General features: G+C 61.6%; 101 protein-coding genes, 2 tRNA genes and 1 pseudogene (2 of these 104 cut by a window edge). 64 read left to right on the plus strand and 40 right to left on the minus strand.

The annotated features are described in order from the left end of the window. Nucleotides 1-471 carry the 3' end of a class I SAM-dependent methyltransferase gene (locus BLV41_RS02065; RefSeq protein WP_074710118.1) on the plus strand. 648 nt of this gene lie to the left of the window's left edge, so the window shows 471 of its 1,119 coding nt (coding positions 649-1,119); its start codon lies beyond the left edge, outside the window; it ends in the stop codon at nt 469-471. A gap of 3 nt (nt 472-474) precedes the next feature. On the opposite strand, the gene BLV41_RS02070 is transcribed toward BLV41_RS02065, so the two are convergent. Next, nucleotides 475-1,641, minus strand: a complete 1,167-nt coding sequence (locus BLV41_RS02070) for a winged helix DNA-binding domain-containing protein (protein ID WP_074710121.1) — start codon at nt 1,639-1,641, stop codon at nt 475-477. A 69-nt stretch (nt 1,642-1,710) separates the two neighbouring features. Beyond that, complete coding sequence (locus BLV41_RS02075) at nt 1,711-2,403, minus strand: FadR/GntR family transcriptional regulator (RefSeq protein WP_044579466.1); 693 nt, start codon at nt 2,401-2,403, stop codon at nt 1,711-1,713. Nucleotides 2,404-2,648: 245 nt separating this feature from the next. On the opposite strand from BLV41_RS02075, the gene BLV41_RS02080 reads away from it, so the two are divergent. From BLV41_RS02080 to BLV41_RS02095, 4 genes are read left to right on the plus strand one after another with little or no spacing between them, the layout of a single operon-like run. After that, entirely contained in the window at nt 2,649-3,863 is a 1,215-nt protein-coding gene (locus tag BLV41_RS02080; protein WP_244516700.1) for an aminotransferase class V-fold PLP-dependent enzyme, read from the plus strand. 29 nt (nt 3,864-3,892) lie between these two features. Further along, entirely contained in the window at nt 3,893-5,188 is a 1,296-nt protein-coding gene (locus BLV41_RS02085) for an ABC transporter substrate-binding protein (protein WP_074710124.1), read from the plus strand. Between the two features lie 6 nt (nt 5,189-5,194). Then, a complete protein-coding gene (locus BLV41_RS02090) occupies nt 5,195-6,160 on the plus strand; it encodes a carbohydrate ABC transporter permease (RefSeq protein WP_074710127.1) in 966 nt (321 codons plus the stop codon). A gap of 17 nt (nt 6,161-6,177) precedes the next feature. Beyond that, a complete protein-coding gene (locus BLV41_RS02095; RefSeq protein WP_239437070.1) occupies nt 6,178-6,993 on the plus strand; it encodes a carbohydrate ABC transporter permease in 816 nt (271 codons plus the stop codon). Nucleotides 6,994-7,183: 190 nt separating this feature from the next. Here the strand turns inward: BLV41_RS02095 and BLV41_RS02100 are convergent, their stop codons facing one another. The 3 genes from BLV41_RS02100 to BLV41_RS02110 all read right to left on the minus strand — a co-directional run bounded on the left by BLV41_RS02100 (nt 7,184) and on the right by BLV41_RS02110 (nt 10,755). Further along, entirely contained in the window at nt 7,184-7,891 is a 708-nt protein-coding gene (locus BLV41_RS02100) for a response regulator (RefSeq protein WP_074710130.1), read from the minus strand. A 5-nt stretch (nt 7,892-7,896) separates the two neighbouring features. After that, nucleotides 7,897-9,186: a sensor histidine kinase gene (locus tag BLV41_RS02105; protein WP_074713047.1), complete on the minus strand. Its 1,290-nt coding sequence runs from the start codon at nt 9,184-9,186 to the stop codon at nt 7,897-7,899. A 93-nt stretch (nt 9,187-9,279) separates the two neighbouring features. Continuing rightward, complete coding sequence (locus BLV41_RS02110) at nt 9,280-10,755, minus strand: SDR family oxidoreductase (RefSeq protein WP_074713048.1); 1,476 nt, start codon at nt 10,753-10,755, stop codon at nt 9,280-9,282. Nucleotides 10,756-10,839: 84 nt separating this feature from the next. On the opposite strand from BLV41_RS02110, the gene BLV41_RS02115 reads away from it, so the two are divergent. From BLV41_RS02115 to BLV41_RS02165, 11 genes are all read left to right on the plus strand, one after another. Continuing rightward, nucleotides 10,840-11,358, plus strand: a complete 519-nt coding sequence (locus BLV41_RS02115; RefSeq protein ID WP_074710133.1) for a MarR family winged helix-turn-helix transcriptional regulator — start codon at nt 10,840-10,842, stop codon at nt 11,356-11,358. 51 nt (nt 11,359-11,409) lie between these two features. Continuing rightward, nucleotides 11,410-12,528 carry a polyprenyl synthetase family protein gene (locus BLV41_RS02120; RefSeq protein ID WP_170835405.1) on the plus strand — a complete coding sequence of 373 codons (1,119 nt, stop codon included), beginning with the start codon at nt 11,410-11,412 and terminating at the stop codon, nt 12,526-12,528. Between the two features lie 2 nt (nt 12,529-12,530). Beyond that, nucleotides 12,531-13,436 (plus strand): phytoene/squalene synthase family protein, encoded by a 906-nt coding sequence (locus BLV41_RS02125; RefSeq protein WP_074710136.1) that lies wholly within the window; start codon nt 12,531-12,533, stop codon nt 13,434-13,436. Next, nucleotides 13,433-15,127, plus strand: coding sequence for a phytoene desaturase family protein (crtI, locus tag BLV41_RS02130; RefSeq protein ID WP_083360554.1), 1,695 nt, complete (start codon nt 13,433-13,435; stop codon nt 15,125-15,127). The genes BLV41_RS02125 and crtI overlap by 4 nt, the downstream gene beginning before the upstream one ends. Further along, nucleotides 15,124-15,468: a lycopene cyclase domain-containing protein gene (locus tag BLV41_RS02135; protein WP_044579456.1), complete on the plus strand. Its 345-nt coding sequence runs from the start codon at nt 15,124-15,126 to the stop codon at nt 15,466-15,468. Before crtI ends, BLV41_RS02135 begins: the two co-directional genes overlap by 4 nt. Beyond that, complete coding sequence (locus BLV41_RS02140) at nt 15,465-15,773, plus strand: lycopene cyclase domain-containing protein (protein ID WP_074710139.1); 309 nt, start codon at nt 15,465-15,467, stop codon at nt 15,771-15,773. Before BLV41_RS02135 ends, BLV41_RS02140 begins: the two co-directional genes overlap by 4 nt. 11 nt (nt 15,774-15,784) lie before the next feature. Beyond that, on the plus strand, nt 15,785-16,624 hold the full coding sequence (locus BLV41_RS02145; RefSeq protein WP_244516701.1) for a prenyltransferase: 840 nt from the start codon (nt 15,785-15,787) through the stop codon (nt 16,622-16,624). A 67-nt stretch (nt 16,625-16,691) separates the two neighbouring features. Further along, entirely contained in the window at nt 16,692-18,071 is a 1,380-nt protein-coding gene (locus tag BLV41_RS02150; RefSeq protein WP_074710144.1) for a cryptochrome/photolyase family protein, read from the plus strand. Between the two features lie 56 nt (nt 18,072-18,127). Further along, nucleotides 18,128-19,210, plus strand: coding sequence for a 3-isopropylmalate dehydrogenase (locus BLV41_RS02155; RefSeq protein ID WP_074710147.1), 1,083 nt, complete (start codon nt 18,128-18,130; stop codon nt 19,208-19,210). Nucleotides 19,211-19,380: 170 nt separating this feature from the next. Continuing rightward, nucleotides 19,381-20,493, plus strand: a complete 1,113-nt coding sequence (locus tag BLV41_RS02160; protein ID WP_074710150.1) for a branched-chain amino acid aminotransferase — start codon at nt 19,381-19,383, stop codon at nt 20,491-20,493. Nucleotides 20,494-20,752: 259 nt separating this feature from the next. Then, nucleotides 20,753-20,989 (plus strand): hypothetical protein, encoded by a 237-nt coding sequence (locus tag BLV41_RS02165; RefSeq protein ID WP_074710153.1) that lies wholly within the window; start codon nt 20,753-20,755, stop codon nt 20,987-20,989. On the opposite strand, the gene BLV41_RS02170 is transcribed toward BLV41_RS02165, so the two are convergent. Next, on the minus strand, nt 20,962-22,029 hold the full coding sequence (locus BLV41_RS02170) for a mechanosensitive ion channel family protein (RefSeq protein ID WP_074710156.1): 1,068 nt from the start codon (nt 22,027-22,029) through the stop codon (nt 20,962-20,964). The two genes, BLV41_RS02165 and BLV41_RS02170, sit on opposite strands and share 28 nt — an antisense overlap. Nucleotides 22,030-22,106: 77 nt before the next feature. On the opposite strand from BLV41_RS02170, the gene BLV41_RS02175 reads away from it, so the two are divergent. From BLV41_RS02175 to BLV41_RS02190, 4 genes are all read left to right on the plus strand, one after another. Continuing rightward, nucleotides 22,107-22,883: a fumarylacetoacetate hydrolase family protein gene (locus BLV41_RS02175; RefSeq protein WP_074710159.1), complete on the plus strand. Its 777-nt coding sequence runs from the start codon at nt 22,107-22,109 to the stop codon at nt 22,881-22,883. Nucleotides 22,884-23,041: 158 nt separating this feature from the next. Then, entirely contained in the window at nt 23,042-24,262 is a 1,221-nt protein-coding gene (locus BLV41_RS02180; protein ID WP_083360555.1) for a histidine kinase, read from the plus strand. Further along, nucleotides 24,262-24,915, plus strand: a complete 654-nt coding sequence (locus BLV41_RS02185) for a response regulator (RefSeq protein WP_074710165.1) — start codon at nt 24,262-24,264, stop codon at nt 24,913-24,915. The genes BLV41_RS02180 and BLV41_RS02185 overlap by 1 nt, the downstream gene beginning before the upstream one ends. A gap of 283 nt (nt 24,916-25,198) precedes the next feature. Continuing rightward, on the plus strand, nt 25,199-26,644 hold the full coding sequence (locus BLV41_RS02190; RefSeq protein ID WP_074710168.1) for an amino acid permease: 1,446 nt from the start codon (nt 25,199-25,201) through the stop codon (nt 26,642-26,644). A 97-nt stretch (nt 26,645-26,741) separates the two neighbouring features. Here the strand turns inward: BLV41_RS02190 and BLV41_RS02195 are convergent, their stop codons facing one another. From BLV41_RS02195 to BLV41_RS02205, 3 genes are all read right to left on the minus strand, one after another. Beyond that, the gene (locus BLV41_RS02195) at nt 26,742-28,901 is read right to left on the minus strand and encodes a YhgE/Pip domain-containing protein (RefSeq protein ID WP_074710171.1); all 2,160 of its coding nucleotides are present in this window, start codon (nt 28,899-28,901) and stop codon (nt 26,742-26,744) included. A gap of 186 nt (nt 28,902-29,087) precedes the next feature. Further along, a complete protein-coding gene (locus BLV41_RS02200) occupies nt 29,088-29,573 on the minus strand; it encodes an SRPBCC family protein (RefSeq protein WP_074710174.1) in 486 nt (161 codons plus the stop codon). A 14-nt stretch (nt 29,574-29,587) separates the two neighbouring features. Continuing rightward, nucleotides 29,588-29,920: an ArsR/SmtB family transcription factor gene (locus BLV41_RS02205; protein WP_074710176.1), complete on the minus strand. Its 333-nt coding sequence runs from the start codon at nt 29,918-29,920 to the stop codon at nt 29,588-29,590. A 176-nt stretch (nt 29,921-30,096) separates the two neighbouring features. Between BLV41_RS02205 and gltX the strand changes: the two genes are divergently transcribed. The 6 genes from gltX (at nt 30,097) to BLV41_RS02235 (ending at nt 36,357) form a co-directional block, all read left to right on the plus strand. After that, nucleotides 30,097-31,596, plus strand: coding sequence for a glutamate--tRNA ligase (gltX, locus tag BLV41_RS02210; protein ID WP_074710179.1), 1,500 nt, complete (start codon nt 30,097-30,099; stop codon nt 31,594-31,596). Between the two features lie 5 nt (nt 31,597-31,601). Then, entirely contained in the window at nt 31,602-32,354 is a 753-nt protein-coding gene (locus BLV41_RS02215) for an HAD family hydrolase (RefSeq protein WP_074710182.1), read from the plus strand. A 167-nt stretch (nt 32,355-32,521) separates the two neighbouring features. Further along, nucleotides 32,522-32,593, plus strand: a tRNA-Gln gene (locus BLV41_RS02220). Between the two features lie 90 nt (nt 32,594-32,683). Next, a tRNA-Glu gene (locus tag BLV41_RS02225) sits at nt 32,684-32,756 on the plus strand. Nucleotides 32,757-32,950: 194 nt separating this feature from the next. Continuing rightward, nucleotides 32,951-34,744: a dynamin family protein gene (locus BLV41_RS02230; protein WP_083360897.1), complete on the plus strand. Its 1,794-nt coding sequence runs from the start codon at nt 32,951-32,953 to the stop codon at nt 34,742-34,744. Next, complete coding sequence (locus BLV41_RS02235; RefSeq protein WP_074710185.1) at nt 34,741-36,357, plus strand: GTPase; 1,617 nt, start codon at nt 34,741-34,743, stop codon at nt 36,355-36,357. The genes BLV41_RS02230 and BLV41_RS02235 overlap by 4 nt, the downstream gene beginning before the upstream one ends. Before the next feature lie 23 nt (nt 36,358-36,380). On the opposite strand, the gene BLV41_RS02240 is transcribed toward BLV41_RS02235, so the two are convergent. Further along, the gene (locus BLV41_RS02240; RefSeq protein ID WP_074710188.1) at nt 36,381-36,911 is read right to left on the minus strand and encodes a DUF1697 domain-containing protein; all 531 of its coding nucleotides are present in this window, start codon (nt 36,909-36,911) and stop codon (nt 36,381-36,383) included. Between the two features lie 139 nt (nt 36,912-37,050). Beyond that, nucleotides 37,051-37,767 (minus strand): IclR family transcriptional regulator, encoded by a 717-nt coding sequence (locus tag BLV41_RS02245; protein ID WP_044579418.1) that lies wholly within the window; start codon nt 37,765-37,767, stop codon nt 37,051-37,053. Nucleotides 37,768-37,968: 201 nt separating this feature from the next. Here BLV41_RS02245 and leuC point away from each other — a divergent pair, with 201 nt between their 5' ends. The 7 genes from leuC to BLV41_RS02280 all read left to right on the plus strand — a co-directional run bounded on the left by leuC (nt 37,969) and on the right by BLV41_RS02280 (nt 47,187). Further along, complete coding sequence (gene leuC, locus BLV41_RS02250; protein WP_074713052.1) at nt 37,969-39,441, plus strand: 3-isopropylmalate dehydratase large subunit; 1,473 nt, start codon at nt 37,969-37,971, stop codon at nt 39,439-39,441. A 12-nt stretch (nt 39,442-39,453) separates the two neighbouring features. Further along, a complete protein-coding gene (leuD, locus tag BLV41_RS02255) occupies nt 39,454-40,053 on the plus strand; it encodes a 3-isopropylmalate dehydratase small subunit (protein WP_074710191.1) in 600 nt (199 codons plus the stop codon). A gap of 235 nt (nt 40,054-40,288) precedes the next feature. Continuing rightward, a complete protein-coding gene (murA, locus tag BLV41_RS02260; RefSeq protein ID WP_074710194.1) occupies nt 40,289-41,626 on the plus strand; it encodes a UDP-N-acetylglucosamine 1-carboxyvinyltransferase in 1,338 nt (445 codons plus the stop codon). Between the two features lie 5 nt (nt 41,627-41,631). Then, nucleotides 41,632-42,492 carry a lysophospholipid acyltransferase family protein gene (locus BLV41_RS02265; RefSeq protein WP_244516703.1) on the plus strand — a complete coding sequence of 287 codons (861 nt, stop codon included), beginning with the start codon at nt 41,632-41,634 and terminating at the stop codon, nt 42,490-42,492. After that, nucleotides 42,489-43,526 carry an NAD(P)H-dependent glycerol-3-phosphate dehydrogenase gene (locus BLV41_RS02270; protein ID WP_044579411.1) on the plus strand — a complete coding sequence of 346 codons (1,038 nt, stop codon included), beginning with the start codon at nt 42,489-42,491 and terminating at the stop codon, nt 43,524-43,526. The genes BLV41_RS02265 and BLV41_RS02270 overlap by 4 nt, the downstream gene beginning before the upstream one ends. A gap of 3 nt (nt 43,527-43,529) precedes the next feature. After that, a complete protein-coding gene (locus BLV41_RS02275) occupies nt 43,530-44,663 on the plus strand; it encodes a D-alanine--D-alanine ligase family protein (RefSeq protein WP_074710197.1) in 1,134 nt (377 codons plus the stop codon). Nucleotides 44,664-44,946: 283 nt separating this feature from the next. Beyond that, a complete protein-coding gene (locus BLV41_RS02280) occupies nt 44,947-47,187 on the plus strand; it encodes an alkaline phosphatase family protein (RefSeq protein ID WP_074710200.1) in 2,241 nt (746 codons plus the stop codon). A 73-nt stretch (nt 47,188-47,260) separates the two neighbouring features. Here the strand turns inward: BLV41_RS02280 and BLV41_RS02285 are convergent, their stop codons facing one another. Further along, entirely contained in the window at nt 47,261-47,500 is a 240-nt protein-coding gene (locus BLV41_RS02285; RefSeq protein WP_074710203.1) for a hypothetical protein, read from the minus strand. 216 nt (nt 47,501-47,716) lie between these two features. Between BLV41_RS02285 and BLV41_RS02290 the strand changes: the two genes are divergently transcribed. Then, nucleotides 47,717-48,856 carry a methyltransferase gene (locus tag BLV41_RS02290; protein ID WP_074710206.1) on the plus strand — a complete coding sequence of 380 codons (1,140 nt, stop codon included), beginning with the start codon at nt 47,717-47,719 and terminating at the stop codon, nt 48,854-48,856. A gap of 7 nt (nt 48,857-48,863) precedes the next feature. Here the strand turns inward: BLV41_RS02290 and BLV41_RS02295 are convergent, their stop codons facing one another. After that, complete coding sequence (locus BLV41_RS02295; protein WP_244516705.1) at nt 48,864-49,364, minus strand: DUF3515 domain-containing protein; 501 nt, start codon at nt 49,362-49,364, stop codon at nt 48,864-48,866. A gap of 54 nt (nt 49,365-49,418) precedes the next feature. After that, nucleotides 49,419-50,564 carry a non-hydrolyzing UDP-N-acetylglucosamine 2-epimerase gene (wecB, locus tag BLV41_RS02300; protein WP_074710211.1) on the minus strand — a complete coding sequence of 382 codons (1,146 nt, stop codon included), beginning with the start codon at nt 50,562-50,564 and terminating at the stop codon, nt 49,419-49,421. Nucleotides 50,565-50,790: 226 nt separating this feature from the next. Between wecB and BLV41_RS02305 the strand changes: the two genes are divergently transcribed. Continuing rightward, nucleotides 50,791-51,549 carry an alpha/beta fold hydrolase gene (locus BLV41_RS02305; RefSeq protein WP_074710214.1) on the plus strand — a complete coding sequence of 253 codons (759 nt, stop codon included), beginning with the start codon at nt 50,791-50,793 and terminating at the stop codon, nt 51,547-51,549. A gap of 9 nt (nt 51,550-51,558) precedes the next feature. Here BLV41_RS02305 and BLV41_RS02310 read toward each other — a convergent pair whose 3' ends face one another. From BLV41_RS02310 to BLV41_RS02335, 6 genes are all read right to left on the minus strand, one after another. Beyond that, the gene (locus BLV41_RS02310) at nt 51,559-53,664 is read right to left on the minus strand and encodes an iron ABC transporter permease (protein WP_074710216.1); all 2,106 of its coding nucleotides are present in this window, start codon (nt 53,662-53,664) and stop codon (nt 51,559-51,561) included. After that, nucleotides 53,661-54,719 (minus strand): iron-siderophore ABC transporter substrate-binding protein, encoded by a 1,059-nt coding sequence (locus BLV41_RS02315; RefSeq protein WP_074710218.1) that lies wholly within the window; start codon nt 54,717-54,719, stop codon nt 53,661-53,663. The genes BLV41_RS02310 and BLV41_RS02315 overlap by 4 nt, the downstream gene beginning before the upstream one ends. Nucleotides 54,720-54,746: 27 nt before the next feature. Beyond that, the gene (locus tag BLV41_RS02320) at nt 54,747-55,592 is read right to left on the minus strand and encodes an ABC transporter ATP-binding protein (RefSeq protein ID WP_074710220.1); all 846 of its coding nucleotides are present in this window, start codon (nt 55,590-55,592) and stop codon (nt 54,747-54,749) included. A gap of 328 nt (nt 55,593-55,920) precedes the next feature. Beyond that, nucleotides 55,921-56,745, minus strand: coding sequence for a helix-turn-helix domain-containing protein (locus BLV41_RS02325; protein ID WP_074710223.1), 825 nt, complete (start codon nt 56,743-56,745; stop codon nt 55,921-55,923). A gap of 118 nt (nt 56,746-56,863) precedes the next feature. Then, nucleotides 56,864-57,469, minus strand: coding sequence for a TetR/AcrR family transcriptional regulator (locus tag BLV41_RS02330; protein ID WP_083360556.1), 606 nt, complete (start codon nt 57,467-57,469; stop codon nt 56,864-56,866). 76 nt (nt 57,470-57,545) lie between these two features. Next, complete coding sequence (locus BLV41_RS02335; protein WP_074710226.1) at nt 57,546-58,289, minus strand: SDR family oxidoreductase; 744 nt, start codon at nt 58,287-58,289, stop codon at nt 57,546-57,548. 248 nt (nt 58,290-58,537) lie between these two features. Here BLV41_RS02335 and hutU point away from each other — a divergent pair, with 248 nt between their 5' ends. Continuing rightward, a complete protein-coding gene (gene hutU / locus BLV41_RS02340; protein ID WP_074710227.1) occupies nt 58,538-60,217 on the plus strand; it encodes a urocanate hydratase in 1,680 nt (559 codons plus the stop codon). A gap of 333 nt (nt 60,218-60,550) precedes the next feature. Here hutU and BLV41_RS02345 read toward each other — a convergent pair whose 3' ends face one another. After that, on the minus strand, nt 60,551-61,243 hold the full coding sequence (locus tag BLV41_RS02345; RefSeq protein WP_074713054.1) for an SDR family NAD(P)-dependent oxidoreductase: 693 nt from the start codon (nt 61,241-61,243) through the stop codon (nt 60,551-60,553). 102 nt (nt 61,244-61,345) lie between these two features. Between BLV41_RS02345 and BLV41_RS02350 the strand changes: the two genes are divergently transcribed. Then, on the plus strand, nt 61,346-62,209 hold the full coding sequence (locus BLV41_RS02350) for a helix-turn-helix transcriptional regulator (RefSeq protein WP_139244181.1): 864 nt from the start codon (nt 61,346-61,348) through the stop codon (nt 62,207-62,209). A 60-nt stretch (nt 62,210-62,269) separates the two neighbouring features. On the opposite strand, the gene BLV41_RS02355 is transcribed toward BLV41_RS02350, so the two are convergent. Beyond that, nucleotides 62,270-63,064 (minus strand): GNAT family N-acetyltransferase, encoded by a 795-nt coding sequence (locus BLV41_RS02355; protein WP_074710229.1) that lies wholly within the window; start codon nt 63,062-63,064, stop codon nt 62,270-62,272. A gap of 54 nt (nt 63,065-63,118) precedes the next feature. Further along, nucleotides 63,119-63,493, minus strand: a complete 375-nt coding sequence (locus BLV41_RS02360; protein ID WP_139244182.1) for a hypothetical protein — start codon at nt 63,491-63,493, stop codon at nt 63,119-63,121. A 56-nt stretch (nt 63,494-63,549) separates the two neighbouring features. On the opposite strand from BLV41_RS02360, the gene BLV41_RS02365 reads away from it, so the two are divergent. The 4 genes from BLV41_RS02365 to rsmD are packed head-to-tail and all read left to right on the plus strand — an operon-like array spanning nt 63,550 to nt 68,393. Continuing rightward, nucleotides 63,550-64,566: a thiamine-phosphate kinase gene (locus tag BLV41_RS02365; RefSeq protein WP_074710234.1), complete on the plus strand. Its 1,017-nt coding sequence runs from the start codon at nt 63,550-63,552 to the stop codon at nt 64,564-64,566. After that, nucleotides 64,556-65,545 (plus strand): DAK2 domain-containing protein, encoded by a 990-nt coding sequence (locus BLV41_RS02370; protein ID WP_244516707.1) that lies wholly within the window; start codon nt 64,556-64,558, stop codon nt 65,543-65,545. The genes BLV41_RS02365 and BLV41_RS02370 overlap by 11 nt, the downstream gene beginning before the upstream one ends. Then, complete coding sequence (locus BLV41_RS02375; RefSeq protein ID WP_074710237.1) at nt 65,532-67,796, plus strand: ATP-dependent DNA helicase RecG; 2,265 nt, start codon at nt 65,532-65,534, stop codon at nt 67,794-67,796. The genes BLV41_RS02370 and BLV41_RS02375 overlap by 14 nt, the downstream gene beginning before the upstream one ends. Before the next feature lie 18 nt (nt 67,797-67,814). Further along, on the plus strand, nt 67,815-68,393 hold the full coding sequence (rsmD, locus tag BLV41_RS02380) for a 16S rRNA (guanine(966)-N(2))-methyltransferase RsmD (protein ID WP_044579366.1): 579 nt from the start codon (nt 67,815-67,817) through the stop codon (nt 68,391-68,393). A 29-nt stretch (nt 68,394-68,422) separates the two neighbouring features. On the opposite strand, the gene BLV41_RS02385 is transcribed toward rsmD, so the two are convergent. Together BLV41_RS02385 and BLV41_RS02390 are read right to left on the minus strand one after the other, a co-directional pair. After that, nucleotides 68,423-69,436 (minus strand): LacI family DNA-binding transcriptional regulator, encoded by a 1,014-nt coding sequence (locus BLV41_RS02385; RefSeq protein WP_074710239.1) that lies wholly within the window; start codon nt 69,434-69,436, stop codon nt 68,423-68,425. Nucleotides 69,437-69,490: 54 nt separating this feature from the next. Further along, nucleotides 69,491-70,725 (minus strand): annotated as a pseudogene (locus BLV41_RS02390) (Gfo/Idh/MocA family protein). A 245-nt stretch (nt 70,726-70,970) separates the two neighbouring features. Between BLV41_RS02390 and BLV41_RS02395 the strand changes: the two are divergent. The 6 genes from BLV41_RS02395 (at nt 70,971) to BLV41_RS02420 (ending at nt 77,050) form a co-directional block, all read left to right on the plus strand. Next, complete coding sequence (locus BLV41_RS02395) at nt 70,971-72,221, plus strand: ABC transporter substrate-binding protein (RefSeq protein ID WP_074710241.1); 1,251 nt, start codon at nt 70,971-70,973, stop codon at nt 72,219-72,221. A gap of 9 nt (nt 72,222-72,230) precedes the next feature. Further along, nucleotides 72,231-73,190 carry a carbohydrate ABC transporter permease gene (locus tag BLV41_RS02400; protein WP_083360560.1) on the plus strand — a complete coding sequence of 320 codons (960 nt, stop codon included), beginning with the start codon at nt 72,231-72,233 and terminating at the stop codon, nt 73,188-73,190. Further along, a complete protein-coding gene (locus BLV41_RS02405) occupies nt 73,187-74,050 on the plus strand; it encodes a carbohydrate ABC transporter permease (protein ID WP_083360561.1) in 864 nt (287 codons plus the stop codon). Before BLV41_RS02400 ends, BLV41_RS02405 begins: the two co-directional genes overlap by 4 nt. A 253-nt stretch (nt 74,051-74,303) precedes the next feature. Continuing rightward, on the plus strand, nt 74,304-75,710 hold the full coding sequence (locus BLV41_RS02410) for an SPFH domain-containing protein (RefSeq protein ID WP_074710243.1): 1,407 nt from the start codon (nt 74,304-74,306) through the stop codon (nt 75,708-75,710). Beyond that, a complete protein-coding gene (locus BLV41_RS02415; protein WP_139244183.1) occupies nt 75,694-75,936 on the plus strand; it encodes a hypothetical protein in 243 nt (80 codons plus the stop codon). Before BLV41_RS02410 ends, BLV41_RS02415 begins: the two co-directional genes overlap by 17 nt. A 109-nt stretch (nt 75,937-76,045) precedes the next feature. Continuing rightward, nucleotides 76,046-77,050, plus strand: coding sequence for a Gfo/Idh/MocA family protein (locus BLV41_RS02420; protein WP_074710245.1), 1,005 nt, complete (start codon nt 76,046-76,048; stop codon nt 77,048-77,050). Nucleotides 77,051-77,193: 143 nt separating this feature from the next. On the opposite strand, the gene BLV41_RS02425 is transcribed toward BLV41_RS02420, so the two are convergent. Then, on the minus strand, nt 77,194-77,961 hold the full coding sequence (locus BLV41_RS02425; RefSeq protein WP_170835406.1) for a spermidine synthase: 768 nt from the start codon (nt 77,959-77,961) through the stop codon (nt 77,194-77,196). Continuing rightward, nucleotides 77,958-79,157 (minus strand): aminotransferase class I/II-fold pyridoxal phosphate-dependent enzyme, encoded by a 1,200-nt coding sequence (locus BLV41_RS02430; RefSeq protein ID WP_083360562.1) that lies wholly within the window; start codon nt 79,155-79,157, stop codon nt 77,958-77,960. Before BLV41_RS02430 ends, BLV41_RS02425 begins: the two co-directional genes overlap by 4 nt. Nucleotides 79,158-79,352: 195 nt before the next feature. On the opposite strand from BLV41_RS02430, the gene coaD reads away from it, so the two are divergent. The 5 genes from coaD (at nt 79,353) to mutM (ending at nt 82,702) form a co-directional block, all read left to right on the plus strand. Continuing rightward, on the plus strand, nt 79,353-79,868 hold the full coding sequence (gene coaD / locus BLV41_RS02435; RefSeq protein ID WP_044579360.1) for a pantetheine-phosphate adenylyltransferase: 516 nt from the start codon (nt 79,353-79,355) through the stop codon (nt 79,866-79,868). A gap of 310 nt (nt 79,869-80,178) precedes the next feature. Beyond that, nucleotides 80,179-80,658, plus strand: coding sequence for a YceD family protein (locus BLV41_RS02440; RefSeq protein ID WP_074713060.1), 480 nt, complete (start codon nt 80,179-80,181; stop codon nt 80,656-80,658). 59 nt (nt 80,659-80,717) lie between these two features. Next, a complete protein-coding gene (gene rpmF / locus BLV41_RS02445; protein WP_044579357.1) occupies nt 80,718-80,921 on the plus strand; it encodes a 50S ribosomal protein L32 in 204 nt (67 codons plus the stop codon). A 57-nt stretch (nt 80,922-80,978) separates the two neighbouring features. After that, a complete protein-coding gene (gene rnc, locus BLV41_RS02450; RefSeq protein ID WP_044579348.1) occupies nt 80,979-81,776 on the plus strand; it encodes a ribonuclease III in 798 nt (265 codons plus the stop codon). Then, nucleotides 81,776-82,702, plus strand: coding sequence for a bifunctional DNA-formamidopyrimidine glycosylase/DNA-(apurinic or apyrimidinic site) lyase (gene mutM, locus BLV41_RS02455; protein WP_074710249.1), 927 nt, complete (start codon nt 81,776-81,778; stop codon nt 82,700-82,702). Before rnc ends, mutM begins: the two co-directional genes overlap by 1 nt. A 406-nt stretch (nt 82,703-83,108) precedes the next feature. Here mutM and BLV41_RS02460 read toward each other — a convergent pair whose 3' ends face one another. The 3 genes from BLV41_RS02460 to BLV41_RS02470 are packed head-to-tail and all read right to left on the minus strand — an operon-like array spanning nt 83,109 to nt 87,822. Further along, nucleotides 83,109-84,122 carry an NAD-dependent epimerase/dehydratase family protein gene (locus tag BLV41_RS02460; RefSeq protein ID WP_074710251.1) on the minus strand — a complete coding sequence of 338 codons (1,014 nt, stop codon included), beginning with the start codon at nt 84,120-84,122 and terminating at the stop codon, nt 83,109-83,111. Then, on the minus strand, nt 84,119-86,803 hold the full coding sequence (locus tag BLV41_RS02465) for an alpha/beta fold hydrolase (protein ID WP_244516709.1): 2,685 nt from the start codon (nt 86,801-86,803) through the stop codon (nt 84,119-84,121). Before BLV41_RS02465 ends, BLV41_RS02460 begins: the two co-directional genes overlap by 4 nt. Then, nucleotides 86,797-87,822, minus strand: a complete 1,026-nt coding sequence (locus BLV41_RS02470) for a 3-oxoacyl-ACP synthase III (RefSeq protein WP_044579339.1) — start codon at nt 87,820-87,822, stop codon at nt 86,797-86,799. The genes BLV41_RS02465 and BLV41_RS02470 overlap by 7 nt, the downstream gene beginning before the upstream one ends. 262 nt (nt 87,823-88,084) lie before the next feature. On the opposite strand from BLV41_RS02470, the gene smc reads away from it, so the two are divergent. After that, nucleotides 88,085-91,711, plus strand: coding sequence for a chromosome segregation protein SMC (gene smc / locus BLV41_RS02475; RefSeq protein ID WP_074710253.1), 3,627 nt, complete (start codon nt 88,085-88,087; stop codon nt 91,709-91,711). A gap of 81 nt (nt 91,712-91,792) precedes the next feature. Here the strand turns inward: smc and BLV41_RS02480 are convergent, their stop codons facing one another. Both BLV41_RS02480 and BLV41_RS02485 read right to left on the minus strand, forming a co-directional pair. Then, the gene (locus tag BLV41_RS02480) at nt 91,793-92,302 is read right to left on the minus strand and encodes a GNAT family N-acetyltransferase (RefSeq protein WP_074710255.1); all 510 of its coding nucleotides are present in this window, start codon (nt 92,300-92,302) and stop codon (nt 91,793-91,795) included. Beyond that, nucleotides 92,299-94,227 carry an FAD/NAD(P)-binding protein gene (locus tag BLV41_RS02485; RefSeq protein WP_074710257.1) on the minus strand — a complete coding sequence of 643 codons (1,929 nt, stop codon included), beginning with the start codon at nt 94,225-94,227 and terminating at the stop codon, nt 92,299-92,301. The genes BLV41_RS02480 and BLV41_RS02485 overlap by 4 nt, the downstream gene beginning before the upstream one ends. Nucleotides 94,228-94,521: 294 nt before the next feature. On the opposite strand from BLV41_RS02485, the gene BLV41_RS02490 reads away from it, so the two are divergent. From BLV41_RS02490 to BLV41_RS02515, 6 genes are read left to right on the plus strand one after another with little or no spacing between them, the layout of a single operon-like run. Continuing rightward, nucleotides 94,522-95,598: an amino acid ABC transporter permease gene (locus BLV41_RS02490; RefSeq protein WP_083360564.1), complete on the plus strand. Its 1,077-nt coding sequence runs from the start codon at nt 94,522-94,524 to the stop codon at nt 95,596-95,598. Beyond that, the gene (locus tag BLV41_RS02495; protein WP_074710259.1) at nt 95,595-96,413 is read left to right on the plus strand and encodes an amino acid ABC transporter ATP-binding protein; all 819 of its coding nucleotides are present in this window, start codon (nt 95,595-95,597) and stop codon (nt 96,411-96,413) included. Before BLV41_RS02490 ends, BLV41_RS02495 begins: the two co-directional genes overlap by 4 nt. A gap of 10 nt (nt 96,414-96,423) precedes the next feature. After that, nucleotides 96,424-97,416 carry an ABC transporter substrate-binding protein gene (locus BLV41_RS02500; RefSeq protein WP_074710261.1) on the plus strand — a complete coding sequence of 331 codons (993 nt, stop codon included), beginning with the start codon at nt 96,424-96,426 and terminating at the stop codon, nt 97,414-97,416. Between the two features lie 51 nt (nt 97,417-97,467). Beyond that, nucleotides 97,468-98,316, plus strand: coding sequence for a DUF1684 domain-containing protein (locus tag BLV41_RS02505; RefSeq protein ID WP_074710263.1), 849 nt, complete (start codon nt 97,468-97,470; stop codon nt 98,314-98,316). Beyond that, complete coding sequence (locus BLV41_RS02510) at nt 98,313-99,455, plus strand: LLM class flavin-dependent oxidoreductase (RefSeq protein ID WP_074710267.1); 1,143 nt, start codon at nt 98,313-98,315, stop codon at nt 99,453-99,455. The genes BLV41_RS02505 and BLV41_RS02510 overlap by 4 nt, the downstream gene beginning before the upstream one ends. 9 nt (nt 99,456-99,464) lie before the next feature. Then, on the plus strand, nt 99,465-100,904 hold the full coding sequence (locus BLV41_RS02515; RefSeq protein WP_074710270.1) for an NtaA/DmoA family FMN-dependent monooxygenase: 1,440 nt from the start codon (nt 99,465-99,467) through the stop codon (nt 100,902-100,904). Between the two features lie 174 nt (nt 100,905-101,078). On the opposite strand, the gene BLV41_RS02520 is transcribed toward BLV41_RS02515, so the two are convergent. Further along, a complete protein-coding gene (locus BLV41_RS02520) occupies nt 101,079-102,050 on the minus strand; it encodes an ABC transporter substrate-binding protein (RefSeq protein ID WP_074710272.1) in 972 nt (323 codons plus the stop codon). A 301-nt stretch (nt 102,051-102,351) separates the two neighbouring features. Between BLV41_RS02520 and BLV41_RS02525 the strand changes: the two genes are divergently transcribed. Then, nucleotides 102,352-103,557: an LLM class flavin-dependent oxidoreductase gene (locus BLV41_RS02525; protein ID WP_074710274.1), complete on the plus strand. Its 1,206-nt coding sequence runs from the start codon at nt 102,352-102,354 to the stop codon at nt 103,555-103,557. 130 nt (nt 103,558-103,687) lie between these two features. Continuing rightward, entirely contained in the window at nt 103,688-104,203 is a 516-nt protein-coding gene (locus tag BLV41_RS02530) for a flavin reductase family protein (protein ID WP_074710276.1), read from the plus strand. 35 nt (nt 104,204-104,238) lie between these two features. On the opposite strand, the gene BLV41_RS02535 is transcribed toward BLV41_RS02530, so the two are convergent. Beyond that, nucleotides 104,239-105,468 (minus strand): MFS transporter, encoded by a 1,230-nt coding sequence (locus tag BLV41_RS02535; RefSeq protein ID WP_074710278.1) that lies wholly within the window; start codon nt 105,466-105,468, stop codon nt 104,239-104,241. A gap of 66 nt (nt 105,469-105,534) precedes the next feature. Between BLV41_RS02535 and ftsY the strand changes: the two genes are divergently transcribed. After that, a complete protein-coding gene (gene ftsY, locus BLV41_RS02540) occupies nt 105,535-106,725 on the plus strand; it encodes a signal recognition particle-docking protein FtsY (RefSeq protein WP_074710280.1) in 1,191 nt (396 codons plus the stop codon). Between the two features lie 85 nt (nt 106,726-106,810). On the opposite strand, the gene wsfD is transcribed toward ftsY, so the two are convergent. The 6 genes from wsfD to BLV41_RS02565 form a co-directional block, all read right to left on the minus strand. Then, nucleotides 106,811-108,370 (minus strand): glycan biosynthesis hexose transferase WsfD, encoded by a 1,560-nt coding sequence (gene wsfD / locus BLV41_RS02545; protein ID WP_170835407.1) that lies wholly within the window; start codon nt 108,368-108,370, stop codon nt 106,811-106,813. A gap of 112 nt (nt 108,371-108,482) precedes the next feature. After that, complete coding sequence (locus BLV41_RS02550; RefSeq protein WP_170835408.1) at nt 108,483-109,154, minus strand: septum formation family protein; 672 nt, start codon at nt 109,152-109,154, stop codon at nt 108,483-108,485. 146 nt (nt 109,155-109,300) lie between these two features. Further along, complete coding sequence (xrtS, locus tag BLV41_RS02555; protein WP_074710286.1) at nt 109,301-109,876, minus strand: exosortase S; 576 nt, start codon at nt 109,874-109,876, stop codon at nt 109,301-109,303. After that, nucleotides 109,876-111,231 carry an XrtP-associated glycosyltransferase gene (locus BLV41_RS02560; protein WP_083360565.1) on the minus strand — a complete coding sequence of 452 codons (1,356 nt, stop codon included), beginning with the start codon at nt 111,229-111,231 and terminating at the stop codon, nt 109,876-109,878. Before BLV41_RS02560 ends, xrtS begins: the two co-directional genes overlap by 1 nt. 99 nt (nt 111,232-111,330) lie before the next feature. Continuing rightward, the gene (locus tag BLV41_RS21935; RefSeq protein WP_157884096.1) at nt 111,331-111,498 is read right to left on the minus strand and encodes a hypothetical protein; all 168 of its coding nucleotides are present in this window, start codon (nt 111,496-111,498) and stop codon (nt 111,331-111,333) included. 13 nt (nt 111,499-111,511) lie between these two features. After that, nucleotides 111,512-112,792: a PVV-CTERM domain-containing choice-of-anchor G protein gene (locus BLV41_RS02565; RefSeq protein ID WP_139244185.1), complete on the minus strand. Its 1,281-nt coding sequence runs from the start codon at nt 112,790-112,792 to the stop codon at nt 111,512-111,514. A 758-nt stretch (nt 112,793-113,550) separates the two neighbouring features. Here BLV41_RS02565 and BLV41_RS02570 point away from each other — a divergent pair. After that, nucleotides 113,551-114,216 (plus strand): response regulator transcription factor, encoded by a 666-nt coding sequence (locus BLV41_RS02570; RefSeq protein ID WP_170835409.1) that lies wholly within the window; start codon nt 113,551-113,553, stop codon nt 114,214-114,216. 218 nt (nt 114,217-114,434) lie between these two features. Further along, nucleotides 114,435-115,343, plus strand: the 5' portion of a protein-coding gene (locus BLV41_RS02575) for an ammonium transporter (RefSeq protein WP_044579316.1). 453 nt of this gene lie beyond the right edge of the window; 909 of the gene's 1,362 nt are visible here — the first part of the coding sequence; its start codon is at nt 114,435-114,437; its stop codon lies off the right edge, out of view.

The raw sequence follows: 115,343 nt of genomic DNA on the forward strand, positions 1-115,343 counted from the left end.
GTCGGCATCGACATTGATGAGCCCTCCATCGTGCGCGCGCGGGATCATGCCAGGGAGCGTGGCATGGCCGGCCAGGTCAGTTTTGAGCACGCCGATGCCGCTGGTTGGCAGTCCCCTGACAGTGCGGATGCCGTGTTCATCTTCGAGGCCCTGCACGACATGCCCTTCCCTGTCAGTGTCCTGCAATCCATTCGGCGCATGGTCAAGCCCGACGGCGTGGTGGTGGTCATGGACGAAGCCGTCGCCGATTCGTTTGATCCACCCGGCGACGAACTAGAGCGGCTCATGTATGCCTATAGCCTGCTCATCTGCCTGCCGGACAGCCTCTCAACTCCCGGCTCCGTGGGAACGGGCACGGTGATGCGTCCATCCACCCTTGAGCGCTATGCCATGGAGGCAGGCTTCTCCCGAGTGGCGAAGCTGCCCATCGAGGATTTTTCTTTCTTCCGCTTCTACCGGCTGTTCATCTAAGGACTAGGGAAGCAGCCACTCGGTGACCGTTGGCCTACCCATGAAATGCCCGTAGTCAACAACGGCAGCCTCCACGGCTGCCGCTTCCGCAGGACTCAGGCTACGCAATGGTGCAATCTGGATCACCGCCGTCGCGGCCGTGATGACATGCCTCCAGGTTGCCGCCAACAGTGAGTCAATGAGAACCGAGTGGTACAACGCGGCCGCGGGTTTCTGCCGCTGGGCCGAAGGGGTGAACAGCAGATACTTGGATTCAAAGTAAGACATCACGTATTCGTCGTAGCCCTGGATGAGATCCACGCGCGGACGGGACGGCGCCAAGGAAGGTGTCAAGCCAGGCTCCCACCAGAGCTGCAGCCCGTCGACGGTCACCTGTTCGAAGCGTCCCGGGGAATCCTCCACGGCGGAGGCCACGCCGCGGCGCACGTCAGCCATGGGCAGGCCGCTCCACACGGCAAAGTCCTTGATGGATACAGGGCCCCGGGTGGCGAGGAAGCGTTCGGCCAGGAGCTTGAGCGTGGAGGCCCTGTCCGGATTCGGGCCGGCAGGCACCCGCTCGTCAAACAGGGCATAGCTGCGTTGCTTGCCCATCGAGGTGCCGCTGATGACCAGCTGTTCCAATTCGGCGTGCATCATGGCGTACGTCAGCCGCAATCCGGAGGCCTCAACTCCTGCCGCGGCCAAGGCTGCCTGCAATTGAACGCGGGTCCGATGCCTGCCACCTGCCAACTCCGCGGAAAGGACCTGATGCACGCGTGCAAGTGTCACGGCATCCAGTCCGGCTTTGCGGTAGTACAGCTCATTGCCACGATGTATGTGCGGCGACGTCAGGGCCAACAGCCAGCGGGCGTCCGCGGGTGCCACAAAGTGCCAGGTGGGCCGCAGGACGTGCGTTCGCAGAATCTCGCCCCGGTCGACGGCGGAGGCCAGATCCGCCGCTGAGTTGCCGGCTGCTCCAGGCACCGCATGTTGCTGCGCCCCGTCCTCCAGCGCCGCATATTGCGGAACCCGGCGTTGCGCCGTCGCCCACAGTGCATAGGCATACTCCTGCGCTTGCATGGCAACAAAGCGCTCCACCACGGTGCCAGCGCTCGCAGCCAAGGGGGACCAGAGCCCGTGCCGGTGCATGCGCACGGCCAAGGCGTCCTCAACGCTCAGGGTAGTTGGCATGACGTTAGCCTAGTGTGCCAGCCCTACGCGGGAAACAGGGGTGGCAACGGCGGAGTGCCTCGCAGATCCCTATCGATCCAGCTGCGGTTCGGGTCGAAGCTTCTTGAGCCAGTATTCCGTTTGGGCAATGTGGGCAGCGGTGGCCGTGGCGGCGGAGGCAGGGTCCCTGTTCCTGATGGCCTCGAGGATATCGCGGTGCCCCTTGTTGCTGGCCTCTCGAACCGAAGCACCGTCTGTGCTGTCGAAGACGTTGAAATGGCGGCCGCGCGAACGGAATAAGCGCATCAAACCCGTCAGCGTGAGATTCCCACCGGCTTCGCAGATGGCCTCGTGGAAGCGGGCATCCAAATCTGAGATATCTCCCGAGTTGTCAGTTGCCTCCATTTTTTCCACGAGATCGTCCAACTCTGCCATTAGCTCGGGAGTGGTCTTGGCCGCGGCGCCGGCGGCGGCATGCGACTCCAAGGCGCGCCGTATTTCAAAGAGCTCAAGGACGCTGTCAAAGGGAAAGAGGTCCACCAGAAGCGCGAAACCCTTGAGAATTTCAGCCGGCTCCAGGGAAGAGACATACGTTCCGGAACCGTGCCTAGCCTCCATGACACCCAGGGCCGACATGGCCCGAATGGCCTCGCGCAACGAGCTGCGGGAGACGCCAAGCTGGGTGGCGAGTTCGCCTTCAGGCGGGCACTTTTGTCCCGGCGCCAATTCGCCCGAGGCGATCTTGGTCCGTAAGCCTTGCATAGCGGTTTCCACTGCGCTCATTGGCACTCCTCATTCACGGTCCGCTATTTCACGGAGCCCTCTCAGCAAGACCTCACTTTATGAATTCATCATATGTGTTTCCAAAGTCCTCAGACCTCTTGATGAAATTGTCCCGTAACAACGCAGAAACATCCATAGGTTTTACTAAGTCATCTGATGAATTTTATGATTCAGCTATTGTCTTCGCTCAAGATGTGAGATAGCTTACTGTTCATTCACCACCTGGCGACAACAGAAAGAAAGCCGTGGCCACTACACTCATCACCGCCCCAGCTGCCATGCTGACCCCCACGGGACAGCCGGCACTCTCAGACTGGTCCCTGACAGGGGACAAGATTCACCTCAACCACGGTTCCTATGGCGCGGTGCCCCGTGCCGCACAAGAACACCAGCTGGCCTTGAAGGCACGCATGGATGCGAACCCCTGCACCTGGTTCATGGGACAGGCCGCTGCTCTTGCCGGTACCCGGGCCGAAGTTGCGGACTACCTCCGGGTGGACGCCGACGATCTTGCCCTGGTTCCCAATGCCAGCGCCGGCGTCAGCGTTGTCTACAATTCCTTGACCTTTCCCAACGGCGCCCAAATCGTCACAACAGACCATACCTACGGGGCCGTCTTGGAAGGTGCGCACCGGGTGGCGCGCGAATGCAACGGCGAGGTGCGCATCGCCGTCGTACCTCTGGATGCCGACGCGGCCCTGAGCTGCGAGCTGGTCATGGAGCAGGTTACCGAGCGCACCGCGTTGATCGTGATCGATCAAATTACCTCGGCGACGGCCCGCAGTTTCCCGGTGACCGAGATTGCCCGCGCGGCCAAGGAGCTGGGCATTCCGGTGTTGGTTGATGGCGCGCATGCACCCGGTGCCTTGGCCGACCCGGTGCCGGATTTTGAGGGCTTCTGGGTAGGGAACCTGCACAAGTTCGCCTGTGCCCCGCGTGGAACGGCCGCCGTCGTGGCCCGTGGGCCGCTGCGTGAACAACTCCATCCCTTGATCGATTCCTGGGGGTTTCCGCATGCGTTCCCCGAGAGCTTTGACCATGTGGGGACTCAGGACATCACCTCGTGGATGGCCGCCAAGACCTCCTTTGACACGATCGAGAACCGGTACGGCTGGGACGCAGTTCGCAGCTACTCCAGCGCGCTGGCCGATTACGGTCAGGCAACTATCCAGGACGCCTTTGCCGCGGTAACGGGGGAGGACGCCACGGCCGACGTCGGAATGCCGGTCGGGCATCTGCGTCTGGTCCGTCTTCCCCGCGGTTTAGCAGCAACCCACGAGGAATCACACTCCGTACGTGCCTGGATTTCGGACACCCTGAACATCGAAACCGCCATCACCACCTTCGGCGGGGCTGGCTATCTGCGCCTCTCGAGCCACGTTTACAACACTGCCGGCGATTTTGAAGATTTCGCCGAACGGGCCGTACCGGAACTGTTCCGGCTGGCCCACAACCGCTAGACGCTGCTACACACAATGAAAGGTTTCCCATGAAAAAGAAGTTAACAGCCATCACGGCATTGGGCGTTGCCGCCGTTCTTGCGCTATCTGGTTGTGGCGGCGGAGATACGGCCGCCGATGGCAAGGTCACCCTGAAAATGGTGGAGAGCCTGACCAACCCCACCCGGACCGAAACACTCAAAACCCTCTTGGCGGGATTCGAAAAAGAGAATCCCAACATCACGGTTGATCTCATTTCCCCGCCAACAGACTCGGCCGATCAAAAGATCCAGCAGATGCTGCAATCGGGCAAGGGGATCGACGTTGTGGAAGCCCGCGACATCACGGTGGGGTCCTTCGGTGCCAACAAGTGGCTCTATGACATGAGTTCCGACCTGAAGGATTGGGACGGTTGGGAAAACCTGACGGAAAACGCCGTCAATTACTCCAAGCAGGATGGAAAGACTTATTACATCCCGTATGGCTTCTACGGTCTCTCCTTGTTCTACCGCACCGACCTGGTCAAGGACGCCGGCTTCTCCGGACCGCCCGCCAGTTGGCAGGATCTGCTGGAACAGTCCGAGAAACTCAATCAGCCGGATTCCAACAAGTTTGGCTACGCCTTCCGCGGCGGCACCAACGCCAACTCCAACGCCGTCGCCGTGATCGAGGCCTACACAGCAGATCAGATCGACAAGGAGAACGCCTTCAAGCTCAGCAATGGCAAGACCATCTTCTCCGCACCCGAGGCCCAGACCGCCATGGACGATTACCTTGAGCTGTTCAAGAAAGGCTCGCCGCCGTCGTCCGTTGCCTGGGGTTACCCGGAAATGGTCCAGGGCTTCAGCAATGGCTCCACCGCATTCTTGTTGCAGGATCCCGAGGTCATTGCCACTGTCAAGGAGTCCAAGTCCATCAAGGCCGATCAGTGGAGTGTTGCACCGCTGCTGACAGGACCCACAGGCAAGGCCATCCAGCCGGTGGCCACGGCAGGCTGGGGTATTGCCGAGTCCAGCACCGCCAAGCCGGAAGCGGTCAAGCTGATCAAGTACCTGTCCCAAGGCGAGCCTGCCACCCAGTTCAGCAAGGACAACTCGTTGGTCCCGATCCTGAAGTCTGCGGCGAAGGATCCGTACTACAGCACCGGCCCGTGGGCCGCTTACGTCACCATGACCGAGAACCCGGAAACGTACATCTCCGCCGTTCAGCCCCGCGGCGTGGCCTGGTGGACCGAATGGATCAAGAAGTCCGACGGCGAGCTGCAGCGTGTCCTGACCGGCAAGATGACCACCAAGGAATTGCTGGCCAGCTGGGATAGCTACTGGACCGAAAAGATGGCGGGCTAGTCACCAGTGGCACTCAACGCTGAGCAGGACGTGGTGCGCGGGCGCAAGTCCGCCGGCGCACCACCGCACACCGCCTATCCGCGAAAGAAGCGGTTCAATTCCAGGACTGCCATGACCATGCTCGCCTTCATGGCGCCGGCAGCGATCTTCGTGGGCATCTTCATCTACTACCCCATGATTTCGGGCAGCCAGATGGCATTCCGGAATTGGAACCTCAACGACCTCTCGGACACCTCATGGGTTGGCTGGGGCAACTTCATTGCCCTGTTTGAAAACCCGGAGTTTGGCACGATTGTCCGGAATACGGTTGTCTGGGTGGTGGGTTCATTGGTGCCGCAGGTTGTCATTGGCTTTGCGCTGGCGCTGTTCCTGAAGCGCAAGTTTAGGTTCCGTGGCGCCTACCAGGCCTTTGTCTTCTTCCCGTGGGCCGTGTCCGGATTCTTGATTGGCATGCTTTTCCGCTGGATGTTCAACGCCGAATTTGGTGTGGTCAACGATCTGCTCATGAAGGTTGGCCTGATCCAGGGCCCCATCCCGTGGCTGGCCGAACCTGGCTTTGCCATGACGGCCATCATCGTCGCCAATATTTGGTACGGCGTCACGTTCTTCGCCATCATGATCCTGGCCGCGCTGCAATCTGTCTCGGAAGAGATGTATGAGGCTGCCGCGATCGACGGTGCCGGTAAGATCCGTACGTTCTTCAGCATCACCTTGCCAGCCATCTCCGTGACACTCGGGCTGACCATCTTGTTGCGCATCATCTGGATCTTTAACTTCCCGGACGTCATCTGGGCCATGACAGGCGGCGGACCGGCCGATCAGACTCACATCATCACCACCTACATGATCAAAATTACTCAGGAAGGTGACTACGGCCAGGCATCCGCCCTGGGTCTGATCGTCGTCTTCACGCTCATGCTCTTTGCCGCGTTCTACCTGATGGCCGTGCGTCCTCGAAAGGCCAACCGATGATCAACAAAGAATCTGCCATGAGCCGTACAGGAAAATTCATCTTCCTCGGCCTCTGCCTGATCGTGACGATCTTCCCGCTGTACTGGATTGTGGTCACCTCCCTCAAGGCACCCGGCACCATCTATTCACTCCCGCTGGATTACTGGCCCAAGGAAATCTCCTTCGAGAACTACATTGGGCTCTTCACCAAGAGCGACTTTGGCCAATACATGATCAACAGCCTGCTGGTGGCAACCGTCGCGGCAACGGTCGCCACGCTTATCTCCCTGCTCTCGGCCTATGTGCTGGCACGATTCCAATTCTCCGGCCGCGGCTGGGTTTTGGGAGCGTTCCTGCTAACCCAGATGATCCCCGGATTCATCGCGCTGGGTCCGCTGTACATGATGATGACCAAGTTCGATCTGGTCGATTCCAAGACCGGCCTGATCCTCGTGTACATCGCCGTCTGCATCCCGTTCTGCACCATCATGCTGCGCGGCTTCTTTGAGAACGTGCCGGATGCGTTGGAGGAGGCGGCCATGATCGATGGCTGTTCACGCCTCAGCGCGCTCTTCCGGGTATTGGTTCCGGTCATGATGCCCGGTATCGCCGCCAGCTTCATCTTCAACTTCGTCAACTGCTGGAATGAACTGTTCCTGTCCGTGACGCTCATGAATAGTGACGAGAACAAGACCATCCCCACTGCGCTGGCGGGCTTCATCTCCAGCTTCAACATCGACTGGGGCTCCATGTCAGCCGCGGCCGTGCTGACGGTGGTGCCGACCCTGGTGATCTTTGCTTTCGCCAGCAAGTTCATTGTGCAGGGCCTGACGGCGGGAGCCGTGAAGGGCTAACCTTCCCTCCAACGCGGCATCACTTAACGTCGGGTTTTTCCCAACGCTCCAGCAATGTCTGAACTGCTCCCCGAAAGTCGGAACTGAAGATCTCAGTCCAACTTCCGGGGAGCAGTTCACGCTGCAGGAGCGTTCCTCGTTTAAGCCCCACTACCGCAGGAGCGTTGGGGTGGGACGGGACAGGGGCGTCTTAACGCGGGGTGACGATGCCTGTTTCGTAGGCGATCACCACTACCTGTACACGGTCGCGGGCATTCAACTTGGCCAGAATATGCCCTACATGGGTCTTGACGGTTGCTTCGGAAACGAACAATTGACGGGCGATCTCAGGGTTGGAGAGACCGTTGGCAATGAGCACGAAGACCTCATGTTCACGTCCCGTGAGGCTCGCGACCGCCGCTGTGTGGGCGTCGTTGGCCGGGCTCGGCGCGGACAGCATGGGCGCCACGTGGTCCAAGAGCCGTCGGGTCGTGGAGGGCGCAATCACGGCATCGCCGGCGTACACGGTCCTAATGGCGCCCAAAAGTTCCTCGGGCGGAGCATCCTTGAGCAGGAAGCCGCTGGCCCCGGCCTGAATCGCGGCCAGCGCGTATTCATCCAGATCAAAGGTTGTCAGGACCACAATCTTTAGCTCCGCCAGCCACGACCCGGCCGGTGCGGCCTTGGTGCGCTCCATGAGCTTGCGCGTCGTTTCCAGGCCGTCCATGCCGGGCATGCGCACGTCCATGAGAATCACATCGGCCGCGGTGGCTGAAAGTCCCGCCAGCGCCTCGATGCCGTTGCCGGCCTGCAGGACAACGTTGAGATCGGGCTGGGAATTGATCAGCATGCCGAGTCCGGAGCGGACAAGTTGCTGATCGTCCACCAGGGCAACGCGAATGGGGGAGATAGATGTCATAAGGATTAGTTCTCCGAGTAGGGGATGAAAGCCGTGATGCCGAAGCCGCCGCCGGTCAGTGGACCTGATGAAAGGCTGCCATCATAAAGCTTGACGCGTTCGGCCATGCCGCGCAGCCCGTTTCCGCCACCAGTGCCGGACGGTGCAGCGGCGGCCTCCGTGACCGGGGTGGCGGCACCGAGCCTTGCTCGCCCGGATGGCATGGGAACGGCAGGAATCCCTGCCGTCGACAGGCCCGCGGTGGCTCCGCGCCCATCGTCTTGGACGGTCACGGTGAGCCCTCGGGCGTTCCAGCTGAGGTTAACGCTGGCCTGAACATTCGGGCCGGCATGCTTCATGACGTTCGTCAGGCCTTCTTGGACCGCGCGGTAGGCGGTGAGCTCGGCGCCGGGCGGGAGCTGGCGGCGGGCCTCGCCCGTGACGCTGTAATCGATGGGCAGGCCGGCCGCCCGGATGCCGAGCAAGAGCTCATCAAGATCCCTCAGGCCCGGCAGCGGGCGGGTGGAGGCTTCGTCGTCTCCGCGCAGCACACCCAGCAGGCGGCGCATTTCCTGCAGTGAAGTTCGGCCCGTGGCTGCGATCGTGGCGAGGGTTTCGGGCGCAATTTCGGGGCTCTCCACGGCGGCGTACCTTGCGCCATCGGCCTGGGTGATGATGACGGAGAGTGAGTGGGCAATGATATCGTGCATTTCGCGGGCGATGTGGGCGCGCTCATCGCTGGCTGCCAGATCACGCTCATGCTGGGCTTCAATTTCCAGACGGCGTGCGCGGTCCGAGAGTGCCTGCTCGCGCAGGCGCTTGGTGCGCGTTAGGTCTCCGGCCGTCCAACTGAACAACACCAGAACCCAGACCATGATGATCATGACAATGCCGTAGGGGATGTCGGCCAGAGAGAGTGAGGTCAGGTTGTAGAAGTACCGGGTGACCAGCAAGATGGCACCGATGAGGGCCAGGCCGAGCCCGCCAAGGCTGGCCCACCGCGGCCCGAAGGCGGCCAGCGCATAGACGATGAGCGGCACGGCAATGTCGGCAGGCACCGGTGGTACATGCAGGGCCCACTGAAGAATGGCGACCCCAGCAATTAAGCATCCGGCCAGGACTGTCCGGGTCCGGCGCCAGGCCAGGGGCACAATGAGGGCCGTGGCGAATATTCCGGCAACGACCATGTCCACAGTGGAACTGGAGTAGCCGCCGTCGGCCACGCTGAACGGCATGGCCACAAGCCACAGCACCGCCATGAGGACAAAGTCCACGGCGAAACGGTGCCGGCGGAACCAGTCGTAGATGGAATGCATGATCACACCCTCAACTCTAGGCGGAGTGCAGGCCGCAGGCGTCAGGCCCAGGGTGGAGATTCGTGTTGCCGGAGCAGTCTTGAAAGCGGGTGATCAGCCGCGCTTGCGAGCGGTGGCCGTGATGCGGCCAGCCATGCTCTTGAAAATAGTCCCGTGGAACGGCAGGACCGCCAGCCAGTACAAACGGCCCCAGAGTCCGCGCGGGAAAAAGATGGCCCGTTGGCGGAACACGCTGCCGACTCCGGCGGCCTGTGGAGTCACCTCAAATTCCAGCCAGGCCCTACCCGGCACTATCATCTCTGCCCGCAATCGGAGCAGATGCCCGCGCTCCAAAGATTCCACTCTCCACCAGTCCACGGTGTCGTTGAGCTGTAGACGGTTGGGGCTGCGCCGTCCCCGGGCCAGGCCGGCTCCGCCAGCGAGCTTATCCATCCAGCCACGAACACTCCAGGCGAACGGCAACGAGTAGTAGCCGTTCTGTCCACCAATTCCTTCAACAACATCCCAGACCTGGCCGGCGGGGACATCAGTTGTCTTGCTCCGTTCATCCGTGAAGACGGTCAGCCCGGCCCAATCGGGGTCGCTGGGCAGCGGCTCGGCCGGTGCACTGAGTGCGTGGGCGGCAGCCCAAGTGGTTTCAACCGCGTCCGCCTCGATCTTTTTTAGGGCAAGTTCCACCGCCCGCTTGTAGGTTGTTAGTCCACCGGCGGGGTCCGGAATGTACGCAGCAATGTCCTTTTCGCCGGCCACACATGAATGCTGCAGCGATTCGACAAGTGGCACGGCCAGGCTCCGGGGGACAGGCGTGACCAGGTTCACCCATTGGGCCGCAAGCCATGGCGTCAGGACAGGCAACGGGACGATGACTGGGCGCCGAAATCCCGCGGCTTCGGCATAGCTGCGCATCATGTCCGCATAGCGCAGGACCTCTGGTCCGCCAATATCAAAGGTCCGGTTGAGCTCTCGTGGAAGCGAAATGGCGCCGAGAAGGTAGTGAAGGGCATCCCTGATGGCGATGGGCTGAATGTTGTTCATGACCCATTTGGGAGCTGGCATGACCGGCAGAACATCTGTCAGATGCCTGATCATTTCAAAACTAGCGGAACCCGAACCAATCACCAGGCCAGCCTGCAAAACCGCTGTTGGCGTGCCCGAGGCCATGAGAATCTCGCCAACTTCCTTACGGGAAGCCAGATGGCGGCTGAGTTTGCCTTCGGGGTGGAGGCCGGAAAGATACACCAGACGGTTAACTCCGGCTTCCCGGGCTGCCTGACTGAGGTTGAGGGCGCACAGGCGTTCAACCCGCTCAAAATCGGCAACCGCTGCCGGACCACCAGACATGGAGTGAACCAGATAATAGACAACCTCGGTCCCCGTGCACAGCTCGTGCGCCGTGCGAGCCTCTTCCATCGAACCTTCGATGATGATGACTTGCTCGCTCCACGGAACATCCCGGAGTTTGTCGCGGTGACGGCTCAAAACGGTGACCTCGTGTCCGGCATCCAGCAGCAAGGGAATGAGCCGCCCGCCAATGTATCCGGTGGCTCCTGCAACGGCAATCCTGGCCATGTTCCCAACCTTCGGCTCGACAAAATCTATTTGTTCCACCATTATGTAGTTAGATTTTCTTATTATCAATCCATGGAGTTACAAATGAGCGATACCCAAGAATTCCCCCTCAGGGGCCAGATGCACCAGGCTTCAGTTCTGGTGCGTCAGATTCTTGTGCTCAATGAGGACATGGAATTCCTCATGCGTCGTGAAATGGATGTCAACGAAACCGATTTTCAGGCCATGCAGCACCTCATGAAGCACCGCTGCATGTCTCCTGGTGAATTGGCCCAGCTGCTGCACCTGACACCCGCGGCCACCACCACCGTGATTGACCGCTTGGTGGGCAAAGGTCATGTCCTGCGGGCCCCCCATCCAACTGACAGGCGGCGTTGGCTCATAAGCGCCAGCGAAGAGTCCGTTCGCGCGGCCATGGCGAAGCTGATGCCGATGATTTTGGAGGTGGATGAAAAAGTCCGCGGCTATGATGACGCTGAACAGGCAGTGATTGTCGACTTCCTTGGCGGTGTGGTTGGGGCCATGGGCAACCGCATCGCCGCGCTGCAGAACTCCATCCCTGGGCCGGAAGGTCCAACTGAACCCAGCAACGGTGAAAGGTGAGATGTGATGACGTCAACCAAGCAAAGCCACAACCCTCTTCATGCGGAAACAATGAGTGAGAACAACTGCGGTCATGCGACGGGCCGTGCCTATGCTCCGGTGAACGGCTGCATGGTCTGCGAGGCCGTATCAGACTGGGGGACGTTGAAGGATCAGGTTCAGGCGACCCTTGATGAATATTTTCAGGACCAAGAGCAACGAGCCCGCAACTACTCGGCTGCATTTGGTGATTTGTGGGCCAAAATGGCCCTAACCACCAAGGGTGGCAAGTGGATGCGGCCCAGACTGGTTTACGTCACCTACTCGGCCTTTGGTGGGAGCGACACCCGGGCGTGTGGCGAGATGGCGGCTGCCTTCGAGGTCCTCCATGCTGCCCTTCTGGTGCACGACGACGTTATTGACAGGGATTTCATCCGCCGGGGTGCTGCAACGATTGGTGCCGGATACCGTGACATGGCTGCGAATCTAGGGCGAGATCTTCCTGACGCTGAACACGCCGGTTTTTCTGCGTCCATAATTGCCGGCGATCTGCTGCTGACCGGTGCCCTGCGCTTGGCCACGTCGGCGTCGAGGGGCCATCCCCACAGTGTCACGATCCTTGAAACCATGCATGAGGCAATTTTTGCTGCGGCTGCCGGTGAACTTGACGATCTGTTGTTCTCTCTTGGGGATGGGAACGCCCAATTGCCCGAGGTCCTGAAGATGGAGCGGCTGAAAACGGCCGTCTACTCCTTCGAGATGCCGCTCCGTGCTGGGGCCTTGTTGGCCGGGCAAACCTTGGAAACTGCTGACGCGCTGGCAGCCGTCGGGCGCGACATCGGCATTGCCTACCAGGTCATCGATGATGTCTTGGGAACGTTTGGTGACGCAGCAGAGACAGGAAAATCCATTGATTCTGACCTGAGGGAAGGCAAACGCACCATTTTGACAACTTTCGCCGCAGAGGCGGAGGAATTCACGGCCGTTCTTCAATCGTTTCGTGGCGGACGTGTGGACGCAGATGCCATCCGGGATGTGTTGCGCCAACTGGGGGCCGAAAAATTTGCGGTGGGACTGGCTCAGTCCCTTGTTTCAGATGCTCTGGACAGGGCCCAGGAACTTGCCCTGCCAGCATCGCTGTACGCGGAACTGTCCGATATTTGCGAATACGTACTGACCAGGAGGAGCTGACCATGGGAATCGACCCGCTGGGCCACTACTCTGACACCGCCACTCGAAGCGCTGGCGTGGTCATCGGGAGCTATTCGACGTCGTTCGGGCTCGCTTGCTGGATTCTAGGCGCCAAGGAACGCCGACACATCGAAAATATCTATGCCCTGGTCCGGGTGGCCGATGAGGTGGTTGATGGGGCCGCAGCTGCTGCCGGGCTCGACGCGGACGCAGTCTGCTGGCAGCTCGATAATTTGGAACACGAGACCGAACGGGGCATGAAATGTGGATATAGCACCAACATGGTGGTCCATGCTTTCGCCCTGACTGCCCGCGCAACCGGGATTGACACACAGTTGACCAAACCATTTTTTGAGTCGATGCGCACAGACGTGCACAAAACCCTGCATTCGCCAGACACCCTGACCCAATATATTTATGGCTCAGCAGAGGTGGTGGGGCTGATGTGCCTGAAGGTGTTCAAGGGCATGAAAGGTGCCAAGGCAGGCCATGATGAGGAACTAGCCCATTCTGCTCGCAGCCTGGGTGCGGCCTTTCAAAAGGTGAACTTTCTTCGGGATCTTGGTGCCGACAGCGCTGATCTTGGACGTTTTTACTTCCCGGGTCTTGACCCGGCGGCCTTCAACGAAACGCACAAACGGGAACTTCTCGATGAAATTCGCCAGGACCTGTCCGCCGCCCGCGCAGGGATGGTCTATCTGGCCCCTGCCGCTCGACGCGCCGTGCGGCTTGCCCATGATCTGTTCCTCGCACTCGTTGAGAAAATCGAACGAATTCCTGCCCAGGAACTGGTTCAGGGGCGGGTGCGAGTTCCCGGCTGGCACAAGGCCTACATCGCATTGAGGGTCTTCATGGGAGCTGCGGCTGGTGCCGGAGACAAGGCGCTGCCCAGGGAAGCTACCCGATGAGCAAAAAGTTGGGCAAAGACAGAAAAGCGTTCCGGAGTTCAAGCAGGGAGCTTGGATTGGGTGTGGACCAGTCCACCGGGCAATCCTGCGTCGTCATTGGTGGTGGAATATCCGGACTTGCCACGGCCGCATTGCTAGCCCAAGACGGGAACATCGTCACCATCTTGGAGAAGGAATCGCAACTGGGAGGCCGGGCGGGCCGCTGGGAACGCGATGGGTTCACTTTTGACACCGGCCCCAGCTGGTACCTCATGCCGGAGGTGATCGACCACTGGTTCAAGCTGATGGGAACCAGCGCCGCAGCAGAACTGAAACTGTCCCGTCTGGACCCTGCTTACAAGTTGTGGGGAAACGGCGCAGCCCACAATGACACCGAGGTCCGCACAGGCCGAGGTGACGCCGTCGAACTCTTTGAGTCGCTGCAGCAAGGTTCGGGACAGCAACTGGGCCGGTATCTGGATTCGGCGAAGTTGGCCTATGAACTCGCAAAGAAACACTTCCTCTATGATCCGTTTGTGACCCTGCGCGGTTTCCTCAATCCCGCTGTGCTCCGGCACGCCCCGCGGTTGGCTGCCCTCCTGACCCGGAATCTGCACAGTTTCGTGGCGGCACGTTTTACGCACCCCCTCCAGCAACAGATACTGGGCTACCCCGCCGTATTCCTGGGCACCAGTCCCTACAAGGCCCCTTCGATCTACCACCTCATGAGCCATCTGGACCTTCAGGACGGGGTCCTGTATCCGCAAGGCGGGTTCGCCGCCGTCGTCGATGCCATGGAACGCGTGGCACTGCGAGCCGGTGTGGAAATCATCACCGGCGCCACGGCGACCCAGATACTCACCGAATCCACGGACAAGCGAGACCGCTGCAAGGGTGTCGCGTGGCGTGATTCCAGCGGCGAGCAACACAGCACACCTGCCAACCTGGTGGTGGGTGCCGCCGATCTGCACCACGTAGAAACGGCGCTGCTCCCCGAGAGGTTGCGCATGCACAGTGCCAAGACGTGGGCCAAAGCGGATCCTGGCATTAGCGCCGTCCTGGTCTGCTTGGGCGTAAAGGGAACGCTGCCCGACTTGGGCCACCACAATCTTTTGTTCACCGATGACTGGCAGGACAACTTCGCCCGGATTACCAATGGCCGGACACTGGACAGCACCACGTCCTTGTATGTTTGCAAGCCCAGCGCCACTGATTCCACTGTGGCACCGGAGGGGAGTGAGAACCTTTTTGTTCTGGTTCCCGCACCCGCCCTGACGCAGTGGGGAAAAGGCGGGTACGACGGCGCAGGGGCGCCACAGGTTGAAAAGGTCGCCGACGCGGCTATCGCCCAGGTGGCGGAGTGGACCAATATTCCAGACCTCGCCGAACGCATTGTGGTACGGCGCAGCTATGGCCCGGCCGATTTTCAAGACAACTTTAATGCGTGGCAGGGGAGCGCCCTGGGCTTGGCTCATACCCTGCCTCAGAGCGCATTTCTTCGCCCGGGAAATTCGAACTCCAAGGTGGATGGGCTCTACTATGCAGGAAGCTCAGTCCGTCCTGGTATTGGTGTGCCCATGTGCATGATCAGCGCAGAGATCGTTCTGAAACTGGTGCGCGGTGACAACAGCCCCGGGCCTTTGCCCGAACCTGAATACCTCGGTGAGCGCAAGGACCCCACCCATCGCACCGCCGCGGTGGATGCGCCATGATCTATCTGACTATTCTGCTGCTCTTGCTTGGCTGCATGGTTCTGCTTGATGCACGGTGGAAACTGTTCCTCTTTGGCCGTCCGCTGGCAGCCGCGTTGGTTTTGGTTCTCGGCATGGCGTTCTTCTTGACCTGGGATGTGGCGGCCATCCAAGCTGGCATCTTCCTGCACCGGGACTCACAGCTCATGACGGGGATCATGCTTGGCCCACAACTTCCCTTGGAAGAGGGGTTCTTCCTGCTGTTCCTGTGCTACCAAACCATGATTCTCTTCACGGGAGTGGAACGGTTCCTGCGGCAAGACCGCAGGCGGGGACGGAAGCCAAATAGGAGGCAGCTATGAATTTTGCCCAGCTCAACGCCATCTTCCTTGTAGTTGCCGCGCTAATCTTTGCCACTGCCCTCTGGCGCAGCAGAAAACCGTACTCCGTGGTGATGGCCGCATCGGTTTCGATCCTGGTTCTGGTGGTGCTGACGGTCATCTTCGATAACGTCATGATTGCTTCCGGACTTTTTGACTACGGAGGGCATACCCTCAATGGGCTTCGACTGGGACTTGCCCCGATCGAGGACTTTGCCTATCCCGTGGGTGGGGCGCTGCTGCTGACCGGGCTCTGGACGCTGTTCGCCCGGAGGGAGACCCAATGAAAAATCTGTTCATGACTTCCCGCCCGGTGTCCTGGGTGAATACGGCCTATCCCTTCGCGGCAGCATACTTCCTGGCCACGCAGAGAATTGACTGGGTTTTTGTGGTGGGAACATTTTTCTTCCTGATTCCATACAACCTGTTGATGTACGGCATCAACGATGTGTTCGACTACGAATCGGACCTGCTCAACGCCCGCAAGGGCGGAGTGGAGGGGGCCGTCCTGGATCGCCGCCATCACCGATTTGTCCTGTGGGCCTCGGTGCTCTCCGTAGTCCCCTTCTTAGCTGTGCTTGCGACGCAGGGAGACCTGTTGGCGAATGGTGTCATGGCGGTGTCCTTGTTCGCGGTGATCGCCTACAGCGCCCCACATTTGCGCTTCAAGGAGCGTCCCTTCCTTGACTCCTTGACGTCCAGCACCCATTTTGTGTCCCCGGCTCTCTACGGACTCGTCCTGGCCCAGGCCCACTTTTCGGTAGGCATGTGGGCGGTGCTACTTGCGTTCTTCATTTGGGGCGTGGCCAGCCATGCCTTTGGCGCCGTCCAGGATATTGTGCCGGATCGTGAAGCAGGAATCGGCTCGATCGGCACAGTCCTGGGAGCTCGAGCCACCGTCTGGATTGCGTTCAGCGCCTACCTCATTGCGGGAGTTTTGATGCTCTGGACTTCAGTGCCGTTGGCTGGATTGCTGGTCTTGCCGTATTTGGCCAATGTTGCGCCCTTCCTCAGAGTCACTGACACCACCTCGGCCCAAGCCAATGCAGGGTGGAAGCGCTTCTTGTGGCTGAACTATTTAACCGGATTTCTGGTGACGATGACCTTGATTTGGCTGGTCTTGCAGAGGATCCCTTGACCTGCACCTGGTTCCGGCGCAGCTCACTGTCCACACCGATTCACTCGCTCCAAAGAAAGGCCACCCCATGAATGCCTCCATTGCCTGGTTCCGCGACGACCTGCGCGTGGCAGACAATCCTGCCCTCCTCGCCGCAGCTGCTGACGGTGAGGCCGTGGCACTTTATGTTCTTGATGAGCAGTCACCGGGGATCCGCCCGCTGGGTGGCGCCGCTAAATGGTGGCTTCATCATGCACTTGAAGACCTGCGTAATGAATTGCAGGATCTGGGCATCCCGCTGATCCTGCGCCACGGCCCCGGTGCACAGGCTGTGGCAGAGGTCATCAGCGAACTTGGGGCCGACGCTATCTACTGGAACCGCCGCTATGGGGGACCGGAGCGGGATGTTGACGCGGCCGTGAAATCCCGTGCCCTCGAGCGCGGCCTTCATGCTGAGAGTTTCCAAGCCAGCCTTCTCCATGAACCCTGGACCGTCACCACGGGAGCAGGCAACCCCTACCAAGTCTTTACGCCCTTCTGGCGCACAGTCTCCGCCCATGATTTCCGGGCACCGCTGGAGCGCCCCGCCACCGGAAATGGCTTAGGTGGAAAGCTGCCCGACGGCGACCCGCTGGACACGTGGGCCCTGTTGCCCACTGACCCCGACTGGGCCGGTGGCCTGCGTGAAACCTGGCGCCCCACGGCTGCCGCAGCACGTGGGTTGCTGGCAGATTTCCTTGACGGGCCAGTGGGGGAGTATTCGGAGGCGCGCGACCGGCCCGATCAGTCAGGCACCAGCAGGCTCTCGCCCTACCTGCGGTGGGGCCAACTGAGCCCCTTCCAGATCTGGGCTGCGCTCGCAGCCAAGCGTCGTGACAGTGAGGTCGCCGGATTGCCCGGCCCTGCCGTGTTTGCCTCCGAGCTTGGGTGGCGGGAATTTTGCTGGCACCAGCTGTATCACCACCCGGACCTGGCCACAGCCAATCTGCGCGGGCAGTTCGATCAATTTCCGTGGCGAAGCGCCGGGGAGGATGGACTTGCGGCCGAGCACCTGTCCGCCTGGCAGCAGGGGAAGACCGGAATTCCGTTGGTGGATGCCGGGCAGCGGGAATTGTGGCATACAGGGGTTATGCACAACCGGGTGCGCATGGTGGCGGCCAGTTTCTTGATCAAGAATCTTGGCTTTGACTGGCGCGTTGGCGAACAGTGGTTTTGGGACACCCTGGTTGATGCCGACGCCGCCTCCAACCCTGCGAACTGGCAATGGGTAGCGGGATCGGGTGCCGACGCTGCCCCGTATTTCCGCATCTTCAACCCGCTGACGCAGGCCAAGAAATTTGATCCCGTGGGCAAATACGTCACCCGCTGGGTGCCCGAGGTATTGACGCCGCTTTACCCGGAACCCATTGTGGACCTGCAGGAGAGCCGCCGAACCGCCTTGGAGGGCTACGCTTCCATCAAATCCTGATCTCATAATGTGGGATGCTTTGCCCATCATGTGGATGGTTTCGCTAGGCTAAATTCATGAGTGCATCGAATAACACAGCTGTTGTAGACACCGCCGTCATGGACATTGCTGTCATTGCCGGTGACGGCATTGGCCCCGAGGTCACCGCGGAGGCCGTCAAGGTCCTGAAGAAGGTTTCCGCCACCGAGGGCCTCGAGCTGACGCTTACCGATTACAAGCTTGGCGCAGAGCACTGGCTGGCTACCGGCGAGACCCTGCCGGACAGCACCATCGAGGAACTTCGCGGTCACGACGCCATCCTCTTTGGCGCCGTAGGTGCCGCGCCCGGCGATACCTCCATCCCGTCCGGCCTGATCGAACGCGAGATGCTCCTGAAGCTGCGCTTCGCGCTGGATCACTACGTGAACCTGCGCCCTTCCTTCTTGTACGACGGCGTACCCTCGCCTTTGGCGAACCCCGGCACCATTGACTTCATTGTTGTCCGCGAAGGCACCGAGGGCCCCTATGTTGGCAACGGCGGCGTGCTGCGCAAGGGCACCCCGCAAGAAATCGCCACGGAAGTTTCAGTCAACACCGCATACGGCGTTGAGCGATTGGTTCGCGACGGCTTCCGCCGGGCCAACGAACGCCCGCGCAAGAAGCTCACCTACGTGCACAAGCACAACGTGCTGGTCTATGCGGGCCACCTCTGGAAGCGAACGGTCGAGGCCGTCGCTGCAGAGTTCCCGGATGTCAGCGTTGACTACCTGCACGTGGATGCGGCCATGATCTTCCTGGTGACGGATCCGGCACGCTTTGACGTCATTGTCACAGACAACCTCTTCGGCGACATCGTCACCGACCTTGCCGCTGCCGTTACCGGCGGCATTGGACTGGCCGCCTCGGGCAACATCAACATGGACCGCACGGCGCCGTCCATGTTTGAGCCTGTCCACGGCTCGGCTCCGGACATTGCCGGCCAACAAAAAGCAGATCCGACGGCGGCCATCCTTTCCGCCGCGTTGTTGCTGAGCCACCTGGGCCACCATAGTGCCGCGGCGAAGATTGAGGCGGCCGTTGCCGCCGATATTTCCACCCGTGATGCTGCGTCACCCCGGGCGACCAGCGCCGTCGGCGACGCAATCGCGGCGGCGCTCTAACGGCGTCGTACCTTAGTAAGGTGCGCTCTTGCTCTACGGCCCGGCAGCCCGGCGTTCGGCTAGGTGGCGGCGGGAGTAGGCTTGAGGGTATTGACAACGAGTGCGCAACGGAGCCGATCAATTTCGTGGGGGCTCCGACACTCAGCAGGGCATAAAAATGTGGAGGAAGCATGACCCAGATCGCCAATGAGCTGACCTTTTCCCAGCAGCGCAATGAAAACCCGAAGAGCATCGCCGAGCGGGACGCCATTTTGGCCAGCCCCGGGTTTGGCGATTACTTCACGGACCACACTGCCGTTGTGGATTTCAAGGTTGATGCAAACGGTGAAGGCGGATGGCAGAACGCGCGCATTGAGCCGTACGGCCCCATTCTCATGGACCCGGCTGCCGCTGTTCTGCACTATGGTCAGGAAATCTTTGAGGGCATGAAGGCCTACCGTCACGCGGATGGTTCCATCTGGACGTTCCGGGCCGATGCCAACGCCGCTCGCCTGAACGCCTCCGCACGCCGCCTGGCATTGCCGGAATTGCCTGTCGAGACGTTCCTGGAATCGCTGCGCCAGCTGGTGAGCATTGATCAGGAATGGGTCCCCACCAACGACGGCGACGCCCTGTACCTGCGCCCGTTCATGATCGCCACCGAGGCGTTCTTGGGTGTCCGTCCGGCCCGCGAGGTGTCCTACCGGGTCATCGCATCGCCTGCCGGCAACTACTTCGGCGGCGAGCTCAAGCCCGTTTCCATCTGGCTCACCACCACCTTTGCGCGCGCCGGCGAAGGCGGCACGGGCGAGGCCAAGTGCGGTGGCAACTACGCCGCATCGCTCGCGGCCCAGATGGAAGCCGAATCCAACGGTTGCAAGCAGGTCCTGTTCCTTGACCCGCACAATGACAACGCCGTTGAAGAGCTCGGCGGCATGAACGTCTTCTTCGTGTTCAAGGACGGCACGCTGGTCACCCCCGAGCTCAACGGCCACATCCTGCACGGCATCACGCGTTCCTCGGTCATGCAGCTGGCGGCCGATCGCGGCCTCAAGGTCCAGGAACGCAAGATCACGATTGACGAATGGCGGACGGGTGTTGCCTCCGGTGACATCACCGAGGTCTTCGCCTGTGGCACCGCCGCGGTCATCACCCCCATCGGTGAGCTGAAGACGGCCGAGGGCACCATCGCCTCGCCGGCACAAGGCATCGGCGAGGTCACGGCCGCCATCCGCGAACAGCTCGTGGGCATCCAGACCGGCGTCATCGAGGATCTGCACGGCTGGCTGACCCGCCTCGCATAACTTCTTGGCAGCCGCTGATCGAGCTCGTCGAGATCCGCGCCCGTCCCCCATAAATGCGCCCCGTAGACAGGGCGCATTTATGGGGGACGGGCGCGGATTTGTTTAAGTTCGACGGCGGGACGCCCACCTGACGTGTCCACGTCCCCATGGAAATTCGTTTCCGGGAAATGTAACGTAAATCACCAATCCGGAAACTACCTGTTTATGGCGGCTTTTTGGCCGTGCGAAGTTATCAAACTGAGCAGCAGGAGGATCAATTATGTGGAAGCGAAAAGCGGTAACGGCACTTGTTTTGACAGGCGGACTGGCATTGGGGCTGCCCGCAGGCGCGCAGGCTGCCCCGGCCCACCATCCACTCGAAGGCACCGACCCCACCGAGACCGGCTGCAACATCGGCGCATATGTGGTGAAGTCATGGGACATGCGCAACGCCGTGTACAACGAGGTCCAGGGTTTGGCACAGCTGGTTTACTCGCCGGGCCGCCGCTGTGCCTGACTCTCGGCGTTAGGAATCATTTCCAGGCGCTGGCGCGGCAGCGAGGACGCCTGGTTCTGCTGGATGTATTCGAGCATCGACTCCCTGACCAGACAGCGCAGGTCCCAGAGGTCCCCGCTGTCCGCGGCGCTGACCACAATCCTGATCCGGACCATGCTGCCCACGGCGTCGGTCACATCCAGGTTGCCGGTGCGGCCATCCCAGAGTTCGGTGGATTTCAGCAGGACGGCCAGATGGGCCCGCAATGCGGACACCGAAACATCCCAGTCCAGGTCAAGGTTCACGCTGCCCGAGATTTTGGGGCTATTGCGGGTCCAGTTCTCAAAAGGGGTGGTGGTGAAGTAGGTGGAAGGAAGGATCAGCATCCGTTCGTCCCACACCTGCACCACAACATAGGTCAGGGTGATCTCCTGGACCCGTCCCCACAGGCCTTCCACGACCACCACGTCATCATTCCTGAGGGCGTCGGTGAAGGCCAGCTGGACGCCGGCGAAGACATTTGCCAACGAGCTTTGGACGGCCAGGCCGGCGACTATGGAGATGAGTCCGGCGGAGGCCAGGATCCCCGTCCCCAGCGCCCTGACTTCAGGAATTGTCAGCAGCAGCCCGGCCACGGCCAGCGTGATGACCAGGGCGCTGATGATCCGGCGCCCCAAGGTCACCTGCGTCGTGAGCCTGCGTCGGCGTCGGTTGTCGGTGACGCGTCCGTTGAATTGTCGCAGGACCATGCGTTCGGCCACCACCAGGGCGGCCAGCAGTAACCAGCACAAGGCCGCAATGAAGCCTGCCACCAGAACAAAATCAACAGGGGCAGACCACGGTTGTTCGTTCATGGTGGAGGCTAGTGCGATGCGCAGGCCCACACACAACAGGACAAGGAACACCGGTGCCTTGGCCGGTGCGGAGCGTTGTTTGAAATCCGGTATCTTGCGGAAGGCGTGGTTCGTGGCCAACCGCAGGAGGAATGTGACCAGCAGCGCCGCGGCGACCGCGGCGAGAATCGCCAGAATGGGTTTAATCGCCAGCTCGAGTTCTTCCATCCATCCATCGTGACAGGGGAGCCTGGGGGTTTGTCCAATTGGCCGCCGTGCCCGACTTTCCCGCTAGACTCGAACACATGCGTATAGCCCGATTTGTTGTAGATAATGACCCCATGTACGGCATTGTGGAAGGGGAGCCCGGCAGCGAATTCGTCAACGTCATCAAGGGCGACCCCTTCTTCAACGGAGTGGAACGAACCACCATCAAGCACGCCCTCGTGGACGTGCGCCTCGTGGCGCCGATCATCCCGCGCAGCAAAGTGGTAGGCGTGGGCCGCAACTTCGCCGATCACGCCCGCGAATTGGGCAACGAGGTTCCCGAAAGCCCGCTGCTGTTCCTCAAGCCCAACACCAGCGTCATTGGCCCCAACGAGCCCATCATCTTGCCGGAATTCTCCGAGGAAATCTCCTACGAAGCAGAGCTGTGTGTCGTCATTGGCCGCATCTGCAAGGACGTCCCGGAAGAACGCGTTGACGAGGTCATCTTCGGCTACACCTGCGGCAACGATCTCACGGCACGCGACGTCCAGGCCGGCGACGGCCAGTGGGCCCGCGCCAAGGGCTTCGACACCTCAGCGCCCCTCGGGCCGTGGATCGAAACCGATCTGGACCCCGACGACCTCAACATCAAGGGCTGGCTCAACGGCGAACTCCGCCAGGACGGCAGCACCAACCAGATGGTCCGCAGCGTCCGCGAACTCGTCTCTCTCGTCTCGCATGCCTTCACCCTTCTGCCGGGCGATGTCATCATGACAGGCACCCCGGCCGGAGTGGACCTGCTCACCGAAGGCGACCGCTACGACGTCGAAATCGAGGGCATCGGCCGTCTCTCCAACCCGGTGGTCCGCCGCTGACGGCTGTATCCAAGAGTCACTCGTGTGCCGCCGTCGTGAATATACGACGGCGGCACAGTAGTTTTGCGTTTAATGGGAGTTGGGCTGGGGGAGGGTTGTGCGGAAGTGACTACTTTAGTTGGATGTGCCGACACAGGACTGACTTTTAAACTCGATACATGAACATAAAAACTTTGCCGATCGGCAGTCCCTGGCGAACCGTGTTGCTGGTCATTGTGGTGGCTGTGGCCGATGTGCTGCTCTCGGCCATCTCGATCGGATTGGGCATGGACAGTGGATCTGTTCCTGACCCGGAGCATTCCGGCATTGAATGGATCAGGTTTGCAATCGCCCCCATTCTGGCCCCGTTGGGTGCGGTAGCCCTCATCTGGAGGCACAGGTTCCCCAAAACAGTGGCTGCAACAACGGCCGTCCTTGGTGCGTTGTCCTTTAGCTTCACAGGGTTCTTTGTGGCGCTCTTCCTGCTGGCCAAGCGCCGGTTGGACTGGTGGGTCGCAGCAGTGATTGCCCTTAGTCTCGGTGTCGAAACGCTCGTGGGGATCGAGCCTTTGACCTGGGATGTAGCGCTGGTTGGCGTTGTAGGGCTTGCAGCCATTTCCGCTTGGGGCGCGTACCGGGGGCAGAAAGGCAGGACCCTTGACTCGCGCATGCTCTCACTTCGGGAGCGGGCAGAGCTGGCCGAGGTGGAACGAGCAGCTGAAACAGAGCGCAGCAGATTGGCTGAGCGGCACAGGATTGCGCGCGAGATGCACGACACGCTGGCCCATCGAATGTCGCTCGTAGCGGTTCAGGCTGCTGCGCTGCAGGTTGATGCTCCAGATGCTGACACCGCCCATGCTGCCAGGGTGATCCGGGAAACCGCGCATGCCGCACTGGGTGAATTGCGTGAGGTGCTTGGAGTTCTTCGCGAGAAGGAAACGGCACAAGCACCGACGGCGCCGTCCGGCATTGCGGATATCCCCGCCTTGGCGGATCAGTGGCGGCAGGCTGGAGTGGCTGTGGAGTACGTGCCACAGCCAGGGCTGACGACTGACGGCATCCCGGATGCGGTGGGCAGGGCGGCGTTCCGTGTGGCTCAGGAAGGGATCACGAATGTTGCCCGCCACGCTCCCGAGGCAAGGGCCACCGTGACGCTGGAACGCTATAGTTCCGAATCCAATGGTCCCGAATCCGAACTCCGCATCACCGTCGTGAACGGGCCAAGTGTTTCCGGTGACGCTGCGCCGGGAGCTGGGCGTGGTCTCATTGGGCTGGCCGAACGCATTCGTCTCCTCGCCGGAAGCCTGGAGCATGGTCCAACAACGTCAGGGTTTGAACTTAAGGCGCGTATCCCGTTCACTCCGCAAGCAGACCAACAAAACATCGAGGCAACCAGTTGATGGAGAAGATCCGGGTCATCGTCGTCGACGATGAGCAGCTGGTCCGTGCGGCGCTGGTGAAGATGGTCAACTCCCGGACAGACATGTCGGTGGTGGGCGAGGCCGCCAACGGTCCGCAGGCGGTGAGGTGCGCGCAAACGCAACGCTCCGACGTTGTACTGATGGACGTGCGGATGCCCGGCGGCGACGGGATTACGGCCACGGGCCAGCTTCGGGCACTGCCCGATCCGCCGCAGGTACTGGTGCTGACAACATTTGATGCGGACGATTATGTTTTTGCGGCCTTGGAAGCCGGGGCTGCCGGATTCCTGCTCAAGGACACGGATCCGGATCGCTTGTTCCATGCCGTCCGGGCTGTGGCTGCGGGGGAGGGCATGTTGGCGCCGACCGTGACCCGGCGATTGATCGAGAGGACGCGCGAGCGGGCCGCCGCCTCTAAATCGAAGGTGGCGGTGGCCAGGTTGGAGTTGTTGACGGCGCGCGAGGCAGAGGTGCTGGATGCTGTGGCGCGGGGGATGAGCAACGATGGCGTCGCGCAATTGCTGTTCCTCAGCGAGGCCACCGTCAAGACGCATGTCTCGAAAATCCTCTCCAAGCTGGAGCTGGACAACAGGGTCCAGGCCGCGCTGCTTTTTCGCGACGCCCATCACTGAACCGCGTGATGATGGACCTATGTGCCCGGTACCTTCGGTTTCGGCAATGTTTTTCACCGAATTTATGATTTCTCCGCCCGGCCCGGAAACATGCGGAAGAATGCGGGTGTCTCCGCGCATTTTCTGAAATCCCAGACAATCCGCGGCACCTTAAAGCTGTGATTGGCATCACGCACTTATTTCGTCGTAGTACGCTTGGTTAGCCCTTTGAGACTGCATTTGTGGCAAAAGTGCGAATTTTAGACATTTGTCAGTGGGGCAACCCCCGACTAAAGGATTTTGCGTGACAACTGAAGCAACTGACGCTGCAACACCGCTTGCCGGCTCAGACACCCTCACTGCCGAGGGATATCAAAAGACGCTCAATCGTCGCCAGGTCACCATGATCGCGATGGGTGGCGCCATTGGTGTTGGCCTGTTTATGGGGGCAGGCGGACGACTCGCATCCACCGGCCCGGCCCTGATCTTCTCCTACGCCATTGCCGGCGTCATCGCCTACCTGCTGATGCGGGCCCTGGGCGAACTCATCATGTACCGCCAGACCTCGGGATCCTTTGTTTCCTATGCCGGTGAACTGTTCGGCAAGAAGGGCGCGTTCCTTTCCGGCTGGATGTACTTCATCAACTGGGCCATGACAGGCGTGGCTGAGCTCATCGCCATCGGCCTCTACTTCCAGTACTTCTTCCCGGGCGTTCCCGTTGAAGTGAGCGCCTTCTGTGCCTTGATCCTGCTGGTGGCGGTGAACCTGCTCAGCGTAAAGGCTTTCGGTGAGTTTGAGTTCTGGGCCTCCTGCCTGAAGGTCGGCGCCATCTTGATCTTCCTGGCAGTGGGTGCCTACATGGTCATCACCAACGCCTCCGTTGGTGGCGGTCATGCCAGTGTTGGCAACTTGTTCCACGAACAAGGAGGCATGTTCCCCAAGGGTGGAATGGTCATGATCTTGGTGCTCAACGCCGTGATCTTTGCCTACAACGCCATCGAACTCGTAGGCATTACAGCTGGCGAGATGAAGAATCCCGCCCGCGAGGTGCCCAAGGCGATTCGCGCCGTGGTACTTCGCATCGTGGTCTTCTACGTTGGATCGGTGACTCTGCTGGCCATGATTATGCCCTCCGATCAGTACAAATCCGGCGAAAGCCCCTTCGTGACGGTTTTCTCCGCCATGGGGCTGGACTGGGTGGGATCGGTCATGAACTTTGTGGTCATCACCGCGGCACTTTCCTCGTGCAACTCGGGGCTGTACTCGATCGGCCGGATCTTCCGCACCATGGCCAACAACGGTCATGCGCCGGGTTGGCTGACAAAGATGTCCTCACGCCACGTGCCGTACGCGGCCATCTTGAGCATCGCCGGCGTTTACGTGGTGGGAGTGTTGGCCAACATTTGGCTGGGCGGCTCGCACGCATTCGACTTGGCGTTGAACACAGCCTCCATCGGCGTGATCTTCACCTGGGGATCCATCTTTGCCAGCCAGATCATGCTGCGCAAGAGGAAGGGAAATGTTTCCTCCCTGCCCATGCCCGGATCGCCCTGGACCAGCTGGGTTGGCTTGATTGCCCTGCTCATCATCACGGTGCTGATCGGCTTTGACACCATGACCGCTCCTGATGGCAGCGTCTTCCTGCTGGGTCTGTGGACACTGTGCACCATCCCGTTCTTTGCCGTGGTCCTGTGGCTCGGATGGCAGTTCGTGAAGAACAACGAACCCAAGAGCGAGCTCTTCAGCTGACACCACTGAAAACGGACGGCGTTCGCGCTTTCGGCCACAGGGCTGCCTCTGGCCGAAAGCGCGAACGCCGTCCCTTTTCATGCCTGGATGTTGAGAGCTAGTCCCGCCGCGCTGACGTTCGACGGCGGATCATGACCGTCAGGGCGATGGCCACCAAAAGGGCGCCGATGATGGCCAGGATGGGTGCTGGCGATGAGACGGCCCCCGCGGGCGTTACTGCCGAAACACCGGAATACAGGTCTTGAGAGCCATCTGCAACTTGGCTGTTGCCTGCGGCCAGCGCGTCTGCCCCGTCAGCCATGAGGCTGGCCCCCGTTGCCAAAGCCGAGGAACCGTCGGCAATCTTCGAGTTTCCGTCTGCAAGTGCCGTGTTGCCGGAAGCAAGTTTTTGGGCTCCGTCGGCCAGTGCCTTGCTGCCAGCCAGCAATCCGGAGCCGGCCTGGTCCGGGGTCCCCGCGACGCCCTCAGTGAGAGCCTGCGTGCCGACGGCCAACTTTTCCGTGCCTGTCTCCAAGTTCCTGGTTGCATACAGCAGGCCGGGACGTTCGGGATCGCCGGGCGTGCCGTCCATGCCGTAGACCAGCAGTTGGGTCCCGGCGGTGAGCTTTTCGGTGCCGGCCGAGAGCTTTGAGCTGCCATCGGCCAGTTCGGCAGTACCGTCGATTAGCCCCTTCTTGCCAGCGGATCCGCTCAGGCCGGCTGCGATTTGACCGGTTCCGGTGGAGAGCTTGCCGGTGCCAGCGGAAAGAGCGCTTGATCCGGCTGCCAGAGACTGCACGGCCTTGAGCAGACCAGGCTGAGATGAATCACTGGGCACCCCATGAATGCCCACCATCAGTTGCTGGGTCCCCGCATGCAGTGCCGTGGCACCTTCGGAGAGTTGCTGGGTTCCGTTGGAAAGTTCGACGGCGCCTGCCGCAAGCTTTTGGGTGCCGGCAACAAGCCCGGGATGGGTGGCATCGTTGGGCACACCGTTGAGCCCTGCAGAGAGTTGGGTTGTTCCAGCGGCAAGCTGTTGGGCTCCGGCCGATAGTTGCTGGGCACCTGACACAAGACCCGGATTGCCGGGATCGGTGCTGTTGAGTTTTTGGCCCAACACGCCAAAGCCGGCCTTGAGTTGCTGGCCTCCGGCAGCTAGATCGGAGCTTCCCGCGGCAGCCTGCTGGGCGCCCGCGTCCAAGGCCGCCAGCTTGTCCAGCATCGCGCCGACAGGCGTCAACGGGTTGGCCTTGGAGAAGGCCAGCAGCTGTGACATTCCCTCGCTGAGGGCGGCGATGCCCTCGGCCGGAGCTCCTGCGGCGGAACCGTGACCGGCCAATTGCGTTGCACCTGCGGATAATTGGTTCACGCCATCCGCCAGATTTTGAGGGTCTGCACCGGTGGAGGAGGCCGTGAGGCCGGCGGAGAGCTGTGAGACACCGGCGGCCAATCCCTTGGCGCCCGTGCTCACCTGCTGGGCTCCGGTGTTTGCCTGTGTAGCCCCGGCGCCGAGGGCTGCCGCGCCGGCTGAGGCAACGGCTGCCCCGGCACTCAACTGTTGCGCACCGGAGTTAAGTTTGGCGGCGCCCACCACTGCAGCGCCGACACCCTTGTCCACTGCCCCGATGCCAGGTGCCAGCTTTGTTGTCACACCGTCGGCCACGGATGCAGCGCCGGAGGAAAGTGCCTTGGATCCTGCGAACAATTCCTGGGCGCCGGTGTTGGCCGCAAACACGCCCGGGGCGAGTTGATTTTTGACGCCGTCCGCGATGGTCCAGGCTCCGGTAAACAGATCCGAGCCGCCCGTTGCCAGTTGGTTGGCGCCGTCGTCAACCGAATAGACACCGGGAGCGAGCTTGTTGCGAACGTCGGCCGCGGTTTTGGCTGCTCCGGCGGACAATGCCTGCGCGCCCTCATTGGCCCCAGCCAGTCCCGGCAAAAGCTTTTCTTCAACACCCTCGCTGAGCGCCATTGCTCCGCTGGAGAGTTTTCCGGCACCAACGCTGGCATCGGCGGCGCCTTCCGCCGCTGTGGCCGCGCCCTTGGACAACGCGGCCGCGCCCTGGTCCAGATCGGTGGCTCCCTGTTGGAGCTTGTTCGCTCCAGCAGAGGTGAGCTTTGAGCCATCGCTGAGTTGTGAGGCGCCCGTGGCAATCTTTGTTGTGGTCAAGGCGAAGAACACAATCAGTCCCAAGACCAGCAGTCCAAGAACAACATGGGCAATGTAGTGGTTTCTGACGGTCCTGTGCAACGGCGCGCCTGTGGTGCTGCGGGTCATGGGCAGTTCCTCACGAAAGTTGGAAGAATGTGATGTAGCTAACAACTTAAGCTACTGCCGAGTAACATACAGGAGGGGGTGGCGCTTAAGTCAACCGTTATATAAACGTGACCTCAAGTGCGGGTGAAAATGATTGTGGCGAGCGTCGGTTTGTGAGCGTCCCGGCCGGGCGCCAATGAAGGGGCGTTATTCGGCCAGGATCGCGTCGATCTGTCCCATGGCCTCGCGCATTCCCTCTTCCATGCCCATCTCCAGCATCTTGCCCATCTGCTCTTCACTTTCAAAGACGGTCGACACGGTCATGCGCGTGGTGATGCCAAAGTCCTCCAGTGTGACAGTTACGCGGGCCGCACCCATCTCGGTCATGGGGCGCCCGTTTTCATCGGCAAAACCGTCGTCGAACTCCAGCAGGTGGGGCCCGGCGACGGAGGTGAAGTGCCACCAGCCGCGGGGCTTTTCGCCGTCGGGGCCGGTCATGAAGTAGGAAACCTTCCCGCCCCGCTTGAAGTCGAAATGTTCAAAGGTGGCCGGCCAGGTGGGCGGGCCCCACCAGCGCTCCAGCTGGCGCGGATCCTCCCAGATCTGCCAGACCCGTTCGACGTGGGCGTCGAACTTGGCCTCGATAGTGAGGCTCAGCTCTTCGGGATTCTTGGTGGAATTAACAACAGTCATGGCGATGCCTTTCGTTATCCTTCTGCCAGGATGTCGGCGATCCGCACGGCGCGTTGCCGCCAGAGCGCCTCATATTCGTCGAGCAGTTGGCGGGCCCTCTGCAGTCCGTCGTGATTGGCATTCACCATCTGCTCCCTTCCGCGCTTTTCCTTGGTGACGAGGGAGGCGCGTTCCAGCACGGCCACATGCTTCTGGACCGCCGCGAAACTCATGGCGTAGAGGGTGGCGAGACCCGACACCGAGAACGGTTCGGAACTCACCCGGCGGACTATGTCCCGCCGGGTTGCATCCGAGAGCGCCTGGAACAGGCGGTCGACGGTTTCTTCGCTGAGCTGATCTACAACCATTTGGTTGTAGAATACGCCCGGCCAAAATGTGCTGTCAAGGGGTTCGTGAAGATTGCTCACGGACCCCGCGGCGGGCCGATCCGGCGTCGACTGCGGGAGAGATGCCGCTGCACAATGCCACTGCACAACGCCGCTGCACAACAAGGAATCCGCGGGGCGGCTAAACTGGAATCATCATGACTACTGCAGCCCAAATCCCCACTGTCACCGCTGAAACCCCTGTCCGGGTGCGTTTTTGCCCGTCGCCCACCGGAACGCCCCACGTTGGGCTGATCCGCACGGCCCTCTTTAACTGGGCCTACGCCCGCCACACCGGCGGCAAGTTGATTTTCCGCATCGAGGACACCGATGCCAAGCGTGACAGCGAGGAGAGCTACCTGCAGCTTCTGGATGCGCTGAAGTGGCTCGGCATCACCTGGGATGAGGGTGTTGAGGCGGGTGGCCCGCATGAGCCGTACCGTCAGTCGCAGCGAGGCGAGATCTACAAGGACGTCATTGCCAAGCTGGTTGCCGGCGGACATGCCTATGAGTCCTATTCCACACCCGAAGAGGTGGAGGATCGTCACAAGGCGGCCGGCCGTGACGTTAAGCTTGGATACGACAACTTTGATCGTGACCTCACCCCCGAGCAGATTGCTGCTTTCAAGGCCGAGGGTCGTTCGCCTGCTTTGCGCTTGCGCATGCCCGATGATGACATCACGTTCAACGACTTGGTCCGGGGCGAGATCACCTTTAAGGCAGGATCAGTCCCGGACTACGCAATTGTCCGTCCCAACGGCGCTCCGTTGTACACGCTGGTAAACCCCGTCGACGATGCCCTCATGGGCGTCACCCACGTGCTGCGCGGCGAGGACCTGCTGTCATCCACCCCGCGCCAGGTTGCCCTGTACAACGCGCTGTACGCCGTCGGCGTTGCCGAGTACATGCCGCTGTTTGGTCACCTGCCCTATGTCATGGGTGCCGGAAACAAGAAGCTCTCCAAGCGTGATCCGGAGTCCAGCCTGTTCCTCCACCGTGACCGCGGCTTCATCCCCGAGGGACTGTTGAACTACCTGTCCCTGCTGGGCTGGTCGCTCTCCGCCGACGAGGACATCTTCACCGTTGACCAGCTCGTGGAGAACTTTGACGTTCACGACGTCTTGGGAAACCCGGCTCGCTTCGACATCAAGAAGGCCGAGGCCATCAACGGCACTCACGTGCGCATGCTTGAGGCCACCGATTTCCGCAACCGTCTGGTCCCGTACCTGCAGGCTGCCGGGCTGGTGGGGGAGACCCTGAGTGATCGTGAGAGCGAGATCCTCACCGAGGCTGCGCCACTAGTCCAGGAACGCATCACCCTGCTGGGTGAGGCGCCGGAGATGATTGCCTTCCTGTTCAAGGCCGACGACGCCGTTGACGTCGCCGAGGATGCGCTCAAGGGCATGCCCGAGAACCTGAGTGAGGTCCTGGAAGCCGCCCTGGCGGCTCTGGAATCACTGCAGGCTTGGGATGCCGAGTCCATCCAGGTGGCGCTGAAGAGCGCCCTGGTGGAGGGGCTGGGCATCAAGCCGCGCTTCGCCTTCGGCCCGGTGCGTACTGCAGTATCCGGCCGCAAGGTCTCTCCGCCGCTCTTTGAATCCATGGTGATTCTGGGCAAGGAGTCCTCGCTCACCCGCCTGCGCGCGTTCAAGGGTTAAGCACCTTGACGCTGAGCACTTCACACAACACCGCTGAGTCTGCCCCTTTTGAGGGGCAGATCAGCGGTGTTTTGTTTGATATCGATGAAACCCTCGTGGATCTCGTAGCGGCCATGAAGGATGCCATGGTGTTTGCTTCGGCCAGCCTGTTGCCGGACTTTACAGCTGCGCAGTGGGAGGATTTCTCGGCGCTCTACATGGCGGATCCGCACAACTATTACGACCGTTACGTAGCCGGCGAGTTTACCTTTGCCCAGCAGCGCGGCCTGCGGGCCCGCCTGGTCTTTGAACGGCTGGATGTGGCCTTTGACGCCACGGCAGAGGAGCGATGGATCAGCGACTTTGAGCTGGCACAGCCCAAGTCCATCCGAGCTTTTGCGGACGCCGCGCCACTCCTGGACGTGCTCGACGCCGCTGGCATCCCCTACGGTGCCGTGAGCAACAACGTCCACGACTACCAGCGAGCCAAGCTGGATACTGCCGGGCTTTCCCGCATCGGCGTCCTCGTGGGCATTGACACTGTTGGTGTGGCCAAACCCGATCCGGCGATCTTTCATGAAGGCTGCCGCCAGCTGGGGACGGTGCCGGCCGAGACCGTGTACGTGGGGGACAACTACCTGGTTGACGGGGTGGGTTCCGTTGCGGCGGGGCTGCAGGGTGTCTGGTTGAACAGGGTAGGCGACGTCCCGGCGTCGGACGTTGAAGGTGTGCCCGCCGTTGCCACCCTGGCGGGCCTTGCCGCGTTGCTGGGGTTGTAGCTTGAAGGGTTAGCCGGCCCTGAAAGCCGGGTGTGACGCACGACGCAGTCAAAAAGGGCATTCTCGTTTTGGTGTTCTGCAAACTCTCGGGTATAGTTTTATCCCGGCGCGAGAGCCGCTGAAAGACCGGGGAAACCCGCGGATTTCAAGCTAAAAAGCGCAGCCATTGGGATATGGTGTAATTGGCAACACATCGGTTTCTGGTACCGACATTCTAGGTTCGAGTCCTGGTATCCCAGCGCTTGCAAAAGCCGCCTTTCATTTGGCGTGTGAAGCAAACATCAAGTACTATTCTTGATGTTCGTTGAGCAATAAATGAATGTAACTAGGGCCCCATCGTATAGCGGCCTAGTACGCTGCCCTCTCACGGCGGTAACGCGGGTTCGAATCCCGCTGGGGTCACAAAATGAAGGTCGGGAAGCTGAAAAGCTTCCCGACCTTTTGTTTTCCCCTCCAACGCTCGCTCAGATCAGGGGCGTTTCGGCCCGACGCTCGCTCGGCCGTTGGCAAGCTGTGCCGGCCCTTGAATCGCCCAAACTCACAAATAGTGCGCTCCAATACCATTGACAGTTGCGTTGAACTGGCATGATGAAGCTGTGAACCCCTCCGAATCGAGTCCTTCAAGCGACAACGGCGCCGCTGCCTTGGTACAAGAGGCAGCCGTTGGATTGCTGGAGAATGTGCGCACGGAACTTGCTGCACTGGACCTTCCGCTTGCGCTGCCGGGTGTGGAAGCTGCCCGGTCACAGGCCGCGTCAGCGCTTGGCCAGCTGGACGATTACATCCTGCCCAGGTGGCGCAGCCTCGAAGCGCCCCTGCTGGCCGTGGTGGGCGGTTCCACGGGCGCCGGCAAGTCAACGCTCGTCAACGCCCTGGTGGGCCGCCCTGTGACGCGTTCCGGTGCCATCCGGCCCACCACCCGACAGCCCATCTTGTTGCACAACCCCCAGGATGCCCCGTGGTTCACTTCCACGCGGGTGCTGCCTACCTTGCATCGTGTCCAAGGTGAACTGGTCAAGGGCAATACGCCGGCTTCACGGGCTGGCGTGGCTCCCGACGCCAGCGCCATGACGTCCCTGGTGCTCGTGGCTGATACGGCTGTGCCCACCGGCATCGCCCTCCTTGACGCTCCTGACGTTGACTCCATCTCCGATGACAACCGCCAACTGGCAGGGCAGTTGCTCGCTGCCGCCGATCTGTGGCTATTTGTCACCACTGCCAATCGGTATGCAGACGCCGTGCCGTGGAAGCTCCTGCTGGATGCTGCCTCCCGCGACATCACCGTTGCGGTGATTCTGGACCGGGTCCCACAGGGTGCTGAGCAGGAGGTCGCCGCCGACCTGCAGGAGATGCTGACCCGTGAAGGATTGTCCGGGGCACAACTCTTTGTTATCCCCGAGATGCCCCTCGACGAGCTTGGCATGCTGCCCGTGGCAACAGTGGCGCCCATCAATGCATGGCTGGCCAATATCAGCCAAGACGCCGCCGGTCGGGCCGAGATTGTCCGCCGCACGCTCAATGGCACGGTCCGTTCGCTGTCCGGCAAGGTTGAGATGCTCTCCGAGGCGGTTCAAGCCCAGCACGACGCCGGAGAACAGCTGGCGCAGGACGTTCAGGCTGCCTTCGCCGACGCCGCAACGCGCATCACCAAGGCCACGAGCGATGGGACCCTGCTTCGAGGGGAGGTCTTGGCCCGGTGGCAGGATTTTGTGGGTACAGGGGAATTCTTCCGAGCCCTGGAAAGCGGCATTGGGCGCGTTAGGGACAGAATTGGTGCCTTCTTTAGAGGTCAACCGCCGCCCGCCGTCAAGGTGGAAGTGGCCATTGAAACTGGACTGCAAGCGGTGATTATTGACCAGGGCGGCCGTGCGTGCGAGGACGCTGATCAACGGTGGCGGGCAGATCCTGCCGGGCGCCAGCTCCTGGGCATGGACGATCTTTCCGCCGTCAGCCCTGAATTCCCGGCCGAGGTTGCTGCCGAGATTCGGGCCTGGCAGGGCGAGGTCATGGCGCTCATTCGTGCCGAAGGCGCAGCCAAGCGTTCCCAGGCCCGGTGGCTCTCCTTCGGGGTCAACGGTCTGGGCGTGATCTTGATGATTGTGGTCTTTTCCTTCACCGGGGGATTGACCGGGGCCGAGGTGGGGATCGCAGGCGGTACCGCCGTCGTAGGTCAAAAGTTATTGGAAGCCATCTTCGGTGAGGACGCCGTGCGCCGCCTGGCCCAGCAGGCGAAAACGGCCCTCGATGTCCGCTGCACCAGCCTGCTGGAAAGCCAACAGCGGCGCTTTTTGGACCGGGTGGGGTCCATGGGCGGAGGCACGCTGGTCCAGCGTCTGGACTCGCTCGCCGGGCAATTGGCCGATCTTGGCGGCAAGGAGCCACGCACATGAGCCGGTACCGTCAGGCACGCGCCGAATCGACCCTGGAGCGTCAGCTTGCCGCGCTCGACGACGCCCGCGAACTGGGTGAGGGGCGGCTCGACGACGCTGTGCTTGCCGAGGTTTACGGCGTGCTGGAGCGGGCAACATCCCGCCGGTCGCTCAGCGCCGATCACACAGTTGTTGGCTTCTTTGGTGCTACAGGAAGCGGTAAATCGTCCCTCTTCAACGCGGTTTCCGGATCTGACACGGCACGTGTGGCTGTCCGTCGTCCTACGACCAGCGAGCCGCTCGCCATGGTGTGGGGCCCTGCTGGCAGCGCACCGCTGTTGGACTGGCTTGAAGTTGCCGATCGCCGAGATGGCACACCCGTGCCAGGGCTGACGGACGACGGCGGCGGGCTGGTTCTGCTTGATCTGCCCGATTTCGATTCAATCCAGTTGAGCAACCGCCGCACGGTGGAACGCTTGGCGGGGCAGGTGGACGTCCTGGTGTGGGTTGTTGACCCTCAAAAGTACGCAGATGCGGCCGTTCACAACGATTTCATCCGCCCCTTTTCGACCCATGCGGCCGTGACGCTGGTGGTGTTGAACCAAGTGGACAAGCTCGCTCCCTCCGAAGTGAAGCCCGTCCTGGAATCCCTGGAGTCAATTCTGGACCGTGACGGGCTGGGCAATGTTGCCGTTTCCGGTGTTTCGGCCGTGACGGGCCAAGGTATCCCCGAGCTTAGGCGACGGATTGCCGCCGTCGTCAAGGCCAAGGCCGCTAAATCTGCTCGCTTGGCTGCCGATGTTTCCGTGGCCGCTCAACGTTTGGCGGAGGCCTCTGGCGAGGGTGAAGCGGCGGGCGTTCACCAGCAAGAGCGCAAGGCACTGGCGGCCGCCCTGGCCGGTGCCGTCCACGTTGAAACCGTTGTCTCTGCGGTTCGTTCCTCATACAGACTCGACGCTACAAAGCAGACTGGCTGGCCTGTGACGCGCTGGCTTTCTCGCTTCCGCAAGGATCCTTTGCGCCGCCTGAGCCTGCGCCGTGAGGGAACTGCGGAGGTCAACAGGACCTCCATGCCGCCTGCCGGTGCTGCAGAGCTGGCCCAAATTGACTCGTCTGTACGGGATTTTGCCGATGCGGCCAGCGACGGTTCCTCCGGTCCATGGCGGGCCTCCATCCGGGCGGCGGCACGCAACAATCGAGAACGGCTGCCGGACGCGCTCGATCAGGCCGTGTCCGGCACCGACCTGAAGGCCAACACCCGGGCATGGTGGTGGCCAGTATTTGCTGTGATCCAGTGGGTGGCGCTACTCGTGGCCGTGGGCGGGCTCCTGTGGCTCGGCGCGTTGGCCGCCCTGGGGTACTTCCAGATGCCCGTGCCCGAGGCACCCAAGGTGGAAGACTGGCCCGTCCCCACGCTCATGGTGATTGCCGGGGTGGTATTGGGAATTTTCCTTGCCATCACCAGCAAGTTCCTTGCCATGGCAGGAGCCGGAGGCCGCGCAGCTCAGGCCCGACGGCGTTTGCGCGAAAGCGTCACAGAGGTGGCCGAGGATCTGGTGGTGACTCCCGTGGAAGCTGAGATTGCTCAGCACCGTGCGTTCCAGGAAGCCCTCGAGGGAGCTCGCGCCCGCTAACAGCTGTGCTCTGAAGCTCGTTTCTAAGCCAAGGCGTCGCGACACTTGATAAGTGTGCGCAAGTTGCGGGTCGTCGTCGTACTTTTGTAGCGAGGGCGGGCCGAAAGCTTGCTGAAGGGGCTGTCCAAGGTGCCGCCGGCGGCGGCGGGCCACGCCAGGGCCTCCGGGCTGAGCCTGGCAAGTTCGACGCCGGCGATCTCGCTTCCGTGCCGGGCCAGCTCGTCGAGGACGGCGGGGTCGGAGGAGAGGGTGACATAGCTATGGGTGGAGGGGTTGTCGGCCGGCCAGGGGCAGGTGTCGATGATGGTTTCCAGCTGCGGCACGTCGAGGACAACAACCCAGGCCTCGTAGCCGAAAGTGTCGCGCAGCAAGGTTTCCACCATGGATTTGAGCTCCGTGGAGGAGGCCTTCGCCGTGCAGACCACATTGCCTGAGGCCAGGAGCGTTTTGATGCCTGTCAGGGGAAGCGTGGCAAGTGCTGTGCGAAGATCGGCCATCTTCAAATTGATGCCGCCGACGTTGATTCCACGAAGGAACACAGCGTATTTAGTCATGCGCAAACACTAACTGACCATGGCGCCGCACCGCTAGATTGTGCCATGAGGCGGACCTGCCGCTGGCCTGCGTTGGTTAACCAACTGCGGCGCGCCACTGGGCAAGTGGCGCGCCGATTGCTGCACATCAAGCGCAGCGTTATGAGGTCTTGCGCAACGCCTCGGTCAGGATGCGGGATGCGTTGCAGACGATCTCGGCATGCAGGCGTCCCGGCTGGCGGGTCAGGCGTTCGATGGGGCCGGAGATGGAGACGGCTGCGATTACGCGGCCTGAAGGGCCACGAACGGGGGCCGAAACCGAGGCCACGCCGGGCTCGCGTTCGCCCAGGGATTGGCCCCAACCACGACGCCGGACGCCAGCCAGCACGGTGGGTGTGAAGCGGGCGTTGTGCAAACCCTCAAGCAATCGCTCATGGTCCTCCCATGCCAGCAGCACTTGCGCCGCGGAACCGGCCTTCATGGTGAGCTGCGTTCCCACCGGGATGGTGTCGCGCAGGCCAATGGGCCGCTCGGCCGAAGCCACGCAAACACGCGAATCGCCCTGGCGGCGGAAGATTTGTGCACTCTCGCCGGTGGAGTCACGAAGTTGCAGCAAAACCGGTCCTGCTGCGGCAATGAGCCGGTCCTCGCCCGCGGCCGAAGCGAGCTCCACGAGGCGGCTGCCCAACACAAAACGCCCTTGCATGTCGCGGCTCACGAGCCTGTGATGTACCAAGGCCAGTGCCAACCTGTGCACGGTGGGCCGGGCCAAACCCGTGGCTGCAACAAGCTGAGCCAGAGTGGTGGGGCCGGCTTCCAGTGCATCAAGCACAAGAGCCGCTTTATCGATGACGCCAACGCCACTAGAATTGTCCATGTAATGATATTGACGTCTCAGCATGTGAGATGCAAATCGGCAGGCTGGCCTAGAACTTGGGCAGGCTGGTTCAGTAGTAGATATACAAACCACCGAGCAAGGGTTTCTGCGACAATCTTACGTCTGGAATCCACGCTCAACACATGAAGGGAGCTGGCCGTGACCGAGGCAACCACGCCCCAAGAACACGACTCAGCACAGGTGCCGACCGTTTCGACGACGACTCCGCGCAAGGCAGCGAAGACGCTGGCCGAAAAAGTATGGCGCGATCACGTTGTAAAGCAAGGCGAAGGTGACGGCGATGCTGCCCAGCCTGACCTCCTCTACATCGACCTTCACTTGATCCACGAGGTCACCTCACCCCAGGCTTTCGAGGGTCTTCGCCTGGCCGGCCGTCCGCTGCGCCGCCCGGACCTGACCATCGCCACCGAGGATCACAACACGCCCACTCTGGCCATCGACAAGCCGATTGCCGACCTCACGAGCCGCACCCAGATCCAGACTCTGCGCAACAACTGCGCAGAGTTCGGTGTCCGCCTGCATTCGCTGGGCGACGCCGAGCAGGGAATCGTCCACGTGGTGGGCCCGCAGCTGGGTCTGACACAGCCGGGCATGACAGTTGTTTGCGGTGACTCGCACACCTCTACCCACGGTGCAGTTGGCGCCCTCGCGTTTGGTATCGGTACCTCCGAGGTTGAACACGTCATGGCAACCCAGACGTTGCCCCTGAAGCCGTTCAAGACGATGGCCATCAACGTTGAAGGCACACTGCGCCCCGGCGTCACTTCCAAGGACATCATCCTTGCCGTCATCGCCAAGATCGGCACCGGCGGCGGTCAGGGCTACGTGCTCGAATACCGCGGCTCGGCCATTCGGGCGCTGTCCATGGACGCCCGCATGACCGTCTGCAACATGTCCATCGAAGCCGGCGCCCGTGCCGGCATGATCGGACCCGACGAAATCACCTTTGAGTACCTCAAGGGCCGCGCCCATGCCCCCGTTGGCGAAGACTGGGATGCGGCAGTTGAGTACTGGAAGTCCTTGAACACCGAGGTTGACGCCGAATTCGACGCCGAGGTTTTCCTTGATGCCAACACCCTGGATCCCTTCGTTACCTGGGGCACCAACCCGGGCCAGGGTGTGTCCCTAAGCGACAACGTCCCCAACCCGGAAGACTTCGGTGACGAGAACGCCAAGGCCGCAGCAGAGCGCGCACTGGCGTACATGGATCTTGTTGCAGGCACACCCATGAAGGACATTCGTGTTGACACGGTGTTCCTGGGCTCCTGCACCAACTCCCGCATCGAGGACCTGCGCGCAGCGGCGGACATCATCCGCGGCCGCGAAAAGGACCCGAACATTCGCATGCTGGTGGTTCCCGGCTCCGCCCGCGTCCGCCTGGAAGCCGAGGCTGAAGGCCTGGACAAGGTGTTCTTGGACTTTGGTGCAGAATGGCGCTTTGCCGGCTGCTCCATGTGCCTTGGCATGAACCCGGACCAGCTGGAACCGGGGGAGCGCTGCGCCTCCACATCCAACCGCAACTTCGAGGGGCGGCAGGGCAAGGGTGGCCGCACGCACCTCGTCTCTCCTGTTGTGGCAGCTGCTACAGCCGTTCGCGGAACCCTCAGCTCGCCGTCGGACTTGTCCCCGTTGACCGCCAACACCGTAGCGTAAGGAGCTAACATCATGGAAAAGTTCTCCACTCACACCGGCATCGGTGTCCCGCTGCGTCAGAGCAATGTTGACACGGACCAGATCATTCCGGCCGTTTACCTCAAGAGAATCACTCGCACCGGCTTCGAAGACGCACTGTTCTCGAGCTGGCGCAAGGATCCGGAATTCATCCTGAACCAGGAGCCTTACTCGGCCGGATCCGTACTGGTCGCCGGGGCCGACTTCGGTACCGGCTCCTCACGCGAGCACGCCGTCTGGGCGCTGAAGGACTACGGTTTCAAGGCTGTTCTGTCCTCACGATTTGCTGATATTTTCCGCGGCAACTCGGGCAAGCAGGGCCTCATTGCTGCCGAGGTGGCGCAGGATGACATCGAGCTGATCTGGAAGGTGCTCGAAAACGCTCCCGGCACACAGGTGACGGTTGACTTGATCGCGAAGATGGTCACAGCCGGCACTGTTGTGGCTCCGTTCCAGGTCGATGACTACACTCGGTGGCGTCTGCTGGAAGGCCTCGATGACATTGGCCTCACGCTGCGTGACGAGCCGGCCATCACGGCGTTCGAGGCTACGCGCCCGTCGTACAAGCCGTTGACTCTGCCTGTGAAGGTCTAAGCGCGATCCGCATCAAAACCGGCCCGCCCCTCATTTTGGGCGGGCCGGTTTTTGTCCGCTCAAGGGCTATTAATTGACAATCGCCTGCTATTTACAGGGCTCCGAACGTAACAGCTGCCCCCGCACAAGCTGGAGCCCACCAAGCACCCGTTCATTTCAGCATCTGTTGCTAAGAAACTATGCTTGACTGAGGCCGCCGTGCTTTGCGGATGCTGTAACTGAGGTATGGGTGACAATGAGCAGAATTCTGACAGTTCGAGGTGGTGTTCCGCTCAAGGGACGAGTCCAGGTACGCGGAGCCAAGAACTTGGTTCCCAAGGCCATGGTGGCTGCATTGCTGGGCAATTCCCCGTCAACGCTGCGCAATGTCCCGGAAATCAAGGACGTTGAAGTAGTGACCTCGTTGCTGCAGATTCACGGAATCACGGTGGAGAAGGATTCCGTGACCGGAGACCTCACCATGGATCCCGCCAACGCCAAGAAGGCCTCAAGCTCTGAAATCAACACCCACGCCGGTGACTCCCGCATCCCGATTCTGCTCTGCGGTCCGCTGATCCATTCCATTGGCCACGCCTTTATTCCAGACCTCGGTGGATGCAAAATTGGTGATCGTCCCATCGATTACCACCTTGACGTTTTGCGCAAATTTGGCGCAGTAGTGGACAAAACCGGCGGCGGCATTCTCATCAGCGCACCCACGGGCCTGAAGGGCACCAAGATTACCCTGCCGTACCCCAGCGTCGGGGCAACCGAGCAGGTGCTTCTCTCGGCCACACGTGCCGAGGGCATCACTGAACTGTCCGGTGCCGCAACCGAACCGGAAATCATTGACCTGATCGCCATCTTGCAAAAGATGGGCGCCATCATCTCTGTGCAGACGGACCGGACCATCCGCATTGAAGGCGTCAACGAGTTGACCGGCTACGATCACACGGCGCTTCCTGATCGCAATGAATCAGCCTCCTGGGCTTCCGCGGCCCTCGTGACCGGCGGCGACATTTACGTTGACGGCGCCAGCCAGCGCGACATGATGACGTTCGTGAACACGTTCCGCAAGATCGGCGGAGGCATGGACATTCACGATGACGGCATCCGCTTCTTCCACAAGGGCGGGGCGCTGAAGCCCCTGGTCCTGGAAACGGATGTTCACCCCGGCTTTATGACCGATTGGCAGCAGCCGCTCGTCGTGGCCCTGACACAGGCCGAGGGCGTCTCGATCGTTCACGAAACAGTGTACGAAAACCGATTTGGCTTCACCAAGGCGTTGACCAGAATGGGCGCTAATATTCAGCTTCACCGCGAATGCCTGGGCAGCATCCCGTGCCGTTTTGGCCAGCGCAACTTCACACACTCCGCGGTCATCTCCGGCTCCACCCCGCTCAAGGGCGCCAAGATCAACGTTCCGGACCTGCGCGGCGGCTTTAGCCACATGATCGCAGCCCTGGCGGCTGAAGGCACCTCAACGGTCACCGGCATCGACGTGATCAGCCGCGGGTACGAGCGCTTCACCTCCAAGCTCGAAGGGCTTGGCGCCGACTTTGACGTCCACGATTCCACAAAGTTTGTAGGCTAGGACCCATGAGCCCTGATCAGCCTGGTAAGGCAACGTCCAAGCGACCCTTCAAGCCGCAGGGAATGAGCCTAAAGACCAGGTGGTTCTTCGCGCTGCTGGCGGGTGCGGCACGGCCTCTGATGAACGTGCTCCTGGGCAAGGAATGGATTGGCCTTGACCGGCTGCCGCGAGATGAGGGTTTCATTGTTGTCCCCAACCACTGCACCGAGATTGATCCGGTGGTGGTTGGCCACATGCTGTACAACCAGAACGTGATGCCGCACTTTTTGGCCAAAGACGGGCTGTTCCGGGCACCGCTTCTGGGTGCTGCGTTGCGCGGTGCAAACCAGATCCCGGTCGAGCGGAGTGGCGCTGGCGCCGGTAAATCGCTCGTGGCAGCGCAGGCAGTGCTCGACGGCGGCGGCGCGGTGGTTATCTACCCCGAAGGAACGCTCACCCGGGACCCGGACCTCTGGCCCATGAAGGGGCGCACCGGTGCTGCCCGGCTCGCCTTGGGTACGGGCGCCAAGGTGATTCCCGTTGTTCACTGGGGCGCACAGGAAGTCTTCCCGCGCTATGCAAAAGGCTTTAAGGTCTTCCCTCGCAAAAAGGTGAAGGTGGTGGTGGGCGACCCCATCGACTTGAGCGCCTTTGCCGGGAGGGCGCCTGACAAGGAAACGCTTGAACAGGTCACCGAGGTCATCATGGCCGAACTCACAGCCATGCTGGCCGATCTCCGTGGCGAACCGGCCCCGGCCGAGCGCTGGAACCCTGCCGCTCATCAGCAGTCCGCCCATGGCCGTTTCGTGGAGCGCGGCGCCAAGGGCGAAGCTCAGGACAAGATTAACAACGACGCCGGAACAACAGAAAAAGAGGACCTCACGTGAGCTACGTGGATGGCAAAGCACCGGCCAAGGTTGCGGTCTTGGGCGCCGGCAGCTGGGGAACCACGTTCGCCAAGATCCTCGGTGACGCAGCGGCCGGAACGGACCGCAAGATCGTCTTGTGGGGCCGTCGCCAGGAAGTTGTTGACCAGATCAATGACCACCACCGCAACCCGCGCTACCTCTCAACGATTGAGCTGCCGAGCAACATCTCCGCCTCCATTGACGTCTTGGAAGTCCTCAAAGACGCCGAACTTGTGGTTCTGGCGGTCCCGGCTCAGACGCTGCGCGAGCAGCTGCGGAGCCTGGCCGGGCACCTGGCCAAGGACGCCGTCGTCATTAGTTTGATGAAGGGACTTGAGCTGGGGACAGACCAGCGCATGTCTCAGGTGATCGAGGCCGAACTTGGTTTGGGCCCCGAGCGCGTCGTAGTGATTTCCGGGCCCAACCTGGCCATGGAAATTGCCCGTCAGGAACCCACGGCCTCCGTGGTGGCCTGCGCGGATGAAAATACGGCCAAATGGGTCGCGAAGATCTGCAAGCCCAAGTATTTCCGCCCGTACACTGTCGATGACGTGGTGGGCGTGGAGATCGGCGGGATCGTGAAGAACGTGATTGCGCTGTGCGTGGGCATCTGCGAGGGCCAGAAGGTTGGCGACAACACCAAGGCTTCCGTCATCACCCGCGGTCTGGCCGAAACCACGCGCCTGGCGCTGGCGCTGGGCGGCAAGGCTGAGACAATGGCCGGGCTTGCCGGGCTGGGCGACCTCGTGGCCACGTGCTCGTCCTCGCTGAGCCGCAACCACACTGCCGGGCGCATGCTGGGCGAGGGGCTCACGCTCGATGAGGTCAACAACCGCATGACTCAGACGGCGGAGGGCATTAAATCCGGCCGGGCCGTGTCGGATCTCGCCGCGAAGATGGGCGTCGATATGCCCATCACCAACGCTGTTGTGGGCGTCCTTGAAGGTAAACTGACTGTCGATGATCTGGGTCCGCTGCTGCTGGCCCGCCAACTTAAATCTGAAGGCGACTAACGCGTGACTACCGATTCCCCTGCCACCACTGCGCCCATTCGCGTTGCCATCTTGTTCGGCGGCCGCTCCAGCGAGCACGCCGTCAGCTGTGTGACCGCGGCCGGAGTGCTGGGCGCAATTGACCGGACCAAGTACGACGTTGTCCCGATCGGTATCGCGAAAAACGGCCAGTGGGTTTTAGCAGGCGATGAGATCGAAGGCTGGTCCCTGAAGTCTGGTGCTCTGCCGGAGGTGATCGCGGGGGATCAGACCGTTTCCTTGGCTCACCTTGGTGGCGGGCACCAGCTGGTGGTTTCCGAGGCTTCCGCGGTACCGCAAGAATTGGGTTCCGTTGACGTGGTGTTCCCGCTGCTGCACGGGCCGTGGGGTGAGGATGGCACGCTGCAGGGGTTGTTGGAGCTCAGCGATACCCGTTATGTGGGCGCCGGAGTCTTGGCGTCGGCCATCGGCATGGACAAGCACTACATGAAGGTGGTCTTCGAGGCCGCCGGGCTGACCGTGGGACCGTATGTTGCAGTTACGGACCGTGAATGGACCGTGGACCCGGACAAGGTCCGCGGCCGTGTGGCGGCGCTGGGCTTCCCCGTATTCGTGAAGCCGGCCCGCGCGGGATCATCCATGGGCATTTCCAAGGTGGATTCCTTGGGCGAACTGGACGCCGCGATTGCCGAGGCCCGCGAGCACGATCTCAAGCTGGTCATCGAGGCCGGCATTGTGGGTCGCGAGATTGAGATCGCCGTGCTCGAAGGCCGCGGAAGCGACGCCCCGCGCGTCTCACTGCCGGGTGAAATCGCCATGGTGGACAACGAACATGCGTTCTACGATTTTGAGGCCAAGTACGTTCAGGGCAACGCCGTGAACCTCAGCTGCCCGGCAGATATGCCCGAGGCTGACATTGTCCGCGTCCGGGAGCAAGCAGCCCAGGCATTCGACGCCGTCGGTGCCGAGGGCCTGTCCCGCGTGGACTTCTTCTACACCGAAGCCGGTGAGCTGATCATTAACGAGATCAACACCATGCCTGGCTTCACGCCCAGCTCCATGTACCCGCAGATGTGGCAAGCTACAGGCTTGGGCTACCCGGAACTGATCGACGAACTTCTGCAATTGGCGCTAAACCGCAAGGTCGGTCTGCGCTAGCCCCACCCCAACGCGGCATCAGCAAATGCAGTGAATAGCCAAACGCTCCAGCACCCGTTCACACGAGGCTGGAGCGTTTGCCTTTTTCGGGTGAGTGGTGATGCCGCGTCGCCGGGGTTGTTCATGTCCTGCATCGATGTGGCCGGCCAACTCGGTGAACGCATTTGGCTTGTATAGACAAGCAATGTTCACGCTGCGCTCACCGGCATGAAACGGAAACTTTCATCTGGCTCAATATCGTTCCAAGGGTGCCAACAACGGCACCAGAGACGAAAAAGAGATCATGCGCTCATCACATCGCGTCGTCCGCCCACTTGTATTGACTGCCGCCGTGGCAGTGGCGGCCATGACGTTCACGCCCGCAGCAACCGCCGCAGTCCCGGACGCTCCCCATGAAGGCTTGCCCTCGGGCACCAAGGTCCAGAAGTCGCTCGTGATTGGCCTTGACGGGGCCTCGGTCAGCGTCATGGACAAGACGGAGCTGCCGGCCATTGAGTCGGTCCGCAAGGAGGGCATGACGGCTGTCAGCAACCTCTACGCCAACCCCATGGCGCCCACGGTGTCGGGACCGGGCTGGAGCTCCATCGCCACCGGCGCATGGCCGGACAAGCACCAAGTGCTGGACAACAGCTTCACCGGAAACAACCTGGAACAGTTCACCAACTTCCAGAACCGCCTGGAACACAATGACCCCGGCACCTCTACTCTGGTGGCCGGCACCTGGGGACCCATCCCCGACATCATCTTCAAGGCCGGCACTGACCTGGCCATCTCCGGCGGCTCGGACAACAACACCACCGCCAAGGCCGTTGACTACCTCAAGAACGGCAATCCGGACAGCACCTTTGTCCACCTCGATGACGTGGACGGCGCCGGCCACAACTCGGGCAGCAGCAGCGCCAACTACCAGGCGCAGCTGAAGGTTAGCGACGCCAAGGTTGGCGAGATCCTCGCAGCAGTCAAGGCCCGCCCCAGCTACGCTGCGGAAGACTGGCTCATTGTCGTCACGGCCGACCATGGCCACACGCCCACCGGCGGCCACGGTGGCAGCACGCAGTTGGAACGCCAGTCCTTCGTCATTGCCCAGGGCGCTGGCATCCCCGCCAATTCCACACGCAACGACGTCAAGGTCACGGACATCGCTGCCACGGTACTCAAGCACCAGGGCGTGGCAATCGATCCGACCTGGAACCTCGACGGCCAGCCCATCGACGAAATCGTCCCGGACGCCTTCGACACCCTCCGCGGCCAGCTCAAGCCCCGCGCCGATGAAACCGCTGTGGGGGCAGGCGTCCTTGGCTGGACCCACACGGCCCCCGAGGGCTGGAGCATCGACAACTCCGCCATGCCCGCCGGCGGCGTTGCCGAATGGAGCGGCTGGTCATTCGCCACAGACGAGTTCTGGACCAACATTGAGCGCAACCAGGGCCGCGAGACCAGCGTGCGCAACCGCAATGTGTTCGCCGTAGCGGACTCGGATGAGTGGGACGACAAGGCCCATGCCGCGGGCAAATTTGATTCCACCCTGGTCAGCCCCGCCTTCCCGCTCAACGGCCAGCCCACGGCCTCGGTGAACTTCGCCAGCAACTACCTCATCGATGGACCCCAATCCGCTGAGGTCTTCATCAGCTTCGACGGCGGCACGCCCCAGCTGCTCAAGGCCTACAAGATCGACACCAACAGGATGGAAAGTCTGCCGGCCGACGTCCCCGCCGGCGCCAAGGAAGCACAGCTGCGCTTCAAGTACACCGGCACCAACAGTGCCTTCTGGACGGTTGATGCGCTCACGCTCACCCAGGCAGCTTGGACCGTGCCCGTCACCACCGCCAGCATCGCCGAAGCTCCCGCATCGGGTTGGCACACCACTGCCCCCACCCTGACGCTCACTGTCAATGGAGGCGCCGCGGCACTGGCCGCAGAGTCCGGCATGCGCACCGAGTACCAGTTGAACGACGGCGGATGGGTCACCTACTCAGCTCCCGTCACCCTTGCTGACGGCGAGACGAAGATCGACTACCGCTCCGTCAACGGTGGTGGCGTGGCCGAGGAAAGCAAGACGCTGGGAACCATCAAGGTGGACACCACGATCCCGATCCTGACGTCCAAGGCAGTCAACCGCACGGCCGAGGCGCAGGCCAGCGATGCCGCATCCGGCATTGCAGCCCTGGAATTCAGCACTGATGCCGGCGCAACGTGGCAGCCCTACACGGCAGCCGTTGCGGCCGGAGAAAATGCAGCAACGGTACAGTTCCGTGCCGCGGATGTGGCTGGAAACAGCACAACAGTCCAGGACGTGAAGATTGCCGCCATGGCGTGGCCCGGCGGATCGGCGACACCGTCGGCCAGCGCAACAGTGACCGCCTCTGCGCACGCCTCAGCCGGAGCAACCGTGCCCGCGGCGCAGGACCCGGACCAGCTGGCCGTCACGGGTGCCAGCAGCAGCCTCACCTGGCTCAGTGCAGGAGCGCTCATGCTCATGCTGGGTGGTGTGGCGATGCGCCTGCGTAGGCGCAACCGCGCTTAGCCGGGGCGAAACAAGAAAAACGATGCCCTGCGGTGCGCCACCAAGGTGGCGTGCCGCAGGGCTTTCTTTGTGGTTACTCTCGCGCCTTGATGCCGAGCAGGCCCTGTGTCTTATAGGTGTGGATGATGCGCTTGATGGATCCGCCAAGGCAGATGGCCCCGCCGCCCACAATGGCCAGCAGCAGGGCAATGAGAACGGCCGTGTTGTAGGAGCCGGGCGGGAGGGCTATGAGGCCGGCCAGCCCGGCGGCCATGATGGCCCCGCCAATGAGCATGAGTTTGATGCCGGGGCGCCGCGTAGTCTTGTCAGTCATAGTAAGAAAATCTAACACCGGAGCCGCAGGGTTCGCCCACCCTGCCCGAAGCTGCAATTCACAATGACGTGACGGGCCTCCGGCCAAGGGGAGCGAATTCACAGTCATCCAAAGAATGCCAGCCTCCCGCACGGGCTAAACTGGGGCGTTAGTCCTGTCCTGTGGGCACTCGCCAGCACTGCTTGGCCCCGGCAATCATTCGAGGAGCCCCACCCCATGAGTACTGAACCATCGCCGGCGTCGAACGTCATTTCCTGGATGCAGGCGGATGCCGAGCACACGGCCCGTTGGTTCTCGGCAAGCGGTGCTCCAGCGCCCAAGAAGGTGCAGGTGGTTGACGACTCCCTCACAGCTGATGATGCCTACCGTCTCGTCGCCCAGGGGACAGCCTTGTTGTGGCAGGGCGATTACCACAATGCCCGCCAGCTGCTCTCGGCCATTGCTCGGCGCCTGCCGACCTTTTCCAGGAACGACGGCGAAGATGTCGCCAAAGCGTTCTACCGCTACCGCCAGGGGCGCACACAGCGGGCCAGGATGCTGGGCCAATTGCTTGTTCCATTGGAGCAGGGTCCCGCCGTGGCGCTTCGCCGCGCGCCGGATGTTTCGCAGGCTTGGTTGGCGGCAGCCGGGCCGGTGGAGAGCCTGACAGTGGCAACCCTGCAGGATGTACTTGGTGCAGTGGGAGCGTACGAGTGGCGCCGCAATGGTTTGTTTATTCAGGAACTGGACGCTGTCATCCACCCGCACTATGGGACGTTTGCGCCCATCCGTAGTGAGTATCTTGCCCTCGTGGCCCAGGCCAAACTTCCGTCAACTGAGCTGGCCTTTGACATTGGCACCGGAACGGGCGTTCTAGCGGCAATCTTGGCCCAGCGAGGCGTCAAGCGTGTCATTGCCACCGACAGCGAAGCTCGGGCCATTGCCTGCGCGCAGGAGAATCTACAAGCTCTGGGCTTGGCACAGGCCGTTGAGGCAACGCTGGCAAATATGTTCCCCGAGGGCCGTGCTCCCTTGGTGGTGTGTAACCCGCCGTGGCTGCCGGGAACAGCCAATACCTTGCTGGACAACGCCGTGTACGATCCCAAGAGCCGAATGCTCAAGGCATTCCTCACGGGACTCAAGGAGCACCTGGAACCCGGGGGAGAGGGCTGGCTGATCATCTCTGACCTTGCTGAACACCTAGGCCTGCGTACACGGGAAGATCTTCTGCTCTGGATTGGGAACGCGGGGCTTGCAGTGGTGGACAAGGTGGACACTGCGGCCCGTCATCCGCGGTCCATGGACGCCAGCGATCCGTTCTTCGCGGCCCGGTCCCAAGAAATTACTTCCTTGTGGAAGCTGAGCGCCAAGGCTTAGCCGGGAGTTATCCTGCCGGCGTAGTCGGTGCGGCGGCCGGCAGATCGCCCAATCCAACACAGCCGCCTGTCGAGGGAATCTTGGACACGGCTGTAGAGATCTGGGTCAGCACGGTGTCCGAAGGGACCGTGTTTTCCTTCAGCACTAGTTCCGTGGCCGGGTTGCGCCCGTAACTGGTGATGGTCCAGGTCTCGTCGTCTTGTTTGAGTACCCAATCAACCCCGTTGACAGTGACGCACTTGTCAGTGGTGGGGCCGAGCACTGGAACGCCGCAGCGCAGGACCACCAGGGCGGGGTCTCCCCAGGCCGCGGTCGCCTGGCTTGAGGTGGTTCGGCGCTTGGCGTCGGCCAGGGAATCGGGCAGGGCCACCATCATGGGCGCGCACGCCGGGTTGTTGGCGTCTTTGGCTTCATTGATGGTGACCGACGGGGCGCAGGCGGTCAACATGAGCAGTGCTGAGGCCGCAAAAGGCACAGCAATCCGCCAGGACCGAGAATTCAAAAGCATGTAATAGAGCATATCGGTCAAAGCTGAGAGCACGCCCCGCCAGTCTTTGATCCCTCAACTGTCAGCGAAGTCGGTCCTTCTTTCACCGGTGCCAAGTAATTGTTCAATTGCAGCAACAGTCCTCATTGCTGCCTTGCCGTCTCCGTAGGGGTTGACGGCCAGGGCCATGGCCTCGAAATGTTGAGAATCCTGCATCAATCGCGTTACTTGGGCAACGATGACGTCCTCGTCGGTTCCAATAAGTTTGACGGTTCCGGCTTCGACGGCTTCAGGACGCTCCGTGTTGTCTCGCATGACGAGAACCGGCTTGCCCAAACTTGGGGCTTCCTCTTGCACACCGCCGGAATCAGTCAGGACGATGTGAGCGATGGAGATCATGCGCGTAAATTCGCCATACGCCAGTGGTTCGGTCACCATCACGTTGGCCTTGCCCTCAATGGCTGGCAATACTGCCTCACGGACCACGGGGTTCTTGTGGGCCGGAAGCACAATCATCATTTCCGGATAGGCGTCGGCGATACGGGCCAGCGCCCGCCCAACGCCTCGCATGGCATCGCCTTGATTTTCGCGACGGTGGGTTGTTACAAGCAGAACTTGTTGACCGGATGCTGCCAAGACCTCCAACGCGGGGTCCGTAAACGGGACTCGTTTATCTACTGTCGTCAGAAGGGCATCAATGACGGTATTTCCGGTGACCACAATGTCGTCTTCGTTGACGCCTTCATTGAGGAGGTTCTGCTTGCTGGTACTCGTTGGCGCCAAATGCAGGCTGGCGATCTGGGTGGTGATTTTTCTGTTTGCTTCCTCCGGGAAAGGGGAAAACAGGTTGTGACTGCGCAGGCCGGCTTCGGCGTGGACCACCGGAATTCCGGCGTAGAACGCTGCGATGGCGCCCGCAGTTGAGGTGGTCGTGTCGCCTTGGACAACAACTACATCCGGCCTGGCATGTGCAAACAGCTTGTCAAGCCCCGTAATTGTGCGAGTCAGGATGTCAGAAAGAGACTGACCCGGCTGCAAAATATCCAAGTCATGGTCGGGGTTGATCTCAAAGAGTTCATTGACCTGATCAAGCATTTCGCGGTGTTGTCCGGTCACAGTAACCACGCAATCCAAAGTTGCCGAGGCCTTGAGCGCAGCAACAATGGGAGCCATCTTGATCGCTTCCGGGCGCGTTCCGTAAATAGGCATGACAACAGGCATTTTTCCCCCAATAAAAGTCAATCTGAATTGTCTCTTCAGTTTACTGGATGGGGATCAAACTCCGGTGGGGCGACGCTGGCCCACAGATATGCCATCGAGGCCTCCGATGCCTTGGTGCAGGAGGAACGGTTCCCGGCAGTGGTACTCTCTGACGGGCACACACGAGCACTGGCAAACAGCTCCAATGGGGCACCGCGCGAATGGCCCGGAGAGACGGTGGGATTCAATGACATACCTGAGCATCAACGGGGAAGAGCTCTACTCGGAAATAGCCGGCGAGGGGGAACCGGTCCTTCTCCTGCACGGCGGCTTCTGCTCTTTGGAGTCTCTGCGCGGGCAGTCCGACGCGCTCGTGAAGGACTATCGGGTCTTTGCCTTTGAACGTTCCGGCCACGGGCGCTCGGCCGACATCGACACCGACTACAGCTATGCCCGCGGCATTGCAGATACCCTGGCCTATCTTGATGCCCAGGGCCTGGACTCGGTGCACGTGGTTGGCTACAGCGACGGCGCGATCATCGGCCTCATGCTGGCACTGGAGCACCCGGACCGGGTGCGATCGCTCGTGGCTGTCAGCGCCAACCTTGACCCCTCAGTCTTCACCCCCACAGCCGGAGACGGTCCACGGCTGGACGCCCTGGGGTCGTCCATAGATCAGGGTGAAGCAAAGCCGGACGTGGAACGGATGCACTATGGGCGGCTCTCGCCCGACGGCGCCGGACATGCCGACGCCGTGCTGGCCAAACTGCTGCGGCTGTGGACCAGCGAACCGCACATTGATCCTGCCCGCCTGAGGGCCGTCAACGCACCGACGCTCATCATGTCGGGGGACCGGGACTCCATCCCACCCGCCCACAGCCTGCTCATCGCGGCATCGATCCCTGGCGCTCAGCTGGCCATTGTGCCCGGGACCGGCCATGGACTGATTGCAGAGCGCCCGGAACTGATCAGCACCATCATTCGGGGTTTCCTAGCCCAGGCCTGACCTTCGGCGCTAACCCCGTGAACGTCGCAGCAGCCACACAAAGTAGGGGCCGCCAAGCAGGGCAATCATGAGTCCGGCCGGAATCTGGGCCGGTGAAATGATGGTGCGGCCCAGAACGTCGGCCACAGAGACCAGCAGCGCGCCCAGCAGCATTGAGACCGGGATGAGCCGGCCATGCCTGGCACCAACCAGTGCCCGGGCCAGGTGCGGCGCCACGAGCCCCACAAAGCCGACCGCACCGATCGCCACCACACTCAGGGACGCCAGGACGGCGGCCACAGCCAGCAGTAGAAGGCGCGTCCGCTCGGATCTGATCCCAAGGATGCGCGGGGTGTCCTCGTCGATGGCCAGCAGGTCCAGCTGGCGGCGCATCATGAACAACATTGGCACCGCCAGGAGCAGCCCCACCGCCACCGGGGCAACGTCCGGGAACGTGCGCCCATATGTGGTGCCGGAGAGCCACGTCAAGATCCGGGGCGTGTTCCACGGATCGGCTCGCAGCAGCAGAAACGTTGTCAAGGCGCTCAGGCCGTAGCCGCAGCCAATGCCGATCAACACAAAACGATCCGGCAGGAATCCGCCGCGCCATGCCAGCAGGGCGATCAGGGCGAAGGTGGCCAAACCCATCACCACAGCCATGGTGATGAGCAGGGGGCGTCCGCCCGCGCCCGACGTCACCACGCTGACGGCACCCAAACCGGCCCCGGCCGTAATGCCGAGCAACCCCGGTTCGGCGAGTGGATTGCGCACGGTTGCCTGGACCACGCAGCCAGCCAAGCCCAGCGCTGCGCCGGCCAAGGCGGCGGCGGCCACGCGTGGGCCGCGTTCATCCAGCGCCCGCCCAATCAAGTCCGGTGCGGCGCCCTGGAGCCACAAGCCAATATCGCCCAGACGCAGCCACAAACTCCCTGCCAGCAAGCCAATCACCAGTGCCGCGAGCAGTAGCACGGACGCAGTCGCCAGGGACACGAAGAAACGACGGCGGGAGTGGATACCGATCCGGGCGCTGGGTGGCTGGCGGATGGGGCCCGAATCCCGCATCCGCATGGCCAGGATGACTATCACCACGGCACCAAGCATCGCCGTCGGGATTCCGGTGGGGATGGAGGTGGCGCCTTCGGCGCTGAGGATGCCGCGCAATACGGCGTCGGCCAGCAGGATCAACAGCGCTCCCAGCAGTCCGGACAGGGGGACCAGGAGCAGATGCCGGTGCAGGGCTTGGACACGGCTGGCGATGAGGCGTGCCAGCACCGGGGCGCCCAGGCCCACAAACGCGATGGGGCCGGCCAGCGTCACGGAAATGCTCGTGAGCACCACGGCGCAGACCACAGCGGTGAGGCGCGTAGGGCGGATAGGCACACCAAGGGTTGCGGCCGTGTCATCACCGAGTTTCAGGACGTCGAGCCGGCGGCACAAGAGAAAGGCCACGCACAGGACCACAATGATGACCGGCGCGGCCCGAACCGACGCGTCAAGGTTGAGCTGGGCCAGTGAGCCGCTGCCCCAAGCGAACAGGCCTGTGGTGTTTTCCTTGAACAGGATCAACAGCATGGCCGTCGCCGCATCCAACGCCATGGCGGTGGCCGATCCAGCCAGAATCAGCCGGGTGGTGCCATTGCCTGCACTATTCCCCGCGAGCCCCAGGACCAGGGCGGCGGCCAGCAGTCCGCCAACAAAGGCCACGCCGCTGGAGGCCCACAGAGGCACGGCCAGCCCAAAGGCGGCCACGAGCGAGAGTGCAAAGTAGGAACCGGCCGTGACGGCCAAGGTATCCGGGGACGCCAGGACGTTGCGCGTAACGGACTGCAGCAGCACCCCTGCCGTGCCCAGTGCAAAGCCCACGGCGACGCCGGCGAACAGGCGGGGGAGCCGTGAGCCGGTCAGTACATCCCTGACCGGCACGCCGCCCACGCTCTCCTGGGCCCCAGCAAGGAGGCGCAACAAATTACGAGGGCCCACGCCGGAGGTGCCCTGGGTCAGGTGCCACAACCCCACAACCGTGATGGCGAGAGCGAGAAAAACCAGAACACCAACCCCGGCAGCTGTGCCGCCGGGGTTGGCCTCGGGCTTGCGGGACTGGATCCCCGGTGTTGCGGCTTGAGTTGGAGAGCTCACCCCTTGAGAAGGGCGTCGACGAAGGCGTCGATGGCCTGCTGGCAGGACAGCGGCCCGCCGGCGCCCCAGACGCCGGCCGGGAAAGCGTAGGCGCGGCCTTCCTTGACGGCAGGCAGCGAAGTCCAGATCGGGTTCTTGGCCAGTTCGGTCACATAGCTGTCCGCGGTGTCATCATTGGAATAGAACAGGTTGGCGCTGCCCACGGCCGTCAGGCCCTCAATATCGGTTTGTCCCAAACCGTAGGCCGGGTCCACGCCGCCGTTGCCATAGCTCTTGTCGATCTCATCGGTCCAGGCGGTGCTCATGCCCAGCTCCTCGCCTAGAGCGGTGAACAATGCACCCTTGCCGTACGGGCGGATGGTGACGTTGCCGCCTTCAATCCAGCCGTCAAAGAACAAGAAGCTCGACGTCGGCAGGCCGGCGGCCTCGACTTTGGCCTTGGCGTCGCTCAGGTGAGCATCGAAGCTGCCAAGGACCGCTTCTGCCCGCTCCGTACGGCCCGTGGCTTCGGCGATCATCGAGAAGACGGTTTTCATGTTGCCGATGGGGTCGGCGCCGTTGGCTCCCAAGGTGGCGAGCACAGGCACCCCGCGGGCCTCGAGCTGGGTGATGAGTTCGTCGTCGGCCTTGAACGCCTCGACGATGATGAGATCGGGGTTCGCGGCATACAGGGTGTCGAGATCCGGCTCGCCGCGGGTGCCAATGTCGGCCACACCGTCGGGGATGGTCTCGGCACTGACATAGGTTCCGTAGCCGGCTGCATCCGAAACCGCCACGGGGGCCACGCAGAGCGTGAGTGCATCCTCAATCTGCTGCCATTCCAGGACGGCAATGCGCTTGGCGGGCATGTCGAGCTTGACCGTACGGCCTACGCCGTCGGTCATGGACACGGGAGCCGTTGAGGTAGCCGTGGTGTCGGTGGTGCAGTCCTGAGAAGAGGCGGCGACGGTGTCGTTTCCGGCGCTGTCGACGCTGGTGGTGCCGCAGCCGGTGAGGGCAAACGCGGCGACGGCGAGTGTGGCCGCTGCGGCCGCAAAGGGGTGGAACCGGGTCATGGAGGCTATCTTTCGGGGAAGGAGTGTTTAGGAAAGTTGGGCAGAGGCGCCGCGAACCCGGGGCGAATGGCGCCCGATCGGGTCGATGCGGAGCCGGTTGCTGTGTTCGTCGAAGCTGACTTCGACACGGATGGAGTAAACCTCAGCAATGTTCTCGGCGGTAAGCACTTGGGCGGGCCGACCGCCGGCGTGGATGCGGCCTGCGGACAACAACAGGAGATTGTCTGCAATGCGGGCTGCATGGTCCAGGTCGTGCAGCACAATGCCCACGGCAACGCCGTGATCATCGGCCAGGTCACGCACCAAATCCAGGGTCTCGATCTGATAGCGCAGATCCAGGTGGTTGGTGGGTTCATCCAAGAGCACCACGCCGGTCTGCTGCGCCACGCAGGCGGCCAGCCAGACGCGCTGAACCTCGCCGCCGGAGAGCTCGCCAACCGAGCGGTTGGCCATGGGACGTAGGCCCGTGGCGCCCATGGCGTGGTCGATGGCGCTCCGGTCAGTCGCGGACAGTCCGGCAAAACCTTTTCGGTGCGGATGGCGGCCGAAGGCCACGACCTCGCGCACGGTCAGGCCCTGCGGTGCCGGCCGGGACTGGGAAAAGAGCGTAACCTCGCGGGCAAATTCCCGCGCCGAGAGCAGGGAGGCGGCCCGGGCATCCTGGCCGGTGCGGCCGCCAAGGGTTACGGTGCCGGCCTCCGCGCGGTGCAGACGTGCAAGTGAGCGAAGCAGAGTAGATTTCCCACTGCCGTTGGGGCCAACCAAAGCTGTCACCTGGCCAGGTTCGAGGGTGAGTGAAACCCCGTGCACCACTGTCTCGCGACCGTACTGCAAGAGAAGGTTTTCGCCGCTCAGTGAGGTGCTGGGGATCATAACCGTGTGCCGATGCTGGCGGCGGTAGCTGGCAGATCAGCGTTTGCGATGCAGGGGATGGGCATGGTGCTACCTAGGGCAGGAAGGGAAATGGTCGGGCGCGGCGCCAGTCCTGGGGGACCTGCAGGCTTCCTTGTCCAACGAGCAGTGGAACCACTGACGTCCTGGAAGTTAGGTTCGCCTTGCCTTAGTGAGTATATGGGCGGTCCGACCTGTCCGCAATCTGGATTTGGGGACACCTGATTTGGTTTTCCGGACACTTCAGACCCATATTGCGTGGCTCTGATGAGCTTCTCTGGGATGCTCTTGCAGCGCTATTGCAGTGCTATCACGAGGTGGTCGGAAGGGAGCCGGGCGTTGTCCCCATGACTGTGCGGAATGCTGCAATAAACGAGCTCGGTTGCGCGTAGCCCACCATCTCCGAGGTGGTGCGGACGTCCCAGCCCTCGGACAGCAGTGCCAGGGCGTGATGGACGCGCAGTACCCGCCGCCACTGCGCGAAGGACAATCCGGTGGTGTGGCGAAACGCCCGGGTGATGGTGCGTTCGCTGATGCCCAATAGTTGCGCCCACTCATCGAGGGACCGGCCGTCTGAAGGGTCATTGAGGAGGGTCTCGGCGATGGGATCAATTCTGCGGTCGCCAGGCAGCTGCAGTCGTAGCTGCTGCCCTGACGGTTGCAACACATCGAACACGACGGACTCAGCCCGTTCCCGGGCGTCACTGGGAAGGTCCGTGCGGGCGAGATGTCTAAGCAGGGATTCGAGAAGGGGAACCATGGTGATCACGGTGGGTGCCGCAAAGGCCACCGGAGTGCGGTGGCGAGAAAAGAAGGCGCTGTGAAATTCAACGTTGGCGGTGAGGCGGCCTGCATGTACCTGACCGGCGGGCAGCCACAAGCCTTCTCCCTCGGAGACGGTATAGATCCGGTCGCCAACTCGCGTGGTCATGGTTCCGCCGCGCGCCCATACAAGTTCGTGGAGGGGGTGCGAGTGCGGCTCCCACTCGAGCGGCGCTGGGGGAGTTTCAGTTTCGGCAAAAATGACGAACGATTCGCGCATGTTAGGCGGAAGGCTCTGACCTCGGCGAACAACCGTGCTTGGCTCGCGGCGCCATGCCCCGTGCCCGGCATGGGCGGGCAGCGGAAGTCTCATGCGAGTGAGTGTACCCGAGCCTGATGTGCTTGACTGCCGCGTGGAGCGCAACCCGGTGCGCAGGGCCGAAGCGCGATTGCCAGTCGCGGCTGTGACGACGACGAAGCTGCCAGCACCTTCAGCTGCGGCGGCCCACGCCGTCGAACAAGTTGGACACCAGCCCGGTGATGAAGGACTCTGTCACGGGCTCATCCGGAATCAGGAGCCGGTGGTAGGCCGCGCCCCAGAGCTGGTCAACGAGGATCTGCACATCAACGTCGGCCCGGATCTGGGACATGTTTTGGGCGCGCTGCAGGCGTTCCCCTGCCAGGCGCCTGCGTTGTGAGGAATATTTCTGGCGAAAAGCAAGAGCCAGATCCTTGTCTGTTTGGGACTGGCCGATCAGCTCCAGCAGGGCCCTGCCGCCCAATGATGTGGTCATGAGCTTGCCGAAGGAACGAAGCTGGTGGGTGAGATCAGCGCGAATGTCACCGGTGTCCGGGAAAGCAAGCCTTTCCTCAACCGCGTGGAAGTAGCCATCAAGGGCTAGTGCTCCCTTGGATGGCCACCACTTATAAAGCGTTGTCTTGCTGACTCCTGCGTGGCGGGAGATGCGTTCAAAGGTGAGGTCCGCGGTCCCTTCGCTCAGTAGGAGGGTACCGACGGTCTCCAGGATGTCGGCGCGGACTTCCTCGGCTGGCCGGCGGCCGCGGCCGCGATTTTCCGGCAATGCAGCTTGGTCCAAGTTAGTTTTCTCCGCTCATGTCAATCAAATGATGCCAGAAACCTGGCTCACGCCGTGATCTGGGGGCATGGATTATTTAGGCGATGCCGCCGTTGGCAAAGAGCACCTGGCCGTTGATCCAACGTGCCGGTCCGGCCAGGAATGCTGCAACCTGGGCGATGTCCTCGGGCGTTCCCAATCGCTCGAGAGGGGCCAGCTGGGTGAGGCGTTCCACGGTTTGCTCATCTTTCCCGTCAAGGAAAAGAGGCGTTGCTGTGGGGCCAGGCGCCACCGCATTAACGGTGATGTCCTTGCCTCGCAGCTCGCGAGCCAGGATAAGGGTCAAGCTCTCCACGGCGGCTTTGCTGGCGGCGTACGGAGCGTAGCCGGGGTGCTGGAGCAACGTCTGGCTCGTGGAGACGTTAATCAGCGCGCCACCTCGGCGCAGTCGATTGGCGGCAAGTTGGGACACCACGAATGTGCCGCGGATATTAATGCGGTGCATCCTGTCCAGATCCGCCAGGTTCAAGGTGGCAACGGGCGAAAGGATCATGATCCCGGCCGTGTTGATGACGACGTCGATCCCGCCAAATGCGGCCTCAACAGCATCGAAGGCTGCGGTCATGGCTGTCGGCTCGGAGACGTCGCCTGCAATGGTTATTGCCTGGCCGCCGCCAGCCGCAACCTCATCGGCAATCGACTGTGCCCGCCCGGAATTCCCTGAATAGTGGACGCCGACCGCAAACCCGTCGGCTGCCAACTTCATCACAACGGCACGGCCGATGCCGCCTGAGCCGCCCGTCACGAGGGCGACGCGGGTGGGTGTTTTGCTGGGGGTCATCACTTGCTCCTGGAGGTCTATGTGAACGATGTGTTCATATAATCATAATATGAACGATCCGTCCACTACTTGCTGTGTTGATGGCTTCCGCGACCCCGGCGAGCCTTCACGTCCGCCTTGTCTTGAATCCCAGACTGCCTCCCATCGGGGCGCCTATTCATGGGCGGTTTTGAACGCTTGGATAGGAGCATAAGAACTTTTACCCGGCCGTTTGTGCTTGGCGACGAGCAACCGAAATAAGGAACATCATGGCAACGATGCATGACCCATCCCGCACCATTCGTGCTGCCCGCGGCACCGAGCTTTCGGCCAAGTCGTGGCAGACCGAAGCCCCGCTGCGCATGCTCATGAACAATCTGGACCCGGAAGTGGCCGAACGCCCCGAGGACCTGGTTGTATACGGCGGCACCGGCCGCGCAGCCCGCTCCTGGGAGGCCTATGACGCCATCGTGGCCACTCTCAAAACGCTTGACGACGACGAGACTCTCCTGGTGCAGTCGGGTAAGCCCGTGGGTGTCTTCCGCACCAACGTGTGGGCGCCGCGCGTGCTTCTGGCCAACTCGAACCTCGTGGGGGACTGGGCGACCTGGCCAGAATTCCGCAAGCTGGAGGCCGAAGGTCTGATGATGTACGGCCAGATGACGGCCGGCTCGTGGATCTACATCGGTACCCAGGGCATTCTGCAGGGCACCTTTGAGACTTTTGCTGCTATTGCCGAGAAGCGCTTTGGCGGTACCTTGGCCGGAACACTGACCTTGACGGGCGGTTGCGGCGGCATGGGCGGCGCGCAGCCGTTGGCCGTCACGCTAAACGGCGGCGCCTGCCTCATTGTTGACGTTTCCGCCGAACGACTCCAGCGCCGTGTGGGCAAGCGCTACTTGGACGAGCTGGCACCTTCCCTGGATGCTGCGCTCGAGCGTGTGTTGGCGGCAAAATCGTCCAAGACGCCGCTGTCCGTTGGCGTTGTGGGCAACGCCGCCGAGGTGTTCCCCGAAATCCTGCGCCGCCATCAGGATGGCGAATTTGCTGTTGATATTGTCACTGACCAGACAAGTGCGCACGACCCACTGTCCTACCTGCCTACCGAATACTCCGTGGAGGAGTGGGCTGCTGAATCCGAGGCTGATCCTGAAGGGTTCACGAAGAAGTCGCAGAATGCGATGGCCCGCCACGTACAGGCCATGGTGGAATTCCAGGACGCCGGCGCCGAGGTGTTTGACTACGGCAACTCGATCCGTGACGAGGCACGGAAGGGCGGCTACAACCGGGCCTTCGAATTCCCGGGCTTTGTTCCGGCCTACATCCGCCCGCTGTTCTGCGAGGGCATGGGCCCGTTCCGTTGGGTTGCGCTCTCGGGAGATCCTGAGGACATCCGCGTCACCGATGAGGCATTGAAGGAGCTGTTCCCAGAAAATGCGCACCTGCACCGTTGGCTCGACGCCGCTGCCGAACACGTTGAGTTTGAAGGCCTGCCGGCCCGGATTTGCTGGCTGGGCTACGGCGAACGCGCCAAGGCCGGCGTGATGTTCAATGAGCTGGTGGCTTCGGGCAAGGTGTCGGCACCGATCGTTATTGGCCGTGACCACCTTGATTCGGGTTCAGTCGCTTCACCGTACCGCGAGACCGAGTCCATGAAGGATGGCTCCGACGCCATCGCGGATTGGCCCCTGCTCAACGCCATGCTCAACACGGCGTCCGGGGCCACCTGGGTTTCCATTCATCACGGCGGCGGTGTGGGAATCGGCCGATCCATCCATGCCGGGCAGGTATCCGTTGCCGACGGTTCGGCACTGGCGGGCGAGAAACTTGCACGGTTGCTGACAAATGACCCGGGCATGGGCGTTATCCGCCACGCCGACGCCGGCTACGAGCGAGCCATTGACGTCGCCGCCGAGCGCGGAGTCCGGATCCCCATGCAAGAGCAGTAACCCCGCCCCTTGGCAGTTATGACGCCGATGCTGTCATTCGCGCTGGAAGTATCAGCAGCGAATGAGAGCATCGGTGTCATTTCTTGTTTTGGTGAGCCTATTTGTCGCCGCCGGAGCAGAGGAGTCATCGAATGACGAAGTACCTGATCTCGTTTCACGATGAAGCCATGGTGGTCCCGGATGCGGAATTCGAGGCGGTGCTCGTAGCCAGCGACGGCGCGTTAAGGGAGGGAACCTACCCGGGCCACAAGGTGCCCAACGGCGGCTACCTAATTCTTGGGTTGCCGACGGGGGAGGGGACATCCCGACGTCGTGCCTTAGCGTTTCCGGGTCCTAGAAAGGGGCCAAACCACTGCGGTCGATGAACGTTCCTGTTGGGCCTGTTCCGCCACGGGTGGCCAGGTCAACGATCGCATCCGTCCCTTCCTGTACCGTCTGTGTTCCGTTGTTGCCGTTGAGATCGGTTGCCGTGTAGCCGGGATCCGCGGCGTTGATGCGCATCTCCGGGAACGCCTTGGCGTATTGGACGGTGAGCATCGTGACGGCGGACTTCGAGGAGGTGTAGAGAGGTGCGATTACTTGAGACTCGATCCGCTCCGGATCATGGACGGCGTCAAACGATCCCAACCCGCTGCTGACATTGACGATGGTTGGCGCGGTTGATGCGCGCAGGACGGGGAGAAAAGCGTTGCTTAGGCGGACGATGCTCACGACATTGGTGCCGTAGACGTTCAACGCATCCGCCGAGGTCAGTTCCTCCACCGGGCTCATCGGGCCGGCAATACCGGCGTTGTTGATCAGGACGTCCAGCCCGCCAGCGGCCGCAATGGTCTTAGCGGCCTCGGCGACGGAGGAATCGCTCGTGACGTCGAGCTGGACGAACTTGCCACCCAAGGCGTCGGCTGCTTCCTGGCCAAGTGTTGCATCGCGGGCTCCCATCCACACGGTGTGCCCGGCGGCGATGAGGCGCCGGGCGGTTTCGTGGCCGAGGCCCTTGTTGGATCCGGTAATCAGTGTTGTTGTCATGTCTTCAGTCTGTTGACCGGGCCGCCCTGCTGTCGTGGCCCTGCCTTTCATATGGACTGGCAGTACTACCCAGAATCCATGGATCGCTGCCAGAATGTATCCATGCAGGAATCCCAGAGTGACCTCGGAGCCCTTCTTCGCTCGTGGCGTGACCGCCTCCAACCCGCCGACGTCGGCATGCCCACCTATGGGTCACGGCGGGCAACGGGACTGCGGCGCGAGGAATTGGCCCAACTGGCGGGGCTGAGCGTGGACTATTTAGTGCGGCTGGAACAGGGCCGCGCCCGCCGGCCCTCAGCCCAGGTGGCTGCCTCGCTGGCACGGGCACTTCAGCTGAACAATGCCGAGAGGAGCCACCTCTTTGTCATCTCCGGACTCCTTCCGCCTACGTCCGGAGAAGTTCCATCGCACATCCCACCCGGGGTTCAGCGTTTGCTCTCCCGCCTTGGTGAGGTGCCGCTGGCCGTGTTTGCCGCATCCTGGGACCTGTTGAGCTGGAGCCCGCTATGGACGGCCCTTCTGGGCGATCCCGTTCCGTCCGGCAAGGCGAGACCCAACGTTTTGCGCTCTCATTTTGGCGGGGAGAATTTTAGCCGCAGTGAGGTCAGGTACCTGGACAACCCGGGTGCCCTCGAGTCCTTTGAGGCTTCCTTGGTGGCCGATCTCCGCCGGGTCTTCGGACGGTACCCGGATGATCTCGGCGTGCAAACCCTCGTTGCAGACCTGACCCATGCCAGCGAGCGATTTCGCGAGCTCTGGGACAGCGGAGCCGTCAGCGAGCACCAGTCGGAACGCAAAGTGGTGCGGCACCCGACCGTGGGAGAGGTGGAGCTCGACTGTGACATTTTCACCGTGGCCGGAACCGATCTGCGGATCGTTGCCTACTCGGCTCCTACAGGTTCTGACGCTGCCGACAAGCTCGATTTCCTGCGCGTCTCCGCCGTTTCCGCAGCCGTAGCCCCGTGATCGGGTGTCCCGGCGTCAAGGCTGGGCCGGACGCTGCTGGTGGGTGTCCGGCGTCGTACTCTAGCGGCGCCAGTAATACGGGATGGTGGTCGAGACCTTTAGCAGCCCGGAGCGTTCCAGAATGGGGCGGGAAAACTCCGAGGAATCGCTGTGGACCAGCTTCTTTTCCTGTGCCAGGGCGGAACGGGCGCGGGCAGCTGTCAGTGACCGGTAGATGCCCCGTCCTCGATAGGCCTCGAGCGTGGCGCCACCCCAAATGCCGACAAAATCGGTGCCGTGCACTGGTTCGAGTCGGCCGCAGCTGACGATCTTGCCGTCGGCCTCGGCCACCCACAGTTCCATACCGTCATTGCGGGCCAAACGCGCCAGGAGGGCATCGGCCATGCGGGTGTCGACGGATTCGCCAAAGGCTTCGTCGGCCATGGCGCTCATGGCCCGGACGTCAGCCTCACTGGCCACTTTGCGCAGGGTCACGCCGTCTGGCTCCGGAACATTGGCGCACAAGCCCTCGAGCGGGCCCACCATGATCGATTCCGGCGCGTCCGGGGAGAACCCATGCGCCAGTAGGGCCTCGGGGAGTCCCGGAGAGGCGTCGTGCAGGCGCACCTTCCACTCAACCTTGTCGATTTCGGGGTCCGCGCCATAGTGTTCCAGCGCTCCGGCGACCAGCCCCGGCATGTCCTTGGCCCCCGCGCCACCCAGATCGCGGTACGTGATGAAGCCGAGCCCACCGGCGAACGTGGCCAGGCGCAAGGGCCCGAGCCGGGTCACGCTGAGCGCACTGGGCGTTTCTGCCTCGGTGCGCAGTTGCTCGTCATAGGCTTGGAGGTACTGCTCGGAAATAGTCATTGGCATCAACTTTGCAGGATATGCGGGTGTGGTGCAAGAGGGATGCCCCTGCCGAAGGTTTCAGCGAAGCGGCAGCTCCGTCCAGCTCACGGTTCCGGGTGTCAGCGGGTCGAGGGCAAGTGGCGCCAGCACCTGATCGTGAAAAGAATCAACGCCGTCCTGCAGCGAATCGGCAACGTCCTGGCCGCCCGAGCTGAACAAAAGTTCAGCCGACCCGCGTTCGTGAGCAACGACGTCGACCGCCCAGCCTCCCCGGAACCAGCCGCCCTCGTCGTGGGTGAGTGTGGCCAGCCATTGCTGCAACAGGTCCCCGAGCCGATCGGGGTTCGCGTCGTGTATCTGCAGGGAGAGCTTGGCCGTCTTGTCCAGCAGCGGGTTCAAAGGACCCCAGATCCAGTTGTAGTTCATCGAGTGGCGCCGCGGAGAGCTCGTCATGTCCGGACAGTAGCATCGGCGCCAGCAATGTCGCACCCACCGGCTACGGTTAAACAATGACCCTCACCGTGGCCCAACTCTCCGAATCCGAGCTCCTAGCCCGGATTTTCCCGCGCCTGCACGCCGGCAGCTCCATGCTCCTTGGTCCCGGGGACGACGCCGCCATTATCGCCGCCCCCGACGGCCGCACCGTCATCTCGATCGACACACAGGTTCAGGACAAGGATTTTCGCCTTCTCTGGCCCAACGGCACTTCCTCCAGCGGCTTCGACGTCGGGTGGAAAGCGGCGGCGCAGAATCTCAGCGACATTAACGCAATGGGTGCCGTTGCCACGGCCATGGTCATCAGCCTCACCCTCCCTGGCATGACGCCGGTCGCTTGGGTTGAGGAGCTGGCCGAGGGCTTGAGCGCCGCAACGGTTGCGTTGGGTGCGCCGCAGTGCTCCATGGCAGGAGGAGACCTCTCCGGTGGCAGTGAACTGGTCATCACGGTGGCCGTGACCGGTTCCCTTGAGGGGTTGGCACCTGTTTTGCGCAGCGGTGCGCAGGTGGGGGACCGGATTGCGGTCTGCGGCAATATGGGTTTCTCCGCAGCCGGATGGGCATTGCACGAGAGTTCAATTCTCCCGTCCGAGCACACCCCCGCGATGGCCGGCGCCGCGGCGCTTTTCGCCCGCCCGGAACCTCCATTGAGCGCCGGACCCGCGGCCGCCCGTTCCGGTGCCACGGCCATGATGGACATCTCAGACGGCTTATTGCGGGACGCCACCAGAATTGCCAAGGCCAGCGGCGTCGACCTCGATTTGGACGGCACCGTGCTTCGTCAGATGGCCCAGAGGCTAGAGGAATGCGCCGTCGTACTGGGAACCGAACCGCTTTCCTGGGTCTTAACAGGAGGGGAGGACCACGGGTTGTTATCCACATTCCCGGCCGGGGCAACACTCCCGGAGGGCTTCGTTGGGATAGGCTCAGTAGTGTCGATGAGCGCAGCCGGACCGGCCGTGAGCATCGATGGACAGTACTTCAAAAGCGCCGAGGACGGCGCTCTGGGATGGGATCATTTTGCAGTCTAAGATCGCCGCAACTGCGCCCGTAGTTCGCCGATGGTTGGCCATGGCCGAGCAGACGTTGGCCAATCACAGCGACCGGCTGAACGCCATCAACATCTACCCCGTCGCCGACGCTGACACGGGGACAAACCTGTACCAAACTGTCCGGGCGGCGGCACGGGCCGTGGCCGAGCACGAACCCGCGGACGTGGGCGTCACCATGGCCGTGGCAGGCCGGGCAGCCATGGAACAAGCCCGCGGAAACTCCGGGACGCTGCTCTCGGTCTCCCTCGTGGCCATGGCGGAACCGTTTTCAGGAGCCCAGCGGCTCAGCGGGCCTCTCTTGAGCGTCGCCCTGCAGCGCGCACAGTTGCGGGCCTGGAGCGCATTGAGTGAACCCCTGCCGGGCACCATGCTTTCCGTCCTTGAAGCCGCCGCAACTGGAGCCGGCTCGGTGGCGGGTGCCCAAAACGGAGATGAATCCAACCTGGTCCTGGCCGAAACCATCGACCAGGCTGTACGTTCTGCACGTGAGGCAGTAATACTCACAGAATCCCAGATGGACATCCTCACCGAGGCCCATGTTGTAGATGCGGGCGGCGTGGGATTGCTGCTCATTCTCGATTGCCTGCGCTCCGTCATTGTGGGGGAGCCACTGCAAGAAGACTTGCTGGACGGCCTTTCCGGCTACAAGGTGCAGGACCCGAACATTGCCTTGGCCATGCCAGAACAGGAAGGCGTGGAAGTCATGTGCACCATTTCCCTGACGCCCCTGGCCGCGGCCGGGTTGCGCATGGAATTGGGTGATCTTGGCGATTCGGTCATCATGAGCGCCGTCTCAGAGGAAGCCGACGAAACAGGCGCCTACCCGTGGCGCCTCCACGTTCACGTCCCGGCCGCGGCCATGGCATTGGATGCCATCCAGGCTGTGGGTGATCCAAGCAATGTGAGCATCTCGGCATTATCCGCTCACATCACTGAAGACGCCCATGACTTCTTCTGACGCTAACGTTCCGCGGCCTGCCCAGCCGTACCTGGATCTGGAGCTTGACCTCTCCCGGCTCGTGGGCACGACCACTGGCAAGCAGGTCGCCAAGGGGCTGGAGATCACCACGGTTGGTCAGATGCTCCACCAGTTCCCCCGCCGCTATGTTGAACGGGGCGATCTCACAGACCTCGACCAACTTCAGGTCGATGAGGATGTCACCATCCTCGCCCGGGTTGTGGACCTGCGGACCCGTTATATGCAAACCCGCAAGGGGACTATTAGCGATGTCATCATTACCGACAACTCCGGCCGGCCATCAACACTGGTCATTAGTTTTTTCAATGGATTCAAGGCAAAGCAGGAATTGCAGCCCGGAGTCCTGGCCATGTTTTCAGGCAAAGTGGGTACCTACGGTGGGAACAAGGTACTGACCAACCCCGGCTACCTTTTATTGCCGGATGACGAAATGGCCGAGCTTGAGGTTGAAATCCATGCCTCCAAGCCCGTCCCGGTTTACCCCGCCACGGCCAAGTTTCCCAGCTGGAAAACCCAGCATGTCATCGATGTGCTCCTGCCAGTTCTAGACCTGAACAAGATTCCCGACCCCGTCCCGGCGGGCATCGCCAAACGCGAGAAACTCATGGCTCTCGCCGAGGCTTACGAGGAAATTCACCAGCCCACCAGTATGGAGGCCTGGCCGCGCGCCCGGAAGCGATTCTGCTTCCAGGAGGCCCTGGCCCTGCAGACGGCTCTGGCACAAAAACGCTTGGAGGCCATGAACCAGGACGCCACCGGTCGCGCACTGGTCCAAGGCGGCCTGCTCGATGCCTTCGACGCGCAACTGCCGTACACACTCACGGCCGGGCAGGAAGAGATCGGTGGACTGATCTCTTCCGAAATTGGTGCCGGGCACCCAATGCATCGGCTGCTGCAGGGTGAGGTGGGCTCCGGCAAGACCGTCATTGCCCTGCGCGCCATGCTGCAGGTGATCGACGCCGGCGGGCAGGCAGCGTTCCTCGCGCCCACCGAGGTGCTTGCCGCCCAGCACCTGCACTCCATAACAAACTTGCTTGGGAGCCTCGGCGCCGGCTCGCTGCTCGGCGGCCAACACGCCACACAGGTCACACTGCTCACCGGTTCCATGCCAGCGGCTGCCAAAAAGAAGGCTCTCTTGGCTGCCGCATCCGGCGAAGCCGGCATTGTCATTGGCACACATGCGCTGCTGTCGGACAACGTTCAATTTGCCGATCTCGGCTTGATAGTTGTGGATGAGCAACACCGTTTTGGTGTGGAACAACGCGATTCCCTTCGTGCCAAGGCGCTGAAACCACCTCACCTGCTGGTCATGACGGCCACACCCATTCCGCGCACGGTGGCCATGACGGTGTTTGGTGACCTGGAGGTCTCCGAGCTGACCGAACTCCCGTCGGGACGCGCACCCATCGTGACCCACATTTCTCCCTTGGCCGAGCATCCCAGCTGGGAATCCCGAGTCTGGGAGCGGACGCGTGAAGAGATCGACTCCGGACACCAGGTTTATGTGGTCTGTCCCAAGATCGGTGACGTGGTTTCGACAGGCTCAACCAGCGACTCCCTGTTCGGGTCGGAGCAGGTGATCGAGCCGCTCGAGATCCAGGGCGGCGACACGCGCCCCATGGCCGGGGTCCTCGACGTCGTGCAGTATTTGCGCACTGTTCCGGCGCTGGCAGGCAAGCGCATCGAGGTCCTGCACGGGCGCTTGGATTCGGTGGACAAGCAGGGCACCATGGCAGCGTTTGCCCGTGGCGAGATAGACGTCCTTGTCTCGACCACCGTCATTGAGGTCGGTGTTGACGTTCACAATGCCACGCTCATGGTGATTCTCGACGCCGACAGGTTCGGCATTTCCCAGTTGCACCAGCTCCGTGGCCGGGTGGGGCGAGGCGGGCACAACGGTACTTGCTTGCTGGTGACGAACCTGGAAAAGGGCCATCCGAGCCGCAAGCGTTTGGATGCCGTCGCCGCAACGGCCGATGGGTTTGTGCTCGCCAAACAGGATCTTGAGATGCGCCGTGAGGGCGACATCCTCGGCGCGCGGCAATCGGGCGGCGCCAGTGGGCTGCGCATGCTCAGCGTATTGCGGGATGAGGACTTGATTGAAAGGGCACGCCAAGACGCCACCGAAATTGTTGCCGCGGATCCCGAGCTAAAATTTCATCCGGCACTCAAGCTGGAAATTGATATGTACCTGACCGAGAAAAATGAGGCATTCCTTGAACGTGGCTAGTAAAACCGGGGTTGGCGCATGAGCCGGATCGTTGCCGGTGTGGCAGGCGGCAGCCTGTTGGTTTCTGTCCCCGGGGATGGCACCAGGCCCACCACTGACCGGGTCAAGGAAGCGTTGTTCTCCAGACTCGAATCGATGAACATGCTTGCTGGCACGCGCGTGCTGGACTTGTATGCCGGTTCGGGGTCTCTTGGTGTTGAAAGCGCCAGCAGGGGGGCCAAATCGGTGGAGCTTGTCGAGTTCAATGACAAAGCCGCAGCCGTGTGCCAACGCAACGCCGAGATGGTCAACAAAGTAGTGGGCACCAAGGTGGTGCGCGTTCAGCGTTCCAAGGTGGAATCGTTCCTGGAGCGGGCGGCCGAGGCAGGCGTCGACCAATGGGATTTGGTGTTCATGGACCCGCCGTACCCGTTGACCGAGGACGAGTTGTCCCTGGTCCTGGAACTGTTGGGCCCGCGGCTCAGTTCCTTCGCTGTGGTGGTGGTGGAGCGCTCGGCAAGGACTCCCGAGCCGAGCTGGCCGGAAACTCTGGAACGGTTTGCCGAAAAGAAGTACGGCGAAACCCGCCTGTGGTTCGCCGAGCCTGCAGGGGAGTAGCCTCGCTCCCGTGACGGGGCAAAAGACCACTAGAGAGCAGGTGCGCCCCGCCAGGAGCAACCGCATGAGCGCCGAATGATCAGTTCCGTTGGCAATACCACGCTCCGGGGCAAGTCGTCCCAGTCAAGAAGCGCGTTGACAGCGAGTTCGGCGATCTGGACAAGCGGTTGCGCGGCAGTTGTCAGGGGTGGCCAACTGTATTCGGCCTCCCTGATCCCGTCGAAGGAAACCACTGCGACATCGCCAGGAACGTCGAAGCCGCGTTCGTGGAGTGCCGCCAACAGTCCTATGCCGATCTGATCGGATGCGGCAAAGATGGCCCGGGGCATGACGCCGTCGGCACCCAACCGCATTCCGGCCGCATACCCGCCGCGCAGCGAGTACGTGGTCTCAACGCGTTCCCCCAACGGCTGGTCTGCAGCCGTGACGGCGTCCATCCACCCGCGCTCACGTCCGTCGCCGGCATCGTCAACGCCGGCGAAGGCGATCCCCTGGTACCCGTGTCCGAGCAAGTGTTCCACCGCGCGACGGGCACCCTCACGGTAGTCAACTCCCACAGAGGTTGTGCCGGGGGTTGAGCTCATCTGGTTGACCAACACGGTGGGCATGCGGAACGAGGAAAGCAGGTCCAACTCTTCCCCGCTCACCCTGCGCATTGAAATCAAACCGCTGATCTGCCGTGCAGCCAGTTCCCGGATGTGCTCAGACTGCGTTGCCACGCCGTTTTCGCTGTTGACCACCAGGAGGGTCCGGCCAAGGTCCCCGGCCGCCTTGTCAACGCTGTAGCTCAGCTGTGCCGAGAACGGGTTGCGTGTGTCTCCCACCAGCATCCCGATCAGGTCAGCCGAACCCTTGCTCAGGGCCCGGGCGGCGGCGTTGGGCCGGTAGCCCAACGCCCGCACGGCCGCCAGCACCTTGTCCTTGGCCGCGGGGGATACGGCCTTCGGCCCGTCATTGAGGACATAGCTGACAACGGCGGTGCTTACGCCACTCAGGCGCGCGACATCGGCCCGGGTTGGCGCACGGCGCAGGGGTTGGACCATTTACGTTTTCCTTCTTGATGCACCGTTGACAGCTTCTAAATCTCAGGCCACAGTCTATCGAGCCAAAGCGTGCGAGCCCGCTGAACTGCCTAGAGCGGCAGGTGCGTCGCCAAAGTCAGGGATGGGCAGGCGCTCACCATTCTGCAGTGCAGACTGGTGGGCAATGATGCCCGGCAAGGTGAACCGGGCCGCGACCCAGGCATTGACCGGCGGCAAGGTGCCGCCGGCCACCGCGGTAACAAAGTCGTCGACCAGGAAGTGATGGCTTCCTTCGTGCCCGTTGTGCAGTCCACGAAGTTCCTGGGGAATTCGGGTGGTGTCGTGGACGGGGGCGTAGCCGGAGATGAAGGCATCGCGCAAGGAGGGGGACACATTGGCAAGGGATGGATCATCGGCGGACATGGACGCCTTCGTGTCGATTTGCTCGGAGATGTCAGTGACGTCCTCACGATCCTGCCAAAAGGTTGCAGAGGTCATCTGTTCAAAGGTGGCATCGGTGCCGAAGTAGCGGAACCGGGATTCACGTTTCTGCGAGGGGAAGCCAACGCGGCGGAATTCGTTGATGCGCATTGAACCGCCCCGGCAACTTCGAACAAGGCCGTGGCGTTGGAGAAATCGTTGTTGAACTGGCTGACTTCCGTGTCAAAGACGCCGTCGCCACGCTCATCCTTGACACCGATGCAGCTCACGCTGGTTGCGTGGGTGTTCCAGGCACCGAGAACGCCGCCAAGGGAGTGCGTTGGGTACAGCATGGGTGGGTAGCTGGCCGTGGCCTTCCAGTTTTCGCCGCCACTGTACTTGTAGGCATCGTAAAAGCCCAAGTCCATGTCATGCACATAGTCGCCCTCGGCGTAGAAGATGCGGCCAAAGGCGCCCTGCTCAGCCTTTTGGCGCGCAAACACAGTAGCCGGGTTGTAGTAGCTGGTTTCACCCATCATGTAAGTCAGCCCGGTCTCACGGACGGCCTCAATAATGAGCCGGATCTCTTCTTCTGAGATGGCCATGGGAACAGCGGAATAAACGTGCTTGCCGGCACGCAGCGCCGCAACCACCAGGGGACCGTGGGTCCAGCGCTGGGTGAAGATGGCCACAGCGTCCACATCGGAAGCCAGTACCGCGTCGAAGTCCGCCATTGTTCCCGCCAAGCCGGCACTATCCACCAGTTTGGTGGCCCGTTCGGAGATGGTGTCCGTCACGTAGACCTCGGCAACATTCGGGTGGTGGTGGAACAAGGTGGCAAACTGCCCGGCAAATTGCCCTGCTCCGATGATTCCGAGTTTGATGGCCATGGTTGGGTCCTTTCGCAGGCCGCTTTGGCGGCTGGATGGTTGGTTGTTGGCAACGGCAGCAGCTGCATGTCCGCAGCGTCCCATTGCTGGGAATCTACGCGTAACAACTTCGGGTTGCTAGGAACAGAATTCACGATAAACGAGGAATTGTCAAAGTGTTGCAATTCACATTCTACGCGGGTAGATTGATTCTCGCACTGGCCGCACCGGCTGGGCGTAACCATCAAATGTGAGGACCAATGAATATGAAAATATTCCTTCCACGGGTAGCTGCAGTTGCCTCATTGGCGTTATTGCTCGCCGGCTGTTCAGGCAACGCAGGCGGCGGATCCGGTGGTGATGCCTTGGAATTCCAGACAAACATGTCCGCTTCCGACCCCGGCTTGGCAATACTGCAAACAGTGACCGACAAGTTCACCGAGGCCAACCCCGGCGTCAAGATCGAGCTGATCCCCGATAGCGGCAAATATGAAGCCGACATGAAAGTGCGCATGGCATCGGCGGACATGCCCGACTTGCTGGCAACCCACGGCTGGTCCCTCCTGCGTTACGGTGCGTTCCTGGAACCGCTGAACACCCAGCCCTGGGCCGGGGACTTCAACCCCGCACTGACGTCCGCCATGGCCAAAGACAGTGGGGAGTTCTATGCTCTTCCCGTCAACACCGACATCTCCGGAATCGTCTACAACAAGTCAGTTCTGGAAGAAGCCGGCATTGATCCGGCGTCGCTGACAACGTGGACCGAGTTCAATACTGCCGCCCAAAAACTCAAGGACAAGGGCATCATTCCCATCTCCGCCTCGGCCAAGGTCAACGTCTTCATCGGCAACATTGCCGACTTTGTTGCGTCGGGTTCGTTTGAGAAAGCGTCGCAGGATGGCTTCAAGAACGGCACCTTTGATGAAGCGGGCTACAGTCGCATCCTTGACCTCGTGGCTGGATGGCGCGACGCTGGATTCTTTAACCCCGACTACTCCTCGGCCACTGCTGATGACATTGCCAGGTCCATGGCGGAGGGTAAGACAGCTTTCAGCATGACCCAAAGCAGCCTCGCCACCAAGGCCTTTGAGTTCCAACCCGATGCAAAGTTGGGCTTCATGCCTGTGCCCGGATTTGACGGAAAACCATTCCTGGTTGGCGGGGAAGGGACAGCGTTTGGCGTCTCCAAGACATCGAAAAACAAGGACCAGGCCTTGAAATACCTCGCTTTCCTGGCAGAGCCCGGAAACCTTGGCCAGCTGGCTGGTGCCGTGGGCGGGACGCCGGGGCTCACTAATGCCACCTCGGACTTGGGCGCCCTGCAGGAAAGCTACGACACCTTTGCTGCCAACCCCTCCGTGCCGCTCCAGCCCTACTTCGACCGCGTTTACCTGCCCAACGGCATGTGGAACACCATGGTTTCCACGGCAGACAGCGTTGCCTCCGGCCAGGCCACAGTGCCGGCCGCGGTGGCCCAAATGAAGGGTGATTTCACCAGCCTGTTTGGGCAAAAGTAGGGATCGGCCATGTCATCCACCACCAGAATTCGCCCGCCTGCCAAGCAACTTGAGGCGACGGCAGCAGTCATTCGTAAGTCCAGGGGAGCCAATGTGCCCCGTTTCGCCGGGCGCAGCATCAACCTGCTCTATGTTCCTGCCCTTCTTGTCGTCGGAGTGTTCACTATTTACCCGCTGATCAGCGGCGTTCAGCTGTCCTTGACCAACTGGGACGGCTACAGTCCAACCCGCGGCTTTGTTGGGTTTGATAATTACCTGCGGCTTTTCAATGACCCGAATTTCCGCACAGCATTGGGAAACACCTTCCTCTTCGGTTTTGGCGGCACGGCAATTCAGCAGGTCATCGGACTTGGCTTGGCGCTCGCCCTGGATCGAGCCATGCGTGGCCGCAATGTGGCCCGCGCCATCATCTACCTGCCGGTCCTGGTGTCACCAGTTGTCATGGGAACCATGTACTACCTCTTCTTTTCCTACAATTCAGGCGGCCTCAACGACATTGTCATGACGCTCGGCGGTGAGAGGCTCTCTTGGTTGTCCAGTTCGACGTCGGTCTTGGTTCTGATTGTGATGGTGAATTCACTTCAGTTTGTCGGAATCTCCATGATCATTTATCTGGCCGGACTCCAGTCCATCCCCGGAATGTACTTCGAAGCCGCACGGCTTGACGGTGCAAGTGCGTGGCAGCAATTTACGAACATCACTGTGCCGCTCCTGCAGCCAGCATTTGCCACGAGCATCGTGTTGAACCTCATTGGTGGACTCAAGCTCTTTGACGTCATCCAGGTTTTGACCGCTGGCGGACCCGGTTATTCAACCAACTCGGTGTCAACCCTGATCAGCAAGGTCTATTTTGATAATCAAAATGCCGGGTATGCCTCTTCCATGGGTGTGACCCTCTTTATCCTCATCGCAGTGTTGACCCTGACCCTGAACACAGTCATGAACAAGAAGCGTCTGGAGAGCCAATGAGCACTGCAACAGTAATCAAGCCCGGGCCCCGCTCCTTGACAGGGCCCGCGGCAGGTCGGATCGCCATTGGCGGTGCCCTCATTGCCATGATCATCATCCAGTTGGTGCCGTTCTACATCACCGTGACCACGGCACTGAAGAAGAAGACCGACTTGTCATCCCAGTGGCTGCCACCCCTGGAGGGCATCTACTGGGAAAACTTCGCCACAGCCGTGGAAAAGGGAAACATTCTCCAAGCCGTCTTCAACAGTGCCGTTGTCACTCTGGCCAGCACCATCTTGGTATGCCTGCTCGGAGCGCTCGCCGCCTACCCGCTGGCCCGCCGCACCACCGGCATGAACAATGTGACGTCATTGATGTTTGTCACGTTGATCATGGTTCCTTCATTGAGCGTGCTGGTTCCCTTGTACTCAATGATGAACACCATGGGTGCGGTCAACACGTACTGGGGCACCATCTTGGTCATGGTGGCGACACATCTTCCGCTGGCTGTTTTTCTCTACACCTCGTTCATGCGCGGGCTTCCTTTGTCTGTTGAAGAGGCGGCATCAGTTGACGGGGCAAGCACCTTGAAGATCCTGCTGCGGATTGTCTTCCCCATGATCAAGCCCGTCACCGCAACGGTGGTCATTCTGACAAGTGTTTCCGTGTGGAACGAATACGCCTTGAGCGGCTTCCTCATGCGGAGCCCGGAACTGCGTACCATTGCCCCCGCGATTGGGAGCTTCTTCGGGGCCTCGTCCTCTGACATGGGCGCAGCTGCAGCGGGCTCGCTCATCTCGGTGGCGCCGGTGCTTCTTGTTTACCTGGTGCTCCAGAAGTACTTCATCAAGGGCATGGTTGCGGGCGCTGAAAAGTAATGCCCGCCGGGGGAGCATGGGTGCGTATCTCATATCTCGGCGAAATCACCATTGATACACGAGATGGGCCCCAGCCTTCCGGCCACTAAAAATGCTGCCTCAATACCCAGTGCACGCCATGAAATGGCGAGTATCTTGGTGGTAGGGCGCTGCTGAACAGCTGTCCCATAACTGCATATACAGGCCGTTGAGATCGTCCCGGATGGGGCAGGGTGCACCGCTGCGACCATTGTTCCGTTGAAAGGATCTGGTCATGGAATTCCTCACCCCGTTCATTCCCTTGCTGGTTGTGATTGTTGCCGTGGTTCTTGCCGCCCTGCTGGTCAGGGCAGGGGTGAAGATGATGTGGCAGGTGGCCGAGCCGAATGAGGCCCTGATCATTTCCGGGTTCACGCGGGGCAACGTCGGCACCAGCGACGGCATGGATTTCAAAATCGTCACAGGCAAGGGCGCCTTTGTCATCCCTGGGCTGCAGACGGTCCGCGCACTGTCCTTGACGCTGAATGAGACGGAATTGCAGGTCAACTGCGTGACTTCCCAAGGCATCCAGGTGGTGGTTCAGGGTGTGGTGATCTTTAAGATTGGCGATTCCACACCGTTCATCGCCAACGCGGCACGGCGCTTTCTGGGGCAGCAACCCAAAATGGAAAGCCAGGTGTACAACGTCTTTGAGGGCCACCTGCGCTCCATCATTGGCAGCATGACGGTGGAGGAGATCATTCGTGAACGCGACAAGCTCGCCTCTCAGGTCCGCAGTGCCAGCGGAACGGAAATGGAAAAGTTGGGTCTGGTGGTTGATTCCCTGCAGATCAAGGATCTTGAAGACCCCACCGGATACATCCAGAATCTGGCAAAACCGCATATTGCCCAGGTCATGATGGAGGCCAGAATCGCCGAAGCAACCCGTAACCGGGAGGCGGCTGAAAAGGAGGCGGAGGCGGCCTCGCTAATTGCAGATGCCCAAAGCGTCTCAGCCATCAAGCAGTCGGCGGCCCAGGCCAACGCCGAAACGGCCAAGGCCAATGCTGCGCAGGCTGGTCCGCTGGCTGATGCCACTGCCCGGCAGCAGGTGGTGGTGCAGGAAACGCAGGTGGCCAAACTGGAGGCGGACAGGGAGGAGCAAAAGCTGCAAACATCAGTCCGCAAGCCGGCGGATGCCAAGGCCTATGCCCAGCGAACCGAGGCCGAGGCGCAAAAGGCCGCAGACATTAGTGCCGCAGAGGCCCGGGCCAGGAAGACTGAGCTGGAGGCGCAGGCAAATGCGACGGCGGCCGCTGCCACAGCGGGGGCCACCAGGGTCACGGGTGAGGCGGAGGCTGCGGCGACGAAGGCTCGCGGGGAGGCTGCGGCGTCGGCCATCAAGGCCAAGGCGCTGGCCGAAGCCGACGGCATCAAGGCCCGTGCCGAAGCACTCGGTACCAACCAGGAGGCCGTCATCTCCCAGCAACTGGCCGAAAACATGCCGGCCATCGTGGCGGCAGCCGCGGAACCATTCGCCCACGTAGGCCAGCTGACAGTGCTCAACGGCGGAGAAGGCATCAACAACATGGTGGGCGGGATCCTGTCCCAGGTGGGCAGCTACTTGCCAGCCATACAGGCATCCCTGAAGAACGGCCGCGGGCCCAGGCCACAGGAGCCGCCGCGTGCACAGGGATCTTGACAGGAGCCTGACAGGGAAGATTGGCCGCGTCACAGGTGCCGTTGGGCCGGATACTTTGGGTGAGGTCATGCTGGAAATCAGGGGTGGCACTACGGCGTATCCGGCCCGGCCCTACGACGGCAGCAGTGTTTACCCCATGGGCGAGAGGGTGCTCGTCATGTACCTGGAACCGCCACAAACCGTGTATGTGGCGTCACTGCCGGAGTTCCTCCAACACCGGCAGTGACGCCCGGCTCCGGGCCACCGGCGCAAGGCCGTATTCGCGCGATGGCGAAATGGTTGTCACAGTAGGGTTGAAGTTGATCTGTGGACATTACTGACGCGAAGGAACATTTGTGACGCAACTGAGAATTGGCCTGATTGGTGCCGGCGGCATTGCCAGCGTCCACATTGCAGGGTGGCAGCAACAAGGCGCACACGTCAGTGTCTATTCACGCTCGGGCGCGGCCCATCTGGTCCAGCAATACGGCATCACCGAGGTGGCCACGCTGGCGGAATTGCTGGCGGCCAGTGACATGGTCAGCATCCTGACACCCACCACCACACATCACGAGTACGCCATGGCGGCCATTGCCGCGGGCAAGGACGTGATCTGTGAGAAACCGCTGGCCGAAAACACGCAGCGGGCGGCGGAGATGCTCAATGCAGCCCACGCCGCACGTGTACGGCTCTTTCCTGCTCATGTGGTGCGATTCTTCCCGGAATACGTCGCGGCCAAGGCTCAGCTGAGCGATGGCCCCTTGCCTGCGGTCTTGCATTTGAGCCGTTCCAGTGCCGCTCCGGCAGCCGGTTCCTGGTTCTTTGACGAATCGCTCGGCGGGGGAATCGTCCCGGACCAGATGATCCACGACATCGATCAGGCCCTCTGGCTTGCCGGCGACGTTCAGCGGGTCTTTGCCGTGCAGAACCCGCCCAGTGTTGACGGGATCCTGCCCCGGCCCGTCAATGCCCGAATTGTCCTCATGCACGGTAACGGTGTGCTGAGCCGTCTGAGTGGCGAGTGGGGTCCCGACGGCCTGCCGTTCAGCACCTCCATCACGGTCGAGGCGCCCGACGGCAGCACATCGTATTCGTGGCCGGAGAGCGAGGTTGCCAATGCACCCGGTGACTACCTGCCCGCGCAATCGCCCGCCAGCAGCCCCTACACTTTACAAATTGCCGAGTTCGCCGCGGCCCGCGCGTCGGGGCAGCCCTCCCGCGTCTCCGCGTTCGACGGCGTCATGGCAGTCGCGCTTGCCGAAGCAGCGGCCGCGTCCATCAAATCGGGGGAGCCGGTGGAATTCTCGGTGGCAGCCGTGGCGGCGCTGCTGGACGGTGACACAGCCGGCGTCGAACTTTAAGGGTTTGACTTCGCAGGCCAAGTGGCCAGTAGCGGCGCATGGCTTTCGGTGGAGAACCGGCTCGAGAGCCCAAGTTGCGGGAGCGAAACGGGTTAAACCCCTGAAAGTGATGCCGCGTTTGTACAGTGGTGCAGTGCTTTTCCTCAGCCGGTGAGATCGTCCAGCTCGACTCCGGTCAGGACGGTGGCCGGGTGCGGGCCAGCCGCAACGAGCTGTTGCGCCCAGCCGTCCGGCCATGGACTGTTCTTCCCCACGAGAATGATGTTGCCCGGGTAGCGGCGGCTAAATAGCATGCTGGTGCCATATGCGGCCACGTGGCCCATGGACCCCTGCAACGCCTTGCTTTGGCTCGTGACCAAGGTGAAGCCGGGCTCATCGCCAACGTTGACCGCCAGGATTCCATGGGGTGCCAGGCGGGCTGCCGCCTCTTTGTAAAAATCGGCGCAAGCCAGGTGGGCGGGTGCTTCCGGCCCACTGAAAATATCCAAAATGATCACATCGAAACGAAGCTCCTTAGGCAACTCGATGAGGGTCTCCCGCGCGTCGCCCACGTGGCTCGTGAGATTTGTGCCAGCCGGCATCGGCAACTGATCCAGCACAAAATCAAGAAGCTCACGCTCAAGCTCCACCGCATGCTGGAGCGATCCGGGCCGCGTCGCCTGGATGTATCTAGCCAGCGTCAGGGCGCCAGCACCGAGGTGTAGCGCGGTGACGGGCTCACCTGCAGGTTTAAGAAGATCAATAGTGTTGGCGATCCGGCGCAGGTATTCGTAGAAGACCTCCTGCGGCTCGGCCACGTTCACGTGCGACTGTTCCGCGCCGTCGATGCTCAACACAAACGCGTTGCTATGCCAGGGATCGGCTTCAATGCTCGCGTGAACTCCGCTGGTGCGCAGGAACCGGCTCGTCACGAGAGTTTGTCCTGAAGCGTTGAGAGGCGCCCGGCCGCTTCCTCGAGCAGGGGGACTTGCTTGCAGAAGGCGAACCGCAAGAGCGAGCGTGTGCGTGCGGCTCCCTCGGGGTGACAGAATACCGGCACCGGGATTGCAGCCACGCCGATGAGTTCCGGCAACCTGCGGGCCAACGCCGTGGCGTCCGTGATGCCCATCCTGGCGGTGTCGGCGTTGATGAAATAGGTCCCTTGGGGCAGGTAAACATCAAACCCGGCCGCGCGGAGTCCTTCTCCGAGAATGTCGCGCTTGCGGGCCAGCGTTGCGGCAGCGTCCGTGAAATAGCTGGTATCCATGCGCAAGCCGGCGGCAATAGCCCCCTGGAACGGGGTACCTGAGGAATAACTCAGGAACTGCTTGACGGTGCGGGCAGCGGCAACCAGCTCAGCCGGGCCGGAAAGCCAGCCGATTTTCCATCCTGTGAAGGAAAAGGTTTTACCGGCGGAGGAAATGGTGAGGGTGCGGTCGGCGGCGCCGGGCAGTGTAGCCACCGGTATGTGCCGGGGGCCAAAGGTCAGGTGCTCGTAGACCTCGTCGGTGAGGATAATGGCGTCATACTTAATGGCCAGGCGCACAACCTCGGCGAGCACGGTCTCGGGGAACATGGCACCTGTGGGATTGTGCGGATTGTTCAGGATGACCATTTTGGTGCGCGGGCTGAAGCTGTTCTCCAACGTGCTTAGGTCCGGCATGAAGTCGGGAGCCAACAGTGCGGCCGTGGTGTGCTTGGCGCCGCTGAGGGCGATCATGGCGCCATAGGAATCGTAGAACGGCTCGAAGGTCAGCACCTCATCGCCCGGCCCCGTCAACGCCAGGACCGCCGCGGCGATGGCCTCCGTGGCACCCGTAGTGATGATGACCTCGGATTCAGGATCCAGCGTGATGCCATAAAAACGCTCCTGATGCTCCGCCACGGCGCGGCGCAGGTCAAGAATTCCCTTGCCAGGCGCGTACTGGTTTTGCCCGGCGGCGATAGCCTCCTGGGCCAGGCGGCTGAGTTCCGCCGGGCCGTCCTCGTCGGGGAAACCTTGGCCCAAGTTAATGGCGCCGTGGGCGTTGGCAAGAGTGGTGATCTCCTCGAAGATCGTGACACCCAGCGAGCCGTCCGGGCCCATCAAGTTGGCTCCGCGTGCCGTCCGCTGCCAGGGGGTGCTCATTGATGCTCCTTGTGTGCGTGCAAAATTCCTACTTATCTTTGACCACGTTACCGGCCTTGGCGGTTCACGCCCTATCGGGCCGCTTGCGCCGCAGTGCCATTGCCGATGCCATTACCGGCCGGTACGGCAATAAATTTGACGGCACGGGGCCAAAACATTGGTCACGCGAGGTGCGGGTCGGCTAGATTCTCTTGTATGCGACGCGCGGTATGCCCCGGATCCTTTGACCCCATTCACAAGGGCCATATTGAGGTGATCGCCCGGGCCGCGGGACTTTTCGACGAGGTCATCGTTGCGGTCTCCACCAACTACGCCAAGAAATACCGATTCTCACTCAATGAGCGCTTGGAAATGGCGAAGAATACTTTCTCCGCCTTATCGGGAATTGTGGTCGAGCCCATGGGGGAGGGGCTGCTCTCTGAGTACTGTCACGCCCGCGGTGTCTCGGCGATCGTGAAGGGGCTGAGGTCATCATCTGATTTCGACTACGAGCTGCCCATGGCCACCATGAACCGCCAGCTATCCGGCGTCGAGACCGTGTTTCTGCCAGGCGACAGCAGGTACCTGCACCTGTCCTCCACCTTGATCAAGGAAGTTCACACACTCGGCGGAGATGTGGCCGACTACGTTCCCCGGGCCGTGCTGCGCCGCCTCCAGGGCGACGTTGGGCCGGATACAAGGCCAGTTCCCGTGGTGCAGCCAAGGCGATAGCCTATTTTTCCGTCTGGAAACTTTGCGGGGAATCAGTGAAAGCCAGCATCCCAAAAGTGGCTGAGAGTTACATCACGCGCGGCGCGAGCAAATGGGGTCGCCGTAGAGGGACTCTCTGTCGTAGACTGGATAAGGCCAATTTGGTCTGGTACCGCTCGTTTTGATGCCCGTGATCTTTCGGGCTAAGATGGTGCGTCGGTCATATGTTCTTACAGGAGTTCTCATTAGCGAAACCACGTTGGGCAACAAGTCCAACCATGGCACGCCCCTCACCATTGGTGTAAGGGAGCTCGGGCGCAGCCCGGGCAGCATGTGGAAGTTCGAAGAACGTATACCTGTGCCGGAAGAATTTGGCACTCCGCTCATTGGCGCGACGCCCGGATCCATTTTGGATCTGGAACTCCGTTTTGAGGCCGTCCATGAAGGAATTCTGGTGTCGGGCAACGTACTTGTCGAAGTGACAGGTGAGTGCTCCCGCTGCTTGGAGACCTTCGAGGATGAACTTGAAGTCGATGTGCAAGAACTTTTCTTCTACGAGGAGCCGTCCGCGGAATTCCTTGAACAGGAAGAAGATCAGCAACGTTGGGTCGAGCACGATTCTATCGATCTTGAACCGGTGTTGCGGGACGCAGTGGTAACCGCCCTGCCGTTCCAGCCGGTGTGCCGGGAAGACTGCGAGGGTCTGTGTTCCGAATGCGGAATACACCTTGCAGATGAGCCGGGGCACCATCACGAGATCCTAGATTCTCGGTGGGCTGCCCTACAGGGCTTAACCGGCGAAGAAAACTAGCAAATAAGTTTTTACTTGTGGGCAGATGCCCGTAAGTTATCGAGAGAAAAGAGTTTGCCGTGGCTGTTCCCAAGCGGAAGATGTCCCGTGCCAATACGCGCGCACGCCGTTCCCAGTGGAAGGCCACCGCGCCTGCTCTGGTCAAGACCATTGAAAACGGACAGGTTGTTTACAGCTTGCCGCACCAGGCCAAGGTCGTTACCGACTCAGCCGGCACCGCACTGTTCTTGGAGTACAAGGGCCGTAAGGTTGCTGACGTCTAAAGACGTCCGTGCGGCCAATTGGTCCGTTCGAGTTAATTAATATTTAGCAGGAGTGTCATGTCCGCAGAAATTCCATCATCGGAACTCACGGACGGACACAAGCTGCTCTTGAAGCGTCTCGGTGTCAGTATTGATGCCGGGACGCTTCGTCTTGCCCTGACACATAGGTCTTATGCCTATGAAAACGGTGGCCTCCCCACCAATGAGCGCCTCGAGTTCCTGGGCGATTCGATTCTGGGATTCTCCGTCACCGACGCGTTGTACCGCGATAACCCGCTGCTGCCCGAAGGTGACCTGGCCAAGCGCCGCTCCTCCGTGGTCTCCACGCGGGCTCTGGCTTCTATCGGCCGCTCCTTGGGTGTGGGTGAATTCATTTACCTGGGCCAGGGCGAACGACTTACCAAGGGCCGCAATAAATCCTCCATCCTGGCCGACACCATGGAAGCCCTCATCGGCGCCACTTACCTGACTCACGGGATCGAAGTTGCCCGCCAGCTGGTTATGCGCCTGGTAGGTCCGCTGTTGGCCGATTCCGCTGTGCTCGGCGCCGGGACCGACTGGAAAACCAACATCCAGGAAATCTCGGCAGCCCAGCACCTCGGCTCCATTACTTACGACATCACCGGCGTTGGCCCCGACCACGACCGCTCCTTCACCGCACGCCTGATCATCGGCGGCCAGCATTACGGCACCGGCACCGGCCCCTCCAAGAAGGAAGCCGAGCGCACCGCCGCCGCCGCTGCCTGGATTGAACTGGAAAAACGTTTCGATCCGAAATCTTCCTCCGCGGACGACGCCGAATCTTCCTCCGCGGGCACGGCGGCTGCCGCGGCCCCGGCGACTGCCGCAGAATAATGCCAGAGCTGCCTGAGGTTGAGGTGGTTCGCCGTGGTCTGGAACGCTGGATCGCCGGGCGGCAAATTACGGATGTTTCCGTTCCTGACCCACGATCGATCCGCCGTCATGCCCTGGGCGTTGAAGATTTCCGAGGGAATCTAATGGGCGCTACCGTGGTGGACGTTGTTCGGCGTGGAAAATTCTTGTGGATGCCACTCAGCGATGACCCCTCGTCTTCTGCCGCGCCGCACACGGCACTCGTGGCCCACTTGGGCATGAGCGGACAGTTGTTGGTGGAATCGCCAGAGCAACCACACGAGAAGCATCTCAAGGTACGTTTGTCCTTCTCACCCCGTTTGGACACACCCGAGGAATTGCGCTTCGTTGACCAGCGGATCTTCGGCGGCATGTTTGTCACCTCCCTGGTTCCCACTGCAGACGGCATGCCCGGTGGCTGCGGCATGGCTGTCGATGGTGGACTGGCGCTCATCCCGGAGGAAGCTGCCCATATTGGCCGCGACCCCTTGGATCCCTTCTTTGACATGGAGGCTCTCCATCAAAAGCTGCGTGCTCGGAAGACGGGCCTGAAGCGAGCCTTGCTCGACCAAGCCTTTGTCTCCGGAATCGGCAATATCTACGCTGATGAGGCGTTGTGGGCGGCCAAGATGCACTATGCCCGGCGCACCGAGACCATGCGCCGGCCCGATACCGAACGGATCATTCATGCAGCCCGCGACGTCATGGTACGGGCGCTTGACGCCGGTGGGACCAGTTTTGACTCGCTGTACGTCAATGTCAATGGCGCTTCAGGCTACTTTTCCCGTTCACTAAACGCCTACGGTCGCGACGGAGAGCCTTGTCCGCGTTGTGGAACGTTGATCAAGCGTGAGAGCTTCATGAACCGTGGCTCGCACTTTTGCCCGCTGTGCCAGCGGTTGCGGTGATGGTGTACGGAAATGGTCATGAAGAGCGTCCTGTTGATGCTCGCAACCTTAGCCGCTTGCTCCTTGCCGGGCGCCCCTAAAACACTTGACGAGGAACAACTCGAGTCGATCTCGGAGAGCGTCACACAGGCGCAGCCAGGCCTGCAATGACACCGAGCAGGCCTTGACCGCACAAAAGATCTCGGCATTTGAGCACTGCTTCGATTGGCGTAGCTGGACACAGGATCAAGTGCAGAATCTGGATGCACGTCTCGGGGAAGTCCGTGGGCTTGGATACGGAGGTGTTCTACGCAACGCGCAGGAACAACGGCCACTATCCGAGTGCCACTCCTTCGCGTCGACCAGCGGTAGGGAACAGCTAGGTAAATTCCTCCGCGGGAATGACGCCGTTTCCGGCGCCAACCAACTACCTGCTAGGTGAGGGATGCTCCCGGTAGTGTTCCGCCAACAGTTCCAGACCCTCATCCAAGGAAACAGCCGGCTTCCAATCGAGCACTGCCTGCGTGTGGCGCTGATCAAACCAATGAGCCGTGGAGAGCTGCTCGGCCAGGAAACGGGTCATGGGTGGTTCGTCCTGGACCCAGCCGCGTGAACCGGCAGCCGTCCACGCCTTCTCAATGACGGAACCGGCACCTCGCGCCAGCCAACCCGGCACCGAATAGCCCGGTGCCCGCACGCCAGCGGCGGCACAAATCCCGGCAATCAGTTCGCCCACCGGACGTGGCTCGCCGTTCGTGACCACCAGCGCTTGACCGTGGGCGTAGTCCATGCGTTCGAGCCCGCGCACGATGGCCTCGGCGGCATTGTCCACATAGGTGGTGTCGATGAGGGCGCGGCCGCCATCCAAGAGGGGAAGACGGCCGGCTCGTGCCCGTTCCACCACACGCTCAACCAGCTGACTATCGCCGGGACCCCACACGATGTGCGGGCGAATGGCGGTGACTCGAAATTCGGGGGAGTCGGCAGCCAAAGCAATTTCCTCAGCCGCTGCCTTGGACCGGGCGTAGTGGCCGCGGGCCAGCAAAGGGTTTGCAGATCCGGCGGAAGCACCAACAATCGAGGATCCGAAGTGAGCAACTGACGGTGAGGAGACAAACACAAAGTCCCGCACACCCTCATGCTGCGCGGCGGCAATGAGCTGACGCGTGCCCACAATATTCGTGGAGACAAATTCGCTCCACTCGCCCGTGAAGGAAACTTTCGCCGCCAAATGCACCACGGCGCCAACACCGGCCACTGCGCGGGCCGCAACATCCGGATCCACCACGGAGCCCTGAATGGATTCCCAAGGAGAATCCACGGCTCGGCGCTGAAGGGTTCGCACCAAGAAACCGCGGTCATGGAGGAGTTGTGCAACGGCACGGCCCAGCAAGCCACTGGTGCCGGTGACCAGCACCCTCCGCTGCAGGGAGGCACTCAAGGCCGGCCAGCCTTTTTGCCCGCCAACATGCGCCCCGCCCACTGTGCGAGCTTGGCCCGATCGATCTTCGAGTTATGCCGAACATCCGTGGGCATCGCGTCAATGACCAGCACGGCGGAGAGCTGCAAACCCAAGGAACGTGCAGCCGCTCGCACATCGGCAGCAAGCGCCACGGGAGCCAATCCCGAACGCTTCACGGCCGGCAAGGTCTCAACGATTGCCACAACTGCCTGGGTTCCGGCCGGGCCAACACCAACAATCGCGGCACGTGCCACGGAGGTGACGAGTTCCACGGCTTGCTCGGCGGCAACCGGAGTCTTGACGCCGTCGGCCGTTGTCAGGATGTGTTCCATCCGGCCCTCAACCCACAAACGTCCTTCCGAATCCAGATGTCCCACATCACCGCTGCGGTGCCATCCGGGAATTGACACGCTGCGCTGCTGCGTGATCCACAAACGGTCGTAGCGTTCCTTGACGTGCGGGGCGCGGACCAGAATTTCGCCAGTTACTCCGGGAGCGGTGCCTGGCTCGGGCATCACAACGCCGTCCGCCGAAAGCGGCGCGATGGCCACAGTGGCGCCATTGACGGGCGTACCAACGCAGACGCCATTGCCTACGCCTGCGGCACGAATGCCCGGCAGGTCAATGTCGGTTACGGGCAGGGCCTCGGTCATCCCGTAGGGCGTGTGCAAGGCGGCGTTAGGCGCCAGTGTTTGGACGCGCTCAAGGAGCGGCACGGCCAGGGGTGCACCCGCTGAAAGGACAAGCTTGATGTCGGCCAGCGCCTTTTGCTGAGCCGGCGAAAGTTCCGCAGCGGTCGCCACAACATTGACCAGGGCGGCCGGGGAGGCAAAAACAACAGTTGCGCTGATGGCAGCTGCGGCATCGGCCAAAGCCTTGGCCGTGAGCGTGCGAGGTGCCGTGACGTCCATGTCCGGGGTTACCGTGGTGGCGCCGAGGGCAGGACCCAACAGGGCGAAGGGGGCAAAGCCGGCCACAAGGGCAGTCCCTGCTTCCAAGCGATACGTTGACTTCAAGGTGTCACGCATCGCGGCCAGCCGGCGGTTGGTGTAAACAACTCCCTTGGCCGGTCCGGTGGACCCGGAGGTGAACAACACAGCCGCGTCGTCGTCCGGCGCGGGTGCGCCGAAGACGGCCGGGGTGCCGGCGAGCCGCACCACGCGGCCGTTGGCCATGAGCTGGGGAATCGTGGCGGCAACGTCCAGAACCGCCTTCTTGGCACCAGCGGTGGACGGCGTAAAATCGTCGGCCGCGATCCGTACACCGGGCCAGTTGTATAGCCGGGCACCAGCTAGCGCACGTTCAATGCCGATCAAATAATCGGGGCCCGCTCCTTTGATGGCGCGGCTCATTCCGGCCGTTCCGAGACCCGCATCGGCCACCACAATGATGGCCCCCAGACGAAGGCAGGAGTAGATCAAGGTGGTCAGGTTGATGCCGGGTGGAACCAAAAGGCTCACCCGGTTCCCGGCCTTGACGCCAAGTTCACGCAGGCCCGCGGCCAGGTCATCAACGTCACGGGACAGCTGCGCCCACGAGAGCCCGCGCGTACCTTCTCCAGCGGGCAGCATGTCAACAACGGCCGTGGTGGTGTCCTCGCGCCGCGCATCCAGCTCGGCCAACATCGGAACGTAGTCGCCCGCGCCGGTGGTCGAGCTTGCAAAGACGCCGTCCGATAGGACGTTTTTCGCCAACCACGCAAACGTTGGGGCGGCGATGTCACGGTCTTCCTGCACCAGGTGGCTGGCACCTTCAAAACGGTGCACATCTGCTTGGGGCAGACGCGTCACCAGATCGCGCAGGTAGCGGTCCGAGAATACCGGGTCCTTGGGGCCCCACATCATGAATGCGGGCACGCCGAGGGTGCCGATGTCTTCCGCGACCGTATCGAGGGTGGTGCGGGACGGGTGGTCGGTTGTGAACGGAATATCCGCCACGAAGTTACCCACGCCAGCCCTGCGGGCAACGGTTTTGTACGGTGCCATGAACGCGTCACGGACATCCTCTGTCAAGGAGGGCTGGCCCAAGCCGTGGGTGATGCGCAAGAAGGCGGTCGACGTCGTCGTGCCCCACTTGTGAACGGCCGGGTGCAGTGCCAATTTCAGTGCCGGGGGCAGCGCAAAGCCGGCCGGGTGGACAGCGGTGTTGGTCAGGACTACCGCCGCGAGCTGTTCGCGGTGGCGGGTGGCCCAGCCGAGGGAGATGAGGCCGCCCCAGTCGTGACCCACGCTGACCACGGGGCCGGTGAGAGCCAATGCGTCGGTGAAGTCGGAGAGGTCGTTGATGCGGTCTGCCAGACGGCGGAAGGTGCCCGTGCGCTCGGAGAAGCCCATGTCCAGCTGGTCTACGGCGATCACACGCCAGGGGCCGCCGGCCGCGAGAGTTGTGGGAGAGGTGGCCTCGGCCAGAAGAGTGCGCCACAGATAGGACCAGGTGGGGTTCCCATGGACGCAGAGCAATGTGCCAACCGGTTCCTGGCCTGTGGCGAGGACGTCGGATTCGTTGTCCAAATAGTGCCACTGGCGTTGGCTGCCGGAGGGGTCAACGTCGGAGGTGGAGGGAACCGCAAGGGTTCGCTGCCATTCGCCTCGGACGCCGGGCCACGGAGCAGGACTGGCACCTTCAGAGTCAGTAACTTCGCCGGACGCCACTGCTACCACGCAATTTCCATCATCGCGGTGTTGAGCCCGGAGCCCACGCCCATGCACAGCACGCGGTCGCCCGGATTCAGGCTCTGGGATTCCTGGGCCAAAGTCATGGGCAGCGAGGCCGGCCCCACATTGCCCCACTTGGGGAACGTGATGGGCACGCGGTTCTTGACCAGGTTCACAGCCTTGATGATGGCGTTCGTGTAGGAGTTGGAGACCTGGTGGGTGACGTAGCGGTCCATGGAACGCCAGTCCCAACCATCCGTGTGGGCCTCGTGCCACGCGTCGGTGACCAGCTCCAGGCCGTTGTCCAGCAAACCCTTGGTGTCGGTGAACATGCCATCCGGGCCGCCCACGCACAGTTCATGGTGCTGGGTGCCTGCACGGGAGACGCCGCCCAGGATGCGGTGTCCTCCGGGGTGCAGATCGGCCGGGCCAATGACGGCAGCGGCAGCGCCGGAACCGAGGGTCAGCGTGGCGAATTCCTTCAGGTAGTCCTCGCGAGTGGACGTCTCGGCGTTCAAGCGGCGGAACGTGGTTTCCTGCGTGGCCTGGGCATCTTCGCCGGCCACGATGAGGGCGTACTTGATCTGGCCCGAGTCGATCATGTTGGCAGCCAGCGTCATGCCGTTGACAAAGCCGAGGCAGGCATTGGCCACGTCAAAGTTCATGGCGGAGGAGGGCAGTCCCAGACCGTTGTGAACCTTAACGGCAACAGAGGGTTCAAGGTTGCGGCGGGTCACGGAGGTGTTGATCAGCAAACCAACCTGGCCGGCTTCGATTCCGGCCTCGGCAAGTGCCTTGGCACCTGCCTCGATGGCGGCGTCGTCAAAGTCAGTTCCCGGGGCCCACCAGCGGCGTTCCTCCACACCAGCAACTCGCTCCAAAAGACGCTTGGAGAGTTTCAATCGCTTCAGGCTTGGGGCCAGACGGGCGTCAAAGTCGCTGGATTTAACCACCACCGGCGCCTCAATGCTGGAGACCGCAAGCAAGGCGGTGTTATGGTGACGAAACGTAGCGTTGCCGATCAAGAGCCAGCCTTTATCTTGGGGTGTTCGGTGTCAGATGGCACTGAAAAACCAGTGACCTGGCCTGGATTTGCGCAGGTCCAGCCTAGATTGGCCCCCCGCGCTGATCAAGACCCAACCTTAACTATGCACCTTTAAGGGGTCATCACGCACATGCACCGCGGTGCATACACGCGCCCCCTTTGAACCGGTACCCGGGTGGCTGGGTCGAATTCACGGTAGATTGGGAGCCGAGAAGTTATCTTGTGCAGGAGAAGAAACCAGTTTGCATCTAAAAAGTCTTACCGTGCGCGGATTCAAGTCGTTCGCCTCGGCCACCACCTTCGACTTTGAACCCGGTGTCACAGCCGTAGTAGGCCCCAACGGGTCCGGCAAGTCCAACGTGGTTGATGCGCTGGCCTGGGTCATGGGGGAACAAGGCGCGAAGACGCTGCGTGGCGGCAAAATGGAAGACGTCATCTTTGCCGGTACCTCCGGCCGCCCACCACTGGGCCGCGCCCACGTTGCCCTCACGATTGACAACGCCGACGGCGCCCTGCCGATCGACTACGCCGAGGTCACTATCTCACGCACCCTCTTCAGGGCTGGCGGATCCGAGTACGCCATCAATGGCACCTCCTGCCGGTTGCTTGATATTCAGGAGCTACTCTCCGACTCCGGTTTGGGCCGGGAGATGCATGTCATTGTGGGACAGGGGCAGCTCGATAAGGTGTTGCACGCAACGCCGGAGGACCGCCGCGGCTTCATCGAGGAAGCAGCCGGAATCCTCAAACACCGCCGGCGCAAGGAAAAAACGCTGCGCAAGCTGGAGGCCATGGGGGCAAACCTGGCCAGGCTGAGCGACCTAACCGGGGAGATCCGCCGTCAGCTGACCCCGTTGGGTAAGCAGGCCGCCGTGGCCAGGCGCGCCCAGTCGGTGCAATTTGATGTCCGTGATGCCAGGGCCCGCCTGCTGGCCGATGACATCGTGACCTTAAGCACCGCCGTCGAACGGGACGAGGCGGCCGAGTTGGCGCTGAAAAACCGACGAGAACAGGTGGAACGGCAGCTGCAGGCCGGCCGTAAACAGCAGGCCGGGTTGGAACAAGCTGCTGCCGCCGCCACTCCCGTGCTCAACGCTGCCCGTGACAACTGGTACCAGCTGTGCGCCACCCGTGATCAGCTCAAGGCCTTGGGTGCCCTCGCCGCGGAACGCCAGCGTCACCTGGGTGCAACGGATGCCGCTCCCGATCCCAGCCGCGATCCGGACCGGCTCGCCGAGCAGGCAGCACGATTGCGCGCCGAGGAAGCCGAGCTGGACATGGCGCTCGAGGAACGGCGCTATGGACTGGAAACGGCCATGGAGATCAAGGAAGACGCAGAGGCAGCCGTCCGCGCCGAGGAACAGCGTGTGCGTGAGCAAATGCGTGCCACCGCCGATCGTCGTGAGGGGTTGGCCCGCCTGGCCGGCAAGGTGTCCTCGGCCCGTTCTCGCGTCGAATCGGCAGAAGCTGAGATTGGCCGCCTGCACCAGAGCAAGGCAGCCGGCGCGGATCGTCACAGCGCCGCTGTGCAGGAGTTTGCCGCATTGGAATCGCAGGTGGCGGGCGTGGAAGCCGGCGAGGCACGCCTTGACGCCGACTACGAGGTCGCCGCCGAGGCGCTGGCCGAACTCGACGCCAAGCACCGAGCGGTGAGCGAAGAGCAGCTCGCCGCTGAACGAGAACGCGATTCCCTGACCGCAAGGCGTGACGCCCTGGCCATTGGTTTGCTGCGCAAGGATGCCAGCGCCCACCTGCTCGAGGCCCGGCCGGCCGGTGTCCTAGCCTCCATGGCGCAGCTCGTCCATGTTGTCCCCAGCCATGAAACAGCCATTGCCGCAGCCCTGGACGCCGCAGCCGAAGGTGTTGCCGTGAGCGATCCAGCAGCCGCGCTCAATGCGCTGGAACTGGTCAAGGAGAACGACGTCGGTCGGGTCACCCTTGTGGTGGCTGGCTCCACCCCTCCGGCTACCAGCTCCTCGAGCGACGCCGTCTCTCGGCAGACTGCAGCGGTGGTGGCGGCTGGTGCGGTGTCTGGTGCCGCCGTCGGACGTTCACAAGTGCAGGCTCCGGATGAACTTGAGCAAGCACTCGATTTCCTCTTGGCTGGCGTTGTGCTGGTTCCCGGCCTGGATCAAGCCAAGGAAGTCCTTGCCCACGATTCCCGGCTGACGGCGGTCACGGCGCAGGGCGATGTCATCACCACGTTCTACGTCAAGGGCGGTTCAGCGACGGCGCCGTCGCTGTTGGAGCTGCAGGCCGCCGTGGATGAGACCGAGACTTCGCTGCGGGCGGCCACGGCGCGAGTCGAGCAGGCCCGCTTTGCGTTGGCTGGGTTGCAGGGGCGGCGCGGGGAACTGGCTCAGGCGGAAGCGGATGCGCTCGCATCGCTTCACGAATCCGACGCACGGCTAGCTGCAGTTGCCGAACGGCTGGGATCGTTGGGGGCTACCTTGCGATCGGCAGCGGGGGAGTCGCAGCGGCATGCCCAGACGTTGAATGCGGCCACGGAAAACTTGGCCCGGGAGCAGCAGGCCTTGACGGAGATCGCCGCGCGGCTGGCCAAGGCCCAAGAGGCTCCCGCGGAGGTGGAGCCCTCCATGGAGGAACGCGACACCTTGGCGGCTGCCGCAACGGCGGCCCGCACCGTGGAGATGGAAACCCGGCTTTCCTTGCGCAGCACGGAGGAGGCGCTCAATACTGCAAGCACCCGGGCTGCCGCCTTGGAACGTGCCGCGGCAACCGAGCGGATGGCCAGGGAGCAAGCCGCCCAGCGCGCCAATCGCAGGCTTTTTCAGGCAAAGAAGGCGGCCGCTGTGGCCGCGGCAACGAAACATATATTGGTGTTTGTCGAAGAGTCCATCACTTTGGCCGAGCAGGTCCGGGATGAGGCTGAGGAACAGCGGGCTACCCGCGAGGTGGAGCTCATGGCCGTCCGTGCCGCCACTTTTGAGGCCGAGAAGGAACTGGCCAAACTCACGGACACCGTCCACAAGGACGAGATGGCCCGGGCCGCCCAACGTTTGCGGATTGAAACACTGGAAAACAAGTCGATTGAGGAACTTGGTCTGAGCGTGGACCACCTTATCCGTGAGTATGGCCCCGAGACGCTCGTGCCGCTGGGTCCGGGTGTGGTCACCGACAAGTGGGCCGCGCTGCGCGTTGAGGTGGACGCATCCGGGGAACAAATCCGCGAGGGCACCCCCTTTGTGCGCGAGGAGCAGGAAAAACGGCTCAAGCGGGCCGAACGCGATCTGGCCGCATTGGGCAAGGTCAACCCGCTCGCGCTGGAGGAGTTTGCCGCCCTTGAGGAACGCCACCAGTTCCTCTCGTCACAGCTGGAGGACCTCAAGTCCAGTCGCAGGGACCTCATGGACATCATCAAAGAGGTGGACCAGCGGGTCGAGGAGGTCTTCACGGCCGCATATGCCGACACCGCCGTGCAATTTGAGCGTGTGTTTGGCCGGCTGTTCCCTGGCGGCGAGGGTCGGCTGGTCCTGACGGACCCCTCCGACATGCTCACGACCGGCATTGAGGTGGAGGCGCGTCCCGCCGGCAAACGGATTAAACGGCTCTCGCTGCTCTCCGGTGGGGAGCGCTCGCTGACGGCCGTGGCACTGCTCGTGGCGATCTTCAAGGCCCGCCCCTCGCCGTTCTACGTCATGGATGAGGTGGAGGCCGCGCTGGATGACACTAACCTGGGCCGGCTCATCACCATCTTTGAGGAACTGCGCGAGTCCAGCCAGCTCATCATCATCACGCACCAAAAGCGCACCATGGACGTGGCCGACGCCCTCTATGGCGTGTCCATGAGGGGCGACGGCGTCTCAACGGTCATCAGCCAGCGGATGGACCGCGCCGCCGCCGGTTAGCTCGCCGTGCAAGGACCGTCCGTCGAGCTTGTCGAGACCCAACGCTGCATCACTTAACGGCGGGTTTCGCCCAACCCTGCATCAGTTTCCCGGAAGATCTTTGCTGAATGCCAGGAAAGGGAGAGTCTCTGGCGCTGCGTCAACGTCGAAATGGGCCTCATAACCGGTATTGAGGTACAGGCCCCTGGCTTCGGGTTGGCGCGGGCCCGTGGTTAGGTAGACGCGGCTGTAGCCAAGGTCCACGGCCGTGGCCTCCAGTTCCGCCAGCACGCGGCGCGCAAGGCCGCGGCGGCGATGTTGTGAATGGGTCCATATCCGCTTAAATTCGGCGGTGTCTTGAGAATAGCGGCGGAAGGCACCGCCTGCCACCGAGACTCCGTTCTCCTGGATGATCAGCACGGCACCGTCCGGCGCGGCGAATTCTTCCGCCGGGTACTTGTTGAGTTCGGCCGCCGCGTTGCCGGCACCGAACAGATCCGCATACCGGGTCTCGTATTCCACGGCCAGCTCGTCAAGGAGCGGGCGGACACGATGGTCCGACAAAGGTAGGGACAAGACGGTGAGGTTCTCGGTGTCTACGGGTGTGCTCATGATTGTGTCCTTCCGCTGAGCAGCGTGAGATCGGTTTTTTCGGCCAAGGCGTGCAACACCAGCCGGGCGAGGGCATCGTTGTCCCGAAAAGGTGCCGCGTTACTGTTTGGGCGGGCAAATGCTCCGGAACCCCACGCAGATGTGCCAGGGCCCACGGCGAACAGAGTCTTGGCTTGTTCGCCACTGGGACCCACCACCTGATGTGACGCCGTAACGAGCAGGCGTCCGGTGGAAACTGTACCGTCGGCGGTCAGCAAATGCTGTTCGGTGCCGCCGCCGCTGCCGTGAAGATGGGTCAACACCGGATTGTCGGAGTTGACCACCGTCGGTGCTGGCAGCCGGGCCTCGATGAATGCCGCAGCCTTGATCCCAGAAACGCCGCCCCCAGCCGTTGCCACAAACAAGCCGGTTGCCTCCTCGGTGGCCACTGTGAGCCCGGGGCCCAAGAACTCCAGAAGACCGGCCCGGTGAATGGCCAGGATCTGGCGCAGCCGGTGTGGTGGCGGTCCGGAGTCCACGAAGCTAAAGAAGCCATGCCACCAACCTTGCACAGCCGCATGCGACCCTGCCGTTAGGCGTTCGGCCGGGACGATGGCCGCGAAGTTCATGTAGGCGCGCAACAGACCCAGGAACAGGGCCAGTGTTTCTGGATGCTCGTCCCCGTCTCGCAACCGAAGGTCCTTGACAATGTGGGCCATCACGGCGTCGCGAACGGAGTCTTGATCCGTGAGTGTCGCTGAGGCCAGGGGATGGTCCAGCTGTTCAAAGTCCAGCCATAGAGAGCGTTCGGGAACAGCGGAGGCGACCAGGGCCTCACGATCGGGACTGTACCAATCCAACCGGGCAAACTGTGAGGAGAAAACCGCCCAATCCGTATTCACCTGCTCCGGGTTGCCAGTGAAAAGTTCCTGGTAGTAAGCGTGTGCTGTGTCCTTGGCAATGAGCGGCCACAGGTGGGTGCGGAAATCCAATTCGCTGTGCTTCGCCAGGAGCCGCGTGACAGCATCTTCGGTAAAGAACGGCGCCGGGCCAAGAGCCTCGCCGCGCAAGGTGGCAGAGATCTTGGAATGGTAGGGAACGCCACGGCGCGAGCCTGCCCACAACCTGGGTTCGCGGCCGGACGGCACATAGTCCAGTTCGCCGTCGTCCTTGGCGATGAAACGGCCGCCGCGCCCCTCCATCAGCAAGACTACGAGGTCAACGAAGGCCAGGCCCATGCCGGAAACGATCACGTCCTCACCCGGTGTCAGCGCGGAATAATCCACATCGGTGGTGTAAGCAGGTGCGGCATGGAAACGGCCGTGTCTGGCCGCGAACGTTGCGAATTCCGCCGATCGGCCGTGCACCTTCGCATCGCTGTGGCCCACGGCAAGCACCACGGCATCTGCCTCCACCCGTGCTCCGCCAGCCAGGGTGACAACATGGCCACCATCGCCGGAGGGTGAGATGACACGAGCGGTGTCGTGATGAATGGTGACAGTGGCGTGTGGTGCGAGAGCGGCCACGGCTCGCCGGAAAAACCACTCCAGATAGGCGCTGTTGAGTTGACGGGTAGGGAAGGATGCGCGCGTCAATTCCGCAGCCTGCACCTTTAGGTGGTGCGGCAATTTCGGCGCATCGCTCAAGGTCCCGGCCGTGATGGCGGCCGCCCATTGGGCCAGATCGGGGCCATCGGCCACGGGACCCGCGCACACCACGGAGGCATCGGTAAACATGGTCACATCCCCGGCCGTGGAATTGAGCATCAGCCCGGGGTCCTGGTCAAAGCGCCAGATCCGGCCTGAACCGGCGCGGAACGGCTCCACCACGTGGATGTTCACGGACCCGGAGCTGAGTTCGGCAGCATTGGCGCCGAGGCGTTCCAAAATACCGGCTGTTCGTGGCCCGCCGCCAATGAAGACGAGGTTCCTATCGTGGCGAGGCATGAGAGCTCCTAGCGCTGCCGGTGGTCTCGCAAGATGGCCTGCGGAGCACCTCTACGGAATGGGTGGATTCCCCATGCTAGGGCGCCGCGAAGGGGCCCAAAAAGGTGGCTGTCATGCCCGTTCACCGCCGTTCACAGGGCGTCATTCTGCGTTCACGAACCGACATGTGACGCCGTGCGTCCCATCATGAAGCAGTGCAACGGGTGCCTTGGACGATGCCCAAAATGGCGCCTAGATTTGCAGCCATCGAGCAAGTAAAGAGTCAGTCAGGCACAGGAAGAATCGAGGTGGCTCATGGGCTACGCACCAACCGAGGTGGGCACATCGGCCACCCAGACAGATGAGGCCGCCCCAGGGCAGAACATCCCAGCAAAGCACGACGCCGGCACGGCAGCTGGCGGCAGGGGTGCCACGGTGCCACCCAAGACTGGGACGGGCGGCGGCGTTCCGCCACGCGCTGTTGCCGATTACTCAGGCTACAAACTGGTAGCCGCCAAACATCCCTGGCGTTGGGTTGGCACGGTGGTGGTGGCCCTTGGCCTGGCAGCGATCCTGTGGTCGCTGGCCACCAACCCGCGCTGGGAATGGGATGTGGTGGCGCAGTGGTTCACGGCAGAATCCGTGATCCGCGGTTTGGGTGAAACGTTGAAACTGACGGTCATCGCCGGAGCGCTCGGCTTTGTGTTGGGCTTTATTTTGGCGCTCATGCGGCTTTCAGCCTCGCCATTGTTGGTCTCGGTGTCCTGGACGTTCTCCTGGATCTTCCGATCCACACCTCTGTTGGTGCAGATGCTGCTCTGGTACAACCTCGGCTATCTCTACGAAAAGATCAGCCTCGGCATCCCTTTCACCAGCGTGACGTTCTTCGAGGTTCAAACCACCACACTGATCAGTCAATTTGCCGCGGCCATCCTGGGCCTGACGCTGAATCAGGCCGCGTACTCGGCGGAGATCATTCGCGGCGGCATCCTCTCCGTGGATCAGGGACAGCTTGAGGCGGCGTCGGCGCTGGGCATCCCGGCCTGGCGCAGATCCACACGGATCGTCCTGCCGCAGGCCATGCGCTCCATTCTCCCCACGGCGTTCAACGAGATCATCGGCCTCGTCAAGGGCACCTCCATTGTCTATGTGCTGGCGTACTCGGAGCTGTTCTACACCGTGCAGGTCATTTACAACCGCACACAGCAGGTTCTGCCCCTGCTGCTCGTGGCAACGCTTTGGTACATCGTGATCACCTCGGTGCTGAGTGTTTTCCAGTACTACATCGAACGGCACTACGCCAAGGGAGCTGTGCGCACGCTGCCGCTGACGCCGCTGCAGAAAGCCAAGAAGTTCTTCACCATCCGCACCAACGCCAAGGACCTGCGATGACCATCACCGAAACACAGGCTCCGGCGCCTACCAGCACACGCGGCCTGGTGGAGATTACCGATGTCCACAAAAGCTTTGGCGCATTGCATGTCCTCAAAGGTGTGTCCCTGACGGTGGAGCCCGGGGCAGTGACAGCCATTCTTGGCCCGTCGGGCTCAGGGAAGTCAACGCTGCTACGCACCATCAATCACCTCGAAAAGGTGGATTCTGGTTACATCGCCATCGATGGCTCCCTGGTGGGTTACAAAAAGCGCGGACACAGCCTGCATGAACTCCGCGAAAAGGAGATCCTCAAGCAACGCACCGAGATCGGCATGGTGTTTCAGAACTTCAATCTCTTTGGTCACCTCACCGCGCTGGAGAACGTGACGGAGGCACCCGTCGTGGCGCAGGGCAAGACCAAAGCCGAGGCCCGCCGTCGTGGTTTGGAATTGTTGGAACGGGTGGGCCTCAAAGACAAAGCACAGGCCTACCCGCGCCAACTCTCCGGCGGGCAGCAACAGCGCGTGGCCATTGCCCGGGCACTGGCGCTGGATCCGAAGATCCTGCTTTTCGACGAGCCCACCAGCGCCCTTGACCCGGAACTGGTCAACGAGGTCCTGGACGTCATTCGCGAACTGGCCACCTCCGGCACCACCTTGATCATTGTCACGCACGAGATGGGCTTTGCCCGCGACGTGGCAGACACGGTGGTCTTCATGGACCAGGGCCAGATCGTGGAGAGCGGCACTCCGGCGGAGATCTTCGCCAATCCACAGCAGGAGCGCACCAAGAGCTTCTTCTCCAAAATCATTGAACCAGCCTTCAACATCTAAGGAACATCTCATGTCACAGCCTTCCCCTCGCCTTCGCACCCTCGCCGTGCTTCCCGCCGTCGTCCTTGCCGGCATGGCAGTGCTGACGGGCTGCTCCGATCCCGGGGCCCAGGCCGCGAGCAGTGATTCGACGACGGCGGCCGCCAACGGTGTGGTCTACAACAGTTCCCCTGAGCAGAACCGCATCCGTGCCGAGAAGGATGCCGCCCTGGTGGCGGAGGTGCCCGCGGCCATCGCCAAGGATGGCAAACTCACCGTGGGAACCACGGCTGGATCGGTGCCGCTGAGTTTTTACGCAACGGACAACAAGACGCCCGTCGGCTCGGAACTCGATCTTGCCCAGCTGGTGGCGGACAAGCTTGGCTTGGAACTGGATGTTCAGGTCACGGCATGGGAGAACTGGCCGCTCAAGACCCAATCCGGTGACCTGGAGGTGGTGTTCTCCAATGTGGGCATCAATGCCGACCGCGTGAAGCTCTTTGACTTTTCCACCTACCGGGCCGCCTACATGGCCTTTGAAGCCAAGAGCACCTCAAACCATGACATCAAGGGCTCCGACGACATCTCCGGGTTGAAGATCTCCGTAGGATCGGGCACCAATCAGGAAAAGATCCTGCTCGCCTGGAACAAGGAGCTGGTTGCCAAGGGCAAGGCTCCGGCCGAGCTGCAGTACTACTCATCCGACGCGGACACCATTTTGGCGCTGGGTTCCGGGCGCACGGACGTCAATATCACGCCCTACCCCTCCGCCGTGTACCGCACCAACACCCGCGATGATCTGAAAATCGTGGGCAAGGTCAACGCGGGCTGGCCCAATGAAACTCTCGTGGCGGCCACCACCCTCAAGGACAACGGCCTGGCGCCAGCCATCACCGATGCCTTGAACGCCGTGATCAAGGATGGCAGCTATGGGAAGGTCCTGGCTCGCTGGGGTCTGAGCGAGGAAGCTCTCCCGGCCGCCGAAACCATTACCGCAGCCAATTACAAGGCAGGCGCCAAATGACCTCGCAGCCAAGGAACGTTCCCGAAGAACAATTCACGCACAGGAGTAACCATGTCTACACCCACTGATACTCGCCTTGATGTATTCACCACGCAGTGGCAGCACTGGCACGACGCCCACGAAAAACTGCGCAGTGATCCCCACGGTTTCCTGGCCGTCACGGATCTGCACTGGCTCACCGCCGACCCCGCGGAGCTTGCCGGCGCGCCGGGGAAGTGGCGCGTTGCGGACGACGCCGTTCATCTCACCTTGGATGCCGGGGAAAGCCTGCTCCGCGACGGCGTGGAGCTCAACACCCCTGAAGCACTGAACGCGGACGGCGAACTGGTCTTTGGGCCCATCGCCGAACGTGACGGCTTCAACCTCGGTTATGGCCAGAGTGTGCTGGAACTGGCCAAGCGCGGAGGCGGATACATTCTCCGACCCCGCGATCCGAACAACGCGTTGCTGCGCCACTACCGCGGCACACCAAGCTACGCCCCGGATGATCAGTTTGCGCTCGCAGCAACCTATGTTCCCTTCCGCCAACCGCGCGAAACAACCGTTGGCGCCGCCGTCGAAGGTATTGCGCATGTGTACCAGGCCCCAGGCCAAGTGAAATTCAAGATCAACGGACAAGAGCTGGAGCTGACAGCATTCAACGGATCGGCACCGGGTACTTTCCAGGTGTTGTTTACGGACCAGACCTCGGGGGACACCACATATGCGGCCAACCGGTCCCTGACGTTTGCTGCTCCGGAGGAGGGAGGCTCGGTGTCACTTGATTTCAACCGCGCCGTGAATCTGCCCTGTGCCTATACGGACCTGGCCACCTGCCCGTTGCCGCCAGCCGAAAACCACCTTCCTGTCTCGATCGCCGCTGGCGAGAAGACCCCCTTTGAACGAGAGGCCGCCGCATGAGCGCCACAGATCAGCCCCGCAAGGGTTTCCTAGCCCTGGAGCTTGACGGAGACGGGGCGCACCCGGCTGCCTGGCGGGCAGCACGTCACACACCTGCCGAACTTTTGACCGGTGATCGGATCAAAGCCACAGTACTGGCCGCAGAATCGGCAGGCTTCCACATTGCAACATTTTCCGATGGTGAGGTGGGCGACGGGGCGGACATTGGGGGCCGGCTCGATGCCGTCCAGCGCGCAGCCTTTGCCGGGCCGCTGACGCGCAGCATTGTGCTGGTTCCCGAGGTGGACACGGTTTATACCGAGCCGTTCCATGTGGCGACCCAGCTGGCCAGCCTGGACTATGTTTCCGGCGGCCGGGCCGGTTGGCTCGTTGCCGCGAGCGGCACCGAACTCGAAGGGGCAGCCGTGGGACGTGGAGCTGTAGAAGGGCGTGCGCTGGTCACGGAGGCGGCTGCTTCCATTGAGGTTGGACGCCGGCTCTGGGATAGCTGGGAGGATGACGCCGTGATCCGTGACGTTGAATCCGGCCGATACCTGGATGTGGACAAATTGCACTATGCAGACTTTGAAACCGGTCCCGATTTCCCAGGCCAGGGGTATTCGGTCAAGGGGCCGTCCATCATTCCACGTCCATTGCAAGGGCAGTTGCCCGTGGTGGCGCCGGCCGCATTGGTGGCCGGGGGACTAGCCGTGGGCGGCCCGGATTCCGGGATTGATGCCGTGTTGGTATCCGCCCCCTCGGCAGATGTTCTTGCCGCGGAGGCTGGGCGTGTCCGCGAACGCTCCCAAGGCGCGGTGGCCGTCATCGCCGAGTTGGACGTTGTCCTCGATGCCCGCGGACAAAGTGCAGCCGAACGGGTTGCCGAACTCGACGCGCACACCCCGTGGACCAGCAAGCGCGCCCGTTACGCAGGCGGGTCGGCAGGCCTCGTGGAACTGTTGACGAACATTCTGGCCACGGCCGACGGCGTCCGCCTGCACCCGGCCGTCCTGGACGTGGATCTCGATGAACTTTCCCGCGTGGTGCTGCCGGAACTACGGCGGCGTGGTGTTTTGGCGCCGACAACAGCCGATGCCACTTTCCGTGACCTGCTGGGTTTGGCACATCCGGCCAACCGCTATGCGCACGTCGAGAATTAAGGACAGACCATGAGTGAGAACAGCGAAATAGGAAACGGCTTCATTCCCAGTGGACAGCTGCAGTTTGGTGTCTTCTTCCAGGGCGTCAACTCAGGCACCGTGTGGAAGGCAACGGAATCGGGATCGCAAACAGACTTTGATTCCTTCCGCCACCTGGCACAGACTGCCGAGCGAGGGATCTTCGCAGCATTTTTCCTCGGCGAAGGTTTGCGGTTGCGCGAGCATCTGGGCCGCCCCCACGCCCTCGATGTGGCAGGCCGCCCGGATGCCCAGACCATGCTGGCGGCCTTGGCAGGGGTAACCAACAAGATTGGGCTGGTGGCGACTCAAAACACCACGTACAACGATCCTGCCCACCTGGCCCACCGGTTCTCCACCCTGGATTTGCTGTCAGGTGGCCGGGCAGCGTGGAACGTTGTCACCACGGACAACGCCTGGACGGGTGAGAACTTCCGCCGTGGCGGGTATCTGGACCATGCTGACCGATACCGCCATGCGGAGGCATTCGTGGAGACGGCAAAAAGGATCTGGGACAGCTGGGAAAGTGGCGCAATTGCCGAATCCGAGACAGCGGCTGCATGGTCCACCCCGGGTTCGGTCCGGAAGGTTAAGCACACAGGCGAGCACTACACCGTTGACTACGCCCCAAGACTGCCCCGGAGCGGGCAATACCGGCCCATCGTGTTCCAAGCCGGCGATTCACCGGAGGGCCGCGACTTCGCGGCCCGGCAGGCCGACGTCATCTTTTCCGCGCACCCGGCCTACGAGGCGGCACTTGCCTTCCGCCGTGACATCGTTGCCCGGAGCGTTAATGCCGGCCGTGGCCCGAATGACGTGCAGATCATGCCGGCGAGCGAGTTCATCCTCGGGGCGACTGCCCAAGAGGCGTTCGAGAAGAAGGAATGGGTTCGCAGCCTGCAGATCGGGCCGCAACAGGCCATTGCCTACCTGGAACAGTTCTGGGGGCGGGAACTTTCTGAGTACGATCCAGATGGTCCGTTGCCTGCAATCGATCCCGTGGTTGTGGAAACCTCCGAGACCCGGGGGAGTGGCTTCCATGGGGCCAAGGCACGCCAATTGGCGGACCAGTGGCGGGCGGAGGCGCTCGACAAGGGATTGTCGATCCGGCAGTTTGTCAGTGGCAAGACCAGTCGGGTTGATGCCACATTCACGGGTTCCTATTCGGACGTTGCCGACCACCTTGCCCGCTATGCTGCCACGGGTGCTGTGGACGGCTTCAACATCTCGCCGTGGCTGGTTCCCACCGGACTGGACGACATCGTCAATCATTTGGTCCCCGAATTGCAGGCCCGCGGCGTGTACCCCACCGAGTATGCCGGCACCACCCTGCGTGATCACCTGGGGCTGCCCATCCCCGAACGCCCGGTCGCCAACGACGGTGCCAGCGAGATAGGGCTGGAACTAGCCGCCCGCCAACTCCAGCTCTAGCAACGCTCGCTCACTTATGGGGCAGTTTCAGCGAACGCTCCTGCACCTCGTGCAGAAGCGTTCCGGAATTCAGCCCCATAAGTGAGCGAGCGTTTGGGGATCGGGTACGGACGACGGCGGGAGGTGACCTTTGAATCAAAGGTCACCTCCCGCCGTCGTACTCCGGTGCCAAACCTAGCTGGCCGGCAGTCCGGGCGGATTCAATTCAGATTCCTTGACGGCCTCGCTGGAAAGACCCCACTTGTCCAGAATCTTGGCGTAGCTGCCATCGGAGATCAGGTGGTTCAGGCCCGCCTGTGCCGCAACGGCAAAGCCATTGCCTTTCTCGGTGGTGACGGCAATGCTTGCGCTCAAGGGCCAGCCGCCGTCGACGATTCCCACCAGCTTTGACTTGCCATCCGTGGCGGCTTTGTAGGCACCGGAGGGATTGGGGCCGAACGTCAGATCAGCACGCCCGGACTGCATCGCCAAAGTGGAGGCGGAGTCGTCGTCGTAATACTGGAACTCGACTGGTGCCAGCCCTTTGGCGACATTTTCCTTGTCCCAGGCCAGAAGGATCGCTTCCTGATTGGTTCCAGATCCAACAATCACCTTCTTGCCGGCAACATCCGCTGCCGATTCCACCTTCGTGATCGGGCTGTCCGTTGTTGCGTAGAAGCCCAACACGTCTTCGCGGTACGTGGCGAAATCAAACTTGAGCTTGCGTTCCTCGGTGACCGTCACATTGGATATGACGGCCTCGTATTTCCCGGACGCCACTCCCAGTGGCCAATCTGCCCATGCCACGGGCACAATGTCCGCCTCGAGACCCAGCGACTGGGCAACAGCGATTGCTACATCCACCTCATTGCCAATGGGTGTCTTGTTGTCAGTTGCGTATAGGCCCAAGGGAGCCGTGCCCAGTGCGACCGCAACGGTGAGCTTGCCGTCCTTCTTGATCTCGTCGGGGACCAGTGCGGCCGCTGCCGGGTCTTTTGTGACGCTGACCCGATCCTGTTGGGGTGTCAGATTGAATGTTTTGGTGCCGGAGGTGTTCGCGGCAGCTGGCGCCGCACTGGCACCGGGGTCCGAGCACGCCGCCAGACCAAGGAGCGCGGAGGCGGCTACGGCGATGCTGAGAGCTGATTGGGTGATGGGATGTTTCATGGTTTCCTCTGCCAAAAGTTGGTGGATTGGTGTGGTGACAGCAACTATCCGGCAGCCTGTGGTCCAGTTACAAAGCGCAGGAAACGCACAGATATACACGTTCATGGTGCGTAGTCCTGCGACTCATCAGGACATGGCGCTGAAGCCATTCAGGCCCGGATTGCCAGGGATTTTTCTCCGCGTGCGATGCAAATATTACGGTTTGCAACACTGCACTCATGGCATTGTGAAACGCTCTAAACACGAAGCCGTCTGCAGGACCCGCAGCACCGGTCACCTTTCACATCAGCAGAAAGACATCATGACATTCAACGCAGCATCACAGACCGGGTTTACCCCAACAGGCCAGCTCCATTTTGGGGTCAATCTTTTGGGGCCGGCCGCACAATTGGGTTTTGATGAATTGCGGACCCTGGCACAAACGGCGGAACGAGGATTGTTTTCACTGTTGACCTTGGACGAACGGTATTGGCTGCGGGAAGATCCCGGAGCCGTATCCGCCACGGATCCGTCCGGCAGCAATGATGTGGCAACGCTGTTGGCCGCCCTTGCCGCCGTAACCGAAAACATTGGTCTTGTCGCGGCGGCTGCCCCTGACTATGACGACCCGGCGGACCTCACCCGCCGCATCGCTGCCCTGGATTCGATTTCCGCCCGCCGGGCGGCATGGCACATCCTGGCCGATGGAGCCATCTACGGGGACGCGGCCCTCGAATCGGACAACGAAGGCATCGCCTCAGCTGACGGGCGCCGCAGCCTGATCGAATCCACCCGGCGAGACTGGGAGGCTTTAGCCAAGGAAGATCCCAAAGGGCCCGTGGAAACGCTGGGTGCCTTCGAATGCGACGGTCAGCTCTACAGTGTGGGTTTGGGTGCGCTTCGCCAATGTGAATCGAGTCGCGGCCCTGTCATCATCCATGATGCCGAATCCGCCCAAGATGTTGCTTCCGCCGATTTCGCCGACGTGATCATTTCGGTGGCGGCGAGCTTGGAAGAAGCCCTGACTTTCAGACGAGATGTGGTTGCGCGCAGTCTACAAGCCGGGCGGGGTGCCGACGCTGTGAAGATTATCCAGACCGCAACCTTCGTCCTGGCGCCAACGGCCGACGAGGCGGTTGGGAGGGCGGACTGGATGCGTGAGCAGTTGCCCGACTCTGTGTGGGACGCACGGACGTTCATTGGATCCTACGCCGGCGTTGCCGAAACCTTGTTGGACTTTGCCCGGTCAGGCGCTGTAGACGGATTCACGGTGATGCCCTGGCTCTTCGCCAACGAACTGGCCGATATTGTGAATCACCTGGTTCCCGAGCTGCAGGCGCGAGGAGCGTACCCCGCCGACTACGCGGCCAGCACCCTTCGGGAGAATCTGGGCCTGTCGGGACGCGGTCCTGGCATCAAGGGCGGCGCCACCCACACACTGCCTGTCATTGAAGTGGGCGATTTGGATGACGTTCGGCTGGATCTCGATTTGCGCATGGAAGTGATTGTGCAAAAAATGCAGGGCTGAATGGGGCCTTTGTTACGCCCCGTCACCTCATGTTGAGTGCCATTGAGTCGTATTGCCGAGGATGTCGGCAACCTTGGCCGGGACGGTGTCGAGGTGATGGTGTAGCAGGACATCCTCGAAAGGAAGCGCCATGTCACCGGAACTCTCCGTCACACCCCAGCAACTACGCAATGTCCTCGGCCACTTCGCCACTGGACTGACAATCATCACCGCGGCGACGCAGGGAGGACCTGCCGGATTCACCTGCCAATCTTTCGCCTCACTCTCACTGGATCCGGCGTTGGTGACGTTCAGCCCGGCCCGTACATCCTCCACCTGGCCGCTCTTGCGTGCTGCGGGACGCTTCACGATCAACATCCTGCCCGCCGAGCACCAGCACCTCTCGGCACAGTTTGCGCGGTCAGGTGCCGACAAGTTCGCCGGCGTGGAGTACACCAATTCACCCTTGGGAAACCCCATCTTGGACCAGGCGTTGGCCTGGGTGGACTGCGAGCTTCACCAGGAGTACGACGGCGGAGACCACACCATAGTTGTGGGGTCCGTGCGCGCCCTGGAAGCAAGGTCAGAGGCCGAGCCTTTGCTCTTTTACAAGGGAGCGTATGCCGGCGTCGCACCGGTTCCTGTCCTGATAGGCACCAACGCATGATCTGCACTAGACAGGTTCGCTGCGCATGAACCCGTCTAGTGCAGAACGGCCGGGTCCTGTTTCGTATCCTTGGCGGGGAGCCAGAAAAGGAAACTAATCAGGGCCACGGCGGTTGCCATGAGGAAGGCCGGGCCGTAGGAGAAAGCATCCACAAGGAATCCGGCAGCGATGGGTCCGATGATGGCGCCCAGGTCTGAGCTCATCTGGAATGTGGCCAGCACCTTGCCGCCGGAGCGTTCGTTGCCAATGATGTCGGCCACGGTGGCCTGCTGTGCGGGGCCCATGAGTCCGCTGCCCAAGCCCGCGATCGCGGAGACCAGGAAGAACCAGAACTCGGTGCCTGTGAACCCCAGGGCGCCCATTGCAAGGCCGTTCACAGCCAGGCCGGCCAAGATCATGGGCTTGCGGCCCCAGGTGTCGGTCAGCCGGCCCGAGAAGGTCAGCGCCACACCGGTGCCAATGGCAAACACGGCCAGGGAGATGCCGGCAACCTCGGGGCCTGCGCCAAGGGCCGCCGTGGCGAACAAGGGCACAAGCGCCATGCGGATGCCGAAGGCTGACCAGCCGTTGGCGAATCCGGATGTCAGAACAGCGCGGTAGGCCGGCAGCACCAGAGCCGTCCGCAGCGGCAGAACTTCCTTGGCTGCCGCCCTTCGTGCATGGGAGGGGACAACGGCCGGGAGCATGGTCGCCACTAGGACCGCCACCAGCACCAGCGCAGCGGCGTAGACCAGGAACGGCAGGTGAAGGCCAAGACCGGCCAACAATCCGCCCACGGCAGGGCCGGCAATGTTGCCCAGCAAGAATGATCCGGAGTACAAACTGGAAACCCGGCCCCTCGCCAGTGGGGGAGCCAGCCGGATGAGCAAGCCCATGGCTGCCACCGTGAACATGGTGGAACCGATGCCGCCAAGTCCGCGGTACACCAAGAGCTGCCAGTAGTTTTGTGCAAAGGCACACGCCGCGGAGGACACGGCAACAATCAGGATTCCCACAATATAGGTGCGACGCTCTCCCATGCGTTCAACGAGCCAGCCACTCAGAGGGGCAAAGACCAGGCGCGTGAAAGCAAAGGCGCTCACCACCACGGCAGCGGCTGTGACGCTGACATCAAAACTTTGGGCGAATTGCGGCAGCACGGGGGCCACAATGCCGAAGCCGATCGCGATCATGAAGGCGGCCGCAACGAGCACCTTGATCTCGCGGGGAAGTTTCACCGGAGCTGGCTTTGCGGAATTGGGGGAAGGGGAGCTGATCATTCTCATCAGCTAAGAGTTTGTCACAGGGTGGCTGAAACTGGCGTGTTGTGGGCACCATGAGAGACTGGGTGAGTGAACGATCTTCTCCCCATCATCCTGTCCATTGTTGTTGGGCTCGCCGTCATTGGCGGGCTCATCCCCGTCTTCCTGAAGGCACGCCGCAACAGCCAGAACTACACCGGCCCCCGCGATGCCAACGACCCGGCACCGTTGGATGCCGCCGACGCCCAAGGCGACACGCTGGTCGCCGATCGCCCGGATACCCAGGCTCCGGCGTCGGACCTTGAAACGGAACTGCTTGAGCCAGAAGCCCCGGCTGCCCCGTCGCTGGAGACTCCACTGCCCGTTGAAGGCCGTCTGGTTCGGCTGCGTGCGCGCCTGTCGAAGTCAAACAACGCGCTGGGCAAGGGCCTGCTGGCACTTCTTTCACGCGACACCATCGATGAAAACGTGTGGGAAGAGGTCGAGGAAACGCTGCTGCTGGCTGACATCGGCACGGATTCCACGATGGAGTTGGTGGATACCCTGCGCGACCGCGTGAAGGTTTTGGGCGTGCGCAGCCCCGAGCACGTGCAGGCGATGCTGCGCGAGGAGCTCATCAAGCTCGTTGATCCGACCATGGATCGCAGCCTGAACATTGACCGTCACGACGGCCGCCCCGCCGTACTCATGGTGGTCGGCGTCAATGGTGTCGGCAAGACCACCACAGTTGGCAAGCTTGCCCGTGTCCTGGTCGCCGAGGAGAAGGACGTGCTGCTGGGTGCCGCGGATACTTTCCGCGCCGCGGCTGCCGAGCAGCTGGCCACGTGGGGTGCCCGCGTGGGCGTTCCCACCGTGAAGTCCGACGTCGATGGTGCAGACCCGGCCTCTGTTGCGTTTGAGGCGGTGAAGGCTGGCATCGACCAGGAGGTTGATGTTGTCATGATCGACACCGCAGGACGCCTTCAGAACAAGGTTGGCCTGATGGACGAGCTGGGCAAGGTCAAGCGCGTCATTGAAAAGCAGGCCACGGTTGATGAGGTGCTGTTGGTGCTTGATGCCACCACGGGCCAGAACGGTCTGACGCAGGCAAAGGTTTTTGCAGAGGTCGTCAACATCACCGGTATTGTGCTGACCAAGCTGGACGGCACGGCCAAGGGTGGGATCGTTGTTGCCATCCAGAAGACGCTGGGCGTTCCCGTGAAGCTGGTGGGCCTGGGTGAAGGTGCCGATGATTTGGCTCCCTTCGACGCAGAGAACTTCGTGGACGCCCTCTTGAGCTAAGCGCCACTGATCGGATGCAACAAAGGAGGGTGCCCGCTTTGGCGGGCACCCTCCTTTGTGTCTTGTGTCTATCCCATTGCGGCCGTTACGGCCGACGTCCGGCAACGAGGATTGAAACGAGCATGGGTAGCAGCGGCAGGCACAGTGCCGTGAGGAAAGTCGGTCCGAGCATGCGGAAATAAATGTCAACTTCACCTTGGCTAAACATGACGTTCCAGAACAACAGCCAGGCTGCAACGACCATGATTGTTGAGGTACGCCCCAGAGCCACAGCCACGAGCCCCACGTTTCTGCGCAGGGCCACCGCCACACCCAGCACGAGAACCAGCAGTTGGAGTCCGAACGCGGCAATGGGGGCCGAACCCAGGCCCCACAGAATCTTCGACACCACAGAGACACGAGTGTCCTGGGAGTACTCTGCCTGGCCGCTTTCCTGAGTGTGGTGACCCAAATAGTTCATTTGCGGTCGAACCAGGGCCAGAACCCCACGTTCTGACAGGCTCACCAAGCGCTCCGGGTGGGTCAGGTAAAAGCCAGCCAATTTCAGGTTGGCAACCTCAGTTGTGAACTGCTCGAAGTTCGGATTGTTGACCCCAGAATCGGCCGTTCCATAACTGGTCCCGGCGTACCGGGCAAAATCAGCGCCTACCCCAAACCACGCCAAATCCCCTTCAGGGTTGGGGCTGTAAGCCAAAACCTCCGCGAAGACTGCGTTGTACAGCTGTGCTTCACGGTCTTTGTGCGCAGTGGCGCCCAAGGCCAGGGCAGCTCCGGCGGTTAGTACAACAATCACCATGGTTGCGGCAATGCGCCGGATGAACCGGTATTTGCCGGTGGCCTCGAGGGTAGTTGAAGCGCCCACGCGAGTACGGGATGGACGCCACCAGAGGGCCAGCGCCAGCGCTGGCAGAATCGCCACTGTTTGCGGATCCGCTGTAAATACACAGAGGGCGGCCACAGCCACGCCTACGAGACCTGGGATGGTCACCGTGTCGCGGCGCCAAAGAAATAGCAGTGAGACAAACAACCCGAAGAGCCCCAGAAAAAGAGCTGCTTGGGGGTATGGGGAAACGAAAAAGACGGCAAAGCTACTGTCTGAGACGACAGCGGTCATTCCAGCAGCTGCCAAGAGGCGGAACGGCAAGCGGCCAGGGCAGGCCACAACAAAACCAGCCAACAACAGTCCAAACACTGCGGCGCTGACAACGGCAATTGCGCGGGTGTCCAAACCATCGCCCCACCCCAGCACCGGCGTCAGGAGCTGGCCCAGCCACGCCAGAAGATGCGGCGAGGAGAACCAGTACAGCGAGTCACTATTTGCCGGACAGGCCTCTCCAACCCAGCTGTGAGGAACCCACTGCGGGAAGATGAACTGGGTGAACTCTTGGTAGCTCCAAGGGCGGACATTGCTGAGTCCCAGCCGGCACATCATCATGAACCCGTCGCCACGGTCTGCGACGCCAACGGTGGAGGGCAGCAGCAGCCGAACGAGGACCACCGTGGCCGCCATGATTCCTGCAACGGCCGCGGCGAGGCCGTGATGTTGAATCCTACGAACGGGGCTGCCCGGGCTGAAAGTGGTCCCAAACCACCGGAATGCAAGGCTGGCATAGCGCTGGCGAGTGGGTTTCTCTGCGACTGCCACAGAAGCGTTTCCAGGATTGGCCGCGGGTTGATTACCGGTTTCGGGACCATCGCCAATTGTGGAAGACGGCCCATCATTTTCAGCTGATGCGCTACTGCCAGCTGCGGAAGTTTCAATCATGGAGCAAGGTGCCCTTCAAAGTCTTGGAGTCTTTCGATCGAACGGCGCATCGAAGCGTTGACATTCCATTTCCCGGCACAACGATTCCGGTAACCGCTACGCCTTCCGGGATGGGGGCGGGAGCAAAGAATTCTTCGGCAAATGGTGTGCACTTGCCCAGAACCTCAGCTTCGGGGGGATTGCTGTTGTTGATGTTCAGCCAAGCGTTGATATCTTCGCCAACATGTGGTTCCGAACACAAGACGACCGTCAGGCTGGGTTCCTTTGACGGTTCTGGAAAAGGCGCGTCCGGGTAGCATGTGCGCAGCCGAGCCGAGGCAGGCGTTGCCATCACGTCCTGGAGTGAGCCAGTGAGCAATACAGGTTCGTCACTGCCGGGGCTCTTGACCACAAGATCGCACCGAACCGTCCGGTCTCCAGCACTCCAAGCGGTTGTTTCTGGAAAGTAGGCTGTGATTCCAAGAGCAGAACTTGTGTCACGGTCCCGTGCACCCAGATAATCGCGCAGCATCTCAACGGTGCAGTATTGACTCGTTACCGCTGCCAAACGTGATGAGTTTGGGCGGGAATCGCTGGCGGCCAGACTGCCCAGCAATTTAGCAATCCGAAACGTCTCGCTGGTGTGATCCGAGGTGCAGGGGACTGCCGGCTTAGTGTCACTCACGGCCTCGTTTTCCTCAGGCGTCGTGAGGAGGTGACATGAAGACACCTCAACGTTCGTTGCGGCAGGGCGTTCAACGGGCAAGGTGCCACAGGCGGAAGTAACCAGCACAATCCCCAAGGTCGCCGCTAGTCGAAAACGTGCACGGATCATCCTCGTGACTGCTTGGCTGACTTGCGCGCAGACATGACCAGCACAATGAAGGCGCCCACGAAACCGATAATCACGACGATCGAACCCAGGTAATGATGCATGAGGTCAAACCCGGTCTGCCCCCACCAGACGAGACCGAAAACGATCATGAGAAAACGGAGAACATTGCAGGCGGCTACGATGATTAGGCTCACGATGAGCGCACGGACCAGCGAGCCGCGTTGGCAACGCCCTGACAATAGAATCAGTCCTGCCGCTGCCAGCAGAGGCACCCACAGCACGGCTGTTGAACAAAGTGCCGTGATATTCAATCCATAGGGAACGTTGTCGCCCATTCGGAACACCACCATGCTGGCAACGCTGTAAACGCTTGTATCGGAGAACAACTGCAGCGTCCCGGCAAAGGCGCGGGCCTCAAGTGTGCGGAGCTGATCCTGAAACATGATCAAGGCTGCAGCGCCGGCAAACAGCATGAGGGCGGGGAAGCCGTGCGGCCGTGGAGCCCTGATCGCTGCGTTCGTTGGCGGGTTCGAAGCGTTTGGCACAGGGACGTGCGCGGGAGTCGTCGTCATTAGGCTTCCTTTGCCAGTAGCTGGGCGTCAGATTCATTGTTTCGGCGGGTCTTGGCCCAGCCATTGCGGCCCGTAAGCATACGGAAACCGGCCCGCAGAACACACACGTAGCTTTGGTACATGTACAGCCAGTAGCCAACGCCCCAGACCAGACCCATGAAAAAGTTGCGGCCAGGTTCTGCTTGGCGGCGGTAGATTGGCCCCCACAATGCGAACGGGACAACACCGGTCAAGAGAATGAGGGGGATGAGCCACCAGGCTTGACTCAGCCACAGGGCGACGCTGCCCGCCGTGACGGCACCGCTACCAATCATCGACAGGAAAAGGGTCGGCCACAGGAACAGGCCAATGAGCTGAACATAGGGAATCAGCAGGAAATAACTGGATTCCAGCGCCCCAAGGTTGGTGAAGTGGGGAGAAACGAAGATGTTCTTGAGGTAACGGCTGCACTGCATGCCGCCTTGGCACCAGCGAGTACGTTGGGTCAGCAGGCGTCGTACCGAGGGCAGGGCTTCCTGCGAGACATGGGTGTCGTGCATGTAGACGGTGTGGTGGCCGGCAAGCATGATGTGGATGGCGAGCTCATAGTCTTCCAGGAGCCCACCGTGCCAGGGGCGTTTGGCGATGTCGGCGACGGCATCCAGTGCCGAGAGCCGGGTGAACTGGCCATTTCCGCCAAGACCCACGGACAGTGTGTGTCGACGCAAGGACTGCATGGCAGCAATGGTGGTACGGAATTCTATGTCCTGCATACGCACAAGGTACCTGGCCATGGCTTGTTTCAGGCGGGAATTTCCGCTGGCCGGGTTGGGGTCATTGCGGTTGCGCATCCATACGGCGGCCTGCGCGGCGCCAACCGTCGGATCGCCAAACGCGAGTGAACCGGAGGCCTGCGCCAAAGCGTTGGGGGCCAGCTCTCCATCACCATCAACGACTGCCACGATGCAGCGGGTGCGGTCCGTGGTGGCCGGGAGCCAGGCATTGAGTGCCGCATATGCGGCGTTCAAGGCATCGCCCTTTCCTGTCCTGGCATTCGGGCGCCTGCGTTGGATCAGATGGATCTTGCTGTTTTCACGCGACATGGCCACGACAACCTCGGCGGTGCTATCTTCACTGTCATCGTCGATGACCCAGATGTGGGCACCCGGGAACTGGGTGACGAGGGATCTGACAGTGTTCTTGATGACCACTTCTTCATCTCGGCAGGGAATGAAGAAGTGCCAATCGAAGAGCGTTGGGTCACCTTCCGGATCCTGTTTTCTGGTCAGGAAGGGAACCAGCAGGATTGCGACGTACGCCAAGAAGGTAACCAATAGGACGAAGGCAAGTGCCTGGGCCGATTCAAAAAAAGACAATATGTCCCCAGAGCTAATGGATGCGGGTAGTGCGGACCCGGGCTTGTAACAAGCCCGGACCCGCACCGTCAATGCAAGGTGGTACTAACTAACGACGTCTTATTGGACGCTTTGCTTCTTCCGGCTGACAGAGCGCAGCAGAAAGAATCCAGCTACCAAGACCACTGCAGCAATGAGCAGGTACCAGCCCAGCGGGCCAGCTCCTGTAGCTGCTAGTGCTCCGGCGCCGGCAGCTGTTCCGCCGCCGCCAATTTTTGGTCCGTACATGTGTGATTGCTCCCTAGGCCATTGCCACGGTGCTGGCTGCACCGTTGCGACGGCGACGAACGACAAACATGCCCAACAGCACGATCAGACCGAGGCCACCAGCGATGGCCAGGCTGTCCTTGTTGACGACCGGAATCGCAGCGGTGGTCAGGTTCGGTCCAACGCTTGCCGAAGCCAGGTCAATTGTGGTCAAAGAACCATTGAGCAGGCTCAGCTGAAGTGCTGTCTGAGTGAACGTGCCTGCCGTGGTGCTTTGTACGTTGACCTTCAGTGCAGCAATGTTGCTCACTGCGGCACTCAACGGGGGTAGCAGTGAGGTGCTCAAGCCGGTCAGCAGGGGATTCAGAATTCCCTGTGCCGTGGCGAGAGCAGCGCGGGCGACGATGCCGAGCACACCCGCGGGGATTGCTGCACCAACACTTGTCAGGAGGTCATTTACGATTTTTGTAAGCTTGGCGACTACGGCCTGCGGCAGGTACTGCAACAGGTCGGTGCCGGCGGGCAAGGCATTGATGTTGGCAACTCCAGCAGCTGCGAGCAGCTCGGCTTCGGTGATGGCAATCTTGCCACTGGCCAAGGGGTTGGTGATGTCTACGCCAACGAGAGATACGGCGGCCAAGAGGGTGTTGATCGCCGGGTTAAGCGTGTTGGCAACACCTTGAATCACGGTTCCACCCACGGATGCGCTGACGCCGGCTACGTTGTACTGACCAACCGGGGCTGCGTCGACGTCCTGCTTTGCAGCCGCGGCTAGTACACCGACCTGGAGATCAATGTTGACGAGGTCGGCTCCACCCAGCAAACCGGCCGTGCCAACCATGACGCGAGCTGCCGGCAATGCCGGATCGCCTGCGACAGGAAGGTTTCCGGGCAGGGTGACCAGCGACGGTGCGCCGGATACCAGGCCGGAGAAGGCTTCAGAGGAGCCATCGTTGACGGCGTGGCCGTACTGGCCGACAGCGCCAAGCTGGATGATGCCATTGTTGCCAAGCAACGGAATGTTGCCAGCACCAACGTTAAGAATGCCCAGAGCGCTGAGGTCCAACGGCTGGTTGGCAACTACGTCTGCAGTCGTACCATCGTTGATGGCAGTTGCCGCACCGTTCTTGAGGTCAAGAGCGAAGTTCGGGTAGCTAAGAAGCGACCCGTTTAGCAGCTGGCCTGATCCCTGGCTGATGACGTCTCCGGGAGCGGCCTGTGCAGGCGCTCCCGCCAACATGCCAAGTGCCAGAGCGGCAACGGTTGCCGTTCCAACGGCGCCCGACCAAGCGCGCACAGTTTTAGTCTTGTTCATTTAGTGGTTCCCCTAATAATTTGACTTTCGAGTACCTCAAGTACCGCCAACCGAAGGCTTAAAGCAGCTCTTCGATCCCCCCAATGGAACCGATTATTTTGCGAATGATACCGACAAGTCATGTCCAAGGTTGGTAGTGGCGAAACGGAACATACCGAGCGTCTGTCAACATTAATTGCAATGAAAAAATACGGGGAAAATCAGATCTGACAGCGGTCAGTTGAATTTCCCGAGACCTTTATGTAATTGTTATGATTTCCTTTTTAGCGGTACTGCGTGCTTGCTATCACAAGGCAATCACAGTCAATATTCTCTCATCGGCAGTCGGAAAACCTGAGTGCCAGGCGGCTAAAATTGATTAGCCAAGTGGCTAAAATGTGGCGCTAATAATAGCCAGTTGGCTTTACCGGCAGCCTCGATTTAATTCGCTTCTGAGATTATCTGACTAACATTGGGACCGGTCACTTGGTTGGCTGTGTACAGAGCGGAGTTGGCATCAGTGATGGAATCTATGTGCCAGCCATGACATGGGCGCGTCACAGGACTCTGTTTGATTCGAGATAGGACGCTGGCGCGCTATTCTTGGAGAAGTAGGCTTCGGGGGAAATACGTTATCGCCTCCTTCCATGCACGTGTGCATGGTGGGTAGCCGGATGTCACGTACCAATGCAATCTCGACCAGCCGGGTGGATCGTAAAGATCGTCCAGGCTAGTCCGGTAAGCGGTTACGTATTAGCTGCATGGATAAGGGTTGGAAAATGAATGTCGGAACTATACAGACCGTAGCGACCCTGCAGATGGCAGTCGTCGGATGCGACTACGTCACGAATCTCGGCCTGTCCCAACTCTTGAACCGCGCCAATTACATCAATGTGTTGGCTTCCGTGCCCAGCTTGCCAGCTCTCAATTCGGTCATGGAAACATCTAACGTGGATCTGGTTCTCATTGATGCGGGCATTCCACTCATGGACTTGATGCACATTTGCCGGGAACTTGCCGCGGCGGAAACCTCGCCCACCGTGGTGGTGATGGGGGACCTGCCCTTTGAAGTTACCGAATCCCTCATCTTTGCCGGTGTTAGCGCAATCCTGAACAATGGCGTGGTTGCGGAAGATATTCCCACTGCTTTGCGCATGGCTCATCGAGGTGGCGCAGTGTTAGTCAACAAGGGCTCCCGTCTTGCCTTGATGGAGCGCAGCAACAGCTACGATATTGGCAATCGCGTTCGCTTTGACGGCCTCAATACTCGCGAACGAGCCGTGGCCCTCGGCGTTGCTGAAGGGAAGTCCAACGGACAATTGGCCTCGGAACTTCATGTCAGTGAAGCAACGGTGAAGCTTCTGGTTTCAAACGTCATGGGTAAGCTACGTGTTTCCAATCGAGTCCAGATCGCCGTTGTGGTCACCAAAGCCCGTCTCGTCTGAACAGTCGGCTGCATGCACCGCGTCTAGCGAGACTCGGCCGAAACATGCCTGTTACAAGAGCGTCGATTGTCCTTTACAAAGACCTTAAAAATGTAACGTGACGGAAATGATTCGGGTCTCACTTTGAAACACGCAGGACCCAACATTGTAAGAGTCCACATTGCACGGGCCCAAAGAAGCGGCCGGCAGTAACTCTCGCAAGGAAAGGCCAGAAGCTGATGAATACTGGCGATACAGCTTGGGTCCTAGCATCCGCATCTTTGGTGCTTCTGATGACCCCAGGACTAGCATTTTTTTACGGCGGCATGACCCGGGCAAAGGGTGTGCTGAACATGATGATGATGAGCTTCGGCGCCATCGCCGTGGTCGGCGTCCTCTGGGTCCTCTTTGGATACTCGGCAGCGTTCGGTAGCGACGTTGGCGGCGGACTCCTGGGCAACCCGTTCGAAAAGTTCGGTCTCCAGGGTGTTCTTGACACCTCAGACACCATGCCGCTGGTGGGAACCATCCCTGAGATTGCCTTCGTTGGCTTCCAGGCCGTGTTTGCCATCATCACCGTAGCCCTTATTACCGGTGCCATTGCAGACCGCGCCAAGTTCGGTGCCTGGATGCTCTTCGCCGCAATCTGGGTCACAGTTGTCTACTTCCCCGTAGCTCACTGGGTCTTCTCCTTTACCGAAGACGCGGAAGGCAACCCCACAGGTGGCTGGATCGGCCAGGGTTTGGGTGTTATTGACTTTGCCGGTGGTACTGCTGTTCACATCAATGCCGGTGCAGCAGCTCTGGCCCTGGCCCTGATCCTGGGTAAGCGCAAGGGCTTCGGCAAGGATTCGAGCCACCGTCCGCACAACCTTCCGTTCGTTATGCTCGGCGCCGGACTTCTCTGGTTTGGCTGGTTTGGTTTCAACGCCGGCTCCGCCCTGGGTGCCAACGCTGTCGCCGGCTACGCCTGGATCAACACGCTGGCCGCACCTGCCGCAGCAATCTTGGGCTGGCTCTTGGTTGAAAAGCTCCGTGATGGTCACGCCACTTCCCTCGGTGCCGCATCCGGTGCCGTAGCCGGCCTGGTAGCCATCACCCCCGCATGCTCGGCCTTGACCCCGGTTTGGTCCCTTGTCCTGGGCCTG

The sequence above is a fragment of the Arthrobacter alpinus genome, assembly GCF_900105965.1.
GTDB lineage: Bacteria > Actinomycetota > Actinomycetes > Actinomycetales > Micrococcaceae > Specibacter > Specibacter alpinus.

Bases quoted from the DNA above. Each gene is read 5' to 3' on its own strand.
- BLV41_RS02070 (WP_074710121.1), bottom strand. From the start codon at position 1,641: ATGCCAACTACCCTGAGCGTTGAGGACGCCTTGGCCGTGCGCATGCAC.
- BLV41_RS02075 (WP_044579466.1), bottom strand. From the start codon at position 2,403: ATGAGCGCAGTGGAAACCGCTATGCAAGGCTTACGGACCAAGATCGCC.
- BLV41_RS02085 (WP_074710124.1), top strand. From the start codon at position 3,893: ATGAAAAAGAAGTTAACAGCCATCACGGCATTGGGCGTTGCCGCCGTT.
- BLV41_RS02095 (WP_239437070.1), top strand. From the start codon at position 6,178: ATGAGCCGTACAGGAAAATTCATCTTCCTCGGCCTCTGCCTGATCGTG.
- BLV41_RS02100 (WP_074710130.1), bottom strand. From the start codon at position 7,891: ATGACATCTATCTCCCCCATTCGCGTTGCCCTGGTGGACGATCAGCAA.
- BLV41_RS02105 (WP_074713047.1), bottom strand. From the start codon at position 9,186: ATGCATTCCATCTACGACTGGTTCCGCCGGCACCGTTTCGCCGTGGAC.
- BLV41_RS02110 (WP_074713048.1), bottom strand. From the start codon at position 10,755: ATGGCCAGGATTGCCGTTGCAGGAGCCACCGGATACATTGGCGGGCGG.
- BLV41_RS02115 (WP_074710133.1), top strand. From the start codon at position 10,840: ATGAGCGATACCCAAGAATTCCCCCTCAGGGGCCAGATGCACCAGGCT.
- BLV41_RS02120 (WP_170835405.1), top strand. From the start codon at position 11,410: ATGAGTGAGAACAACTGCGGTCATGCGACGGGCCGTGCCTATGCTCCG.
- BLV41_RS02125 (WP_074710136.1), top strand. From the start codon at position 12,531: ATGGGAATCGACCCGCTGGGCCACTACTCTGACACCGCCACTCGAAGC.
- crtI (WP_083360554.1), top strand. From the start codon at position 13,433: ATGAGCAAAAAGTTGGGCAAAGACAGAAAAGCGTTCCGGAGTTCAAGC.
- BLV41_RS02135 (WP_044579456.1), top strand. From the start codon at position 15,124: ATGATCTATCTGACTATTCTGCTGCTCTTGCTTGGCTGCATGGTTCTG.
- BLV41_RS02140 (WP_074710139.1), top strand. From the start codon at position 15,465: ATGAATTTTGCCCAGCTCAACGCCATCTTCCTTGTAGTTGCCGCGCTA.
- BLV41_RS02145 (WP_244516701.1), top strand. From the start codon at position 15,785: ATGACTTCCCGCCCGGTGTCCTGGGTGAATACGGCCTATCCCTTCGCG.
- BLV41_RS02150 (WP_074710144.1), top strand. From the start codon at position 16,692: ATGAATGCCTCCATTGCCTGGTTCCGCGACGACCTGCGCGTGGCAGAC.
- BLV41_RS02155 (WP_074710147.1), top strand. From the start codon at position 18,128: ATGAGTGCATCGAATAACACAGCTGTTGTAGACACCGCCGTCATGGAC.
- BLV41_RS02160 (WP_074710150.1), top strand. From the start codon at position 19,381: ATGACCCAGATCGCCAATGAGCTGACCTTTTCCCAGCAGCGCAATGAA.
- BLV41_RS02165 (WP_074710153.1), top strand. From the start codon at position 20,753: ATGTGGAAGCGAAAAGCGGTAACGGCACTTGTTTTGACAGGCGGACTG.
- BLV41_RS02170 (WP_074710156.1), bottom strand. From the start codon at position 22,029: ATGGAAGAACTCGAGCTGGCGATTAAACCCATTCTGGCGATTCTCGCC.
- BLV41_RS02175 (WP_074710159.1), top strand. From the start codon at position 22,107: ATGCGTATAGCCCGATTTGTTGTAGATAATGACCCCATGTACGGCATT.
- BLV41_RS02180 (WP_083360555.1), top strand. From the start codon at position 23,042: ATGAACATAAAAACTTTGCCGATCGGCAGTCCCTGGCGAACCGTGTTG.
- BLV41_RS02185 (WP_074710165.1), top strand. From the start codon at position 24,262: ATGGAGAAGATCCGGGTCATCGTCGTCGACGATGAGCAGCTGGTCCGT.
- BLV41_RS02195 (WP_074710171.1), bottom strand. From the start codon at position 28,901: ATGACCCGCAGCACCACAGGCGCGCCGTTGCACAGGACCGTCAGAAAC.
- BLV41_RS02200 (WP_074710174.1), bottom strand. From the start codon at position 29,573: ATGACTGTTGTTAATTCCACCAAGAATCCCGAAGAGCTGAGCCTCACT.
- BLV41_RS02205 (WP_074710176.1), bottom strand. From the start codon at position 29,920: ATGGTTGTAGATCAGCTCAGCGAAGAAACCGTCGACCGCCTGTTCCAG.
- gltX (WP_074710179.1), top strand. From the start codon at position 30,097: ATGACTACTGCAGCCCAAATCCCCACTGTCACCGCTGAAACCCCTGTC.
- BLV41_RS02235 (WP_074710185.1), top strand. From the start codon at position 34,741: ATGAGCCGGTACCGTCAGGCACGCGCCGAATCGACCCTGGAGCGTCAG.
- BLV41_RS02240 (WP_074710188.1), bottom strand. From the start codon at position 36,911: ATGACTAAATACGCTGTGTTCCTTCGTGGAATCAACGTCGGCGGCATC.
- BLV41_RS02245 (WP_044579418.1), bottom strand. From the start codon at position 37,767: ATGGACAATTCTAGTGGCGTTGGCGTCATCGATAAAGCGGCTCTTGTG.
- leuD (WP_074710191.1), top strand. From the start codon at position 39,454: ATGGAAAAGTTCTCCACTCACACCGGCATCGGTGTCCCGCTGCGTCAG.
- murA (WP_074710194.1), top strand. From the start codon at position 40,289: ATGAGCAGAATTCTGACAGTTCGAGGTGGTGTTCCGCTCAAGGGACGA.
- BLV41_RS02265 (WP_244516703.1), top strand. From the start codon at position 41,632: ATGAGCCCTGATCAGCCTGGTAAGGCAACGTCCAAGCGACCCTTCAAG.
- BLV41_RS02280 (WP_074710200.1), top strand. From the start codon at position 44,947: ATGCGCTCATCACATCGCGTCGTCCGCCCACTTGTATTGACTGCCGCC.
- BLV41_RS02285 (WP_074710203.1), bottom strand. From the start codon at position 47,500: ATGACTGACAAGACTACGCGGCGCCCCGGCATCAAACTCATGCTCATT.
- BLV41_RS02290 (WP_074710206.1), top strand. From the start codon at position 47,717: ATGAGTACTGAACCATCGCCGGCGTCGAACGTCATTTCCTGGATGCAG.
- BLV41_RS02295 (WP_244516705.1), bottom strand. From the start codon at position 49,364: ATGCTTTTGAATTCTCGGTCCTGGCGGATTGCTGTGCCTTTTGCGGCC.
- wecB (WP_074710211.1), bottom strand. From the start codon at position 50,564: ATGCCTGTTGTCATGCCTATTTACGGAACGCGCCCGGAAGCGATCAAG.
- BLV41_RS02305 (WP_074710214.1), top strand. From the start codon at position 50,791: ATGACATACCTGAGCATCAACGGGGAAGAGCTCTACTCGGAAATAGCC.
- BLV41_RS02315 (WP_074710218.1), bottom strand. From the start codon at position 54,719: ATGACCCGGTTCCACCCCTTTGCGGCCGCAGCGGCCACACTCGCCGTC.
- BLV41_RS02320 (WP_074710220.1), bottom strand. From the start codon at position 55,592: ATGATCCCCAGCACCTCACTGAGCGGCGAAAACCTTCTCTTGCAGTAC.
- BLV41_RS02325 (WP_074710223.1), bottom strand. From the start codon at position 56,745: ATGAGACTTCCGCTGCCCGCCCATGCCGGGCACGGGGCATGGCGCCGC.
- BLV41_RS02335 (WP_074710226.1), bottom strand. From the start codon at position 58,289: ATGACCCCCAGCAAAACACCCACCCGCGTCGCCCTCGTGACGGGCGGC.
- hutU (WP_074710227.1), top strand. From the start codon at position 58,538: ATGGCAACGATGCATGACCCATCCCGCACCATTCGTGCTGCCCGCGGC.
- BLV41_RS02345 (WP_074713054.1), bottom strand. From the start codon at position 61,243: ATGACAACAACACTGATTACCGGATCCAACAAGGGCCTCGGCCACGAA.
- BLV41_RS02350 (WP_139244181.1), top strand. From the start codon at position 61,346: ATGCAGGAATCCCAGAGTGACCTCGGAGCCCTTCTTCGCTCGTGGCGT.
- BLV41_RS02355 (WP_074710229.1), bottom strand. From the start codon at position 63,064: ATGCCAATGACTATTTCCGAGCAGTACCTCCAAGCCTATGACGAGCAA.
- BLV41_RS02360 (WP_139244182.1), bottom strand. From the start codon at position 63,493: ATGACGAGCTCTCCGCGGCGCCACTCGATGAACTACAACTGGATCTGG.
- BLV41_RS02365 (WP_074710234.1), top strand. From the start codon at position 63,550: ATGACCCTCACCGTGGCCCAACTCTCCGAATCCGAGCTCCTAGCCCGG.
- BLV41_RS02375 (WP_074710237.1), top strand. From the start codon at position 65,532: ATGACTTCTTCTGACGCTAACGTTCCGCGGCCTGCCCAGCCGTACCTG.
- rsmD (WP_044579366.1), top strand. From the start codon at position 67,815: ATGAGCCGGATCGTTGCCGGTGTGGCAGGCGGCAGCCTGTTGGTTTCT.
- BLV41_RS02385 (WP_074710239.1), bottom strand. From the start codon at position 69,436: ATGGTCCAACCCCTGCGCCGTGCGCCAACCCGGGCCGATGTCGCGCGC.
- BLV41_RS02395 (WP_074710241.1), top strand. From the start codon at position 70,971: ATGAAAATATTCCTTCCACGGGTAGCTGCAGTTGCCTCATTGGCGTTA.
- BLV41_RS02400 (WP_083360560.1), top strand. From the start codon at position 72,231: ATGTCATCCACCACCAGAATTCGCCCGCCTGCCAAGCAACTTGAGGCG.
- BLV41_RS02405 (WP_083360561.1), top strand. From the start codon at position 73,187: ATGAGCACTGCAACAGTAATCAAGCCCGGGCCCCGCTCCTTGACAGGG.
- BLV41_RS02410 (WP_074710243.1), top strand. From the start codon at position 74,304: ATGGAATTCCTCACCCCGTTCATTCCCTTGCTGGTTGTGATTGTTGCC.
- BLV41_RS02430 (WP_083360562.1), bottom strand. From the start codon at position 79,157: ATGAGCACCCCCTGGCAGCGGACGGCACGCGGAGCCAACTTGATGGGC.
- coaD (WP_044579360.1), top strand. From the start codon at position 79,353: ATGCGACGCGCGGTATGCCCCGGATCCTTTGACCCCATTCACAAGGGC.
- BLV41_RS02440 (WP_074713060.1), top strand. From the start codon at position 80,179: ATGTGGAAGTTCGAAGAACGTATACCTGTGCCGGAAGAATTTGGCACT.
- rnc (WP_044579348.1), top strand. From the start codon at position 80,979: ATGTCCGCAGAAATTCCATCATCGGAACTCACGGACGGACACAAGCTG.
- mutM (WP_074710249.1), top strand. From the start codon at position 81,776: ATGCCAGAGCTGCCTGAGGTTGAGGTGGTTCGCCGTGGTCTGGAACGC.
- BLV41_RS02480 (WP_074710255.1), bottom strand. From the start codon at position 92,302: ATGAGCACACCCGTAGACACCGAGAACCTCACCGTCTTGTCCCTACCT.
- BLV41_RS02485 (WP_074710257.1), bottom strand. From the start codon at position 94,227: ATGCCTCGCCACGATAGGAACCTCGTCTTCATTGGCGGCGGGCCACGA.
- BLV41_RS02490 (WP_083360564.1), top strand. From the start codon at position 94,522: ATGGGCTACGCACCAACCGAGGTGGGCACATCGGCCACCCAGACAGAT.
- BLV41_RS02495 (WP_074710259.1), top strand. From the start codon at position 95,595: ATGACCATCACCGAAACACAGGCTCCGGCGCCTACCAGCACACGCGGC.
- BLV41_RS02500 (WP_074710261.1), top strand. From the start codon at position 96,424: ATGTCACAGCCTTCCCCTCGCCTTCGCACCCTCGCCGTGCTTCCCGCC.
- BLV41_RS02505 (WP_074710263.1), top strand. From the start codon at position 97,468: ATGTCTACACCCACTGATACTCGCCTTGATGTATTCACCACGCAGTGG.
- BLV41_RS02510 (WP_074710267.1), top strand. From the start codon at position 98,313: ATGAGCGCCACAGATCAGCCCCGCAAGGGTTTCCTAGCCCTGGAGCTT.
- BLV41_RS02515 (WP_074710270.1), top strand. From the start codon at position 99,465: ATGAGTGAGAACAGCGAAATAGGAAACGGCTTCATTCCCAGTGGACAG.
- BLV41_RS02520 (WP_074710272.1), bottom strand. From the start codon at position 102,050: ATGAAACATCCCATCACCCAATCAGCTCTCAGCATCGCCGTAGCCGCC.
- BLV41_RS02525 (WP_074710274.1), top strand. From the start codon at position 102,352: ATGACATTCAACGCAGCATCACAGACCGGGTTTACCCCAACAGGCCAG.
- BLV41_RS02530 (WP_074710276.1), top strand. From the start codon at position 103,688: ATGTCACCGGAACTCTCCGTCACACCCCAGCAACTACGCAATGTCCTC.
- BLV41_RS02535 (WP_074710278.1), bottom strand. From the start codon at position 105,468: ATGAGAATGATCAGCTCCCCTTCCCCCAATTCCGCAAAGCCAGCTCCG.
- xrtS (WP_074710286.1), bottom strand. From the start codon at position 109,876: ATGACGACGACTCCCGCGCACGTCCCTGTGCCAAACGCTTCGAACCCG.
- BLV41_RS21935 (WP_157884096.1), bottom strand. From the start codon at position 111,498: ATGTACGGACCAAAAATTGGCGGCGGCGGAACAGCTGCCGGCGCCGGA.
- BLV41_RS02565 (WP_139244185.1), bottom strand. From the start codon at position 112,792: ATGAACAAGACTAAAACTGTGCGCGCTTGGTCGGGCGCCGTTGGAACG.
- BLV41_RS02570 (WP_170835409.1), top strand. From the start codon at position 113,551: ATGAATGTCGGAACTATACAGACCGTAGCGACCCTGCAGATGGCAGTC.